At 41.7% G+C, this 115,343-nt stretch carries 114 protein-coding genes, 1 tRNA gene and 2 pseudogenes (2 of these 117 only partly in view); 62 read left to right on the top strand and 55 right to left on the bottom strand.

The features are described 5' to 3' along the window. Both JRG66_RS02820 and JRG66_RS02815 read right to left on the bottom strand, forming a co-directional pair. A protein-coding gene (locus JRG66_RS02820) for a helix-turn-helix domain-containing protein (protein WP_265164219.1) crosses the window boundary here: on the bottom strand, positions 1–388 show its 5' end (the start). It extends 578 nt beyond the left edge of the window; only the first 388 of its 966 coding nucleotides appear in the window; the start codon lies at positions 386–388; the stop codon falls past the left edge of the window. Positions 389–401: 13 nt separating this feature from the next. Further along, positions 402–776 carry a DUF7793 family protein gene (locus tag JRG66_RS02815; protein ID WP_265164218.1) on the bottom strand — a complete coding sequence of 125 codons (375 nt, stop codon included), beginning with the start codon at positions 774–776 and terminating at the stop codon, positions 402–404. A 306-nt stretch (positions 777–1,082) separates the two neighbouring features. Here JRG66_RS02815 and JRG66_RS02810 point away from each other — a divergent pair, with 306 nt between their 5' ends. Both JRG66_RS02810 and JRG66_RS02805 read left to right on the top strand, forming a co-directional pair. Then, a complete protein-coding gene (locus tag JRG66_RS02810) occupies positions 1,083–3,518 on the top strand; it encodes an aminotransferase class I/II-fold pyridoxal phosphate-dependent enzyme (protein ID WP_265164217.1) in 2,436 nt (811 codons plus the stop codon). 55 nt (positions 3,519–3,573) lie between these two features. Continuing rightward, positions 3,574–4,413: an RteC domain-containing protein gene (locus JRG66_RS02805; protein WP_265164215.1), complete on the top strand. Its 840-nt coding sequence runs from the start codon at positions 3,574–3,576 to the stop codon at positions 4,411–4,413. Positions 4,414–4,678: 265 nt separating this feature from the next. Here JRG66_RS02805 and JRG66_RS02800 read toward each other — a convergent pair whose 3' ends face one another. The 6 genes from JRG66_RS02800 to JRG66_RS15625 all read right to left on the bottom strand — a co-directional run bounded on the left by JRG66_RS02800 (position 4,679) and on the right by JRG66_RS15625 (position 14,372). Next, positions 4,679–5,689, bottom strand: coding sequence for a sodium:calcium antiporter (locus JRG66_RS02800; RefSeq protein ID WP_265164214.1), 1,011 nt, complete (start codon positions 5,687–5,689; stop codon positions 4,679–4,681). A 159-nt stretch (positions 5,690–5,848) separates the two neighbouring features. Then, a complete protein-coding gene (locus tag JRG66_RS02795; protein ID WP_265164213.1) occupies positions 5,849–7,852 on the bottom strand; it encodes a heavy metal translocating P-type ATPase in 2,004 nt (667 codons plus the stop codon). A 172-nt stretch (positions 7,853–8,024) separates the two neighbouring features. Continuing rightward, on the bottom strand, positions 8,025–8,441 hold the full coding sequence (locus tag JRG66_RS02790; RefSeq protein ID WP_265164212.1) for a Fur family transcriptional regulator: 417 nt from the start codon (positions 8,439–8,441) through the stop codon (positions 8,025–8,027). 2 nt (positions 8,442–8,443) lie between these two features. After that, complete coding sequence (locus tag JRG66_RS02785) at positions 8,444–9,619, bottom strand: efflux RND transporter periplasmic adaptor subunit (RefSeq protein ID WP_265164211.1); 1,176 nt, start codon at positions 9,617–9,619, stop codon at positions 8,444–8,446. Between the two features lie 4 nt (positions 9,620–9,623). Beyond that, the gene (locus tag JRG66_RS02780) at positions 9,624–13,970 is read right to left on the bottom strand and encodes a CusA/CzcA family heavy metal efflux RND transporter (RefSeq protein WP_265164210.1); all 4,347 of its coding nucleotides are present in this window, start codon (positions 13,968–13,970) and stop codon (positions 9,624–9,626) included. A gap of 81 nt (positions 13,971–14,051) precedes the next feature. Continuing rightward, positions 14,052–14,372 carry a DUF6660 family protein gene (locus JRG66_RS15625; protein ID WP_371875323.1) on the bottom strand — a complete coding sequence of 107 codons (321 nt, stop codon included), beginning with the start codon at positions 14,370–14,372 and terminating at the stop codon, positions 14,052–14,054. Positions 14,373–14,824: 452 nt separating this feature from the next. Here JRG66_RS15625 and JRG66_RS02775 point away from each other — a divergent pair, with 452 nt between their 5' ends. The 40 genes from JRG66_RS02775 (at position 14,825) to JRG66_RS02580 (ending at position 53,946) form a co-directional block, all read left to right on the top strand. Continuing rightward, the gene (locus JRG66_RS02775) at positions 14,825–15,193 is read left to right on the top strand and encodes an ArsR/SmtB family transcription factor (RefSeq protein WP_265164209.1); all 369 of its coding nucleotides are present in this window, start codon (positions 14,825–14,827) and stop codon (positions 15,191–15,193) included. Next, the gene (gene merTP, locus JRG66_RS02770) at positions 15,190–15,789 is read left to right on the top strand and encodes a mercuric transport protein MerTP (RefSeq protein WP_265164208.1); all 600 of its coding nucleotides are present in this window, start codon (positions 15,190–15,192) and stop codon (positions 15,787–15,789) included. Before JRG66_RS02775 ends, merTP begins: the two co-directional genes overlap by 4 nt. After that, complete coding sequence (locus tag JRG66_RS02765) at positions 15,786–17,132, top strand: dihydrolipoyl dehydrogenase family protein (protein WP_265164207.1); 1,347 nt, start codon at positions 15,786–15,788, stop codon at positions 17,130–17,132. Before merTP ends, JRG66_RS02765 begins: the two co-directional genes overlap by 4 nt. Positions 17,133–17,140: 8 nt before the next feature. Further along, positions 17,141–17,347: a GDCCVxC domain-containing (seleno)protein gene (locus JRG66_RS02760; protein WP_229793613.1), complete on the top strand. Its 207-nt coding sequence runs from the start codon at positions 17,141–17,143 to the stop codon at positions 17,345–17,347. A gap of 508 nt (positions 17,348–17,855) precedes the next feature. Then, on the top strand, positions 17,856–18,293 hold the full coding sequence (locus JRG66_RS02755; RefSeq protein ID WP_265164204.1) for an HYC_CC_PP family protein: 438 nt from the start codon (positions 17,856–17,858) through the stop codon (positions 18,291–18,293). A 148-nt stretch (positions 18,294–18,441) separates the two neighbouring features. Continuing rightward, a complete protein-coding gene (locus tag JRG66_RS02750) occupies positions 18,442–20,763 on the top strand; it encodes a multicopper oxidase domain-containing protein (RefSeq protein WP_265164203.1) in 2,322 nt (773 codons plus the stop codon). Positions 20,764–20,806: 43 nt separating this feature from the next. Then, on the top strand, positions 20,807–21,427 hold the full coding sequence (locus tag JRG66_RS02745) for a DUF3347 domain-containing protein (RefSeq protein ID WP_265164202.1): 621 nt from the start codon (positions 20,807–20,809) through the stop codon (positions 21,425–21,427). 3 nt (positions 21,428–21,430) lie between these two features. Continuing rightward, complete coding sequence (locus JRG66_RS02740) at positions 21,431–21,886, top strand: heme-binding domain-containing protein (protein WP_189602861.1); 456 nt, start codon at positions 21,431–21,433, stop codon at positions 21,884–21,886. A 198-nt stretch (positions 21,887–22,084) separates the two neighbouring features. Further along, on the top strand, positions 22,085–22,870 hold the full coding sequence (locus tag JRG66_RS02735; protein WP_265164201.1) for a DUF6503 family protein: 786 nt from the start codon (positions 22,085–22,087) through the stop codon (positions 22,868–22,870). An 18-nt stretch (positions 22,871–22,888) separates the two neighbouring features. Continuing rightward, positions 22,889–23,479, top strand: coding sequence for a DUF2911 domain-containing protein (locus tag JRG66_RS02730; protein WP_189602862.1), 591 nt, complete (start codon positions 22,889–22,891; stop codon positions 23,477–23,479). Positions 23,480–23,513: 34 nt separating this feature from the next. Next, positions 23,514–24,125, top strand: coding sequence for a helix-turn-helix domain-containing protein (locus tag JRG66_RS02725; RefSeq protein WP_265164200.1), 612 nt, complete (start codon positions 23,514–23,516; stop codon positions 24,123–24,125). A gap of 476 nt (positions 24,126–24,601) precedes the next feature. Next, complete coding sequence (locus JRG66_RS02720) at positions 24,602–24,997, top strand: HYC_CC_PP family protein (protein WP_189602863.1); 396 nt, start codon at positions 24,602–24,604, stop codon at positions 24,995–24,997. A 105-nt stretch (positions 24,998–25,102) separates the two neighbouring features. Further along, positions 25,103–28,939 carry an efflux RND transporter permease subunit gene (locus JRG66_RS02715; protein ID WP_189602864.1) on the top strand — a complete coding sequence of 1,279 codons (3,837 nt, stop codon included), beginning with the start codon at positions 25,103–25,105 and terminating at the stop codon, positions 28,937–28,939. Then, positions 28,939–30,231, top strand: a complete 1,293-nt coding sequence (locus tag JRG66_RS02710; protein WP_265164198.1) for a TolC family protein — start codon at positions 28,939–28,941, stop codon at positions 30,229–30,231. The genes JRG66_RS02715 and JRG66_RS02710 overlap by 1 nt, the downstream gene beginning before the upstream one ends. Beyond that, positions 30,224–32,047: an efflux RND transporter periplasmic adaptor subunit gene (locus tag JRG66_RS02705; protein ID WP_265164197.1), complete on the top strand. Its 1,824-nt coding sequence runs from the start codon at positions 30,224–30,226 to the stop codon at positions 32,045–32,047. Before JRG66_RS02710 ends, JRG66_RS02705 begins: the two co-directional genes overlap by 8 nt. A gap of 50 nt (positions 32,048–32,097) precedes the next feature. Continuing rightward, the gene (locus tag JRG66_RS02700) at positions 32,098–32,637 is read left to right on the top strand and encodes a DUF3347 domain-containing protein (RefSeq protein WP_265164196.1); all 540 of its coding nucleotides are present in this window, start codon (positions 32,098–32,100) and stop codon (positions 32,635–32,637) included. Between the two features lie 82 nt (positions 32,638–32,719). After that, on the top strand, positions 32,720–33,166 hold the full coding sequence (locus tag JRG66_RS02695; RefSeq protein ID WP_265164195.1) for a hypothetical protein: 447 nt from the start codon (positions 32,720–32,722) through the stop codon (positions 33,164–33,166). A 437-nt stretch (positions 33,167–33,603) separates the two neighbouring features. Next, positions 33,604–33,924, top strand: coding sequence for a YHS domain-containing protein (locus JRG66_RS02690; protein ID WP_265164194.1), 321 nt, complete (start codon positions 33,604–33,606; stop codon positions 33,922–33,924). A gap of 146 nt (positions 33,925–34,070) precedes the next feature. Continuing rightward, complete coding sequence (locus tag JRG66_RS02685; RefSeq protein WP_189602870.1) at positions 34,071–36,512, top strand: glycoside hydrolase family 65 protein; 2,442 nt, start codon at positions 34,071–34,073, stop codon at positions 36,510–36,512. A 150-nt stretch (positions 36,513–36,662) separates the two neighbouring features. Next, positions 36,663–36,899, top strand: coding sequence for a hypothetical protein (locus JRG66_RS02680; RefSeq protein WP_189602871.1), 237 nt, complete (start codon positions 36,663–36,665; stop codon positions 36,897–36,899). A 4-nt stretch (positions 36,900–36,903) separates the two neighbouring features. Beyond that, positions 36,904–37,116, top strand: a complete 213-nt coding sequence (locus JRG66_RS02675; protein WP_189602872.1) for an SHOCT domain-containing protein — start codon at positions 36,904–36,906, stop codon at positions 37,114–37,116. 17 nt (positions 37,117–37,133) lie between these two features. Continuing rightward, positions 37,134–37,406, top strand: coding sequence for a DUF5676 family membrane protein (locus tag JRG66_RS02670; protein ID WP_189602873.1), 273 nt, complete (start codon positions 37,134–37,136; stop codon positions 37,404–37,406). Positions 37,407–37,571: 165 nt separating this feature from the next. Continuing rightward, positions 37,572–38,429, top strand: coding sequence for a type II glyceraldehyde-3-phosphate dehydrogenase (locus JRG66_RS02665; RefSeq protein WP_265164193.1), 858 nt, complete (start codon positions 37,572–37,574; stop codon positions 38,427–38,429). Continuing rightward, the gene (locus JRG66_RS02660) at positions 38,396–38,581 is read left to right on the top strand and encodes a hypothetical protein (RefSeq protein WP_265164192.1); all 186 of its coding nucleotides are present in this window, start codon (positions 38,396–38,398) and stop codon (positions 38,579–38,581) included. Before JRG66_RS02665 ends, JRG66_RS02660 begins: the two co-directional genes overlap by 34 nt. 27 nt (positions 38,582–38,608) lie before the next feature. After that, positions 38,609–38,944, top strand: coding sequence for a P-II family nitrogen regulator (locus JRG66_RS02655; RefSeq protein ID WP_189602875.1), 336 nt, complete (start codon positions 38,609–38,611; stop codon positions 38,942–38,944). A 16-nt stretch (positions 38,945–38,960) separates the two neighbouring features. After that, positions 38,961–39,791: a universal stress protein gene (locus tag JRG66_RS02650; RefSeq protein WP_189602876.1), complete on the top strand. Its 831-nt coding sequence runs from the start codon at positions 38,961–38,963 to the stop codon at positions 39,789–39,791. A 2-nt stretch (positions 39,792–39,793) separates the two neighbouring features. Beyond that, the gene (locus JRG66_RS02645; RefSeq protein WP_189602877.1) at positions 39,794–40,633 is read left to right on the top strand and encodes an ATP cone domain-containing protein; all 840 of its coding nucleotides are present in this window, start codon (positions 39,794–39,796) and stop codon (positions 40,631–40,633) included. Positions 40,634–40,647: 14 nt separating this feature from the next. Next, the gene (locus JRG66_RS02640; RefSeq protein WP_189602878.1) at positions 40,648–42,024 is read left to right on the top strand and encodes an MBL fold metallo-hydrolase RNA specificity domain-containing protein; all 1,377 of its coding nucleotides are present in this window, start codon (positions 40,648–40,650) and stop codon (positions 42,022–42,024) included. Between the two features lie 21 nt (positions 42,025–42,045). Continuing rightward, positions 42,046–43,548, top strand: a complete 1,503-nt coding sequence (locus JRG66_RS02635; protein WP_189602879.1) for a thymidine phosphorylase family protein — start codon at positions 42,046–42,048, stop codon at positions 43,546–43,548. 7 nt (positions 43,549–43,555) lie between these two features. Further along, a complete protein-coding gene (locus tag JRG66_RS02630; protein WP_265164191.1) occupies positions 43,556–44,449 on the top strand; it encodes a ribose-phosphate pyrophosphokinase in 894 nt (297 codons plus the stop codon). Beyond that, positions 44,446–45,090 (top strand): hypothetical protein, encoded by a 645-nt coding sequence (locus JRG66_RS02625; RefSeq protein WP_189602881.1) that lies wholly within the window; start codon positions 44,446–44,448, stop codon positions 45,088–45,090. The genes JRG66_RS02630 and JRG66_RS02625 overlap by 4 nt, the downstream gene beginning before the upstream one ends. A gap of 6 nt (positions 45,091–45,096) precedes the next feature. Continuing rightward, positions 45,097–45,402 (top strand): phosphoribosylpyrophosphate synthetase, encoded by a 306-nt coding sequence (locus tag JRG66_RS02620; RefSeq protein ID WP_189602882.1) that lies wholly within the window; start codon positions 45,097–45,099, stop codon positions 45,400–45,402. Between the two features lie 11 nt (positions 45,403–45,413). Next, positions 45,414–47,558: a copper-translocating P-type ATPase gene (locus JRG66_RS02615; protein ID WP_189602883.1), complete on the top strand. Its 2,145-nt coding sequence runs from the start codon at positions 45,414–45,416 to the stop codon at positions 47,556–47,558. Positions 47,559–47,755: 197 nt separating this feature from the next. Continuing rightward, a complete protein-coding gene (locus tag JRG66_RS02610; RefSeq protein ID WP_189602884.1) occupies positions 47,756–48,307 on the top strand; it encodes a PRC-barrel domain-containing protein in 552 nt (183 codons plus the stop codon). Positions 48,308–48,419: 112 nt separating this feature from the next. Next, positions 48,420–49,742 carry an APC family permease gene (locus JRG66_RS02605; protein WP_189602885.1) on the top strand — a complete coding sequence of 441 codons (1,323 nt, stop codon included), beginning with the start codon at positions 48,420–48,422 and terminating at the stop codon, positions 49,740–49,742. 60 nt (positions 49,743–49,802) lie between these two features. Beyond that, positions 49,803–50,045: a heavy-metal-associated domain-containing protein gene (locus JRG66_RS02600; protein WP_189602886.1), complete on the top strand. Its 243-nt coding sequence runs from the start codon at positions 49,803–49,805 to the stop codon at positions 50,043–50,045. After that, positions 50,042–50,290 carry a heavy-metal-associated domain-containing protein gene (locus JRG66_RS02595; RefSeq protein ID WP_265164188.1) on the top strand — a complete coding sequence of 83 codons (249 nt, stop codon included), beginning with the start codon at positions 50,042–50,044 and terminating at the stop codon, positions 50,288–50,290. The genes JRG66_RS02600 and JRG66_RS02595 overlap by 4 nt, the downstream gene beginning before the upstream one ends. 150 nt (positions 50,291–50,440) lie before the next feature. Then, positions 50,441–50,542 carry a heavy metal-binding domain-containing protein gene (locus JRG66_RS02590; protein WP_265164187.1) on the top strand — a complete coding sequence of 34 codons (102 nt, stop codon included), beginning with the start codon at positions 50,441–50,443 and terminating at the stop codon, positions 50,540–50,542. Positions 50,543–51,287: 745 nt separating this feature from the next. Further along, positions 51,288–52,265: an ion channel gene (locus tag JRG66_RS02585; RefSeq protein WP_189602888.1), complete on the top strand. Its 978-nt coding sequence runs from the start codon at positions 51,288–51,290 to the stop codon at positions 52,263–52,265. Positions 52,266–52,632: 367 nt separating this feature from the next. Continuing rightward, positions 52,633–53,946: a PQQ-dependent sugar dehydrogenase gene (locus JRG66_RS02580; protein ID WP_265164186.1), complete on the top strand. Its 1,314-nt coding sequence runs from the start codon at positions 52,633–52,635 to the stop codon at positions 53,944–53,946. 29 nt (positions 53,947–53,975) lie between these two features. Here the strand turns inward: JRG66_RS02580 and JRG66_RS02575 are convergent, their stop codons facing one another. The 20 genes and pseudogenes from JRG66_RS02575 to JRG66_RS02485 form a co-directional block, all read right to left on the bottom strand. After that, a complete protein-coding gene (locus JRG66_RS02575; protein WP_265164185.1) occupies positions 53,976–55,346 on the bottom strand; it encodes an alkaline phosphatase family protein in 1,371 nt (456 codons plus the stop codon). 4 nt (positions 55,347–55,350) lie between these two features. Further along, positions 55,351–56,556, bottom strand: coding sequence for a metabolite traffic protein EboE (eboE, locus tag JRG66_RS02570; RefSeq protein WP_265164184.1), 1,206 nt, complete (start codon positions 56,554–56,556; stop codon positions 55,351–55,353). Beyond that, positions 56,553–57,740, bottom strand: a complete 1,188-nt coding sequence (locus JRG66_RS02565; protein ID WP_265164183.1) for a 3-dehydroquinate synthase — start codon at positions 57,738–57,740, stop codon at positions 56,553–56,555. The genes eboE and JRG66_RS02565 overlap by 4 nt, the downstream gene beginning before the upstream one ends. Positions 57,741–57,749: 9 nt before the next feature. Beyond that, entirely contained in the window at positions 57,750–58,625 is an 876-nt protein-coding gene (gene eboC, locus JRG66_RS02560) for a UbiA-like protein EboC (protein WP_265164182.1), read from the bottom strand. Between the two features lie 5 nt (positions 58,626–58,630). Then, complete coding sequence (locus JRG66_RS02555) at positions 58,631–59,542, bottom strand: TatD family hydrolase (protein ID WP_265164181.1); 912 nt, start codon at positions 59,540–59,542, stop codon at positions 58,631–58,633. A gap of 10 nt (positions 59,543–59,552) precedes the next feature. Then, positions 59,553–60,392: an EboA domain-containing protein gene (locus JRG66_RS02550; protein WP_265164180.1), complete on the bottom strand. Its 840-nt coding sequence runs from the start codon at positions 60,390–60,392 to the stop codon at positions 59,553–59,555. Positions 60,393–60,483: 91 nt separating this feature from the next. Further along, positions 60,484–60,876 (bottom strand): transmembrane 220 family protein, encoded by a 393-nt coding sequence (locus tag JRG66_RS02545; protein ID WP_265164179.1) that lies wholly within the window; start codon positions 60,874–60,876, stop codon positions 60,484–60,486. A gap of 110 nt (positions 60,877–60,986) precedes the next feature. Then, complete coding sequence (locus tag JRG66_RS02540; protein ID WP_265164178.1) at positions 60,987–61,550, bottom strand: DUF305 domain-containing protein; 564 nt, start codon at positions 61,548–61,550, stop codon at positions 60,987–60,989. Positions 61,551–61,757: 207 nt separating this feature from the next. Continuing rightward, positions 61,758–62,567 (bottom strand): formate/nitrite transporter family protein, encoded by an 810-nt coding sequence (locus tag JRG66_RS02535; protein ID WP_265164177.1) that lies wholly within the window; start codon positions 62,565–62,567, stop codon positions 61,758–61,760. A 19-nt stretch (positions 62,568–62,586) separates the two neighbouring features. Beyond that, entirely contained in the window at positions 62,587–62,898 is a 312-nt protein-coding gene (locus JRG66_RS02530) for a hypothetical protein (RefSeq protein ID WP_265164176.1), read from the bottom strand. A gap of 72 nt (positions 62,899–62,970) precedes the next feature. Next, the gene (locus tag JRG66_RS02525; RefSeq protein WP_265165394.1) at positions 62,971–63,222 is read right to left on the bottom strand and encodes a transmembrane 220 family protein; all 252 of its coding nucleotides are present in this window, start codon (positions 63,220–63,222) and stop codon (positions 62,971–62,973) included. A 45-nt stretch (positions 63,223–63,267) separates the two neighbouring features. Next, a complete protein-coding gene (locus tag JRG66_RS02520; protein WP_265164175.1) occupies positions 63,268–63,645 on the bottom strand; it encodes a c-type cytochrome in 378 nt (125 codons plus the stop codon). Beyond that, on the bottom strand, positions 63,621–65,072 hold the full coding sequence (locus JRG66_RS02515; RefSeq protein WP_265164174.1) for a PQQ-dependent sugar dehydrogenase: 1,452 nt from the start codon (positions 65,070–65,072) through the stop codon (positions 63,621–63,623). The genes JRG66_RS02520 and JRG66_RS02515 overlap by 25 nt, the downstream gene beginning before the upstream one ends. A gap of 493 nt (positions 65,073–65,565) precedes the next feature. Continuing rightward, entirely contained in the window at positions 65,566–65,919 is a 354-nt protein-coding gene (locus JRG66_RS02510; protein WP_265164172.1) for a hypothetical protein, read from the bottom strand. 1 nt (position 65,920) lies between these two features. Continuing rightward, the gene (locus JRG66_RS02505) at positions 65,921–67,162 is read right to left on the bottom strand and encodes a hypothetical protein (RefSeq protein WP_265164171.1); all 1,242 of its coding nucleotides are present in this window, start codon (positions 67,160–67,162) and stop codon (positions 65,921–65,923) included. Beyond that, the gene (locus JRG66_RS02500) at positions 67,159–68,784 is read right to left on the bottom strand and encodes a DUF4396 domain-containing protein (RefSeq protein WP_265164170.1); all 1,626 of its coding nucleotides are present in this window, start codon (positions 68,782–68,784) and stop codon (positions 67,159–67,161) included. The genes JRG66_RS02505 and JRG66_RS02500 overlap by 4 nt, the downstream gene beginning before the upstream one ends. Before the next feature lie 9 nt (positions 68,785–68,793). After that, positions 68,794–69,129: a hypothetical protein gene (locus JRG66_RS02495; protein WP_265164169.1), complete on the bottom strand. Its 336-nt coding sequence runs from the start codon at positions 69,127–69,129 to the stop codon at positions 68,794–68,796. An 11-nt stretch (positions 69,130–69,140) separates the two neighbouring features. Further along, positions 69,141–70,739: a PQQ-dependent sugar dehydrogenase family protein gene (locus tag JRG66_RS02490; protein WP_265164168.1), complete on the bottom strand. Its 1,599-nt coding sequence runs from the start codon at positions 70,737–70,739 to the stop codon at positions 69,141–69,143. A 1,461-nt stretch (positions 70,740–72,200) separates the two neighbouring features. Next, a pseudogene (locus JRG66_RS15740) lies at positions 72,201–72,466 on the bottom strand (four-helix bundle copper-binding protein); the annotation flags it as partial. Between the two features lie 589 nt (positions 72,467–73,055). Then, positions 73,056–73,132, bottom strand: a tRNA-Met gene (locus tag JRG66_RS02485). Between the two features lie 164 nt (positions 73,133–73,296). Here JRG66_RS02485 and JRG66_RS02480 point away from each other — a divergent pair. Then, complete coding sequence (locus JRG66_RS02480; RefSeq protein WP_265164167.1) at positions 73,297–73,683, top strand: START-like domain-containing protein; 387 nt, start codon at positions 73,297–73,299, stop codon at positions 73,681–73,683. A 49-nt stretch (positions 73,684–73,732) separates the two neighbouring features. Next, complete coding sequence (locus JRG66_RS02475; protein ID WP_265164166.1) at positions 73,733–74,578, top strand: aminotransferase class IV; 846 nt, start codon at positions 73,733–73,735, stop codon at positions 74,576–74,578. On the opposite strand, the gene JRG66_RS02470 is transcribed toward JRG66_RS02475, so the two are convergent. The 5 genes and pseudogenes from JRG66_RS02470 to JRG66_RS02450 form a co-directional block, all read right to left on the bottom strand. Beyond that, the gene (locus tag JRG66_RS02470; protein ID WP_265164165.1) at positions 74,575–75,135 is read right to left on the bottom strand and encodes a YqgE/AlgH family protein; all 561 of its coding nucleotides are present in this window, start codon (positions 75,133–75,135) and stop codon (positions 74,575–74,577) included. The genes JRG66_RS02475 and JRG66_RS02470 overlap by 4 nt on opposite strands. A gap of 133 nt (positions 75,136–75,268) precedes the next feature. Beyond that, a pseudogene (locus JRG66_RS02465) lies at positions 75,269–75,550 on the bottom strand (HU family DNA-binding protein); the annotation flags it as partial. 174 nt (positions 75,551–75,724) lie between these two features. Then, positions 75,725–76,672, bottom strand: a complete 948-nt coding sequence (gene fmt, locus JRG66_RS02460) for a methionyl-tRNA formyltransferase (RefSeq protein WP_265164164.1) — start codon at positions 76,670–76,672, stop codon at positions 75,725–75,727. After that, a complete protein-coding gene (locus JRG66_RS02455; RefSeq protein WP_265164163.1) occupies positions 76,669–78,573 on the bottom strand; it encodes a RecQ family ATP-dependent DNA helicase in 1,905 nt (634 codons plus the stop codon). Before JRG66_RS02455 ends, fmt begins: the two co-directional genes overlap by 4 nt. After that, the gene (locus JRG66_RS02450) at positions 78,566–79,102 is read right to left on the bottom strand and encodes an AAA family ATPase (protein ID WP_265164162.1); all 537 of its coding nucleotides are present in this window, start codon (positions 79,100–79,102) and stop codon (positions 78,566–78,568) included. Before JRG66_RS02450 ends, JRG66_RS02455 begins: the two co-directional genes overlap by 8 nt. Positions 79,103–79,184: 82 nt before the next feature. On the opposite strand from JRG66_RS02450, the gene JRG66_RS02445 reads away from it, so the two are divergent. The 3 genes from JRG66_RS02445 (at position 79,185) to murA (ending at position 81,550) form a co-directional block, all read left to right on the top strand. Continuing rightward, positions 79,185–79,478, top strand: coding sequence for a DUF493 family protein (locus JRG66_RS02445; RefSeq protein WP_265164161.1), 294 nt, complete (start codon positions 79,185–79,187; stop codon positions 79,476–79,478). Positions 79,479–79,581: 103 nt separating this feature from the next. After that, entirely contained in the window at positions 79,582–80,220 is a 639-nt protein-coding gene (locus JRG66_RS02440) for a DUF4290 domain-containing protein (protein WP_265164160.1), read from the top strand. Between the two features lie 16 nt (positions 80,221–80,236). Continuing rightward, a complete protein-coding gene (gene murA, locus JRG66_RS02435; RefSeq protein ID WP_265164159.1) occupies positions 80,237–81,550 on the top strand; it encodes a UDP-N-acetylglucosamine 1-carboxyvinyltransferase in 1,314 nt (437 codons plus the stop codon). 152 nt (positions 81,551–81,702) lie between these two features. Here murA and JRG66_RS02430 read toward each other — a convergent pair whose 3' ends face one another. From JRG66_RS02430 to xerD, 4 genes are all read right to left on the bottom strand, one after another. Continuing rightward, positions 81,703–82,002 (bottom strand): HPF/RaiA family ribosome-associated protein, encoded by a 300-nt coding sequence (locus JRG66_RS02430; RefSeq protein ID WP_265164158.1) that lies wholly within the window; start codon positions 82,000–82,002, stop codon positions 81,703–81,705. Positions 82,003–82,114: 112 nt separating this feature from the next. After that, positions 82,115–82,555, bottom strand: a complete 441-nt coding sequence (locus tag JRG66_RS02425; RefSeq protein WP_265164157.1) for a hypothetical protein — start codon at positions 82,553–82,555, stop codon at positions 82,115–82,117. Positions 82,556–82,571: 16 nt separating this feature from the next. Continuing rightward, positions 82,572–83,519, bottom strand: coding sequence for an aldo/keto reductase (locus tag JRG66_RS02420; RefSeq protein ID WP_265164156.1), 948 nt, complete (start codon positions 83,517–83,519; stop codon positions 82,572–82,574). 187 nt (positions 83,520–83,706) lie between these two features. After that, the gene (xerD, locus tag JRG66_RS02415; protein WP_265164155.1) at positions 83,707–84,603 is read right to left on the bottom strand and encodes a site-specific tyrosine recombinase XerD; all 897 of its coding nucleotides are present in this window, start codon (positions 84,601–84,603) and stop codon (positions 83,707–83,709) included. 112 nt (positions 84,604–84,715) lie between these two features. On the opposite strand from xerD, the gene JRG66_RS02410 reads away from it, so the two are divergent. The 6 genes from JRG66_RS02410 to JRG66_RS02385 all read left to right on the top strand — a co-directional run bounded on the left by JRG66_RS02410 (position 84,716) and on the right by JRG66_RS02385 (position 90,004). Beyond that, positions 84,716–85,303, top strand: coding sequence for a porin family protein (locus JRG66_RS02410; RefSeq protein ID WP_265164154.1), 588 nt, complete (start codon positions 84,716–84,718; stop codon positions 85,301–85,303). A gap of 169 nt (positions 85,304–85,472) precedes the next feature. Beyond that, complete coding sequence (locus JRG66_RS02405) at positions 85,473–85,934, top strand: hypothetical protein (RefSeq protein WP_265164153.1); 462 nt, start codon at positions 85,473–85,475, stop codon at positions 85,932–85,934. A gap of 86 nt (positions 85,935–86,020) precedes the next feature. Next, positions 86,021–86,440: a type II 3-dehydroquinate dehydratase gene (aroQ, locus tag JRG66_RS02400; protein ID WP_265164152.1), complete on the top strand. Its 420-nt coding sequence runs from the start codon at positions 86,021–86,023 to the stop codon at positions 86,438–86,440. Between the two features lie 11 nt (positions 86,441–86,451). Then, positions 86,452–87,162, top strand: coding sequence for a Dph6-related ATP pyrophosphatase (locus JRG66_RS02395; protein WP_307726303.1), 711 nt, complete (start codon positions 86,452–86,454; stop codon positions 87,160–87,162). 202 nt (positions 87,163–87,364) lie between these two features. Next, the gene (locus JRG66_RS02390) at positions 87,365–88,483 is read left to right on the top strand and encodes a vWA domain-containing protein (RefSeq protein WP_265164150.1); all 1,119 of its coding nucleotides are present in this window, start codon (positions 87,365–87,367) and stop codon (positions 88,481–88,483) included. 48 nt (positions 88,484–88,531) lie between these two features. Next, positions 88,532–90,004, top strand: coding sequence for a sigma 54-interacting transcriptional regulator (locus JRG66_RS02385; protein WP_265164149.1), 1,473 nt, complete (start codon positions 88,532–88,534; stop codon positions 90,002–90,004). A 241-nt stretch (positions 90,005–90,245) separates the two neighbouring features. Here JRG66_RS02385 and lpdA read toward each other — a convergent pair whose 3' ends face one another. The 5 genes from lpdA to JRG66_RS02360 all read right to left on the bottom strand — a co-directional run bounded on the left by lpdA (position 90,246) and on the right by JRG66_RS02360 (position 94,196). Next, complete coding sequence (gene lpdA, locus JRG66_RS02380) at positions 90,246–91,637, bottom strand: dihydrolipoyl dehydrogenase (RefSeq protein WP_265164148.1); 1,392 nt, start codon at positions 91,635–91,637, stop codon at positions 90,246–90,248. Positions 91,638–91,813: 176 nt separating this feature from the next. Next, entirely contained in the window at positions 91,814–92,326 is a 513-nt protein-coding gene (locus tag JRG66_RS02375) for a hypothetical protein (protein ID WP_265164147.1), read from the bottom strand. A gap of 5 nt (positions 92,327–92,331) precedes the next feature. Continuing rightward, entirely contained in the window at positions 92,332–92,745 is a 414-nt protein-coding gene (gene msrB / locus JRG66_RS02370) for a peptide-methionine (R)-S-oxide reductase MsrB (RefSeq protein WP_371875322.1), read from the bottom strand. Between the two features lie 28 nt (positions 92,746–92,773). Beyond that, positions 92,774–93,298: a peptide-methionine (R)-S-oxide reductase gene (gene msrB / locus JRG66_RS02365; protein WP_443096479.1), complete on the bottom strand. Its 525-nt coding sequence runs from the start codon at positions 93,296–93,298 to the stop codon at positions 92,774–92,776. A 28-nt stretch (positions 93,299–93,326) separates the two neighbouring features. Further along, complete coding sequence (locus JRG66_RS02360; RefSeq protein WP_265164146.1) at positions 93,327–94,196, bottom strand: alpha/beta hydrolase; 870 nt, start codon at positions 94,194–94,196, stop codon at positions 93,327–93,329. Positions 94,197–94,348: 152 nt separating this feature from the next. Between JRG66_RS02360 and JRG66_RS02355 the strand changes: the two genes are divergently transcribed. Next, positions 94,349–95,170 carry a M48 family metallopeptidase gene (locus tag JRG66_RS02355; RefSeq protein ID WP_265164145.1) on the top strand — a complete coding sequence of 274 codons (822 nt, stop codon included), beginning with the start codon at positions 94,349–94,351 and terminating at the stop codon, positions 95,168–95,170. A 65-nt stretch (positions 95,171–95,235) separates the two neighbouring features. Further along, positions 95,236–96,576, top strand: coding sequence for an MFS transporter (locus JRG66_RS02350; RefSeq protein ID WP_265164144.1), 1,341 nt, complete (start codon positions 95,236–95,238; stop codon positions 96,574–96,576). A gap of 63 nt (positions 96,577–96,639) precedes the next feature. Here JRG66_RS02350 and JRG66_RS02345 read toward each other — a convergent pair whose 3' ends face one another. From JRG66_RS02345 to JRG66_RS02330, 4 genes are read right to left on the bottom strand one after another with little or no spacing between them, the layout of a single operon-like run. Further along, positions 96,640–97,371 (bottom strand): head GIN domain-containing protein, encoded by a 732-nt coding sequence (locus JRG66_RS02345; protein WP_265164143.1) that lies wholly within the window; start codon positions 97,369–97,371, stop codon positions 96,640–96,642. Between the two features lie 36 nt (positions 97,372–97,407). Then, positions 97,408–98,505 carry a hypothetical protein gene (locus JRG66_RS02340; protein WP_265164142.1) on the bottom strand — a complete coding sequence of 366 codons (1,098 nt, stop codon included), beginning with the start codon at positions 98,503–98,505 and terminating at the stop codon, positions 97,408–97,410. After that, positions 98,486–99,049: a DUF4179 domain-containing protein gene (locus JRG66_RS02335; RefSeq protein WP_265164141.1), complete on the bottom strand. Its 564-nt coding sequence runs from the start codon at positions 99,047–99,049 to the stop codon at positions 98,486–98,488. Before JRG66_RS02335 ends, JRG66_RS02340 begins: the two co-directional genes overlap by 20 nt. Further along, complete coding sequence (locus JRG66_RS02330; protein ID WP_265164140.1) at positions 99,039–99,599, bottom strand: RNA polymerase sigma factor; 561 nt, start codon at positions 99,597–99,599, stop codon at positions 99,039–99,041. The genes JRG66_RS02335 and JRG66_RS02330 overlap by 11 nt, the downstream gene beginning before the upstream one ends. 218 nt (positions 99,600–99,817) lie before the next feature. On the opposite strand from JRG66_RS02330, the gene lon reads away from it, so the two are divergent. From lon to JRG66_RS02305, 5 genes are all read left to right on the top strand, one after another. Continuing rightward, positions 99,818–102,268 (top strand): endopeptidase La, encoded by a 2,451-nt coding sequence (gene lon, locus JRG66_RS02325; protein WP_265164139.1) that lies wholly within the window; start codon positions 99,818–99,820, stop codon positions 102,266–102,268. 156 nt (positions 102,269–102,424) lie between these two features. Further along, positions 102,425–103,117 carry a (d)CMP kinase gene (cmk, locus tag JRG66_RS02320; RefSeq protein WP_265164138.1) on the top strand — a complete coding sequence of 231 codons (693 nt, stop codon included), beginning with the start codon at positions 102,425–102,427 and terminating at the stop codon, positions 103,115–103,117. 450 nt (positions 103,118–103,567) lie between these two features. Then, a complete protein-coding gene (rpsA, locus tag JRG66_RS02315) occupies positions 103,568–105,427 on the top strand; it encodes a 30S ribosomal protein S1 (protein WP_265164137.1) in 1,860 nt (619 codons plus the stop codon). A gap of 176 nt (positions 105,428–105,603) precedes the next feature. Next, positions 105,604–106,344, top strand: coding sequence for a hypothetical protein (locus JRG66_RS02310; protein ID WP_265164136.1), 741 nt, complete (start codon positions 105,604–105,606; stop codon positions 106,342–106,344). 176 nt (positions 106,345–106,520) lie between these two features. Further along, complete coding sequence (locus tag JRG66_RS02305; RefSeq protein ID WP_265164135.1) at positions 106,521–107,516, top strand: NADP-dependent oxidoreductase; 996 nt, start codon at positions 106,521–106,523, stop codon at positions 107,514–107,516. Between the two features lie 109 nt (positions 107,517–107,625). On the opposite strand, the gene JRG66_RS02300 is transcribed toward JRG66_RS02305, so the two are convergent. Further along, on the bottom strand, positions 107,626–108,177 hold the full coding sequence (locus JRG66_RS02300) for a macro domain-containing protein (protein ID WP_265164134.1): 552 nt from the start codon (positions 108,175–108,177) through the stop codon (positions 107,626–107,628). Between the two features lie 108 nt (positions 108,178–108,285). On the opposite strand from JRG66_RS02300, the gene JRG66_RS02295 reads away from it, so the two are divergent. Further along, a complete protein-coding gene (locus JRG66_RS02295) occupies positions 108,286–109,026 on the top strand; it encodes an SDR family NAD(P)-dependent oxidoreductase (protein ID WP_265164133.1) in 741 nt (246 codons plus the stop codon). A 246-nt stretch (positions 109,027–109,272) separates the two neighbouring features. On the opposite strand, the gene JRG66_RS02290 is transcribed toward JRG66_RS02295, so the two are convergent. The 3 genes from JRG66_RS02290 to JRG66_RS02280 form a co-directional block, all read right to left on the bottom strand. Next, positions 109,273–110,469 carry a DEAD/DEAH box helicase gene (locus tag JRG66_RS02290; RefSeq protein WP_265164132.1) on the bottom strand — a complete coding sequence of 399 codons (1,197 nt, stop codon included), beginning with the start codon at positions 110,467–110,469 and terminating at the stop codon, positions 109,273–109,275. 186 nt (positions 110,470–110,655) lie between these two features. After that, the gene (locus JRG66_RS02285; protein WP_265164131.1) at positions 110,656–111,228 is read right to left on the bottom strand and encodes a pentapeptide repeat-containing protein; all 573 of its coding nucleotides are present in this window, start codon (positions 111,226–111,228) and stop codon (positions 110,656–110,658) included. Positions 111,229–111,233: 5 nt separating this feature from the next. Then, complete coding sequence (locus JRG66_RS02280; protein ID WP_265164130.1) at positions 111,234–111,617, bottom strand: hypothetical protein; 384 nt, start codon at positions 111,615–111,617, stop codon at positions 111,234–111,236. A gap of 308 nt (positions 111,618–111,925) precedes the next feature. Here JRG66_RS02280 and JRG66_RS02275 point away from each other — a divergent pair, with 308 nt between their 5' ends. Then, entirely contained in the window at positions 111,926–112,852 is a 927-nt protein-coding gene (locus JRG66_RS02275) for a L,D-transpeptidase (RefSeq protein ID WP_265164129.1), read from the top strand. Positions 112,853–112,920: 68 nt separating this feature from the next. Here the strand turns inward: JRG66_RS02275 and JRG66_RS02270 are convergent, their stop codons facing one another. The 5 genes from JRG66_RS02270 to JRG66_RS02250 form a co-directional block, all read right to left on the bottom strand. Further along, positions 112,921–113,826: an alpha/beta fold hydrolase gene (locus JRG66_RS02270; RefSeq protein WP_265164128.1), complete on the bottom strand. Its 906-nt coding sequence runs from the start codon at positions 113,824–113,826 to the stop codon at positions 112,921–112,923. A 246-nt stretch (positions 113,827–114,072) separates the two neighbouring features. After that, on the bottom strand, positions 114,073–114,522 hold the full coding sequence (locus tag JRG66_RS02265) for an OsmC family protein (protein ID WP_265164127.1): 450 nt from the start codon (positions 114,520–114,522) through the stop codon (positions 114,073–114,075). A gap of 33 nt (positions 114,523–114,555) precedes the next feature. Continuing rightward, positions 114,556–114,780, bottom strand: a complete 225-nt coding sequence (locus JRG66_RS02260) for a hypothetical protein (protein WP_265164126.1) — start codon at positions 114,778–114,780, stop codon at positions 114,556–114,558. Then, complete coding sequence (locus JRG66_RS02255; RefSeq protein ID WP_265164125.1) at positions 114,777–115,094, bottom strand: rhodanese-like domain-containing protein; 318 nt, start codon at positions 115,092–115,094, stop codon at positions 114,777–114,779. The genes JRG66_RS02260 and JRG66_RS02255 overlap by 4 nt, the downstream gene beginning before the upstream one ends. Before the next feature lies 1 nt (position 115,095). Next, on the bottom strand, positions 115,096–115,343 hold the 3' portion of the coding sequence (locus tag JRG66_RS02250) for a rhodanese-like domain-containing protein (protein ID WP_265164124.1). It continues 37 nt past the right edge of the window; only the last 248 of its 285 coding nucleotides appear in the window; its start codon lies beyond the right edge, outside the window; the stop codon is at positions 115,096–115,098.

Genomic DNA, 115,343 nt, shown 5'->3' with positions numbered 1-115,343 from the left:
TGAGTTTTTTGATTTCTTCAATTTCTTTTTTCCATTGTTGGGCAGAGTCGATGGTTAAAAATTTTTCAAAGGGAGCTCCACTCAGTTTTGAGAATGGGAGCCCCAGGAGCTGCTGGGCTGAGGAGTTAAAGTTACGAACGCAGAACTGATCATCCAGAATAAATGTCATTTGAGCTATCTGCTTGTAAGTTTCGTGGGGATTGATAAGCGCAAAATGATGAAAACTCTCTCGTATCTCTTCCGCCATCATATTTAGAAGCACTATTATTGTTTCCAGTTGGTCATTGTGGCGGGAGCGTTCAATCCGGTAAGAAAAATTTCCACTAGCCACCTCAAGAATCATTTGACAGATCTTGGAAATCTTTTCTTTATCTGTTTTGGTGTACATCTACCAGATGAATTTAGCGATAGGTTTTTAGGAATTTGAGTGCGTCGTATTTTTCAGTAAAAATGTTAGTGGGGGTTATGGGCTTACTGGTGCGAACGTAGAAATCAATGATGGCTTGAGAGATGGGGGGATTTACCAGGAAAGCAACTGCTGAAGTAAGAATTGATCCTTCCCTTGCTAAATAGTCTCTTGCTGATTTGTCTGTATCTTTGATTCCACGGGTATCACAGAAAACAGGATAATATTTATCTTCCTGGCATTTTAATCGATCAGCCACCACCTTTTCTGCAGCGAAAAGATCTATAACAACTTCCGGATGGTAGATAAAGTGGAGTATACCATCATCAACCCAAAAGGTTGCATAGTCGTTCGAGAGCGATTTGTTCATTATTAATCTAGTTTAGCCAACATTGAAGTTAAGGAAAAAATAATGTCACTTGATTGACATTCAACATTTTTACCTAACCTGATGAATAAATTTAATAGAGATAATTAGAAAGTAGTTGTAAATGAGGGAGTTTGATTTATTCTAAGAGTATTAAAATAATTCGGCACCGCAAGATTAAATTTATTTTGCCTATAAAGTATAAGTGCTTGCCTATAAAGGATTCTGTTAATAGCTAAAAACTGAATTAGGTACTTTGCTCAATTCAAATTACTTAGTTTCATCTAAATAATTTTAAACAGCTCCAAAATGGCAAAGATCAAACAGAATAATTTTCTAGACACGGTTGATGAAGTTTTTACCAGTGCAAAGAAAGCTGGCGTGCTACACCTTCATTCAGATGGTAATGTATTTTCCGGTAGGACCATCCAGATCAGCGGCAAACAGCATTATCATTTTGGAACAACTGGATACCTGGGATTAGAACAGGACCCTCGGTTAAAAGAGGCAGCTATTGACGCTATCAGAAGGTATGGTACGCAGTTTCCTCTATCCAAAAGCTATATTTCTCATCCCCTTTACGCGACCCTTGAGGAAAAGGTTGGCCAGATGTATGGACAACCAGTGATTATTACTAAAAATAGTACACTTGGACATTTAGCTGTAATACCAACTGCAGTCCGAGATGAAGATGGGGTGATCCTGGATCATCAGGTACATTGGAGTGTGCAGAATGCTACACAACTTCTAAAGACCAGGGGCGTACCTGTAGAAATGATCAGACATAACAATCTGGATATGCTTGAAGACAAGATAAAGGCACTAATTGGAAAATGCAGTAAGATTTGGTATATGGCTGATGGGGTTTATTCTATGTACGGAGATTTTGCACCGATTGAACAACTGATGCAATTGGCAAACAAATATCCTCAGTTACACTTTTATTTTGATGATGTGCATGGGATGAGCTGGAATGGAGAAAATGGTACAGGATATGTTTCAAGCATCTTAAATGAGCTGCCCAAAAATGTGTTACTGGTGGGAACGCTTAGTAAAACCTTTGGTGCCAGTGGGGCAGTTGCCGTTTGTTCAGACAAAAGATTACATAATAAGATAAAGACCTTTGGCGGTCCTCTTACATTTTCTGCGCAACTAGAACCTGCATCTGTGGGAGCTGCCATTGCTTCTGCTGATATCCATCTGTCTACTGAAATTTACTCTCTTCAGGCCGAGCTGCAGGCAAGAATTAATTATTTTAATCATCTTCTGGACCAAACGGAATTACCGCTTATAGATAGGAATAATTCTCCTGTTTTTTACATCGGGACAGGAATGCCCATCTCAGGATATAATTTTGTCCAACGTTTACTCAAGGAAGGTTTTTATGTAAACCTGGGAATTTATCCTGCTGTGCCCGTAAAAAACACCGGGGTAAGAATTACCATTTCTCGTCACAATAAGGCCAGTGATATAAAAGGCCTGGTTGAAGCGATGGAATATCATTATACTGCAGCATTGGAAGAGACGGGTGCTTCACTTCTTAAAGTAAGAAAGGCTTTTAAAATGCCTACAGAAAAAGTAAAGGAAGAAGAAAAGCAGTTAGTACCCCATGACTTCAAAATTCTTATAGAAGATTCAATAGAAAAAATTGAAAAGGAGGAGTGGAACAGGATGTTTAAAGGAAAAGGGATTCTCGACTGGGATGGACAACTCTTTTTGGAGAATGTTTTTAGGGGTAACAGTAAAAAAGAACACAACTGGGATTTTAAGTATTTAATAATCAAAGATGAGAATGATGAGCCAATTCTGGCCAGCAGCTTAAGCCATGCACTTTGGAAAGACGATTTGTTGGCACCTGCTTCTACTTCTCTCAAAGTTGAAGAACAGAGAAAAACTATGGGAGCTTATTTTCTGACATCTCAGGTTCTAAGTACCGGTTCCATTTTTACTGAAGGCGATCACATTTATATTAACGAATCACATCCGAATCTTTTAAAAGTTTGGAAGGTTTTTATTGACATCCTGGAAAACGTAGATCACGAGAACTACAATAGTTCTATGATAGTACTTCGGGATTTCCCATCGGATACTCCCTACAATGGAATTTTTCATGATCACGGCTTTGTAAAGGTGAATATGCCCGAATCCAGTGTATATAAAAATTTCAATTGGGACACACCTGAAGATTTCCAGTCCACACTTTCACGACGATCCAGAAGACACTTTGGAAAAGACATAGCTGCTTTTGAGGATAAGTTTGAATTGACGGTTTGTCAAAATGTTCAGCAGGATATACTTCCAAAGTTGCAGGTGCTTTATGAAAACGTGAGGCAGAATAATCCGGGGCTAAACACCTTTTCTTTTCCCGAGAAGCTTTTCCGTAGCATGAATGAGGATCCAAATTGGGAGTTCCTCTTATTATATCTAAAGAAGGAGTGGACTGAAAATAATTCTGTGGAACTCGTAGGGGTGATGTTTTGCTATAAAAATTTGGAAATGACTTATGTTCCAGAGTTCATTGGAATGGATTATCAATACGCCCGAGAATTTAATGTTTATAGGCAACTACTTTATCGCACAATTACAAGAGCGAAAAATTTAGGTTATAAAAAGATCGATTTTGGTTTAACCGCTGCCTTTGAGAAACGCAAATTGGGGGCAGAAATAATACCAAAGGTTTGTTATGTTCAGGCGAAGGATAACTTCTCATTAGAACTTCTAGAAACGATGCAGAATAGTAGATAACTAAATTGGCATACGTGAGCTCCCCCCTTCCAGTTTTTCAATCCATCAAATTAATATGAAGAGATTTCATGGAGTAGTGGAATCATTTGAACAGAAAATAGCTGTCATTTTAGATTCTCCAGAACAGCAAATCAGGGTGACAAATAAGGGTATCGACCTCTGCAATAGGGTTCTTACCGAATTAAAAGATCTTATTGAAAAGGAGGATTTAGAATCGGTAGAAGAAGAGATCCACTTTTTCAAAGAAGTTAAGCCTTCTGTTATGAGCTATTTAATTTATTTCACAGAAGTTCGTTCCTGTGAAATAAGGAAACCAAAAGCAGGGGTTAATTTCCAGGTCAGGTTTTTTGAGAAAGAAATAAAAAAGGTTAATAAATTTTTTTACAGGAATATTGATTTTTCTCATTACATGGAATTGGGTCACAATTATTTGGATCACCAGTTATTCACCCGCAACTACCAGAACAATTTCCCTTTTACTCCACTGGTTAACTACTACCAGTTTCCCGAATTCTCAACCTCTCATGACATGTTGTGGTCTAAAATTAAAGCCATGCATCGATTTCTGCATTATATAAGAAAATGTCTGGGAGAACTGCGTCCGGGTCGAAGTTTCATTTCTCAGGAAAGAAAGCATCCGGTTTTATTTTGGACTTCTTCGAAAACAGCTTTGACTGAGTTGATTTACGCCTTGTACTCAGATGGCGCATTAAATCATGGTGCTGCAGATCTTAATACGATTACTACCTCCTTTGAAGATTTTTTTAATGTTAAGCTGGATAACGTCTACAAGACCTACTCAGAAATAAAAGCTAGGAAAGGAAGCAAAACAAAATTCTTAGAGGAACTGATGCTTAATCTTCAACAGAAAATGAGTAAAGAAGATGGCCTTTAAATGGAAATCTTAATTTCAAAAATAGCCTCAGTTGAATGAAATCAATTTATTGTTGGAAACTGATGAGAACCATAAATCTTTCAAAAATCATCCATTTTTTGTTTAAACATCTTATAATTCAGTCGGCTGCGGATAGAGGAAACCAGCATTGGATCTGTGGTATCCTCAGGAAAGGCGGTCAAGGTAATGCAAGCGAACATATCTATAGAACAAACAGTTAATAGGAACTATTGGTTCACAGGTTCAGTCATTACTTTGCCCACTGTTAAAAAATATTCAGTACCCCAAAAAGCACAACACCTACATAAACGAGCAGAACACCTCCAAGTGTAGCAACCTGCCATCGCTTAAAACCATGTCCGCTTTTCTTGCTGCCCATATGAATAAAAGCGGCATAAAGAATACCTACCAGGCCTACGAAGCTCAAGACCGTCACGAATAAGGGGAAGTTACCCACTGGCAGACCAACTAATGCCAGAGGGAAAAACGCTACTGTAAGCGTAACGGCATGATCTCCTATGACGCTGGTGACACCGGAAGTTATTTGACCACTTTTAGCTACACTCCAGGTAGCAAAAACTTCGGGCAATGCAGCCATTGGAGCTGTAATAAATAAACCACCCACTATTTGGGATAATCCAAAGGAGGAAACCAGGTTTTCTGTAGCACGAACTGTGAAAAAGGCGCCTAAACCTAGAGCAACCAGACCTGCTACCGCCAACCAGATCTCCTTTTTCTTCCATTCCACTTTTTCGCTTTCTTTTTTTCCTCTAAGGAGGGCCTGAGCAAGAAAAGCGATATACATTCCCAACATTATCCAACCATCCATTGGCTGTAACCCTCGCCAGGCAGAAGGAACGGTTAAAATAGCTACTACTGCTACAATTACCAAGTACGGTAAAGCCTGGACTGTTACGGCCGTGGGATCTACTTTTAGCAGGTGCTCCTTCTTGTGCTCCTGGTGTCCTCCATCTTTGTTCTTATTTTTTAGATGCCTGGTCGCAATGTAAGCTGTTATGACCATTAAAGGAATAGCAATAACATTAGATCCAAACATGGTCCCCAGACCAATATCTCCAACTCCGGTTACTGCACTTGTAATATTGATGCCTATCTCTGGACTGGCAGCAGCCAAGCCAATCAAGGCGCCACCCGCAGCTACCGAAAAACCCCATTGTTTTCGTAGCTTCTTTAAAGGTTTTGCTAAATGTTCAGCGCCCCAATGAGCTGCCCAAACAGCAGCAAGTAATACTAATGCCCATAACCAGATACTCATAAGATATTCTCTTTTGGCTTCTCAGTGAAATAATAAAACATCTGAAAAATGCTGATTTGCGTTAAAAAAGAGTGTGCTACTCTAATTTATCTATTTACATCCAGATCGATCCAAAAATAATGTTATATCTAATCTCCTTCAGGAGATACAGACGGCGCTTCAGAATTTTATTCTCTGCAGTCTCACTGCATTCAAAATGGCTAAGAATGCCACTCCTACGTCAGCAAAAACTGCTTCCCATAAAGATGCTACCCCAAATGCGCCAAAAATTAGCACCAGTGCCTTTACTCCAAAGGCGAGGCCAATATTCTGCCATACGATCTGTCGGGTCTTTTTGCCGATCTTGATGGCCGTGGCGATTTTGACAGGCTGATCTGTTTGTATCACCACATCTGCGGTCTCTATTGCAGCGTCAGAGCCTAAGGCTCCCATGGCCATTCCTACATCGGCTAAGGTAATTACCGGAGCATCATTTATACCGTCTCCTACGAATGCTACCTTTTTCCCCTGTTTCTTTAGTTCCTCGACCTTAGCCACCTTGTCCTGAGGCAGTAATCCACCGTAAGCTTTGTCGATCTTCAACTGCCCCGCTACTTTTTGAACTATAGAATCCTTATCACCCGAGAGCATAACAATTGTGTCAATTCCTAAATCCCCAAGTTGCTTTATAGCTACAACCGCATCTTCCTTAATTTGATCGGCAATGGTTATGTAACCTTCATATTTACCATCTATTGCTACCACAACAATCGTTTCCACTGTTTCCTCTATTTCCGGTGCATAGGAGATGTTGAACTTCTGCAACAATTTCGCATTACCAACGAAAAGCTCTTTTCCGTCTACCGTTCCTTTTAATCCGTGTCCGGCTATTTCTTCAACGTCCTGCACTTTCAGCTGTTTATAAGCGTCGCCCGAGTGTTCTACAACTGCCGAAGCTATAGGATGAGTGGATTTATTCTCAAGTGCCGCTGTTAGCGCCAAAAACCGGTCCTTTTCCAGACATCGGACCTTTACCTCCTGCACTTTAAAAACTCCCTCTGTGAGGGTTCCGGTTTTGTCCATCACCACTGTATCTACCTTTGTAATGAGGTCGAGAAAATTGGAACCTTTAAAAAGAAGACCGTTTCTTGAAGCGGCACCTATACCACCAAAATATCCAAGCGGAATAGAGATTACCAACGCACAGGGACAGGAGATCACCAAAAATACCAGGGCCCGGTACAGCCATTCCTCAAAAACATAGGTGTCGACAAAGAAATAGGGGAGGAGCGCCAGACCTATGGCAAGGAAGACCACTATAGGGGTATAAATTTTCGCGAAGCGGGTGATGAAGTTTTGGGTTTTTGCTTTCCTCCCACTTGCTTCTTCAACGAGTTTGAGAATTTTTGATAAAGCACTGTCTTCATAACCGGAAGTTACTTTTAGCTCAACCAGCTTATCCAGGTTTATCATCCCGGCAAGCACTGTCTCCCCTTTTTTCTTGGTATCAGGTTTTGATTCTCCAGTAAGGGCGGCAGTATTAAAGGAGGAGCTTTCGCTAAGCATTTCTCCATCCAGCGCAACTTTCTCCCCTGGCTTGATCTGGATGATTTCCCCAATGTTCACATTCTTCGGATTAACAATTGAAACCTGACCATTACTAAGAACACTTACCTCTTCAGGACGATTATCAATGAGGGCTTTTATAGAGCGACGGGAACGGGCAACGGCTGCCTCCTGAAAATGTTCTCCAATTACATAAAACAACATTACCGCCACTCCTTCTGCATATTCTCCAATATAAAAAGCCCCGAGAGTGGCAATGGTCATGAGGAAAAATTCATTGAAGATATTTCCTTTTGCGATGTTGGTTACGGCATGTTTTACCACTTTGCTGCCAACTAAAATGTATGCAACGCCAAAAACAGTTAAACGCAAATAGCCACTAAACCAGTCCACTTCGAAAAAGTCTAGGGCAATTCCCAGCAGTAAAAGCACCAGGCTTACAACGGTAGGAATAAAGGAAGATCTTTCTTCCTCATCTTTACCTGCTCCCTTATGCTGAGGTGGACAACAGCTATCTTCCCCTTTTTCAGGTTTTGGTCCGGGTTCTTCAGCCGTTCTGGGAGAAGTAATTTTTGGATCTTGTAATTCTGTGTCTTTATAATCCTTGTCTTTCGCCATAACTTTTTATTAAAGGTTATTAGAGAGAATAAGCCAATACAATAAAACCGGTATTTTCCTATCTAATAATGTCTTTATTAATTACAGGAACGAAATTAATCTATATAGTCCTGCAACGGAAGTGCATTGTTTCCTGATGGCTGTGGTTTAGAATCGCAAAGTTTGAAAAAGATTATTCCTTATTGCATTTATCACAGGTTCCTTTGACTACCAAACTGGCGTTAGTTGCTGTAAAGCCCGGCGGTAGATTGATATGCGGAATCTTAGTTTCAGTTAAGCATTGGGTTTCTTTACAGGTTTCACAGTGAAAATGGAGATGAAGATCGCTATCGAGCTCACAATTACAGCCCGCCTCACAAAGAGCATACTTGGCTACTCCACTCCCGTCTTCAATCAGGTGGACGATTCCACTATCCTCAAAAGTTTTAATGGTACGATATATAGTTGTTCTTTCACTTTTTTCAAAAGCCGTCTCGATGTCAGCCAAAGTTACAGCCATTTGCTTTTGAGCTAAAAATTTAAAAATGAGCATCCGCATTGCTGTAGGCCTCACCTGCTTTTCCTCTAAAAAATTTTCTATTGCTTTCATAATTAATGCGCGTGACCGCCTTCTCCTTTTTGCATTTCAGCCATAAGATAGTAGGCATTGTTATAAGCAAATCTCGTCTCTTCCGGCAGGTCTTTTAATAGCTTTACTTCAACCCATTCACCTCCATTTGTACCGGTAATAACCTCTACAGGTCTAAAGCTCCATGCATCTCCTTCCTCTTCTGCCGTAAAAGCATAAAATTTACCCCCTTCTCTAACTATGGCAGATTCGGGTAGTGCTGTTGTTCGTTGATTATCAACCGCAATTCGCCCTCTAACGTACATTCCCGGCACAAGATTTTCGGGCCTGTCGATAATTTCCGCATGTACATGAACGGCTTTAGGGTCCTGTTCAAAATTCTTGCTTACAGAAATGATTTCCGCAGTTAGTTCAGTTCCCGGTAATGATTCGATCGTGAAATATACTTTTTGTCCTTTTTCTACTTTGGCAACATCTTTCTCAAAGACCATGAGATCTACGTGAACATCTTTCGTATTAATGATATGGAACATTTCAGACTGCGCCTGTACAAATTGACCTGTTTTGATATTGACCGATTGTACAGCGCCATCTATAGGGCTTCTTACCGGGATCCTTTGCTGAATATTTCCATTTCGAATAGTTTCAGGATTAATATTTAGTTGTTGCAGTTGAGCTTTAAGTCCTGCAACCTGTCCTTCCAGGCTTTGCAGTTCTGCCTCTGCACGCTGAAAAATTTGCCCTGAACCCACTCCGGCTTCGTACAATTTTTTTTGTCTTTGGAACTCTTTTTCCTGATAATTCAGACTGTTTAAGGCATTCATATATTGCGTTTGTACTTCGATGATCTCCGGGTGTTCAATGTAGGCCAATACATCTCCACGCTGAACTTCATCTCCTTCGATCACTATTATTGACGATACGTTACCTCCAATAACAGGAGTAACTGTAGCTTCACTTTGAGGAGGTACTTCCAACTCTCCATTTGCCTGTACATAGCCGCTCATTAACCTGGTAGTAAGGCTGTCAATTTTCATGTCAAGTACATCGAACTGCTGCTGTGAAAGCATAGCTTCCTTGACGGCTTCTGTTTTAGCAGGTTCACCGGCTTCTTCTTTCTGATTCTCCTCTTTTTCAGCATTTTCCCCGCAAGACAATAGTAGGAGAAAAGGAAGTATATATAGTGTTTGAAATTTCATCTTTTTAGTTTTTTCCTGTTAGGTAAAATTGTAATTCTGCAAGGGCTATCTGGTAATTCTCAAAAGCTTCGAGCGCTTTAATTTCTGACTCCATTGCATTGTCTAAATTTTGGATAAAGGCCACATATTCAATGGCACCTTCGTTAAAGGCGAGTAATGATCCCTCCCGTTGTTCTTCCAGTAACGGCAAAACTTCATCCTTGTAAAAAAGCCAGGAAGATTTCCATCGTTTATAGTTGCTCAAGGCAATTTCAAAATCTGTTCTTACCTGGTCTTTCTGAAAGTCGGCAGCTCTTTGTGCAATTTTCTTTTCTATTTTTGCCGCTTTAGCTTCACCGTGGGCAGCTCCGGAAAGAATTGGAATAGATATTCCGGCCTGATAATTATAAAAACCGGTTGCTCCATTCACTTTTTGAAGTCCGTACTGAACACTGAAGTCAGGAAGAAAATTAGCCTTTTCTGCAGCATAAGCAGCTTCTGCCACCGCAACCTTCTTTTCAGAAACTTCTAAAAGAGGGTGATCTTCGGGTAATTCTTCAGTGAGGAAAATTTCATCCTCAGGGATATCTTTAAAATCTTCCGGGACATCATAGACTTGCCCATTTCCCAGCCAAAGATTCAGTTTTTGGACGGCTGTTAGGTAGTCCATCTCGGCCTGTTGCAGATCAATCGAAATTTGGTTGATCTTATTTTTGGCTGTGAGCATTTCTAATCTGGAAATGGCCTCTACCTCATACCGTAGACCGACTGCCTGATTTAATTTTTGGTACAGGGAATCCAGTTTCTGAAATAACAAATACTGTTGTTTTGCTGAAAAGGCCCGGCTCCAGCCTATTTTTACCTCCTGTGCCACCTGAAGTTGAGACAGATCATAGGCTTCTTCGGCAAGGGCAATCTTTTTATTGTAAAGTTTACTTTTAAAAGGAATCCCCAATAAATCCACCCCTTTCTGTTGAACGCCTATTGTGGTGTATATTCCCCCGGCATCTCCAAGCTCTTCTCCACCCATGAATACTTCGGTTTCCCCGAGATCCCAGGCAGACTTCTTCATTGCATGCTCCTGGTCAATTCTCAACTTTTCATTTTTCAGAAGTGGGTAATTCTGAAGAGCCAGGGCAACGGCTTCCTCCTGACTTACCTGCGGAGACAATTCAGTTGTTTGAGCATTTAAACCCACGGGTAAAAGGAATAGAACAAGGATAAGCGCAAAAGATCCACCTGTTGCGGGTTTAAATTTCATCCTGCCCGACCTTGATTCGACCCATTTATACAGAATAGGCAGAATGAACAATGTGAGGAGGGTAGAAGTGATTAAGCCCCCTATAACTACGGTTGCCAGCGGCCGTTGCACTTCTGCTCCGGCCGAGCTGGAAATAGCCATAGGCAGGAACCCAAGCACATCGGTAAGAGCCGTAAGCAAAATAGGCCGGATTCTACTTCTTGTTCCAAGACTGATCCTTTCATTTAGACTTTTCACACCTTCTTCTTTTAATTCATTGAAGCTGCTTATAAGTACAAGACCATTTAAGACAGCCACTCCAAATAAAACAATGAAACCAACCCCGGCTGAAATGCTAAAGGGCATGTCTCGCAGCCATAAAGAAAATATTCCTCCAATAGCTGCAAGTGGAATGGCTATGTAGATCATGGTGGTTTGCTTAAAGGATTTGAGAGCAAAATAGATCAGGATAAAAATGAGGAGCAGGGCAATGGGAACAACGATTTGCAGTCTCTTACTTGCCCGTTCAAAATTTTCAAAGGCTCCGCCATAGCGAATGTAGTACCCGGGCGGTAGTTCAAACTCAGCATCCAGTTTGGTCTGAATATCTTCCACCACAGACTTTACATCACGATTCCTGATGTTTACTCCCACATAGGTGCGACGGTTGGTATTATCTCTACTGATCTGCATCGGGCCGGGTTGATAACTTATTTCAGCCACTTCTTTCAGCGGGATCTGGCTACCTGAAGGCAGGGTTACAAACAAATTCCTGATATTTTCAATACTTGTTCTTTCCTCTTCCTGTAATCGCACTACCAGGTCCAACCGCCTTTCCCCTTCAAAAATAACTCCCGCATCTCCGCCGGCAAAAGCCGACTGGATAAGGGAATTCAGCTCCTTGATCTGTAAACCATATTGGGCAGTTTTATTCCTGTTATAGTTGACCGTGATTTGTGGTAATCCGGCTGTGGCCTCGACTTTCATATCGGCAACCCCTTCTACAGTAGAAATAATGTTGCCCATCTCCTGCGCCTTGCTTGCTAGAACCTCCAGATCTTCACCATAAAGTTTGACTGCAACATCTTCTCGAACACCTGTAAGAAGTTCGTTGAACCGCATTTCTACTGGCTGGGTAAATTCATAGCTAACGCCGGGAATAATGCCGATTGTTTCTTTGATCTTGGTAATAAGCTCATCCTTTGAATCGGCAGAGATCCACTCATCTTTATCTTTTAGAATAATAAAGCTGTCTCCAATATCCATAGGCATAGGATCTGTTGGGACATCAGAAACTCCAAAACGAGTGACGATCTGTTCTATTTCCGGATACTCGTCCAGAAGAAGCTGTTCTATTCTTGTGGAGGTTGCAATTCCCTCGTCAAGCGAACTTCCCGGCTTCAGGATAATATGAAAAGCTATGTCCCCTTCGTCGAGCTGCGGAATAAATTCCCCTCCCATTTTGGTGAACATAAAGGCAGCTAAAGCAAATAATGCTATAGCGGTGCCCAGCACAATTTTTCCTCTTTTTAGGGATCTGTCTAACAGAGGCTCATATTTGTCCTGAACCCAACCAACAAATTTGTCTCCATAGGATTTCTTTCGCTTTTTACTTTCCTTCAAAAAGAGAGCAGAGATCATTGGAACGTATGTCAAACACAGGATCATTGCACCCAGCATGGCGAAGATGAAGGTAAGTGCCATTGGTTTGAACATCTTTCCTTCAACCCCTTCCAGGGCGAGGATTGGCAGAAATACGATAAGGATTATAAGCTGCCCAAAAAAGGCAGAATTCATCATCTTTTTTGCAGAAGAGGAGGCGATGGAATTTCTTTCAGATTTATTTAATTCGCCTCTTTTCTTCATGCGCTGATGGATGGTAAAAACGGTACTTTCCACAATGATCACGGCTCCGTCTACTATAATTCCGAAGTCTATAGCCCCGAGGCTCATGAGGTTTGCCCAGACGTCAAAAAGGTTCATCAGAATGAAAGCAAACAGGAGGGAGAGCGGAATTGTGGAGGCAACTATTAAACCTCCCCGCCAATTTCCAAGAAGCAGAACCAAGACAAAAATTACAATTAGCCCCCCTTCGAGCAGGTTTTTTGTAACTGTGGAAGTAGTGTCACTAGTAAGTTCACTTCTATCCAAAAATGGTTTTATAGAAACACCTTCCGGAAGGGATTTCTGAATCTGCGTGATCCTGTCTTTTACATTGTCAATTACCTCATTGGAATTGGCTCCTTTCAGCATCATGACCATTCCACCAACGGCTTCTCCCTGTCCATTTTTTGTCAGCGCTCCATAACGTACGGCACTTCCTATACGAACATCGGCAACATCTGAAACTGTTATAGGTACTCCGCCGGAAGTAGTGACGACAATCTTTTCCAGATCCTCCACACTTCGGGCAAGTCCCTCGCCCCGAATGAAGTTTGCCTGATGGTTCTTTTCAATATAAGCCCCACCGGTATTTTGATTATTGTTTTCAAGGGCGGCAAAAACATCAGAAATGGAAAGTCCAATAGCTTTTAGCTCATCGGGATGTACAGCAACTTCATACTGCTTTATCATTCCGCCAACACCGTTCACTTCCACAACTCCCGGCACCATTGCCATTTGTCGGCGTACGATCCAATCCTGAATTGTTCTCAACTCAGTAGGGGAGAAGTCATCCTCGAATTCCTCTTCTATTTCGAGAGTGTATTGATATATTTCCCCCAGCCCTGTGGAAATAGGTCCCATGGAAGGTTGTCCGAATCCTTCGGGAATTTCATCTTTTACGGCATTCAGTTTTTCACCTACCAACTGCCTGGGGAGATATGTACCCATGTCGTCTTCAAAGACAATAGTTACTACAGAAAGTCCGAACCTGGATATTGAGCGAATCTCTGTTACACCCGGGAGATTACTCATGGCAATTTCTACGGGGTAGGTGACGAACTGCTCGATGTCTTCAGTTCCTAAATTGGGTGCCTGGGTGATCACCTGCACCTGGTTATTTGTGATGTCTGGTTGGGCATCTACCGGAACCTGAAAAACGCTCCAGATCCCTGCACCAATTAACACCACTGTAAGTAGACCAATAATAAATTTATTATTGATCGAAAAATCAATGATCTTATTAATCATACATGATAATTTAATTCAGTTTGTGATAAAATTCTCTGGCCGAAGCCATTGACAACAGGATATAGCTATCCTAAAACTGAATTAAACACAGGGAGGCTGGAAGTGAGAAAAGGCAATTTCTTTGCCTGGGCTCTCGCCAAATAAAGGTGTCAAAAAAGGCATTTTTGGCTCAAATAATTCGAAGCTACTTGTTTCGAATCTCACGACATGCACATGGCAGCAGTGACACTGGCAAAAAGGAGGACAGTCATCTGAAGTTCCATGCTGATCCCCTTGCTGATCCTGATCTACTTCCAAACTAACAGAGATGGTATCCAGATTTTCAGATACGGCTGTGTCATCACAGGGAATAAAGTTTAGCCCCAGGAAATAAATAGATAATATGACTACTAAAAATTTCACATTGCAAAGGTATTAAAATATGAATGCACAGGAAGTGCAATTAATAGGAGGAGGAGCTAATAAAAACCTACTTAACCTATGTTTCAAAACAGTGGCAGGCGTGTACATATTATTCTGTGCTTAAAATGGTGATTACGGGATGGAGAAGTTTTATTTTGAAATAGAATGGAAAACAACGGGGTATAGATGCCAGCCATCCAAGAAGAACTTTCTATTTCAATGGGAAATTAATTATAAATCCAATCCTGTTTTTTTATCCCACATTATCAGCGACGAAGTGATTCAGGTATTTTCTTCATTTTTTTCCTCCAGATAACTGATTAGTTGAATTAAAATGATGCCATTTGTAAAATAAAAAATAGTCCTACACCCTCGGATGTCAAAAATAATTAGCCGAACAAAATATTTCATGTATTTAAGTACTTGCTTAAATAATTTTTTACCTTTGTTTTATGGAAGAAAATAGTTGCATACGGAAAGAGGCCGATTTGAACCAAATCAAACGGTGTAAAGAACAAATATCAGAAGTTGAAGAGGCAGTAGGTGCCTTAACCAATAAGCTCTCATTGGTAAGTAACAGCGTAAGATTAAAGATTCTTTATGTCCTTCAGGTAGAAGAAAGGTTATGTGTTTGTGATTTAAGTGATATCCTGAACATGACGATACCAGCAGTGTCACAGCACTTGCGAAAGCTGAAGGATAGAGATTTTGTAAAATCAGAAAAGGAAGGTCAGACCATCTTTTATTCACTGCGGGATGACCATCGACAACTTCTTGCTCCCTTTTTTAATTTATTGGACCACCAACCTGAAGCTATATGAAAGCAAAACACAATCTACTTGGAGTGGGAATTTTAACCGGGATCGCCAGTTCTCTTTGTTGCATAACTCCCTTACTTGCTTTCGTAGCTGGAACGGGAGGTATTGCAGGAGCATTTGGTTGGCTGGAGCCTCTCAGGTGGCCTCTTGTAGTAGTTTCATTGGTTGCTTTAGGATTCGCCTGGTATTTGAACCTAAAGGCTACACAAGATGATGACTGTGGTTGTGACACGAAAACCGAACCTTCTTTCTTCCAATCCAGAACATTTTTGGGTGGAGTAACTGTTTTTGTTGCTCTGAGTCTGGCATTCCCTTACTATGCAGAAGCTTTTTATCCTTCCAATGAAAAGGAGGTTGTGTTCGTGCAGGAGAAAAACATTCAGACCACGGAATTTTTAGTGAGCGGTATGCCCTGCGCTGGATGTGAGGGTCATGTAACATCCGAAGTTAACAAGCTAAACGGTATTGTCTCCTGCAAAGTATCTTACGAAGAAGGTAATACCATAGTTGAATATGATAGTACCCGCACGAACGTTGAAGAAGTAAGGACGGCAATTGAACGGACAGGATATAAAGTCACAAAAGTAGAAAGACCATGAAGAAATATGATGTTATAGTAATAGGTTCAGGTATGTCGGGTATGACTGTTGCGAATAAGTGTGCTTCCAAAGGATTAAAAGTAGCTGTGACAGATGAGCTACCCTATGGTGGAACTTGTGCTCTTCGTGGTTGTGACCCGAAAAAAATAATCATTGGTGCTACCGAAGTGAGAGACTTCGCTCAACGTCTGGCAGGAAAGGGTATTAATACGGTTCCTGAAGTAGAATGGAAGGACATTATGGTCTTTAAACAGGAATTTGTAGATGCAATGCCTGAAAAAATTGAAAAAGGATATAAACACAATGATATCGACACCTATCATGGTGCCGCTCGCTTCATCGGCAGTGATGCAGTCGAAATTGCATCGGAAGTTTTAAAGGGAAGCAAGATTGTTATTGCAACTGGAGCACGTCCACGCCAGTTGAAATTTGACGGTGGTCACCTTGCATTGACAAGTACAGATTTTTTAAATCTTCAGGAACTTCCTAACTCATTAATCTTTATAGGTGGTGGATACATTGCCTTTGAGTTTGCACATATAGCTAAGCGATGTGGAGCAGAAGTTACCATCATACATCGGGGACCTCAGCCTTTGGAGAATTTTGATAAGGATATAGTTCACCATTTGTCGGAGGCCACCAGAAAACTTGGAGTAAGATTGATGCTCGAAACAAACGTCACGGGAATCAAGCAAGATGCAAAAGGTTATACGGTAATTGGTGAAACAAATGGTTCCGAAACAGAGTTTACAGCTGAAGCTGTTTTCAACAGTGCGGGAAGAGTACCCCATATTGATGACTTGAACTTGAAGAAGGCTTCTGTAAATTATAACAAGAAAGGAATTGAGGTCAATAAGTACTTACAAAGTACCTCCAATCCATCCATATATGCTGCTGGTGACGCTGCCGATACTGATGGGCTTCCATTAACCCCGGTAGCTGTTTATGAAGGTAATATCATTGCTTCCAACATATTAAAGGGTAAAAATAAGAAACCGGAATATCCACCTATGCCGTCAGTTGTCTTTACCCTACCACCTATGGCTTCGGTAGGTCTGACTGAAGTGGAAGCGGAGAAAGCTGGGTTAAATATCAAAGTGAACAGTAAGGCAGTTCCAGGGTGGTTCAATGCTAAACGTCTTAACGTTCAGGAATATGCTTATAAAACCATAATAGACACTGATAAAAGTACTTTGGTGGGAGCTCATCTCATTGGTCCGGGGGTAGAAGAAACGATTAACTTTTTCTCACTTGCGATGTACAAAGAGGTGCCAGTACGAGACTTAAAGAAAATGATTTATGCCTATCCGACAATGGGCTCGGATATCACATCAATGTTATAAACATACCTATGGAAACTATTTTAAAATCTGTTTTGACGTGTTCTAATTGCGGCCACTCCAAGCAAGAAGAAATGCCAACAGATGCCTGCCAGTTTTTTTATCAATGTGAGCAATGTAAAGAGGTTTTAAGGCCCAAAGAGGGTGATTGTTGTGTGTTCTGTTCATTTGGAAGTATTCCCTGTCCTCCTATTCAGGAGAATAAAAGTTGCTGTTAAATTCCCTTTTATAATTTGATTTCCACCCGGGGATATGTTTTTAAAATTAATAGTCTCCGGTAAAAAATCAAGATCGTTCCGCCAAAGGCAAAACGGCAAGAGAGAGGAAGTAAGACTAGGTTTTAATTATCTGATAAACAGATGGTTATAGTGTAAATATTTTTTACAACAGGCTAATTATCAGCAGAATTTATAATGCTTTAAAAGCAAGCTGTATAATTGAAAATACTCTTCAATGCCTCATTCATCAGGGATTTTAGCTGTTACCCAAAAAAACCCGGCTACAGAGCATTAATATAGTTCTTAAGAGGGAGAAGAATTGTCGTAGTCTTGACGGTATATTGAGGTTCGCCGAGATGCCGCTCAAAAGAGTTTTATATAATGAAATTAAGAAAGCTTATTTCGCTTAGCCAATTAGTACAACATTTTTCCATAATAGTATAACACTAGCTGCTATTTTATATTTAATTTCGCTTTTTAAGCGAAAAAATTAGGAGATCATTCTATTATGGGAATGTTTTCTCCATTGACGATGAAAAGTACATTGCGTAATATTGTCTCTATTTTGATGGCACTTGTGGTGTTGTTGTCTACTTTATCTTTTACTGTAGAAAAACATTTCTGTGGAGGTCTTTTAATGGATCTGGCTGTCTTTTCTGAAGCTAAAAGTTGCGTAATGGGAATTCATGATCATTACAATATGGCCACTTCCATGAAGAAGGATCATTGTTGTAGTAATGAAAAAATTTTAGTTGAAGGTCAGGACGAGTTGAAAAATTCGTTTTTATCGCTGGATTTTAAACAACAGGTGTTTTTAGGTGCTTTTGCGAATTCCTATGTGTCTCTATTTAATTATATACCTCGGCAGGTGCCGGCTTACACATTTTATTCTCCTCCTTTGCTGATCCATAGTATTTATCTTCGGGATCAGGTGTTTCTTATTTGATTTAATATTTTTGTCAATACCAGTTACTTACTACTGGTAAGGTATATCTGTTTTAGGAGTGAATTAAAATATTCATTGAGATTATACTTTATTTGAAATAGCCACTACAAATGACTTCATGTTCAAATATTAATTAAATTAATAGGAAATGGAAAAACATCTTTTTGCAGTATTATTAATAGTTGTATCAATAAATCTTACTAATGCCCAACAAACCCCCTCATTAGAAGGGAATGTGGATAATTTACCTGTACGGGAGTACCATTTAACCCTAGATGAAGAAATGGTCCATATTGCAGGAGAGGAAAGCATGGGCATGACGATTAACGGCAGCATTCCCGGTCCAACTTTAAACTTTAAAGAGGGGGAATATGCCGTTATATACGTTAAGAATGAAATGGAAGAGGAAACTTCAATTCATTGGCACGGCCTCCTGCTACCCAATTTTTACGACGGAGTGCCTTACCTCACTACACCACCCATAGAGCCCGGTAAGATACAGAAGTATGAATTTCCCCTCATTCAGGCTGGGACTTACTGGTATCACTCTCACACCATGCTGCAGGAACAAAGTGGCGTATACGGTTCAATTGTCATAGAACCACAAATACCATCGGCCGCTTATAATTATGATCACGACGAAGTACTGGTTCTATCGGATTGGACTTTTGAGAAACCGCGGAATGTCCTGCGGAACCTAAAGCGCGGCAACGAATGGTACAGCATTAAAAAAGGAACTGCGACTCCCTTGAACCGTGTAATTGCCAGGGGCGCTTTGGGTGCCCAGCTGGATTTCTGGCGTCAGCGCATGGAAGGTGCAGATATCGCGGACATATATTATCCTGCTTTTTTGACTAACGGGGATACAGTACAACATTACACCAAATATGAAGCCGGGGATAAGGTAAGGCTACGCATTATAAATGCAGCCGCATCAACGCAATTTTGGCTTACCTTCGGAGGCACTCCGCCTCTTTTAGTTTCGGCCGATGGCCTGGATGTGGTTCCGGTGAACAAGGAAAAACTTTTTATTTCCATCGCAGAAACCTATGACCTAATCATTACTATTCCTGAAGACAGACAGATTGAAGTGCGGGCCGTGGCCCAAGATGGGTCAGGGGCTACACATGCCTATTTCGGAAGTGGAGAGGTACTATCGGCAGAGGTACTTCCAAGGCCGGATAAAATAGGTATGATGATGCAGATGGCAGAAATGGAAATGAGAATGGGAGCTCCCGCCATGAAATTCAATCCAGGTAAAGTAGAGCCTTACGAGCTTATGAAAGAATGGGGAATGGACATGGAACCTGATGAAAAAATGGAAGAGGATATAGATATGGATCACGATGTACATGCACCTAAGACTGACAGCCTTCAGGCAGAGCGTTCTTCTTCAGAGAATACCAAAACTTCAGAAAAAGGACAGCAGAAGGGGGGAGCTGATATGTCAAAAATGGGAATGTTTGCAGATTATAATTATGATTTTCTACAGGCTCCTGTTCCTACTACCATTGATGAGACAAAATCTGAAAGAGAGATTTTGCTGAACCTTACCGGTAATATGTGGCGCTACATCTGGAGTATGAATGGAGTACCTCTGGCCGAAGCCGAAATGATTAAAATTGAAAAAGGTGAAAAAGTGCGAATAATATTCAACAACCTCACCATGATGCACCATCCCATGCATTTTCACGGCCATTTCTTCCGTGTTCTTAATAAGCATGGAGCCTATTCTCCGCTCAAGCACACAGTAAATGTAGCACCTATGCAAAAGACCATCATTGAATTTGAGGCCAATGAGGACAGTGATTGGTTTTTACACTGCCATGTGCTGTATCACATGGTTGGTGGCATGGCCAGGGCAGTAACCTACCAGACCGAGCGCAATCCACTAATGAAAGAACATCCCAGAGAAATTCTCTTTCAGGAAGGGAATCACTTTTTTACCTGGGGCTTAGCAGATGTAGCCTCTCACATGACCGAAGTGAATGTGGTTTCCAGCAATATAAGGAACCAGTTCAATTTAATTGCAGAATATGGCTGGAACGAAAATTTAGAAGCTGAGGTTTCTTATGAATATTACCTGAACGATTGGTTTCGGGTATTTGGTGGGGTGAACGTGGAAAATGAAATGAAAGGTAACCTGGATGAACTGAGCACTACTGCCGTTGCCGGAGTACGCTATTTTACGCCATATATGTTCAACCTGGATGTACGGTTGGACCATAAGCTAAGACCGCAAATAAGTTTAAGCCGGGAAATTATGTTATTTCCAAGGTTCGTCATATTCGGGGAATATGAATTCCAGGCCGATTTTGGCTGGGTAAATGAATTGCCCCAAGGCACTGACTTTGAAAAAGAACAAGTGTACAATGTGGGTGCCGAATACTTCCTTTCCAGGAATTTTTCTGTAATGGGAAGTTATGACAACCGGTTTGGTGCGGGGGGTGGACTTAGCATAAGATTTTAGTGAAGTATCAATATCAATTAATATCAGTTTAAACAATTCAAAAATGAAAAATCTAAAAGTTAACTTAGGAATTGCAATGCTAGTAATTGTGAGCTTAACAGCAGTATCCTGTAAAAACAACAATGAAGAAGGAAACGTTGACCGTTCAGGAATGGACCATGAAAATATGAGCGAAGGTTCAGAAATGATGGAAGGTGGGGAACAAACTTCCGAAAATATGTCTGGCAGTGAAAACCAGGATTCACAGACGGGAATTATCGTTAATGATTATATGGAACTAAAAAATGCCCTGGTAGCCGATAATTCCGAAGGGGCTGCGCAAGCCGGTGAAAGCCTCGTAGCAGCTTTTGAAAACTTTAATATGAGCGGTTATGAAGCTGCCGAACGGCAGGAACTGACCGAAATTATTGAAAGTGCCAAGGAACACGCCGATCATATTTCCTATAGCGATATGGCACACCAAAGGGAACATTTTGAACTAATGAGCATTGATATGGTTGATATGCTGGCTATTACCGGTTCCCCCGAAAGGCTTTATCAGCAGTTTTGCCCTATGTACAACAACAAGAAAGGCGCGATTTGGCTAAGCACCAGTGAGGAAATAAGGAACCCTTACTTTGGACAAAATATGCTTAGCTGTGGAGAAGTCCAGAAGGAAATTTAAGGAATGAAGTTCCTAAAGATCATCGGTCTGATTTTATTGGTTGCCTTTGTGGGGATACAGTTTATCCCCACAAACCGCAATCATAGTGATTATATTCCTAAATCAGATTTTACGGAGATTTACGAGGTGCCCGAAAACATCAATACCATCCTGCAAACCTCTTGTTATGACTGCCATAGCAATAATACCAATTATCCATGGTATAATAAGATCCAGCCGTTTACCTGGTATTTGAACGACCATATTGAAAAAGGCAAGGCAGATTTGAATTTTAGTGAATTTGGGGAATATTCCTCCCGGCGGCAAAGAAGTAAGTTGCGCTCTATAAGCAGCCAGGTGAAAGATGGGGAAATGCCTTTGCAATCATATACCCTGGTGCATTGGGATGCGAAACTTTCTGACAAGGAGAAGGAAGAATTCACAGTTTGGATGGATTCTTTGGCCATGGAAGTAAGGTAAAAGAAAATAATCCCCCGGCCCTGTGCCTGGAAATTGTCTGTTTAATTAGTTAACACTTCAGGTGCAGGGTCTTTATAAAAAGTTTTCAGCAACAAATAAAAATTATAATTATTGGTCAAAAGAAAAACAGGGGTAAAATTGAGGAAAGCCCATCGTTATCTGGGACTTTTCATAGGGATCGAATTTAAGTACTTTAAAATGGGAGAAATCAAAATGAACACCTTTCACAAAAATACAGTTCTAACTGCTATACTGGTTTCAGTATTATCGCTGTCTTGTGGCACTTCCGAAAAAAAATCAGAAGGTGAGAAAATTATAGAGAAAAGTATTGAGGCCTCCGGTGGAGAAAACTATGTAAATGCTGAAATCGATTTCACTTTTAGGAACAGGAGATATAAGAGTAAACGCAATGGGGACATCTTCCGGTTGGAGCGTATGGTAAAGGATTCCGCCGGTAACACCACACATGATGTTCTAAGCAATGAGGGTCTGAAACGTTTTGTAAACAGCAAAGCTGCTACTGTTCCAGATTCGATGGTCACCCGGATAAGTGATGGGGTAAATTCTGTTCATTATTTTGTCCAGGTGCCTTTTGTGCTCAATTCGCCTGCGGCCAACAAAGAACTGTTGGGGGAAGATGAGGTGGAAGGGGAGACCTATTACGAAGTTAAAGTTACCTTTCGTGAGGAAGGTGGAGGGACAGATTTTGAGGATGAGTTCTTATACTGGATCCACAAGGAAAATTTCACGGTAGATTATTTAGCTTATAGGTTTTTTACCAATGACGGGGGAATAAGGTTCAGGAAAGCGTTGAATCCCAGGGTGGTAGAAGGAATCAGGTTCGTAGATTACCAAAACTATAAAGCCAAAGAGTTTTCCACACCGTTACGTGATTTGGACTCCCTATATGAAGCAGGAAAACTGGAATTTTTCTCTGATATCCAAACTGAAAATATTAGCGTAAGCATTAATAAAAACAATTAATTAAACACAACATTTTCCATGAAAACCACAAAATATATTATTTACGTGCTGCTTGTATTATTTTCCACAAGTGGGATGCAGGCGCAACATGAAAACCACCAGGCCGAAAAGGTGACAACACAAAACAAAGAGGTGTTAAGTCCGCATACCAGTACCATGGCCATAATTGATGGGGCTCATATTCATATAGATTATTCTTCACCACGCGTGCGTGACAGGATAATTTTTGGCGGACTGGTAGGCTACAACACAGTTTGGCAGGCCGGAGCTCATAAAGCGACCTGGATAGAAACCAATAAGGATTTGGTAATTGGTGATGAAATATTGCCTGCCGGGAAGTATGCTTTTTTTACAGTTCCCGGTAAAGAAAATTGGAAAGTCATGTTCAATTCCCGTTGGGATCAGCATGGAAAGGATGAATATGATGAAAAAGAAAATGTAGTTGTTTTGGAAGTTCATTCTGAGACGCTGGAGAATGTCCAGGAGGCACTGACTTATGAAGTTCAAAAAATAGAAAATGATGAAGGAGTAATTTCTCTCACTTGGGAAAGAAAGAAAATTAGTATTCCTTTTCAAGTCAGTGCAGATGAACAAAGGATGAATGACTAAGTATAAAACCTAAAGAACTAACCAACCATCAACCATGAAAAAGGAAATTTTAATTGACAGGAATTCTATGAATATTGAAAATCATAGAGTTATTCAGATTAAAAATGTAGTTTGCCAGCGATGCAAAAGGAGCGTAAGAGAAATACTGACTACATTAAAAATTCCTTTCAAAAGAGTGTCTTTGGGAGAGGCAGAGTTGGAAAGGAGTCTCTCAGATTTTGAGTTCACATTGTTTCAGGAAGAGTTACGTAAAGTGGGATTTGAGCTCATTTTCGAAAAAAATGAACGCCTGGTGAACCAGATAAAATCAATAATCATTGCGCGGGTTTACAAGGAGGAAGATTTTGGGAAACAGAAGATTTCAGATCTGTTGACCAGCCGTCTACACTACGACTATAGCCATCTTACCCATATTTTTACAAAACTTGAAGGGAAAAATATTCAGAAGTTTTATAGTGAAGTAAAGATAGAAAGAATAAAGGAGTTATTGGAGTATAACGAGCTAACTGTTTTAGAGATTGCTCATGAAACGGGGTACAGCAGTGCTACCTACCTATCAACCCACTTTAAAAAAGCTACTGGTGTAACTCCTTCGGATTATAAAAATAAAGAAGAAAAACGTAAAACAGATCTCAATAGGTTCTGAGATAGTAAGGAATTGATCTTTTGTGAAAAGAAACATTACAATAAGTTTTTTGTTGAAAGCCATGGGAAAATAGAAGGTTTGGCCGCCTATATTGTCTCAATTTTTAGATACTGGTAATTTAGGTAAAGTAAATATTCTCTTTTCTAAACGTCATATGATTCTTCTATATTTTATAATCTTTTCATGACCATTTTTCGTAGTCTTTACTGTTAAATAATTACAAACCCTTAATAGTGAATGTTTTTTCTGTTATATTAAAAGTGCTTTTGAACCTTTTGAGCTATCTTTATTCTGGATAAGGAAAATGCGTCCTATGTTTAGAATTCTGAGAGAAAAGGGAAAATATGACTTTGATCATATTTGAAAAAAGAGCAATTAATTATTTTTGTTATTGAATTATTAAAATGCTCCAAATATAATTTCAACCTTATTTCAGTGGTAATTAGCTAATGAATAGAGGAAATTAGAAGAGTGTTATGAAAGCCTTCCTATTAAAAATATCATCTTTGGTCCTGGCATTTTTAATGTTCCTATCGACAATGTCCTTTACTGTGAATAAACACTTTTGCGGTGATTTTCTTGTGGACCAATCAGTCTTTTTTGAAGCTGATACCTGCGGAATGGAACATGATTCCGGAGTAGCTGATGAGAAAGGTTGTTCTGACGATTCTATAGCTATTGATGGTCAGAAAGATTTGAAGATATCCTTTTATGATCTCAACTTTGATCAGCAAGTATTTCTTGTAAGTTTTGCTTATTCATTTAACGGGCTTTTTGAAGAACTGCCTGCGAAAGATATTCCTTTTGTCAAGTATATACCTCCCTTAATCGTTCAGGAAATCCACATATTGAACGAGACCTTCTTAATTTGATTCTGAATTAATATTTAGGCTCTGGTGCTTTACCGCCGGAGCAGAGTTTTTTTGATGTTGCAAACGTGCAGCTTCAAAAGAGTATTAATTCAGAATTAAAACCAAATGCTTAATAAAACTATAAAGTTCTTTTTAGAGAACAAATTGGTGACCGCTTTACTTACGGTTGCCTTAATGGCCTGGGGAGTAGCTACAGCACCGTTTAACTGGGACTTAGACTGGATGCCAAGGGATCCCGTGCCAGTGGATGCCATACCAGACATTGGTGAAAACCAACAAATCGTCTATACCGAATGGATGGGGAAATCTCCTCAGGACATCGAGGACCAAATAACCTATCCCCTTACTACTTCACTCTTGGGAGTGCCAGGCGTAAAAACTATTCGAAGTAGTTCCCTTTTTGGTCTTTCAAGCATCTATATAATTTTTGAAGAGGATGTGGAATTTTACTGGAGCCGCTCGAGAATTCTTGAGAAGTTAAATTCTCTGCCCGCCGGAACACTCCCAGCAGACGTCCAGCCCGCCCTGGGTCCTGATGCTACAGCATTGGGACAGGTGTTTTGGTACACTCTGGAGGGAAGAGACCCAAAAACCGGTGAGCCAACCGGGGGGTGGGATCCTCAGGAGCTTCGTACTATTCAGGATTTTTATGTCAAGTACTCTTTATCTGCTGCCGAAGGTGTATCTGAAGTAGCTTCAATAGGAGGATTTGTCAAGGAGTATCAGGTGGAAATTGATCCTACCGCGATGAAAAGCTACGGCGTAAATGTCAAACAAATAATGGAGGCTGTGCGTGAAAGTAACCTGGATGTAGGAGCACGCACCATTGAGTTTAACCGGGCAGAATATCTGGTTCGTGGATTGGGCTATATAGAAAGCCTGGAGGATCTCGAAGAAGCTGTTGTTGCTGTCAATGAGAATACTCCTATTCGCCTCAAAGATGTGGCCAGGATACAGATGGGGCCAGCTACCAGGCGCGGCGGGCTGGACAAAGGGGGCGCGGAGGCAACAGGAGCGGTGGTTGTCGCAAGATATGGCTCGAACCCTCTCGCAGTTATTGATAATGTAAAAAAGGAAATAGAGAATATTGCTCCCGGATTGCCAAGTAAGACGCTGGCAGACGGAACTGTCTCCAAAGTTACAATCGTGCCTTTTTACGATCGCTCCGGATTAATTTATGAGACTTTAGGAACTCTGGAGGAAGCACTTATCCTGGAGATCTTGATTAGCATTATAGTGGTCATAGTACTCGTTCTAAATTTAAGGGCAGCTATTATGATTTCAGGTCTACTTCCTATTGGGGTACTCATGACATTTATAGTCATGCAGTATGCAGGAGTAGATGCCAATATCGTGGCCCTTTCCGGGATTGCCATTGCTATTGGAGTCATGCTTGACGTTGGAGTGATCTTCACAGAGAACATACTGCGACATCTTGAATTACCTGATAATAAAGGTCGTCCTATATTGCCCGTCATCTACGAAGGAACGGTTGAAATTGCCTCAGCCGTGTTAACTGCACTGGCAACAACGGTCATTAGTTTTATTCCCGTTTTTGCTATGACAGGACAGGAAGGAAAGTTATTTGGACCACTTGCCTTCACAAAAACCTTTGCCCTTATTGCTGCGATGTTTGTGGGACTCGTTGTGATCCCCGCCTTGGCGCATGGACTCTTTTCCATGAACTTTGGGAAAAAGAGAACCCGGAGAATTTGGAATTTTGCCCTTATTGCTTTAGGAGTTTTACTGTTGTTTAAGGTAGCCTGGGTAGGAATCATGTTTATAGCTCTGGGACTGAACAATCTTCTCGAGCCGCGATGGCCCGAGAAAAAGCGAAAATACCCAACCTATATCAACATTGGAATTGTACTAGTTGGGGTCCTGTATTTCTTAAACAGAGAGTGGTTGCCACTTGGTGCAGATCAATCTGAATTTACAAATTTAATTTTTGTAGGAGGGATTATATTGATAGTGCTGGGATTATTAATGGCGATGGTAAAATATTACCAACCCATCCTAAGATGGGCTTTGGAAAATAAATGGAAATTTCTATCGCTGCCAATTATGATAATTCTCTTTGGGCTTTTTTCCTGGCAGGGTTTTGATAAGATATTCAGTCCTGTTGCTACAGGTTTCGATAAACTTGGATATAACGTAAGGCAAACTGAGGTTTGGCTGGGAATAAGTGAGACCTTCCCGGGTGCGGGGGAAGAATTTATGCCCCCATTAGAAGAAGGATCTTTCTTATTGATGCCCACAACTATGCCTCACTCCGGTGTAGAGGAAAATGTTGAAACCATTCGGATTCTTGACAGGAGAGTAACTGCAATTCCCGAGGTCGATATGACGGTGGGAAAATGGGGTCGGGCTTCGACAGCATTGGATCCTGCGCCAATTTCAATGTTCGAGAATGTTATAAATTATAAATCTGAATATGTACTGGATCAGAATGGACGTCGTAAACGATTTGAAGTGAACGATGAGGATCAATACGTTTTAAAGAACGGGGAAGTTTTTGATCCTGAAACCATGGAAAGAGAGGATTTGGATGTTTCTCAATTGATAGGTGATCCCGGGGGTGAATACTTCCGACAATGGCGTGACCATATTAAATCACCTGACGATATTTGGGATGAGATAGTAGGAACCACCAGCTTGCCGGGAGTGACTTCTGCACCTAAACTGCAACCAATTGCAACTCGGTTAATCATGCTATCTACCGGAATGAGGGCCCCCATGGGGATGAAAATTTTTGGACCAGATCTCGAGACTATTGAAGAAGTTGGGTTACAAATGGAGAATATTCTTCGGGAGGTACCTGGAGTAAAAGCCCCATCTGTTTTTGCCGACAGAGTTGTGGGAAAACCATACATGGAGCTGGAAATCGACAGGCGCGCCATTGCACGATACGGACTTTCAATAGGTGATGTTCAGCGAATCATAAGTGCTGCTGTTGGTGGGATGTCAATGACTACCACAGTGGAAGGTCGTGAAAGATATGGCGTTAGACTTAGGTATGCAAGGGAATTCAGGGATAACCCAGAAGACGTTAGAGAAATACTCGTGCCTACTCCCACGGGAGTACAAATCCCCTTGGGAGATTTAGTAGAAGTACAATATGTACAGGGCCCTCAGGTCATAAAGAGTGAGGATACCTTCCTGCTCTCTTATGTGATTTTTGATAAAGAGGCTGATGTTGCAGAGGTAGATGTAGTAGAAAATGCACAAGCTCTGATCAATGAGAAAATTGAATCAGGAGAATTTGTAGTACCTCCCGGAGTGAGCTACAAGTTTGCAGGGAACTACGAAAATCAATTAAGGGCTGCAAAAACTTTGTCTATTGTTATTCCTATCAGCTTGTTAGCTATTTTTCTGCTGCTTTACTTCCAGTTTGGCAATTTTCAGACCACATTAATGGCCTTTTCAGGTGTCTTCGTGGCATTGTCGGGAGGGTTTATCCTGCTCTGGTTGTATAACCAGACGTGGTTCCTGGATTTCAATCTTCTTGGAGAAAATATGCGGGAGGTTTTTCAAATAGGGCCTATAAACTTAAGTGTTGCTGTCTGGGTAGGTTTTATTGCCCTTTTTGGGGTGGCAACAGACGACGGTGTACTTATGGGAACCTATCTAAAGCAGGTTTTTGCTGAAGAAAAGACGACGGACAAAAATTCCATTCGAAGAGCTGTTGTAATGGCAGGGAGCAAAAGAGTAAGACCCGCTGTAATGACCACTGCAACTACTCTCATCGCTTTAATGCCAATTTTAACATCCACAGGGAAGGGGTCTGATATTATGATCCCTATGGCCATCCCGACATTTGGAGGAATGTTGTTCCAGACAATAACTATGTTCGTAGTTCCCGTCCTATATAGTATGTGGCAAGAGAAGAAATGGTCAAATCCTAAATTACAGGAGCAACAAATAAATGAATTAGACAAGTAATGAAAAAAAATATCATAAATATAGGCGCTTTAATCATGTTTTTTCTCGCTTTGTGGACGACTAACTCCCACGCCCAGAAAGAAGAAATAAGAATCGGGTATTTAGATAAATACCTGGTACTGGCTGCTGAAAACAATCCGCAGATAAGATCCCTTTACAAGGAATATCTCGCTGCGCTTGAAAAAGTAGTCCAGGAAGGAACATTACCAGATCCACAGATAAGTTTTGGCTATTTCATCCAACCAGTAGAAACCCGTGTTGGAGCTCAACAGGCTACAGCTTCCTTTAGCCAAATGTTCCCCTGGTTTGGGACCCTTGATGCCCAGGAGCGGGTCGCGGCTGAAAGAGCGCAGGCACGGCTACAGCTTTTTGAAGATGCGAAACTGGAACTTTTTAGGGATGTGAAAATTACCTATACAGAGTTGTATTACCTTGAAATGGCGATACAAGTAACAGAAGAGAACCTGGCGCTGCTTAGTTCCTTTAAGAGCATCGCTGAGGTGCAGTTCGAAAGCGGGAAAACGGGTTTTTCTTCTGTTCTACAAGTTGAACTGGAAGAGGAAGAGTTGGAAAGCAGACTAGCATATTTAAAGGACAGCAGGATTCCCCTGCTTACAGAGTTCGAGGAGTTACTAAATGAAGAACTACAAGAGCCTCTTGGGTTCCCTGACAGTCTTTGGGAGGAACAGCTTCTAAATGAAAAGAGTATACTTCTGGAAATGATCTTAGCTGAGAACCCTCGCCTGGAACAACTCGAACATCAGGCGAGGAGTTTCGAAGAGCAGCTCACTGTAGCCAAAAAAATGGGTTTACCATCTTTTACTCTTGGGGGGACCTATACCAATATTGCTTCAAGAACAGATTTAGACCCGGCTATGGCACTGCCAGACAATGGTCAGGACGCATTTATTTTTCCACAAGTAGGAATACGGGTGCCGCTTTACAGAAATAAGTATAAAGCTATGCGCCAGGAAGCTATTCTGCAGCAAGAGGCAGTGCAGTTGAAAAAGGAAAACCTGGAGAATGAATTGGAGACAAAGCTTGAGCAGTTGTATCGCGATTACGTGGACGCAGTACGAAACGTTGAACTCTACAATCGGTTGACAACAATTGCCAAACAATCACTGGAGCTTTACCAGACAGAACTATCTACAGGTAGAAACAATGTTTTGGAAATAATTCGAATGGAACGCCAACTTTTAAACTACGGTTTGGAACTGGCAAGGGCCAAAACAGAACGAAATAACAATGTGTATAGAATAAACTACTTAATAGGAGAAGGTTATGAATAAAATAAATAAAAAAATGATATACGTTGGGCTGGGCTTTTTAGCAGCAGGCCTACTCTTGGGGTGGCTTTTTTTTGGTGGAACATCAGAAAGTTCAGCCACCACCGAAAATCAGCTGGAGGAAGCACATGCTCATGAGGAAGGAGAATCAGAAATCTGGACTTGTTCAATGCATCCACAGATTAGACAGGAGGAACCGGGAAATTGTCCTATATGCGGTATGGAATTAATACCCGTGAAAGCGTCTGCAGCTGTCAATGACTCTGAGATACAAATGAGTGAAGCCGCAGCCAGAATTGCCGATATTCAAACCGTGACTGTAAAGGCAGGGTCACCTACTAAAGAGATATATCTTACGGGGAGGGTGACCGCAGATGAGCGCAATGTTTCGGCTGTGACTGCACGTTTTCCGGGACGTATTGAGAAGTTATTTGTGAACTTCACGGGACAAGAAGTAAGAAGAGGAGAAAGGTTAGCCTCTATCTATTCCCCGGAGTTAGTACAGGCACAAAAGGAACTCCTGGAGGCTGTACGGTTTAAAGAGACTAATCCTTCTTTTTTAGAAGCTGCGGTAAGGAAATTAAAACAGTGGGATTTAACAGATACGCAAATCCAGAATATTAAGGAGAATGGAAAGGTGCAATATAATTTTGATATTTATTCTACACAGTCTGGAACCGTTACCAGTAGAAATGTAAGTGAAGGAGATTATGTGGGCGAAGGTCAGCCGCTTTTTGATATCGCTAATTTAAATAAAGTATGGGTCCTTTATGATGCCTATGAAAGCGATCTTGCATGGATCAAAGAAGGAGATAAAGTTACTTTTTCTGTACCCTCGATGCCTGGACAATCCTTTTCCAGTACTGTTACTTTTATTGATCCTGTTATTAACCCCCAAACGAGGGTAGCTTTGGTGCGAACTGAAGTAGATAATCCTAAAGGAAAACTCAAACCGGATATGTTTGCTCAGGGAGTAATTAACAGTGAGTTGGATAATTTAGAAAACGCTCTCGTTATACCAAAATCTTCCATCCTGTGGACCGGTAAAAGAGCCATTGTCTACTTAAGGAGTCCCGAGTTTGAAGAGCCCACCTTCGAGTTTAGGGAAGTAGTTCTAGGACCCGAGGCAGGGGACTTGTATGTGGTCACTAAAGGCTTGGAAGCAGGTGATGAAGTTGTGGCCAATGGCGTATTTAAGGTAGATGCTGCCGCGCAACTGCAAGGGAAACGGAGCATGATGAGCCCGGAAGGTGGTCCTGCCATGACAGGACACAATCATGGTGGAATGGAAATGGAAGAGGGTAACGACATGCCGGAGCAAACAAAAACTTCAAAATTTGTTCAGGAAGATGTGATGGACATGAGCAAAGATGTCCCCAAAGCTTTCAAAAACCAACTTAATGAAGTAATCGAAGCCTATCTGGAACTTAAAGAAGGGCTGGTAAGGGCTAATATAGATGAGACACAGGAATCGAGTACTGAGCTATTGGCTGCTCTTGATAAACTTGATGGCAATTCCCTTTCTGGTCATGCCAAGAATTTCTGGGAAGAAAAAAAGGCTTTCTTATTCAAACACACGAGGTTGTGTAAGGAGGCTACTACAATAGAAGGGAAACGTGAAAACTTTATTTTCCTTTCACAGCCACTAATAAAGATTGTCGAGGCTTTTGGAGCTAACCAGAAGTTGTATGTGAACTTTTGCCCTATGGCCAATAACAACAAAGGTGCCTACTGGCTAAGTAACAGCGAAGAAATTAGGAACCCGTTTTTTGGAGAAGCTATGCTTACCTGCGGTGAAGTGAAATCCGTAATAAACTAAGAATTAAGTAATAAATGAAAATCAAATATGAATATCTAAAATTAAAAACTATGAAAACTTTAAAAGTAAAAACTGCAGTAGTACTGCTATTAGCCGTTAGTCTGGGTTATAGCCAGGAGAAGAAAATGATGCACCACGATCACGAAAATATGGAGTCGGGTGAGATGAAAATGATGGACAGTAAAATCCCAAAATTTAATAACGAAAAAATAACTACAGCTTATGAAGACTATTTAACCCTTAAAGCCGCAATACTCAAGTCTGATCAAGAACTGGCAAAGAAGGAAGCAGAGCAACTTCTCAACTCTATTGCAAAGTTAGAAGGGACCGATGGATTACAGAAAGTCGCAACAAAGTTGGCTGCTAATCGTAATCTGGAATCGCAAAAGGCTGCATTTTCGGATTTTTCCAGTGAATTTGCTGATTTTCTAAAGGGCAAAGTTGCGGAAAACCAATTGTATTTTGCGCGCTGTCCAATGGCTAATAATAACTCAGGAGGTTTTTGGCTAAGCCACGAAGAGGCAATTCAAAATCCATTTTTTGGAGGAAAAATGCTGAAGTGTGGTAGTATACAAGAAACAATAAAATAAAAAAGACCTGCGTAAGTGGACCGGTGGTTTCCCCTACTCCCCCCTCATGACTTATCCGGTCCATAAAGCAGGCACAACAAATATGAAAGCTAAAATAAAATTTTTCGCAATTGCGGTAATAGGTATAGGGTTTCTTTCCGGTTGTAATACGGGAGAGAAAGAAAAAGTGCAAATAACGCAAACAGAGGTTAATTCAGTAGCAGAAAGTGCTGTGAAAGCAGAGCATAATTATAGAATTGGAGATCAGGTACCCAATGACCTGGTATGTATGGTCAACGATGCTTACATGGCCAAAGCTCAAATTCCAATAGGTGTAAATGGTAAGATCTACTATGGCTGTTGTAATATGTGCGTTGAAACCCTTAACGAAAAAAAAACCGCCCGTATGGCTGTTGATCCTATAACCGGCGAGGCAGTTGACAAATCTGAAGCTTTTATCGTCTTGCTAAACAAAAATGGCACAGTAGCCTATTACAAATCGGAAGCTACGTACAAAAGAGCTTTGGAAGCAGGAAAAGTTAAAAGTTAGATAAGAGATTAAGCCCTGCATATATGGGCCGGTAAATTAACCGTACCCCTCCCCCACATTATTTACCGGCCCATTGGCAGGCACGATGCGTGAATTACCGGAGTTTTATTATAGTTCAATTCCGGTGGAATATTTAAAACTAGAAACTGTCTAGAATCATAAGTACCGTAAAAATCTTTCATGAGATCTTACAGGGAACAAAGGAGAAAATCAAGTAAGAAAACGAAAAAGAAAGAGCGGCATCGTTCCAAGGCCAAAAAGAGTGATAAATTTCTGGCAATATGTGCTTTTGTAATACTCTTTCTTCTAGCTCTGTCCATGGCATTTTTGAGAGACTGGTACTTGTAGTGGTTGAATAAAAAAATTAAAAAAAAATCAAAAAAATGAAATCGATTTTTGCGAGCACCCTCAGAAAAAGAAATTTTCTAATCATACTCTTGATTTGGATTACCGCCCTGCTCACCTTCACCTCTTGTAGCAGCAGCCGTATAGATTTAGCTCAAGGTCAACACGTGGATCCTGTATGTGGGATAGTCGTTAGCGAGCAAAGTGCTATAAACTACAATTATATGGAAAACACGTATTATTTTGATTCCGAACAATGCCTGACAGTATTCAGAAAAAATCCGGAAAAGTTCCAGAACACTCAACAGAAAAGAAGGTCTACAAACGGTATGCACATGGGCTGGGCACCCATAAGCGGGATTGTAATGGTGCTGGGAATGACTGCAGCTATGATTGTCGGAATAAGTCATTAACATACAAAGGTTACACAGTAAATATTTTAAAGACATAATTGGAATTTCAACTTTAGAAAGAATATAAACATGACCTAAAATGGTAGTAGTAACCAGATGGTCATTTTGTAAAATAGAAGTTGACAGCTAAGAAAAAATAAAAAGATGTGTCCTACATTTTCATGAAGATCATCAAAAAAATAGTAGCCATGCAAAACTCGAAACTGGAATATCACGGTTTAAGAAAAGAAGAAGAGGGACTCCGGGAAGCCCTTTGTACCCTTGGCAATGGCTATTTCGCCACCAGGGGAGCAGCAGAAGAATCAGAAGCTGATGGCACTCATTACCCGGGCACCTACCTGGCAGGTGGTTACAACAGGCTTAAATCACAAATAGCAGGAAAGACCATTGAAAATGAAGATCTGGTTAATTGGCCTAACTGGCTGCACCTTAGCTTCAGGCTGGAAGGAGATAAGAATTGGTTTCAGTTAGAAAAATTACAGGTCTTGAATTATGTTCAGGAACTTGATATCTCTGCAGGTATCCTGAGAAGGGAGATGCACTTCATCGATGAACAACAGCGGGAAACAAGGATTATCAGTACAAGACTGGTAAGTATGGATAATCCTCACCTTGCCGCCATAAAATGGGATTTTGTGCCGGTAAACTGGTCCGGAATGGTAGAAGTACGCTCTACCCTTGACGGATCAACAAAAAATGAGGGCGTAAAACGATATAAACCTTTAAAGAATCAGCATCTAAAAATAATTAAAAAAGGAGAAGCAGAAAATGCCATTTACATTCTGGTTCAAACGAATCAATCCCTCCTCTATATGGCTCAGGCAGCTAAATGCGTTATTTTTTCTAAAACTCAAAAGCTGGATGTAATACGAAAGTTTTTTCGGGGAAAAGAGGTAATTGGTGAAATATTCACTTTTCACGTGACTCTGGGAGAACAAGTTTCTATAGAAAAAACGGTGTCCCTTTTTACCTCCAAAGACGATGCAATAAGTGAACCGCTCAACGATGCTTTGAAGCAAGTAAATGGTCAGGCAGATTTTTCTGTTGTAAAAAGAAGACATTCTGAAGCCTGGAAAAGATTGTGGAACAAGTTTGATATTTTCGTCAATGCATCGGGAAACTCTCAGCTCCTCCTCAGATTACATATTTTTCATTTGCTTCAAACGGCTTCTAAACTTACCATTGGTCGGGATGTTGGATTACCGGCGCGAGGTTGGCATGGAGAGGCTTATCGTGGCCATATTTTCTGGGATGAGTTATTCATATTCCCAATTCTTAATTACCGCCTACCTGACCTTACCCGTTCCCTGCTCCTCTATCGATATAAACGCTTAGAAGAAGCTAAAAAACTCGCTAAAAGGGAAGGTTATGATGGAGCTATGTTCCCCTGGCAAAGCGGAAGCAATGGACGGGAAGAAAGCCAGGTGGTTCATTTAAACCCGAAATCTGGACAATGGGTTCCAGACAATACATACCTCCAGCGTCATGTTAATCTCTCTATAGCTTATAATATCTGGCAATATTATGAAGTGACGGCAGATAAAAACTTCATGAAATTTTACGGTGCTGAGATGTTAATTGAAATCGCTCGTCTCTTTGCTGAACTGGCCAGCTGGTGCGATTTAAAAAAGCGCTACGAAATAAAAGGAGTAGTAGGCCCCGACGAATTTCATACCGCCTATCCTGGAAATGATAGCCCAGGAATAAATAACAATGCCTACACCAATGTCATGGCTTCCTGGCTTTTTTCCCATACCCTTAAAGCATTTGATTTAATTGGAATTACCCGTCGGGAAGTCTTAAAACAAGAGCTGCAGTTGGATGACAGGGAGTTGGAAAAGTGGAAAGAAATGGGAAGCAAATTATTTATTCCATTTATTGAAAAAGGGATCATCGCCCAGTTTGAAGGCTATGAACGGTTGGAGGATTTCGACTGGGAAGTCTATCGAAAAAGGTACAGCGATATTCACCGGCTTGACCGAATATTAGATGCCGAGGGTGACTCTGTTAATCGCTACAAGGCTTCAAAGCAGGCAGATGTGCTTATGCTCTTTTATCTTTTTTCTTCTGAACAATTAGTACAGCTATTTAAAGGTTTAGGGTATGATTTCAATACATCCAACATTCCTGATAATATTAACTATTATGCTACCCGAACCTCAGATGGTTCTACTCTTAGCCGAATAGTTCGCTCCTGGGTTGTGGCCAGATCCGATCGTAAATGTGCTTGGCATTGTTTCAGAGAGGCACTTGTTAGTGATTTTGAAGATGTGCAGGGCGGCACCACACCCGAGGGTATACATCTGGGCGCTATGGCAGGTACCATAGATATTGTACAAAGGTGTTTTACAGGTTTGGAGATCCGAAATGATGTGCTTTGGCTAAATCCCCAATTACCCAAAGAGATAAATTCCCTCAGTATGAAGATCAATTATAGAGGTGTATGGTTACAGTTAAACTTTTCGGCCAATAGTTGTCGAATAGAGCCTCTGGATGAAGTTGAATCCGACATAAAAATTCAATTTAAGAAACAATCTTTTACAATTTCCAATAAATCAACTAAAGTGATTCAATATCAACAAAACTAAAGATAAATAGATGAGAAAATAACCTATACAGTCAACAAAGAGTATTGAATGTTGGGCAGAATTGAGCAATATCATGTTTTTAAAACATCTTTTTTGTTAACTTATAATATACTCTATGAAGTAATTGTTTAATCATTAAAATAAATTAAAATGAAAAATCACTGGTTATGGATGATCATCGGATGTGTTTTACCTCTTTTGCTCATCTTTTTGGCCCCATCAATTGGATTGGGTGGTGATGTCTGGCTTTTCACATTTATCATCATAATGTTTGCCATACATCTAATGATGCCTATGCGGCATGGAGATCATACTCACGGGTTAACCGATGAGAATTTAAAGAAAAAAAGCAAAGATCAAGTAACAAACCAACATCAAAAAAAATAAAGACATGCACAATTATGATGGATTTTTTGGAATGCACCTCATCTGGTGGTTCATCTGGATAGTTTTTCTTATCTGGGTTTTCATGATACCAACACAATGGGGAAAAAAAACAAGAAGAGAAGAACCACTGGACATCCTAAGAAAGCGATTTGCACGTGGCGAAATTTCGAAGGAACAGTTCGAAGAACAAAAGAAGCTATTAGAATCGGATAAATAATTTTAAAATCTGAAAATATGTATCGATTAAACATAAAAAAATTTGGTTTGGCACTCGGTCTTACCGGAGCTCTCCTTTATGTGGGGTGTGTACTGGTGATGGCCACAGTGGGGCGGGAAGGAACAGTAAAGTTCTTTAACAGTCTTTTACACGGACTGGACACAAGTAGTATAATAAGAATGGATGTGCCTGTACTGGAGGTGTTCTTTGGAATTATCCAGGTTTTCATCTTAAGCTGGCTAATCGGTGCTTGTGTAGCGGCATTTTATAATGCTCAAGTAAAAGGTTAAAGGATACTGCTGCATTTAATGCTTTTGTAATTAAGGATCTACTTGAAATACACTTTTAATCGAGATAAGCCACTCGCCTGGTACATCCAAAGCATAATCAGGTTACTTTAAACACGAAAGTAATGTGAAACAAAGGAATAAGATCAAATTAAAAAATTGGAAGTCATGAAAAAAATAGCAGTAGTAGGTTATGGAGTCATCGGCAAAAGAGTTGCCGATGCCATTGACAAACAACATGATATGGAGTTAACCGGCATTTGTGATATCATAAGTGACTGGCGCATAGAAAATGCGGTAAGAAAAAACTACAATATTTACAGCGCGACACAAGAAGCAGAAAAGGAAATGAAAAACGCCGGATTCTCCGTTAAAGGCGGAATGACAGAGCTTTTAGATCAGGTGGACCTGGTTGTGGATTGCACCCCTAAAAAAGTTGCCGCAAAAAACGTAGAACGATACAAAAGTCAAGGTAAAAAATTTATTGTACAAGGAGGTGAAAAGCATGAAACTGCGGGCCATTCCTTCAGTGCCGAAAACAATTACCAAACCGCTCTAAACATAGATGCTACGCGGGTGGTTTCGTGCAACACCACCTCCATTTTAAGAACTCTTACGGCTCTAAAAAGGGCAAATCTGTTACAAAGTGCCCGCGGTACTCTTTTACGAAGAGCAACAGATCCCTGGGAAAGCCATATGGGGGGAATCATGAATACAATGGTTCCTGAAAAAGATATTCCCAGTCATCAGGGTCCCGATGCTCAAAGTGTAGATCCCGAACTGGATGTTATTACTGCTGCAGTAAAAGTACCTGAAACCCTGAGCCATATGCACTACTGGAATGTGCGACTGACAAAAAAGGCCTCAAAAGATGAAGTTTTAAATGCTTTTAAAACGTCGACAAGAATTAAGATGATTCGGTACGAGCAGGGTTTGGTTTCAAACAATACTATAAAAGAAATGTTCCTGGATATGGGAAGACCCTGGGGGACATGTACGAAGTTGCACTTTGGGAGGATATGTTGAAAGTACAGGGAGACGAACTCTTCTATGCCTATGTGGTAGACAACCAGGCTATTGTAATCCCCGAAACTATTGATGCGATAAGAGCACTCACAGGTATCATAGAAGATGGGCACGTATCCATACTTAAAACCAACCGCACGTTAGGAATATGATTTATCAATAACAATAAATAAGAGGTTATGAAAGAAATAAAAGCATTCATACGGCCAAATAAAATTAAGGAGGTGATTTCTTCCTTGAGGAGAGAGGGCCATTGCTGTTTAACAGTCTTTGAGGGAGAAGGAACCGGCGATTACACAGATCCTGGAGAAGATTGGCCTTCCCTCAAACTACCATTCCTCCACAGCAAGATCTATAAACTGGAAATCGTCTGTGAGGACAGTAAAGTGGCGGCTATTTGTGACATCGTTCGTCAAAATGGCAAAACAGGAAAAAGTGGTGATGGTCTCATATATGTTTCTGATGTCCAGGATATATTTAAGATAAAAAATACCAAAAACGATAATGTGAAATAACTAATAATTTTAAATTATGAACAATATACTTGTACCTACCAATTTTTCTGAAAATTGTCAAAAAGCAGAGGAGCTGGGGCTCAAAATGGCTAAATTTTACAATTCGGAAATCCATTTCTTCCATTACGTAAAAACCCCGGTTGACTGGGTTCGACTGGACAAACAGAAGGAAGATCTATACCCCGAAACAAAATTAAAGATTGGCAGCGCGAAGGCAGATTTGAGAGAATTAGAAAAAAAAGCAGAGGGCCTTGGACTTAAATGCAGAACCTTTTTGGAATATAATGGTGAAATAAGCAACATCCTAAGCCACTGCGGTCATTTTGAACATGATTTTATAGTTACCGGTAGTAGTGGCACAAAAGGAGGAATTCGTGAATTACTGGGAAGCAATGTAGAAGAAATAGTGAGAAAAGCCGAGGTGCCTGTCATCGTAGTTAAAGATAAGGATGTTTCTTTTCCTTTTAAAGACATTTTGTTTGTCTCAGATTTTAAAGAAGATGTGACAGAAGAATTTCAACACGTAAAATCACTTGCTGAAAAATGTGATGCACGTATCCATTTATTAAAGGTGAATACTACAACAGATTATAATAGTATTGAAAAGAGTCTGCAACCTATAAAAGATTTCCTTGAAAATTTCCCAGGGCTCACAACTTACTCAATGAATGTCTATAACGAATCGGGTGTAGAGGAAGGAATAAATGATTTTTTGATCTACAAAAATGTGGATCTTATTGCCATGTGTACGCACGGGCGCACGGGATTTTTAAGTCTCTTCTCCAGTAGCACCGTTGAAAAGGTAACCAACCATTCTGAATTGCCCGTTATGACAATTAAAATGTGACTATGAAAAGATCAGTCCTGGTTAAAAAGTCTTCGGGTGAGTATGAGGATTTCCAAATTGAAAAACTCATCAATTCCCTTAGGCGGGCGGGAGCAAATGAGGTTATTGTTAAGGATATAGCTCATAAGGTGTATGAACAGCTTGAAGAAGGGATGACCACTAAAAGGATCTATGAGGCAGCGTTTAAAATGCTTAAGGCAAAATCGAGAGTAAGTGCCTTTAAATACAAGCTTAAAAAGGCATTGATGGAATTAGGCCCTTCTGGCTTCCCATTTGAAAAGTTGGTAGGCAAATTATTGGCACACGAAGGATTTGAAACAAAGGTTGGTGTGATTGTACAAGGCAATTGCGTTCAGCATGAAGTGGATGTGATAGCGCAAAAAGGTGAAAAACATTATATGATTGAATGTAAATACCATAGTGATCAAGGCAGGTTTTGCAATGTAAAAATTCCTTTGTACATCCATTCCCGTTTTTTAGATGTGGAAAAACAGTGGAGACGTAAAAAGGGTCACCAGAACAAAATCCACAAAGGAGGTTTATATACCAATACACGTTTTACATCTGATGCCATAAACTATGGCAATTGTGTTGGCCTGCTAATGACCAGTTGGGATTATCCAAAGGAGAGTGGACTCAAAGATAGAATTGACCAGGCGGGATTGCACCCCTTAACAGCCTTAACAAGTTTAACGAAAGCTGAGAAAACAAAATTATTGGATGAAGGCATTGTTCTCTGTAAAGAACTCCACGAAAGTCCGAACTTGTTGGATAAAGTAGGGATTCCCAACTCCCGACACAAAAGAATTCTGGAAGATTCACTTGAACTATGCAAAATCTAATCCTAGAACAACCGATGAAAACTAATCAAATAAACATTCACTTTTTGGGGGCAGCAGGTACAGTAACCGGCTCAAAATATTTAGTGGATACAGGAGATAAAAAGATACTCATAGACTGCGGACTTTTTCAAGGGCTAAAGGAATTACGCCTTAAAAACTGGGAGTACCCACCTGTTAATGTTGCAAATATTGATGCTGTTTTGCTCACCCACGGCCATATGGACCATACAGGTTATCTGCCGAGGTTGGTGAAACAAGGCTTCAATGGTTCCATCTATGGTACGAATCCTACTTTGGACATTGCAAAAATCATATTGAACGATAGTGCAAAAATTCAGGAACAGGAAGCAGAACGTGCCAATAAAGAAGGCTATTCCAAACACAGTCTCGCAGAACCGCTTTACGATTTAAAGGATGTAGAAAAAACCATTCCGCATTTTAAGGGCATTCCACAAGCACAATGGATTCCGTTATTTGATGGTATCAGGGCTCGGTTCCAGTACAGCGGGCATATTCTGGGTGCAACTTATATTGAGTTGGATATTTATGGAAAACGCTTTGTCTTCTCTGGAGACATTGGTAGAACCAATGATTTATTGCTCTATCCACCCCTTAAACCAAAAAAAGCGGATATACTTTTCGTTGAATCCACTTACGGAGGAAGGTTTCATCCTGATGAAGTAGAAGCGCTTCCAAAAATCGAAAAATTAATCAACGATACCATCAATAGAGGTGGCAGCTTATTTATTCCCAGTTTTTCGGTAGAGCGTGCCCAACTAATGATGCTTATCTTTTGGAAATTACTCAAGGAGAACAAAATCCCTAAAGTTCAAATGATTATGGATAGCCCAATGGGTGCCAACGTATTGGAACTGTTTCATAGAACTCGGGATTGGCACAGATTGGAAGACAACGAATGTGACGAAATGTGTTCACATTTTACACTTGTTAGCAGTTATCGCGAAACAATGGAATTAAGAACTGATAACAGACCAAAAATTGTAATTGCAGGGAGTGGAATGCTCACAGGCGGAAGAATGCTCAACTATCTTGAAACACAGGCACAAAATCCAAATAACACCTTGCTTTTTGTAGGCTATCAAGCTGAAGGCACACGTGGTAGAAAGCTGTTGGAAGGTGAGAAAGAACTAAAAGTCTATGGAATATGGGTGCCTTTCAATATGCAGGTCGCTGAAATTGAAGGTCTCTCGGCACACGCAGACCACGCAGAACTTATAGAATGGATGGGCGACATTAAAAATAAGCCCGAACGTATATTCATTGTCCACGGTGAAAAAGAAAGTGCAGAAGCATTACAAAAAGGTATCAAGGAAACCTATGGATGGAATACAGAAATTCCGCAATTATACACCATCGAAGAAATAGAATAAATCCCAGCAATCAATAAAATAATGGACCCACACTCAAACATACTAAAATATAAACATCTCGGGATTTACACCCAAAACGAATATGTAGTGTATATGCGTGAGGATTGCCACGTCTGTAGTTCTGAAGGGTTTGTAGCACTAACAAGGATCAGGATATCAAATGCAACCACCTCAATCGTCGCAAGCTTGAACGTTTTGAGTTCCGGCCTTCTTTTACCAAATGAAATAGGCCTTTCGGATGCTGCAGCAAAAAAACTGAATGTTTCCCAAAATGAAATGCTGTATGTTTCCCATTTGGAGCCTATTGAATCGTTAAGCCACGTAAGAGCTAAAATCTATAATCAAAAACTGGATTTTAAAGCCTATAACAACATCATCAACGATATCGTAGAAGGCAATTATTCTAACATTCACCTATCGGCATTTATTACAGCCTGTGCGGGCGACCGAATGGATATTGATGAGATATGCGACCTTACTAAAGCAATGATAGCTTCAGGAAGACAGTTGGACTGGAGTAAAGATATTGTGGTCGATAAACATTGTATTGGTGGTTTACCAGGCAATAGAACAACCCCATTGGTAGTAGCTATTGTTGCCGCTTATGGACTTACAATGCCTAAAACTTCGTCACGTGCCATCACTTCACCAGCTGGTACAGCAGATACGATGGAAGTATTGACCAATGTAACGCTCTCTTCCGAAGAAATAAAAGCTGTAGTCGAAAAAGAAGGAGGATGTTTTGTCTGGGGAGGTACAGCGCAATTAAGTCCTGCCGACGATGTGCTCATTAAAGTTGAAAAAGCTTTGGATATCGATAGTGAAGGTCAGCTCATCGCTTCTGTACTTTCTAAAAAAGCGGCGGCAGGTTCTACTCACGTTGTCATTGATATTCCAATTGGTGAAACCGCCAAGGTTCGCAGTACTGAAATGGCTCTAAAATTAAAAAATCATATGGAAACCGTTGGCACTGCTGTTGGGTTGAAGGCAAAAGCTGTGGTTACTGATGGAACGCAGCCTGTTGGAAGGGGTATCGGTCCCACTTTAGAAGCTATTGATATATTAAAAGTTTTGAAAAATGAAGCTGATGCACCTAAAGACCTAACAGAAAGAGCATTGCTTTTAGCCGCTGAACTATTTGAGCTTTCTGGAAAAGAAGAAAAAGGAAAGGGACTGGAAACAGCACGTCAAATTCTCAAATCTGGAAAAGCTTATGAAAAATTTGTGGCCATTTGCAAAGCACAAGGACGCTTTTCAAAACCTGTTTTAGCACCTCATAAGATGGAAATTACAGCCGAAAGATCCGGAATTTTAAAAAGAATTGATAACAGAAAAATAGCGAAGCTCGCAAAGCTTTCAGGAGCACCTCAATCTATTTCGGCAGGAATTCTATTAAATATCCATTTGGGAGAACAAATAGAAAAGAATCAATTGCTATATACTTTATATGCTGAATCCAAAGGCGAACTTAACTATGCATTGGAATATAAAAATAACCATAACGACATCATAACCATAATTTAAACGTGCTATGAAAACAATATTATTTAGCCTTCCCGGAAATGAAAAACTTACAGAGCTTTTAGCAAAAAAAATGGATGCTGAAATAGGGAAAGCCAACGTGCGTAAATTCCCTGACGGGGAGTCATACACGCGTATATTATCTGATGTTAAAGATAAATGTGTGGTACTGGTATGCACCTTGCACGAACCGGACGAGAAACTGCTGCCTCTATATTTTTTAAGCCACACAGCCAAATCCTTGGGAGCAATGTGCACCTGCTTGGTAGCACCCTATTTGGCGTATATGCGTCAGGACAAAGTATTTAATGAAGGTGAAGGAGTGAATTCCGGTTTTTTTGGAAAATTGATTTCAGGTTTTGCCGATAGCATTATCACAGTTGACCCTCATTTGCATAGAATTAGTTCTTTGGGAGAAGTGTATCAAATTCCAAATAAAGTAATTCACGCTGCTGATGCCATTTCAGAATGGATCAAGAAATACATGAAAAACCCGGTACTTATCGGGCCCGATTTGGAAAGTGAACAATGGGTTTCCGAAGTCGCTAAAAATGCTGGCGCACCTTTTACGGTATTACAGAAAGTACGTCACGGCGACCGTGACGTGGAAGTCTCTGTTCCTGATATGGATAAGTACAAGAATGCCACACCCATTTTGGTAGATGATATTATTTCCACCGCGCGAACAATGATTGAAACCGTACAACATCTGAAAAAAGCAGGAATGAAACCCCCTATCTGCGTAGGCATTCACGCCGTTTTTTCAGGAAATGCCTATCAAGATTTATTGGATTCCGGAGTAGAAAAGATAGTTACCTGCAATACCATTCCGCATCCATCCAATGGCATAGATTTAAGCAATATTATTGCAAAAGAGGTAAAGAAATTAATGCACCATATATGAGAAAACAAGGATTTATAGTACTATTTATCTTATTCAGCATCACAATGACTGGACAAACGGAAATGCTTATAGGGCAGATTTCAGGCAGAGTGGTCATTCGTGAGAATTTTGATGAAAAAGGTGCTTTTCTCAATAAACAAATATTTGAAGCGGGTGAAACAATAAAGAAAAATGGATATTATGAAATTGAGGTAGTTACAGAATTGTTGGATAAAGACAAAAAATTGACCGATAAATACACCACGACCTATCTCTGTAAGCCTGATGAAGCCAGTATTATAATAATGGCTTTGCCGTTTTCCAACCCAAAATCAAGGCAGACCAAGGTTAATACCACCTCTGAAAAATTTAAAAGGCTTTACGATTTGGACAACCTTGAAAATATAGAATTGGAAATGACTTTTGATTCGGGACTGCTCGATTTTTTTGGTTCCAAAAGTATTATAAAGATATATGACCGAAAGTTCAATGACAACAAAAAAACTATTAATTCAAAGATCAATATTAAGACCTATGCGTGGGGGATTCGCATTAAGCAACTAAATTATACTGTTAACGAGAAATTAAATGGACAAGGTCTATTGAACTTTCAAGAATTTATCGAAGAAGACAACAGTTATTTTACAATGACTTATAAATAAAAGAAAATGAATAATTATGACACCCTTTCAGAAGCTGTGAATGGCCTCCAGGCCAGAGGTTACAAATATGATTTTAATTTAAAGCCTCACTGTCTTGAGTGCCCCTCTTTAAAGCTGGAGATACACCCACAGGATTTTTTGGTCAATGAAGTATATAGATTTGAAGGAATGAGCAGTACAGATGACAACAGTATATTATTTGCTATCTCTTCCCGTTATGGGGTCAGGGGGATTTTGGTAGATGCATACGGTATCTATTCAGAAAATATTTCGGAAACAATGCGAACCAAACTAAGACAAATTAACCAGTAAATTCAGGAATTATGGAACATCACGACGAACACAAGGAGGAGTCAAAGAATTCAGCGAAGCGGGAAGCAAGAAAAGAAGAAGCTAACTTAAAGGATGACCTTGCTGAAAAAACAAAACATGGGCACAATAAGGCGATGGACCGGGACATGATGGATCATGACAGGGGGAAACATGACGATGATGAACCCGCTCATGGCCATGCAGGTCATGATCACCATAAAATGATGATTGAAGATTTTAAGAAGCGTTTTTGGGTAACTCTTGTTTTAACTATCCCAATCCTCTTTCTGTCGCCAATGATCCAGGATTTCTTTGGGTACAAATATCTTCTACCAGGAAATAAGTACATCCTTTTTGCCCTCTCGACTGTTGTTTACTTCTATGGAGGCTGGCCATTTTTGAAAGGCTTTTGGTCTGAAGTGAAAAAAGCTGCCCCAGGGATGATGACCCTCATTTCTATGGCAATTACAGTGGCTTATCTCTACAGTTCTGCCACGGTCTTTGGTCTCGAGGGTGTTGACTTTTTCTGGGAACTCGCTACGCTTATTGCTATTATGCTGGTAGGGCATTGGATTGAAATGAAATCTGTTTTGGGTGCTTCCAAAGCTTTACAGCTTTTGGTGAGTATGATGCCTGCGGAAGCGCATCGGGTAAACGGAGATCAGATTGAAGATGTAAAGCTGGATACGCTAAAAAAAGGAGATATAATTCTTGTTAAACCTGGTGAAAAAGTGCCTGCAGATGCTATAATCGTGGAGGGTGAAAGCTACCTGAATGAGTCGATGCTTACCGGGGAATCAAAACCGGTAAAGAAAAGTACAGATCAAAAAATAATTGGTGGATCTATTAACGGCAATGGATCCTTAAAGGCTAAAGTCGAACATACCGGGAAGGATAGCTATCTCAATAAGGTGATCACTATGGTGGAGGAAGCGCAAAAATCCAAATCCAAAATGCAAAACCTTTCCGACAGGGCCGCAAAATGGTTGACCTACATAGCATTGGGTATTGGTTTTGGCACTCTTGCGGTTTGGTTGATCTTAGGCTTTCCTTTTGTGTACGCACTTGAGAGAATGGTGACGGTTATGGTCATTGCCTGCCCCCATGCGCTAGGACTGGCAATTCCACTTGTAGTCGCAATTTCTACAGCAGTATCTGCCCAAAATGGATTGTTAATTCGTAACCGAACGGCTTTTGAAGAATCCCGAAAAATTACCGCCTTACTTTTTGATAAAACCGGAACCCTTACTAAAGGGGACTTCGGCGTCACCCGTATCGAATCTGTGAATGATAAATTCTCCAAGGAAGAGATTCTAAGGCTTTCCAGCGCGTTAGAACAGAGTTCTGAACACCCTATTGCTGTTGGGATCATCAAAAAAGTAAAAGATGATAAAGTCCCTATTCCAAAACCAGAAAACTTTAATGCCATTACCGGCAAAGGAGTCGAGGCCACTGTAGAGGGAAAAGAGGTGAAAGTAGTAAGTCCTGGATACTTGCGGGATGAAAATATCAACATCCCCGAAGATGCCTATAGCGATGCAGCCGAAACTGTGGTTTTTGTATTGATCAACGGTGAATTAGCCGGGTATATCGCGCTTGCCGATGAGATTAGACCCGAGTCTGCAGACGCCATCAGGATATTTAAAGAGAACAATATTAAAGTTTTTATGGCAACAGGGGATAATGAGAGGACCGCTAAAGCAGTTAGTGACAAACTCGGTCTGGATGGATATTATGCAGAAGTCTTACCCCATCAAAAAGTGGAAATAGTTAAAGAATTGGAAAGTAAGGGAGAATTTGTGGCCATGACCGGTGACGGGGTTAATGATGCGCCGGCTTTGGCTCAGGCGAACGTTGGTATTGCAGTAGGTTCGGGAACAGATGTGGCTGCAGAAACTGCCGATATCATCCTGGTCAACAGTAATCCTCAGGATATTGCCAATCTAATCCTTTTTGGAAAAGCTACTTATGATAAGATGATTCAGAACCTGGTATGGGCAACGGGTTATAACGTTGTAGCCATTCCATTAGCTGCCGGAGTACTTTATTCCACAGGTTTTGTGTTAGGACCTGCCGTTGGGGCCGTGTTTATGAGTTTGAGTACAGTTATTGTTGCAATTAATGCGCAGTTACTGAAGAAAAAGATTGGAAAATAAGTGAAAAAATCTTGGTAAATATCATTTAATTTTCACGAAAAATTCTTCAATAGAGACACTACAAAGGCTAAAATATGTCTTTCTCCCTGATTAGAATTTTAAAAGGAAATTAAGGATTCTATTTTTACTTTGAAAAATAAAATGTTTAGTTTTAAATGAAATGTGTTGAAATAATTAAACCCGTTTAAAATTGAGATATGACGAGACACAGAATAATGATACAGAAGTGGAAATATGATGAGGTTGGTCAGGATATAAAAAGAAGTACCTCAAGAGATCCTAATGAGATTTCTGCACCACTTGAACATTTGGAAGAGCTTAAGAACAGCGACTACAAAATTGATGATCATTTTTCCAGGATTTATGGAAGGCAGATAGTTGATGCTACTGGAACAAGAGTGGGAAAGCTGAAGGATTTTTTGTTCGACAAAACCCAGAAAAGAATAAGATACCTCGTTGTGGGATTAGAGATAAATGTAAAAGAGGATAAGGATGTTTTAATTCCCATAGGAAGAGCAGAACTAAATCAAGAGAAACAAAAAATTGTTGTTCAGGAACAAGTAAGTGCTGAGAAACTAAAAACATTGCCCACCTATAAAAACTTAAAAAGTCTCGCTATTGAAGATGAAAAGAAGACTCTGCTAATTTTTTCCGCAAAACAAAAGGAGGAAATCAGTTATACGCAAGGGAATTTTTACAACCAGGAGGATTTCAATGAAAGGACTTTTTTCGGTTCTGATGAAGAATGAGGAAATGCAGGTCTACTTATAGTCAAAGGAATTCAGCTTATTAAATGAAAGCCCGGAATTTCCTTTTTTTGAAGTTATATTGAAGGTTGATTGATTTTTTTTAAAGAATTATATGTCTGAATATAAAAAGAACAGCCTTTCCCTTACCGGTGCGGTGGCAATGGGAACAGGTGTAATGATTGGTGCAGGGATTTTTGCGCTCCTTGGGCAGGTGGCCGAACTCTCCGGGGAATACTTTGCATATGCTTTTATCCTGGGAGGAATTATTTCCGGTTTTAGTGCCTACTCTTATATTAAAATGTCCAATGCTTATCCTTCAGCAGGAGGGATAGCTATGTACCTGCAAAAAGCGTATGGCAAAGGAACTATTACAGCTGCCGCATCTTTGCTCATGGCCTTTTCTATGATTATTAATGAAAGCCTGGTCGCCAGGACATTTGGGAGTTACACCTTGCAGCTATTTGATGCTGGGGAAAGAAGCTTCTGGGTTCCAGCCTTAGGGGTAGGATTGCTTATAACAGCCTTTGTTGTAAATATTCTTGGAAATAAAGCAATTGGAAAAATCTCCCTTTATATGGCAGCTTTAAAAATTGGAGGTTTAATTATTTTTGCAGCTGGAGCCCTTTGGGCTTCCGGGGTGGATCTGGATGCGGCTGTTCCTTCTGAAGAACGCAAAAACAGCATTGTTGATTATGTTGCTGCACTTGCCTTATCTATTTTGGCATATAAAGGTTTTACTACTATAACCAATAGCGGGAGTGAAATTGAAAAGCCTCACAAAAATGTTAGTAGGGCCATAGTAATTTCTTTATCAACTTGTGTGGTAATCTATTTTTTAGTAGCTCTGGCTGTAGGATCGAATCTTTCTATTACTCAAATAATAGAAGCAAAAGATTACTCGCTTGCGGAAGCTGCTCGGCCCCTGTTCGGGGATTTTGGATTAATCTTTACCGTTGGAATTGCTATTATAGCAACGGTTTCCGGGGTGATCGCCAGTATTTTTGCAGTTTCCCGGATGACAGGAATGCTCACAGATATGCATTTAATCCCCCATAGCCATCTTGGAATGTCTGGAACTATCCAAAGGCATATGCTGATATATATAGTAGTAATTGCAATTATCTTGACCATATTCTTTGACCTAAGCCGAATTGCTTCTTTGGGTGCTATTTTCTACCTGGTCATGGATATAATCGTTCATGTGGGGGTTTTGAGATATCTGAGAAAGGAAGTAAAAGCAAAATCAGCTATTTTGATTACAGCAATTATTCTTGATGTTGTTGTTCTTCTTGCCTTCTTGATTGTAAAATCTCAAACTGACATATTTATAATTTATGTCGCGGTTCCTTCTATTATTCTAATTTTTATTGCTGAATTTTTCTTTCTGAAAAACAGGTTTGACGAAGGGGAAGCTGATATGCATTCCCATGAGTAAATACAAATTCTACTTTTACAGAATAGTAGCGTAAATTATTTTAACTAAAAACGTAATTAAATGACCCATAAATATAAAATATCAGGAATGACCTGCAACGGCTGCCGAAGTACGGTGGAGAAAGCTTTGCAGGGAGTTGAAGGAGTATCTAATGTTGAAGTAAACCTTCAGAATGAACAGGCAGTTATTGAGATGAAGCAGCATGTGCCCGTGGCAAAGCTACAGCAGGCACTGGAAGAAACGAAAGGAAGCTATTCTATTGCTCTACCACTTGAGGATGAAGGTAGTTCTCAAACAATATGACGCATACCTATGCTGTTCACGGGATGACCTGCAACGGCTGCCGTAGCCGTGTCGAAAAAACCTTAAATGAAGTAGAAGGAGTCACAAAGGCTTCGGTAGACCTAGAAAAGGAAGAGACGATGATAGAGATGGATAAACATATTCCACTTAAAACCTTTCAGAAAAAGCTGGAGGAAGATGGAGGAACTTATTCTATCACTGTGCCGGGAGAGAAACCCAAAAAACCGTCTAAAGAAAATACATAAAAAGCGACGGGAGGATCTGGAACCTTTTATTATCCAATGTACTGCGAGGAGGAAAAAACCTACAACAAACCCGGGGATTGCACGGTGTGTAGGGTGAATCTTGTGGAAGTACCGTTTTCGCAAAAGATGCCTCAGTGATTTACCTCCCTCATGCATCCTAAAACAGTAGAGGATGAAATGGGTTCCTGCCCAATTTGCGGGATGGATCTTGTGCCTATGGAAGGAGGTGTGGATGGAGATGATAAGACTTAAGAAACTGCTGAAGAAGTTCTTGACTGCTACTGTCTTCACCGTTCCTAATTTAATAGCAGCGATGTCTGAGGAAATGTTTTCAGATAATCCACTGTTAGAGCTAATGGATTGAAAGTACCGGAAATGGGTTCATTTAGGGCTATCTGTTCCTGTTGTTTTTTATGCCACCTGGATGTTTTTTGAACGAGCTTATTGAAAACAAGACCCTGGGTATTCCAGTTGCAGCAGGATTGCCGTAGTCATTTTTAGTAATACTTCTTTCACCTATAATTGCTGCCTTGGCTATTGCAGCCCTGTTGCGGTAATAGCAAATGCTTGGCGTCTTAGAGCTGCAAAGGTTTAGCATATAATGAAAATCTATGGTTCCTTGACAAAGACATTACAATCTAAATTACCATTATCCTGGGATAGTGAATGTATTTTCTAAAATAATAGAACAGGGCGAAATCCATAATAACTAATTTGTTCAAAATTGATACAAATTACGTTATGGATTTCAAAAGAGAGAGAGATGCGAATAAGCGGCTATGGTGTCTGATTTTCGCTTCAATAGTAATTGTAGAGTTGGGATGGTGGATAGCAGAAGAAGTTTTCTGTGAGCCTGTAATAGAGGTTGATTCTAAAGGAGAGAAAGAAATTTCACCTAATGATTCTTTTTTTTGTAGGATTTCAGGATGAATTTCAGGGTCTATTTATATTGGCTTCTCAAAAATTATAACATAGATAAAAACAAATAAATAATAAAATGTCAGAAACATTGCTAATCCTTGGATTCATTATACTATTAATAGCTATACATGATTTCTTTTACACTACTCTTTCCGCCAGTGGGGCGGGTTTTATTTCTGAAAATGTGGCAATTTTATCAGATAGGATACTACAGTTCTGTGTGGGGATTTTTGGGAGAAAGCTTTATAACTATCACGGGCTATTCATAAATCTCATGATCCTCGCAGTATGGCTTTCTATGATTTGGTTTGGACTTTTCCTGGTTTATTCTTCCAACCCCGAGGATATTACTAACAGTAGCGGCAGAGTAGCAAATTTCTGGGAACGGCTCTATTTTACTGGATATATACTTTCTACTCTGGGGATGGGAAATTTTAAACCTATATCGCCTTTTTTTGAACTGGTTACGAGCTGCTTTTCCTTCTTTGGATTCATTTTTTTCACCAGCTCGATGACTTATTTTCTTTCAGTTTCATCTGCTGTGGTAAAGAAAAGAACCCTGGCGAAAAGCATCCATAATTTGGGTAATAGCCCCCAGGCCATAGCAAATAAGTTACTTAGACTAGATTCCCCCTATAGTTACCTACAGATCCTTGACCTTCAGGAGAAGGTAGACGAACATTCCGTAAGTCATCAGGCTTATCCTGTTGTTCATTACTACAGTCGGTCCCAAGTGAAAGACTCGTTCAGTATTAATATCACAAGATTAGATGAGGCTTTATCAATTCTTCTTAAATCTAACAAGGGAGAAAATTTTCGGGAGGAATTGAAAATTTTGCGTTCTTCTCTGTCAGATTTTCTTCGAAATCTAGATAAAAATTTCTCCCGCAGCTTGCCTAAAGCTGAAGTTTCCCCAGGCAATGAAGATTTACCGCGCAGTTTGACTCAAAGAAACTCACAAGAGTTGGTTGAGCGTAGGCGTATTTTGGGGAGCTTGCTTAGAAGCGAGGGCCTTAGCTGGCACCAGGTCGTGGAACAGGATCAAGAAAGCTAAAAAATATGTCATAATTAACAATTATATCCTCTATTCTGAATAAAAAACTTAAAAATAAAATGTCTCTCCTAGCGGAATCGATTTTTACTATAGATAGCCATGGATAAAATTACATTCAAATATTCTTCTTTTTTTTAAAATAAAATGATAGAAATACTATTGAAGAACTAATACTTTACTCTCTTTAAAGTTAATAAGAGGATAAGTTTAAATCATAGTTAAATAGAGCGGTTAAATGTCGATTTAGTATTTATAGACTTAACAGTCATATGTCAGTCTTTAACAGCCTGTTAACCACTGCTGTATATGGTTTTGTGTACCTTGCTAACAGATTGATAACAAGGAATTCCACTAAAAATAGACCATTATGAAAATCAAATCCTTTTTCTCTTTAATCTGCTTATTAACTATATCCTTCGCAACTTTTTCGCAGGAATCGGTAGGACTGGAGGTTGTAGCAGATAATCTAGTTTCCCCTGTGGCATTTGTTGAATCTCCTGATGAATCTGGAAGGTATTTCATCGTTGACCAGGTAGGGGTGATCCGAATTCATACTCCCCAAAAAGGACTTTTGGAAGAACCATTCTTAAATCTGAAAAATAAGATAGTTGAACTAAAAGATGCCCATGAAGAACGAGGTTTGTTAGGACTTGCTTTTCACCCCAATTATAGTGAAAACGGCAGGTTCTTCGTCTATTATAGTGCACCCCTGAGTGGGGATGGTCCCGAGAACTGGGATCATACCAGCCACATTTCAGAATTCAGGGTCTCTCCGGATAACCCCGATATGGCTGACAAAGCTTCAGAAAAGATCATTCTGAAGGTCGATCAGCCACAGGATAATCACAATGCTGGGACTTTGGCCTTTGGGCCAGACAATTACCTCTACATTGCCCTTGGCGATGGTGGTGGGGCAAATGATATCGACATGGGACATGTACCTGATTGGTATGGGGAAAATGCCGGTGGTAATGGGCAGGATGTAGAGCAAAACCTGCTGGGCAGTATCCTGAGAATTGACGTAAATGGAGATGCTCCTTATAATATTCCTGATGACAATCCTTTTGTAGATAAGGAGGGAATGGACGAGATCTACGCCTACGGGCTCAGAAATCCGTACAGGTTCTCGTTTGACATGAAAGGAACCAATGATCTCATTGCGGGAGATGCAGGACAGGTACTTTGGGAAGAAGTAAGTGTGATCACAAAAGGTGGCAATTATGGATGGAACGTGATGGAAGGAACACACTGCTTCAATGCCTATAATAACGATAAAGAGAAGGAGAAATGTCCCGAAAAAGATAAGATGGGCAACCCTTTAATAAGTCCTGTGATTGAATTTAAACAAGGCGGGACCGACCATGGAGGCAAAGGCCTGGTCGTCATAGGAGGTTATGTTTACAGGGGTGAAGACCTTAGAAATATGGACGGAAAGTACATTTTTGGCACCTGGACGCAGCATCATGGAAAACCTGCGGGAGCCGTGTTCGTTTCAACTCCAAAAGAGACCGGCATGTGGGATTTTCAAGAGCTGAAAATTGCTCAGACCAACTCTACTTCAATCGGCCATTATTTATTGTCTTTCGGTCAGAACAAGGAAGGAGAAATGTTTATTCTTACAACCGATGAAGAAGGCCCTATAGGTACTACCGGCAAGGTTTTTAAAATGGTTGCTCCTTAAATAAAGTTAGCTTTATGTGATGAGCTAGTTCATTCTGAAAGTACCGCGGATCTAATCTCGTCAAAGACAGCCACAGGTTTTAAGGTTGCTTCTTTTCCCTTAGAAGAAGAAATGAAGATCGGCCAATCCCCGGTTGATTCAGGACGGCGGCCGTGGGAACCTTTTACCAGCTCAGGCTTTAACGGAACTACATCCATGAGTGTCCGGAAGCCCATCTTTTTCCGTAGTAATTTCAGACCTATTTTCAGCTTGGGGAATTTTATGTCAGGATCGATAAAAAGCTCGGCAGGGTCATATCCCGGCTTCCGGTGAATGTCGACTGTTCGGGCGTAGTCAGGAGCTTTTTTGTCATCCAGCCAGTAATAGTAACAAAACCAGGAATCCTTGTCGGCAATAGCAATAATATCTCCGGCACGTTCATGATCCAGGTGATACTCCTTTTTCTCTTCTCCTGTAATTAACTTTTCAATTCCGGGTAGCTCCCCTAGCAGTTTTCCTATTTCAGAAATCCTGCTTTTGTCCCTGATGTAAATGTGGGCGAGCTGGTGATCACAAACAGCAAAAGCTTCACTGGCGCCAGCATCAAAAACATCATAACCCAGTTCCTCCCTGACAGCGATACAGTTTTTTTCCCTTAGCAGTTTGTTGATATAAACAGGACGTTCTACTTCAGTTATTCCATATTCAGAAAGTAAAATTACTTCAGCACCTTTAGATTCATAGTAGTTGATAAGGTCCTGACAAATTTCGTCCACCTGTTTCAGGTCTTTGTCAATATTGGGATGATGTGAATCCAGGCGCTGAAAATTATAATCCAGGTGTGGAATATAAATGAGAGTCAAAGTGGGATCATTTTGTGCATCGACCATCTTCGAGGCACGGGCGATCCATTTTGAAGCCTCAATTGAGGTGGCAGGGCCCCAGAATTTGAACAGAGGGAATTGTCCTAATTCCTTCTGGAGATCTTCTCTTAAATGGGAGGGGAAGGTATAGATATCCGGAATTTTCCTGCCGTCTGCAGGATACATGGGGCGAGGGGTGATCGAGTAGTCCACAGAAGAATACATATTATACCACCAGAAAAAATTTGCACAGGTGAAATCCGAATCTTTTTTCTTCAGCGTTTCCCAAATCTTTTCGCTTTGTACAAGCTGGTTGGGTTGCCTCCAGAATTTCACTTCATTTTCCTCTTTAAAAAACCAGCCATTTCCTACAATCCCTGTCTCTTCAGGATATTTCCCTGTAAGGTAAGTAGCCTGGGCGCTACACGTAACAGCGGGAAGTACCGGATCTATAGCTCTTACGTGTTTTTTTCCTGCCCACCCTTTTAAGAAAGGTGTTTTGTCTCCCACTAAATTCTTTGAAAGTCCAACTACATTAATAACGACTGTTTTTTTCATTTTTTTACAGGTTGCTTAGCACCCAACGATATTCATGGGCAATAGATTCGGTTAAAGAGCTTTGATTCTTTTCGGGCAATACATCCCAGGTGTAGGTCTCTATCTCAAGATGAGAAGTGATCTCCTTCAGGTTTGGTAGGGAGAAAACCCTTTCTATTTGTTGCCGGGTAGAGCAGATCCCATCATATTCCGCAGCAAAAATGGGAACGTGGAAATGAATTCGCCATTCGGTGGAATGGGTCACGGGCAAACTTTCTAAGGCAGCCGGGAGATCTTTATAACGTTCAAAAGAACCGTCGGGTAGTAAACCCACTACCTGATGTAAATAAACAGAATCTGCAAAAGCTGTCAAACGGTCCTGAATTTTTTTCCGCTCAGGTTGCTCCAGGGGAATAGCGATCTTCAAGGCTGAACTTATTTGGATTTTTCCAATCTTTATTCCTGCTTTCTCAAAATTTGCCATGACTTCAGATGGTTCCTCATAAAGAAGGGCAGAATGGCAAACATCATAGCAGATCCTAAGATGATCCAAAATGATGGCATGTGCTTTTTCCGCCGGGACCCTGAGCTTTTTTTGTAGAAGCATCCCAACATCCTGTACTAAATATTCAAAGAATGCTACCGCCTCGGCTGAACTTTCTACCATTCCATCCGGTTCGGGTTCTATATCCAGATGAATCTCTGTACCTGTACTTTCCTTCAGCTGAAAAAGCAGCTCCACAACAGCAGCGAAATTTTCAGTGATCTTCTGTTCAGTCTCCTTATTATTTTTAATATTTTTCTGAGTAAACCTGTAAGATACGGGAGATGTTGAAATGCTGCCTGAACTAATTTCCGCAGGTAAAAGCCTGGCCAAAATATGGATAAGGTCCCTGGTATATTTTATTCTTTCCTTAGTGCTCCAGTCGGGGTCATGTACCTTTTCCTTAACATGCGTGGCGTGAAAAGCGCCGTAAGGGAAGCCATTCATGGTGAATACGTACAGATCATTTTCCTTAAGCCATTTTTGAAATTCTCCCAGCCCGTTATTTTCCAGGAGACCGGCTGCAGCTTTTGCCGACAATCTCAGGCCGATGCCAAAGGGTGTCTCGGGTGATAATCTTTCCTTTAAAGGCAGGACATGCTTCTTTAGCTGTGAGAACGTGGTTGCCCAGTCTTCCGCGGGATGCACATTGGTACAGTAGGTAAGATGGTAGTTTTTGTATTTCAAGATGCCCCAATTTTTTGATCTTCCTTCTCAAGAAAAAGGATGGATTCTTTCATTTTCTCCTGATCTATTTGATGTACCTCTTTCCCCACGCCGATTTCTTCAAGAAGCATAATAGTGAGGTCCCCGCCTAAATGTTCCCGAAATTCCTGAAGGCCTTCGAGCACCTCAAATTCTTTTCCTTCGGATCGAAGTAATTCCGGCGTATATAATCTGAAACCCAGATTCCAAAGTAATTGAAGCACCTCGTCACAAGTAGATTTTTTTATCAAGCCGGTCTTCCATGAATAGACACAATCCAGAGCGATTCCTATAGCAACAGCTTCCCCGTGTCTTAAGGAGTAATTGGTGAACTGTTCCAGTTTATGAGCTGCCCAGTGGCCAAAATCAAGAGGCCGGGAGGAGCCTGTTTCAAATGCATCTCCCGAAGAGATATGTTTTAAATGAAGCTCTGCACATCTGTAAATGAGGTACTGCATACTTTCATTATCCCGGTTGACCAGTCTTTCGGTGTCATTCTTAATCCAGTCAAAAAAATTCCTGTCTTTAATAAGAGCCACTTTCACGGCTTCAGAAATGCCGCCTCGCCAGTCTCTTTCTTCTAAAGTTCGTAAAAACTGCTGATCATTGATGACAGCGAAGGGAGGGGTGAAGGTTCCCAGGAAATTCTTTTTGTTGTACCAGTTTATTCCATTTTTGACGCCCACGCCCGAATCATTCTGGGATAAAACAGTGGTGGGAACTCTTATCAGCCTTACTCCGCGATGCGCAATGCCTGCTGCAAATCCTGCGGCATCGAGCACGGCGCCTCCTCCAATAGCTACTACGAACGAATGCCTGGAAATGCCATATTTATTAATTTGATCCAGAACAGAAGTAACGTGATCTAAATTGTTCTTGCTCTCTTCGCCACCCGGTAGAATGATGGGATCGGGAAGGTCCTCGAGTTGTAAAATATCTTCGCAGTAAGTCCTGATTTTTTCCTGAAGGCCCGGTGTTTTTTCAAGTAAACCACTGTCAACCACAAATAAGAGCTTTAACTTTTTTTCTGTCTTTCGACTGAATACCTGCTTAAAAGTGGGATTTGCAGGGGCAAAAAGATCTTCGGTAAAATACACGTCATAGGCTACAGGTAGAGTGAAGCTTTGCCGGATGTTTGTTTTTTGAGCACTTATTTTGGTATTCATAACAAGGTTTTAAGTGACCGGGAACAATTTTCCGGTCAGGAAAGAAAAGGGTAAAAGAGTCAACACCACAAGCCCAAAAAAAAGACCTGCTGAGGAAGCCGCAATGGCTGCGTTCATAACAATCAGGGAGATAATCCCCACTTTTACAGCCAGGCGTATTTTTTTAGCTGAAGGTTCTTTAATAGCCCGAACAAGGGGAGGCAGGATAAGAGCTGCAAACAGTATTACAAACAGAACAGTGGAAAAGAAGTCGCTGGCTTCTGATTCATATCCCAAATATGCAATAGCTGTAATGACCAAAAGATAAAAAAAAGCTGCCACATATAAGGGTTTCCGGGTAGAACCTGTAACCTCACCTTTGCTAATGGAGGTTATGGCTGCAATGTAAATTACCGGAATGAATAGCAGGTACCAGTTTTCCGCGGTGATAGCAGGAAGTATTGACATTCCCAGGAGGAGATTTAAACCCCTGCAAAGCCCCATATTTATGGGGCCTATCCAATCAATATGTTTCCCTTTGGCGTCATAAGCGGTGGCTAAAACTGCAATAGCCACTGCCAAAAACCCTGAAACTACATTAACCACAAAAGAAGCTGCTATTCCTATCAGAAAAAGCACCACTCCCAGGGTCAAAGCCTCGCTTTTGGTTACCTGTCCACTTGGAATAGGCCGTTCCGGTCGTTCCTGTTGATCTATTTCGGCATCAAAATAATCGTTCAGGACTACCCCGCCACCATACAAGCCTGCTGTCGCCAACAATAACAGGTAGAGATCTGCACTATAAAACACGATTAAACCTCCGGCAACGATTGATGATCCCGCAAGTATATCTGCAAAAGCGGTTATGATATTTGCAGGCCTCATTAGCTTCAGGTATGGCAACATTTATTCTACTTTATTAGGATGTCCTCTTCGTTAGATTGAGAAGTCGGAATTTGTTCCCCACGTAGAACCGAATTCCCCGAGAATTTAGCATTGAGATCAATTTCTTTTTCTGTTTCCCAGTCCTCTTCTTTCATTTGTCCGCTGCGTCCAAATGCAACCAGTGCATTGCCGTAGGTTACCTTTTCAATATCCTTTTGATCAATACCTCTTCTTTGCATTAGGGCAGCTGTTTTTGGGACTGCGAGAGGATCACTAATCCCCCAGTCGGCGGCACTGTTTATGAATATATTCTTTGAACCGTATTGCTTCACAACCTCCACCATACGTTCATTTCCCATTTTGGTGTTGGGATATATAGTAAACCCTGCCCAAAAACCTCTGTCCAGAACTTCTTTGACTGTCTCTTCGTTGTTGTGGTCTATTACTACCCATTCCGGGTCAAGTCCATGCTCCAGGCATATATCCATGCTTAAAGAAGTACCTTTTTTCTTGTCCCTGTGCGGTGTATGGATCTGCACCGGTAGTTCCAGCTCTTTTGCCAGGTCCAGCTGTTTTCTGAAGTATTTTTCTTCTGCTTTTGTTTGTTCGTCAAATCCTATTTCCCCTATTCCCACAACACCTTCCTTGAGAGCAAACCGGGGCAGCAGATCCATCACTTGTTCTGCCAGTTCTTCATTATTGGCTTCCTTTGAATTAAGGCCGATGGTGCAATAGTGTTTGATCCCGAACTGACTCGCCCTGAACCTTTCCCAGCCTATAAGGCTACTGTAATAGTCTTTAAATGTGCCAACATTTGTTCGTAACTGGCCAAGCCAAAAAGAAGGTTCAATTATAGCTACAATTCCTGCCTCGCGCATACGGCTGTAGTCATCTGTAGTTCGGGATGTCATGTGAATGTGTGGATCTATAAATTTCATATGTCAATATTTAGGTGTGTATTTGAGTTTCCCATTTTTCAAGTAATTCTTCCCACTTTCGGGAATCCGGAGTTGAAGAATTTTTATGTTGCTCATAAGCAAGAACAACAGCTTCTTCATTTATGGGATCCATTTGTTTTGCCCTTGTTTTAAATTCCCGAAAGCGATTTTCAGTTAAGGCAGGAGTAATTAATCGCCAGACGAGTGGATTAAACTCCCTGCCGGCAGACCATCTTTCTGAGACCAAATCCAGCAGTAACTCAGCAAGTACCGGATTGGCACGTTCGGGGATGCCGACAATTTTCCAAAAAGGCCTCTCCATAAAAGCGGCTTTAAGTACCAGCCGATTATAAGCTTCTTCTGAAAAATGTTCATAAGGATAAGGATTTTCCAATGTAATGGTGTCAAAGACAGAGGTAGCATTAGAACGGGTACCGCTGTAAGCTATTTGGAGAAATCTTTCAGGATTAGGAAACAATGGTAGAGCTGAATAAATAGTGATTTGTTCATTTAGATCTGCAGTTTCCAACAATTTTTCAACTGTACCTGAAAATTCTTCCGGCTTCTCTGACGCAAAAGAAAGCAGAAGCAGAATTCTTGCCGCCTGCTCTGAATCAAGATTCTCCGGATGCCAATTCTTTTTCAGCGTTTGCGCCTTAAAGGTTTCTTCAGGCCCAATATTCAGATCTTTTCGGGTAATTTTTCGAGGAACCTTAGAAAAAGCTAATACCAGATCCCTCTCATTTCCTTGAGATCTGAACTTTTTTTCTTCCTCCTCAAGCCATTTTACTTCTTCTGAAGAACAAACCTCAGCGATCCAATCTAGCAGTAGTTTTTGTGGCTGTTTCATTGTGATTAAATTTTTGGTTGCAGTTCGATGTGCCAATGCCTTTTTAATATAAGAAATCTAATCTTCATCCTCTGTTGTATTTATCTTAATTTCAGCTATAGGAAGAGGTAGAGCCTTTTCTCTGTTTTCGAAAGATCAGGTTTAATAAAAGGGCAAAACTGAGAATAAGAAGCCCGAAAAATTCCCGGGTGGCTTCAATCCATGGTTTTTCATCTGACATTGATCCGGTGATATTTTCTGCAGAATGCAAGCTGAACCAGGTGTAGACGCCGTTATGAATAAAAAACAAATACACAGCGTAAGAAACGAAAACGGCCAGGCCTGCATAATGTAAAATCCTACTATCCTTCCGGAAAATCGCCAGGGTACAGATCAGTGCACCGTAGCCATATATTGACATCCATAAAAGTGGATCCGGGTCGTTGTGTTGTATAGCGGCAGAAACAAGAAAAATTACTGCAAAAAATCCATTGGCTATTTTCACGAAAAGTTGGTTTTGAACATTAGTCAGCTTCGCCCCACAAGGTGCTGGAGGTTCTCATTTAAAGTTATAAACGTGATTTAAGAAGATTAGCCGATTTAGCAAGAATTTAGTTATTCATATAGATCTATGGTCTCTTTCTCGACCGTACCTTCAAAATCTGGAACCGGACGTTCCTTTTTTTCTTCCTCTGTTTCTACTATGCCGTTTTCTCTTATGTCATTTATTAGCCATTGCATTTCCATGATCTCCCTACGCTGCGCCTTAATGATTTTATCTGCAAGCTCTCTTACCCTAACATCTTCTATTTGAGAACGTTCGCTGGTTAAAATTGCGATTGAATGGTGAGGTATCATGCCTTCCATGTAATCTGTATCTGAAACAGTTACCTGGCTTCGTACCAGCCATATCGAACCACCTATTAGTATAACTCCGAAAGCAAGAGTGAGCATATTAGCTTTTTTGTTTTTGTACATGTTGAGCATATACAATAACATAATAATGATCATTGCCCCTCCCATGATCATTGTCATAAACAATCTGGTTTCACTATACCAAAAATGATCTATAATTTGGTAAGAATGTGCATACATCAGAAAGAACATGGCAATCATTGAAGTTGCTATCATTAAAAAAAACTTTATGTAAGGCTTTTTGTTGTTTTGATTATTTTCCATTTTTAGATTATTTGGTTAGAAGTTATTTCTGATTTAAGCTTAATTTGATTGAGTATTAAACGCTTTTACAAATTAAATAGCTTGAAAATTTAATTACATAAAAATTGTGTTAAATGTAATTTTTGTCTTTGGGAGTGATTTTTTAGAATGACTTCTTTACCATTAACTTTAAAGAACTGTAGCCTTTTAGTTTGCCAGGAGTTTTTTTTAATTATCTGATTTTACCTGAGCGTGATTAATTCCTGCCACAATCATTACGCCCCCTATAATGTTTCCGATAAGGGCAGGTAGTGTATAGTTGCCGAGGACGGACCACCATCCTACCTTGTTCATAAAAGCCAGAGTAAAAGTTTCCACAGAGCCTGCTATTACATGACTAAAATGTCCGATTCCAATAATATATGACAAAATTACTATTACCCAAAAACCTGTAGTTTTCTCGTATGGTATAAGCCAAACAATCAATGCGATGAGCCATCCGGCAAATATACCCCGTAGCAAGGTCGTTTCAAACCCAGGGTCCATTGCAGTACTTCCAATTTCTGCAAAGGCCTTTTGTACGTGCGGGTCAAAAACCTCTGTACGGGCAGCCACGTAAGCTACAATAGCAGCTCCTACTAAATTAGCAACAAGAACAATTCCCCATAGGCGTAGGACGTTTAAAAGCGTCCTATAGCTTTTTTTTTCCAGAAGAGGTAATATTGGTGTTAGCGTATTTTCTGTGAACAACTGCTGCCTTCCCATAATCACAATAACAAAGCCTACGCTATAGCCGAGGTTAGAAACCAGGAAGCTCCAATCGGCATCAGGTAAATATGCCTTTAACAAGCCTTCTGAAATCATAGAAAATCCCATAGATAATCCGGCTGCAAGTCCTGACCAGAATAATGCCGAGGATGAACGGGAAAGTTCTGAGATTGCTTCTTTAAAAATAGCATCATGTATGACTTTGGCGGAAGGAGGTTTACGCTCCTCTGCTTCCCTGTACTCTGTCAGATTAGGCTTTTTTTCTTTCATATAGATTAACTGTTTCGGGTTAAGCAAACGAGACCTTTGTGGTCGTCATTTCTTGGTCATTTTGTTCCCGCTCCACTCGAAGGCGTACACCTTTGTCTTTGTCGGTTTGTTTTAAGAGGGCAACAATGCGAGGGGTAGCTTTGGGATCAAGCAGTTTTAGCTCGTTATTCTCCCCTATCAATCCATAACCGCTTTCTACGCAATGGTCCATCAAAGCGCAGGCGGTAGAATGCTCACTTGCTTGATTAGTATATTGCGAGGGTGAAATACGCCGAAGACAAATAATATCCACTACGTACCCGTCCAATACTTCTTTTTCATTCTTTCTCATATCTATCAATTAATTTTTATCGTTTTTCTTTAGTAGCGAGCATTTACTTTTACTTCAACTACTTTATTATTACTAGTACTGTTTTTCTGCCTTCATAGTTTGGGCAAGGTTCCCGGTACCATATTCACTGTACCAGGTAAGGACCCCATCTGAAATGAATAACAGGTAAACAGCATAACCTGTATAGAAAATCATGGCCACCCAATACAAGGCAGCAAAGCTTATTTTAAAAAACGGAAAAGCGCATAATATTGCACCAGATAAATGGATGAAAAACCATAACAGAGGGTCCGGATCATTTAACTGCAGGTTGGCAGAGAACAAAAACAAAAGAAAAAATGCAGTGTTGGTAATTTCACTTCTCAGAATTTAGTCTTTGTTCCTGTTTATACGCAAGTAGCGCAGGTATTCTGCGATATTTTCTACCTGTTCATCTGAGAGTTGTTTTTCATTAAATGCGGGCATAACACCAATTCCGTTTCTTATCTGAAATTTAATAAGAGCCTTTGGCAAAGGTTTATTTATAATAGCCAGCCCCACACCCGACATTGCTCCAGGATGACAGGAGGCACAGTAATTGTTGAATAGTATCCTCCCATTTTGAAGCTGCTCTGTTGGCAGCGTGACCACTTCAGCATAAGGTTTTGTCTTTGGGGCAGAGCAGCTAATAATGGCAATGCCTGATAGAAGCGCTATAGCTATAAACCTGTAATTTCTTCCTTTTAATCTTGTCTTGTAATTTTCCATACCACACCAGAATTGTTAACAGGGTTAGCACCTTCCTTGCTCGTTGCAAGGATTCCAAAATCTGTCACATACAATGCAGTACCATCGGGACTGAACTGCACTGACACCGGTCTTTCCAAACCTCCTTTTTCCAACCAGGAGGCAGGTCCATTCTTTTTCGCTTTATTAGTGGCGAAATCCTCAACTATTCCCGATGCTACATCTACACGTACAACCCGATATCCTACGGGCGACAACACCTTTCCTACTCCGGGTGCCATATCGCCAAACTGGGCTATAAAAGCCTGGCCTTCAAAGCCAAAGTCTTCATTTGTGGAAAAACTTATTCCGTTGGAGGAGGAGTGAACCCCCAAACTTGCCACGGGCTGTGGCGGCGTACCGGGATCATTCACCAGTATTTTTTTTGGGTCTTCTTCTCCAGGCACCTCCAGGTGGGTTATGGACATACTTCCATTGTAGTCTGGCCATCCATACCAGGCATCCTGCTCTAGTTTAAAAAGCAAATCTCCTGTTCCCCAAACGGGCCGGCTGCCCCGAACATCATAAGAGTTATTGGTAACGTAGATCTGTCCATCTGGGGCTAATGCGAGGCCGTAAGGATTTCTGAACCCCCAGGCTACCACCTCAAGATCGCCACCATTGATTGGCACCCGCATTACAGCACCCGTACAAGGAATTGCTCCCTTTATCACCTGATTTCGTTGGGCTTTTTGATTATAAGGAAGGAAGGGGCCTGTAATTGCTTTATCATCGGAATTTTCGCTCAGGACATTTTTTGTCTCACTGTTTATTACGTTTATAGTAATATCCTTACACGGAATGTCGTGAAAATCTGGAAAGCGGTGGAGCCAGCCAAAAGAGGCATTATCATTACCCACTATTCCGGAATTGGTTGCTGTGCCTTGTCCAAAATACAGATACCCATCTTTTATGACCGGGCCATTTGTATGGTGGTCCCCAAGACTTGGTAAGCCCTCTACCAATACCTGTGAAGTACCTTTTTTACTAACTTTGAGTATTTTTCCTCCCTCGACCTGCCCTCCTTCAGCTATATAAAAGTAACCCTTGCTATAGGTAATACCATTCCAGGGTCCATTTTTTTGACCCATGTATAGAGTAGTTGTGGAACCGTTAGGCTGTATTTTGAGCAATTTTGGAGCTAAAAAAACTTCTCCATAGGAGTAACCTGCTTCTATAACATAAGTATTTCCTTCCTCATCAAAGGTAACGGCGGTGGGAAAAGTTAATCCTTCTGTGACGACTTCTATTTTATACCCATCAGGTAAAAGCACATCAGTGGGCTCTATATTTCGCTTTTCGGGAACATCATTTAGCTGGCCGCCGCCTTTGGAAGGCATTATACGATAGCAACTTTGGAATCCCACCAGAATAGCGAAGAAAATTATAATTCTAAATTTTTCCTTCATCTTTTTAATTTTTACTGTAGTGGGGGCAGTTTCTTAAATTTGTTGTAGAGGGGATCATGTTAAACTATAAAATGACTGCCGGCCGGCTTATAACTATGATCATCATAATCTAAAAAAATATCTTTTTCCAGGCCTGCAGCCACTGAAGTATAAAATTGTATTGCTTTTTAGGCAGCTTCTGCCCACCACCACCATATCAGTACAATGACTATTATCGTTCCTATGATCCAGTACCACATATTCTTTCTTTTCCGTTCTCTCTCTGTTTCCATAGTTTAGAAAGTTTAATTGATTAAAATTTCAATGAATAAGAATTCCCGTACTTTTTAGGCGGCTTCTGCCCACCACCAGATCAGTGCAATGACTATTATTGTTCCTATGATCCAGTACCACATGTTCTTTCTTTTTTGTTCTCTTTCTGTTTCCATGACTCTGTGATTTTATTTTATTAATTTAAAATTTTCCTGCTTCAGTTATCTTTGTGTAGATAGGATTACTTTCTACTTTTTTCTTCTGATACTCTTCTATTTTCCCGAAGAGTAGAATGGATGCCCAAAAGACCACCAAACAGACCTCCAATCCCGCTTCCTACTACAAAGCCGAAAAAAGCTCCCGGTCCTCGATTTCCTGCCGACATTTGCCCTAAACCTACCACAGACCATGCACCATCGGCCACCATCCAGGCAATGAATCCAAGTAAAATACCACCTATAATAGCGCCTGTAATCGCCATGGAGAGCATCGATGGATGATAAAAGAGCTGTCCATGTGGATCTCTGTTTGTCCTCTCCACCATTAGATCAGGTTCTGGTTTTTTCATTTTCTGCTTCTCGTTTTGTTTTTCCATTTTAATCTTTTTTTTCCTGTAATGTTGGCGCCTCCGTTAAATAAGCCGAAGTATCGGCCGGAATGTCAAAAGGTGATAACAATCGATCCAAATTTTGCTGGGTCGCCAGGCTCACAGAGGTGGTATCCCCAATGATCCAGGCGAAGTTTAAGATGGTTTCCTGGGGGCCTGTTTTAAATGGTTTAACCATTTTTAGGTAATCTGCAGTGGCCTTAGGAACACTATCTGGTTTGACCAGTAAAATAGGGCCGTGTTTTCCCATATGGCCCAAAACTGCTGCCGGGATCATTGATAACATATCGTCCGGATTTCCAATTATATAGTTGTGGCCTGCCTGTGCAATTCCCCAGCCAAAAGATCTGGGTTCCCAGTCCCACCACCATCCCCAGTTTCTGCCAAAATCTTTATATCCAGCGTTAACTGTGTTAGTAGCGAAAACGTTTGGTCCATCAATTCTTCGGACCAGCCCATACTGTCCTAGTTCCTGTGCAACTTTATTTGAGATTACATCTGGCCCACCGGTGAGGTACATATATGAGCCATGATCTCCATATCTCCTTTTGAGAATATCCCGGGTCGCCTGGGGAATGGAATCCTGATAAACCCAGGCGAATCCTTTGCCCATATGGGCATTCCACCCCATAGGACCTATACCGTGTTTTACGCCATCGGGATGATCTACTGCCGAGATGATGACTTCATCGGGATGATCTGCTTTCATAGCCGCTTGCCACATATCCAGCACTGAGGCTAACTTTACCGGATCTTCTTCGTAAAATGTTCGAACACGATATCCCAACACCTCTCGAATTTTGTTTACCTGGTCCTTCGGAACATTTACTGCATAAACATCAGTGCGTTTATCCTGTAGCACCCCATCTGGTCGAAGCCTTTTCATTTCCCGAAGGGTTTGTTCCGAAATCTTGTTGTCTCTTGTCAGGTAAAGTAAAGGTGCGTTTACCGGCATATGTGTGATGCGATTCATAGCAGTAAAAGCAATCTTCTCATCCTGTGGAACAAGAATGATAGCGCCAACTGCGTTGTCCTCCCTTGTGGCGGGATAAACTGTCTGGGTTAAGAGGATTGCCTGTTCTTCAGGGTTTCTTCCAGGCAGCCTCACAGTATAAGCTGTAGCCAAAGCCTCCTGTTGAAGGGGATGACTTCCTCCTCCTGGCCCTCCTTCAGTTTTGCCACAAGCGGTAAGAAGTAAACCTAATGCTATAGTATAAAAATATCTAATCATACGTTTCCGGGTTTTAAATGTTTACGGATGAAAATCCAGTTTAAAGGCCAGGCGACCAAAAAACCTATAAAAGAGGCCAGCCACATACTCGCAAACCATAAAATATCGTCTTCCTTTGGCATCATAGGTATTTTGTCCATAAGCATATACCAGGAAACCGACATCATTCCAAGGCTTACTGCCAGCATACTTAGTGCTGTGGTGATAAATGCCATTTTAGAAATCTTTTTATCAGACATTCCCGGCATCATTGATTTTTTCATAGGGTATTGGACCATTGCCCAGGCAATGAGCACTGCCAAAATATACATGGCAATCATCATAACAGGCATACCCGCCCCCAGCCAAAAGAAAGGCCCTTCCATTCCTTCCCCAAAGAAAATGGGAAATCCGAACCAGACTAAAATGAAACCAACCACTATCATTAAAGGAGCACCATATCCAAAGCCCATAATAGTAGCGGTAGCACTTTGCTGGTTATGGGAGCGTATCCATCTCCAGTCACCATCATCAACTTCTTTTGCAGGCCTTCTATAGGAATTTATATACAGCACAGGTCCCAGTACCGGCAGCAAAAGCGAAGCCAGCGTCCAGCCGATTTTTATGGGCATCTTTACCATAGGCAGGAAATAAAGGGAATGGATCCACACGAACAGGGCAGAAGCAATTCCCCAAATCAGGAAAATGGACATTAAGGCTTCCATATCACCCAAAGCAATTGGTCCCATACTGGCGTACTCTGCTTTTTCCAAAGCAAAATCGAGGCGCGCCTGGGCTGCATAGCTTATCCTGTTACTCACGACCCAGAAATGCCTGAAAGGACCTTCTGAAGGAGTTACAAACCAGTCTGCGCGTTGAGCAAATGCATATCGATCTAATTCCCCTGAAATTCCACCATCCTCTTCTGCATACAATAAGGTGGCGTTATTACTTTTGGCGTAGGGTAGGGCAGCTAAACCTAAAAGCACATCGTCTGGTGTAGTAAGCACATAATGAAAATATCCATTGTCTCGATCCACTTCACGACCCCATCCAAATTCGGTCTGTTCGTCCCTGTATTCAGCAAGTTTCAAGGCCAGTTGCTGGGGTGACTTTGCGGAAATTCTTTCTACATCCTTAAAGTCACTCAAAATTTCGTCAGGAATCATCTGTTCTGTTCCCAGTACATAGGCTTGCATTGCAGTGGTGACATTTTCCCTACCTGTAAGTTCCCCGTTGTTATAAAAAATCACCGGAGAACCATAAAAGTAGGCGTAGTAGAGTCCAGGTAAAGACCAGGCTAAAGCTTTTTTGTCACCTCCGGACAAAATGATAACGTGCCTGGCTTCAGGATTGACTTTCAGGGAATTCAGAAAAAATTCTTGCCAGTTTTCTTCTGAAGGAGCCATATTTGTAGTTTGTGCTTCTTCATACGGAATGGCAGTCTTTAAATAAGAATGTAGATCCGCAGGTCCTGCATTCACCAGTCGGGTAACGTTTTTTGTATGAGATATAAGGCGGCCTTCTTCAGCAGTTGATCCAGCCCAAGGGGCTACTTCAAGGTCTTCTTTTAAAAGGTTTACAAGACCAAAACCAAGAACAAAGAATACAATAAAAGCCACTATTGGATACGTCCACTTCATAATTTTTATTTAAGGTAATACATAAGTAATTAACCAGAAAAGACCAAAAAATCCAGTGAGACCATAAACAATGGCCAATGCTTTCCTGGTGTTGATGTCCTTTTTTGCAAACATCGTTAGTGCGGGAATAAGTGCAATTACGAAAATCACCATCAAATTATAATGTTTTTCCATACTGTCAGTTGTAAAAGCATTAATGATTAAAGCTAATAGACCTAATGCTACCAGAACAACGTGGCTTAACCAGATCATTTTAGGCACCGACATATTCATGCTTAAGTGGGTAAAGGCCATAAAACCTAAAACCGCTCCTGCAAAAAGTAAAACTGTAGCTGTAATTTCCATTCCCGGTATTTTTATTGTTTGCTAATTTTCCAGATTACACCTGTAAAAGGATGGGCGTTCATTCCCGTATCGTCAAATTCGACTACTCCAAAATCCACGATATACAAATTTCCCTGAGAGTCCCACTCTAACTGAATAGGACGCTCCAAACCACCCCCCTGGTCAGCCGAGGCTGGAAGTCCGGATTTGTTGTAAATGAAATCTGTAGCTTTTCCTGAATTCAAATTTACCTGCTGTACCTTAAAACCCGGCCAATTATACTTTACACCTTCGGGAGCTTCAGATTCTGGCGGCACACCAGGCGGGCGGTGGGGATGATACTTCTCTCCTTTAAAAACCGGTACAATAGCTCCAAATTCAGCGACCAAAATTTCATTTTCGGGTACATCCATTGTTCCATGACCGAATACCATACCCTGAGTTGCTGCATGAGACGACAATTTTGCAAGAGGTTGTATAGGTCTGTTTTTACCTTTTAAAAGTTTGCGGTGAGTTTCAGGAGTAAGGACAAAATTCCGTTCTTCTTTTTTGACCCCAAAACGTTCTTCTGTAATTGGGAGCCCACTATAGAAATCAGGCCAACCATACCATTCCCCTTCTATCACTTCGTAAATAGGTTCCCAGTCAAACATTAATCCGCGTGGGGGCATTGGATTTGCACTGTTCATTGTAGTTATAAGTCTTCCGTCGGGACTAAAGCGATAGCCAAAGCTACTTCGGAATCCCCAGGCAATCCTTTTAATATTGGAGCCGTCTAAATCGCTTACATAAAAGGCTCCGTTTGCAATCTTTTCCCCAGGAATTACCTGCCCCGCGGTAGTGGTCTCCCCTAAAGCGGCATAGGCCCCTGTTTTTACAGAGTCTGCTTCTGTCATAGTAATTTTTGAAGTTGGAACCCAAAAATTTTGTCCGGTAAGCGTAATATCTTCACCTGGGATTTCTCTGGCATCAGGTTTGTTAAATTGGTCTATGACCATTACAAAATGTTCTTCAATTACCCCGCTGTTCCCCTGAGTGGAAAGGAACCAGTACATTTTTTCATCCTTAAAAATTGGTTTTGCATTTAGAAATTCACCCCAGGAAGGAAGCCCATTGATGATGGTTTCAAACTCTTTCGTTTCAAGATTGTAAACAGAATACCGGCTGCGGTGGGAGATATAGAGGTTGCCTTTGTAATAAGTTACTCCTGTTACAGGAGGAATTAGCCCTTCTTCCATATCCTCGGAAGATGCTGATTCCATTATTTCAGTCATTGGAACCACTTTATCGTAAAGTACTTCTACCTGCCCATTGGGGAATACTTTTAGAATACGTGCCTCCGGTGCTCGCGGAGGTTTAGTGCCGTAGGTATGGCCTCCTGCTTCAGCAATATAATAATTTCCTTCCTCGTCAAAGGTGACATCTACAGGGTAAGAGAGGCCGATATTGACAGCTTCTATAGTGAAGCCATCAGGGACAACAATGTCTGCTACCTCAATTACTCGCTGCGAAGGTTGGTTTACAACCTCTTCAGGAATGGCATTGTCTTCGTCTCCCCGGGTTTTTTCAGCATCTTTACACGAGATAACCGTAAAAAAAATAAAGAAATAGTAGAAGTATAAATTTTTCATTTCAAAGGAAATTTCTGATTGATATTTGATTCTAGTGAAGCTCCTGCTTCTTAATGCACAGGTCTTTTGGTGAGTTATTTCTATTTAGTTATGTTTATTGTTTATAATTTGATCAGTTTCCAGACCAAAAAAAAGTCCTTATAGAGAGTTCCCATCTTATTTTTCGTTCGAGTTACCAGATAACACACAATTTTATGTAATACAGTTTTATATTACTCTTGTATTTACATTTCATTGGCAGCTGTTGGGGCGTGCTGAATACAACAAAGGGCAGAGTTATCGGATTTATTCCAAATTAAAATTACAATAACATACAGTTAGGGAGACTTAAAATTTATGTGTAAAACGTTAGTTTTTATGGGTTTAATAATTTTTTAGTAAAAATTATTATCATTTGTTAAATAATTCTCATGTCAAAGTGTAAATCTTGAAGAGGTAAATTAACCGATAAAGCGGAGGTGATTCAGATTTATTTTTGAAAGGAGAGTGAAATTAAAATACTTAAAAATGGTTAAATCAAAATTTTTGAACCCTTAATAAGTAAGATATTTAATTTAAAGGCAACGATGAGGAAATAGTAAAGGTTTAAATCATTTCTAGTATCACATGTGCATCTTAAGCCGGTTATGCTAAAGTTTTAATGTAGCTCCTGTTAAAATATAAGAAGTATTATGTTAATTTATGACGTAATTATCCATTCAATACTGTGGCCCCTGGTAGAAATCCCAAGATCCTATGGAATTAGCCGCTAGTTGAAAGGTGATGCGTTACTCAGGTTGAGGTTTAAAGCTACTTGACATGCTGTAGACTGCTTCTGTGGACAGTTTCAGGACAATCCTAACTGATACCGAATCCTGAAAATGGTAATAGAAGGGTTAAATTGCTGTTCGAAACGGACACGATGCCACCACCCAATCCAAACATTACTGTTTTCACTACAATACTGTTGTAAAATTCTGGCAAAATTTTCCTGGTCCGAGTCAAAAGATTCCCTGAATCGATAGCGTATTCCAATGCTGACATTCGAATCTTCTCCGGTAGAATATTTGACCCATCAGTTTACTTATAAATGTTCAGTTACGTCTTCAGAAAAATTATTGGCATCAATTTCATCGATAAGAATTCCCTATTTGCCAGGCCTAATGAATAAGACCATTTTGTTTCAGTGGAGAAATTCACCGTAAAAGTTGGCTCCAACATTAGTGCCTCTGTCTTCTGAGAAAAGGTTTTGGGAGTGGTTAATAAGGAAAGAGCAATGAAAATCACATTTGCAGAAAAGAATTTCCTCATTGCAGCGAATTCGGAACATCCTAAAATAAAATTGTTGCTGTTTTTAATATCAAACATAACTTTGAAATTTTTGAGGTTGTCGGGGGCGGGAAAAAATCTTTGATTAAAATTAATAGGTAGAAAAGGAAGGCTGCTTTTTTGCAGCCTTTCAATAGTCTCATTTTACAAGTATTAAGCTGTGAAATTCCGGAGATTATTAGCACATTCTCTACAAGCCTGTGCACAGTCCCTACAGTGCTTTAAATCAAATTTTTCACACTCTTCCGGACATTTTCACACATTTCAAGACAATAGTCCACCAATTTTTGGATATCCTTGTATTCTGTAACAAGAATGTCGTTCGATGCCCTGCATACTGCTGCAAAAGCTTTGTCCAGTCTTATGCATTCAATCATATCCTTTAGGTTTTCTTCATTTAAACAAGCGTCGGCACACCAGTTGCAGTGATTTACCTTTTACTAGCTCTTCATTTCTCATAGTTAAATTTTTAAGTTGATTTCGAAATTACAGCTTAACGACGTAATAAACCTTTTGACTTTAAAAGCAAAGCATTAGTTATTATGGTTTTATAGCATTTTTAGCATAGTTTAACTTTCTGTTTAATTCACAACCTGTTAAGCAATTTCGTATGAATGTTTAGGGGAAAAGATCTTTAGGTACTTGAGAGTAGCTTTAAAGAATTTCCGATTTATGACTTATTGGAAAATTGCCTTTAACTGATGTAGTTCTCACATTTCCAATGTTCATAGAATTCTGAGTAACCCAATTTCAGAACTGCTTGTCTATAAAGTGGTGGCAAACCACAGTTTTTCCCTGAATCTTATGAAAACTTTAAAACATACAATTTTTCAAAAAAATTGAATTCTATAGATGCCGTTTTTTCCTTGAAAAATTAAAATCTGCCTACAAAAGAGATCAATAAAGAACAATTTAAATGTGAATCTTGAAAATTTTAATATTCTGTACTTATTCTGTACTAGAGCAAAATAAAAAAGGCTCCCGATTTCTCGAAAGCCTTGTGTTTACTGGTAGCGAGAACGAGATTTGAACTCGTGACCTCCGGGTTATGAATCCGACGCTCTAACCAACTGAGCTACCTCGCCATTTCTAAACGATAGTGCCTCTTTAGGCGCTGCTATCTTTTAGCGGGTGCAAATATAAAAACAATTTGTCTTGTCACAAATTATCTTTTAGGAATTATTTAAATTGATTTCTTTTTATGTTTCTAATTAATATTTATATTGCCCGAAACTAACAAAACCGCAGCATGGACGATAAAATAAAGTTTGAAATGGAGTTTCCAATCCAGGCTTCCCCTTCTTTACTCTACAATTATATTGCAACCCCGTCAGGTTTAAGTGAATGGTATGCAGACAATGTGAACTCACGCGGAGAGTTATTTACTTTTATCTGGAATGGCAGCGAAGAAAAAGCAAAACTGGTGAGCAAAAAATCTGGAGAAAGAGTGAAATTTCGCTGGTTGGCCGATGAAGATACTCAGTATTTCTTTGAATTACGTATCCAGGTAGATGAGATCACCAAAGATGTTTCTATCATGATAACCGATTTTGCTGAAGAAGATGAATTGGAGGAAGGGAAAATGTTGTGGGAAAACATGATTTCAGACCTTAAACAAGTATTGGGTTCAGTTTAAAAATCCTTTATTTAATACTACCTTTGCCCGTTTTAAAACGGGTTTTTTTATGGTTAATATTAACGGACAGTTGTTTGAAGAAAAAGAGGCCTCTCTTTCAATTGATAACCGCGGATTTGCTTACGGAGATGCGGTTTTTGAAACAATTAGGGTTATTAATGGCAGGATCATTTTCTGGGAAGATCACTATTTTAGGTTAATGGCTTCCATGCGCATTATGCGGATGGAAATTCCTCTCACTTTTTCTCCAGAATTTCTTGAAGCTGAAGTCTTACAAATTGTTCGTGAAAATGACCTTTTTGACACCCAGGCACGCGTAAAACTCACTGTCTCACGCAAGGCAGGGGGCTTTTATACTCCTCATACCAACGAGGTAGATTATCTTGTTACTGCTGAAGCACTTCCTGATGCTTTCTACCTTTTAAATGAAGAATTTTACGAGGTTGAACTTTTTAAAGATCACTATGTTTCTAAAGGTTTGCTCTCCACGCTCAAAACAAATAACCGGGCGGTAAATGTACTGGCAGGTATTTACGCTGTAGAAAACGAATACCACAATTGTTTGCTGCTGAATGAACAAAAGAATGTTGTTGAGGCTCTTAATGGCAACATCTTTTTGGTGGTGGGCAATGTAATTAAAACTCCTCCTCTAAGCGAGGGTTGTTTAAAAGGGATCACCCGCGGAAAGATCTTTGAAATATTAAAAAAGCTACCCGATTATAAGCTTGAAGAGGCCTCAGTTTCCCCTTTCGAGTTGCAAAAGGCAGATGAGATGTTCATCACAAATGTTATTGCGGGAATACAGCCTGTTACAAAATACCGGAAAAAAGAGTATGCCAATGAAGTGGCTAAAATGCTACTTGGTCGCCTAAATACGCTGGCAAGGTTGAGCTAGTTGTAAGAAGGGTTTTCGGGGGCATTAGACCAGATCATATAATTTCCGCCTAACTGCATCATTTTATCTTTCCAGAAGGTTCTGGGTTTTCGGTTTAGAATGTCTTTATGGTCGTTATTTTCAGTCACGATCCATGAGTTTGCATTGAGTTCCTGCTTTAACTGGTCAAATTCCCAGCCTGAATATCCAAGGAAGAATTTGATCTCATTTTCACTAATAAGGTTCTCGTTAATAAGTCCTTTCACGGCTTCAAAATTTCCGCCCCAGTATATACCGCTGGCTATCTCCACGCTATCGGGGATAAGATCGGGAACCTTGTGAATAAAGTAAAGATTGTCCTGCTCTACAGGCCCGCCGTTGTACACTTTAAAATTTCCGGTAATATCGGGCAGAAGGTCTTTAAGTGTAAAGTCGAGTTGTTTGTTCAGAATAAAACCTACAGATCCATTCTCGGTATGATCTGCAATGAGCACCACAGATCTATTGAAGGAGAGATCTCCTGTAATGGCAGGCTCGGCAATAAGAAGTAATCCTTTGGCAGGTTTTAGTGTAGTCATTTTTCAATAGTTTCTGCAATCTTTCATCTAAATCTAAAAAAATATTGTACAGCTTCAAATGAGAATGGAAAATATTTAACAAAAAAACTCTCCCGAATGGGAGAGTTTAATATTTTCTTAGCTTTTGTGAATTTTAGTTCACAGCCTTTTGAAGATCTGCACCGGCTTTGAATTTTACAACATTCTTGGCACCAATCTTAATAGTTTTTCCGGTTTGTGGGTTTCTTCCTTCTCTTGCAGCTCTTTTAGAAACTGACCAGGATCCAAATCCTACTAATGAAACGCGATCTCCCTTCTTAAGAGATTTCTCAACATTCTCAAGGAAAGATTCCAGGGCTTTTTTTGCAGCTGCTTTAGAAATCCCGGCATTTTCAGCCATTGCATCGATTAAATCTGTTTTGTTCATAATTTGAGTTTTTAATAGTTGTTGGTTGAACTTTTAATAATTTGCTCTACAAATTTATATGGAAAACTTTCCCATGCAAGTAATATCAAGGGAAAAGCCGAATATTGTTAATAACTTAGGCAAATTGTTGATAACCTTAGTTGATTTTTTCGGAAATACGCTAATATCAGCATTTATAAGGCCTCACAGAACTTTGGCGTTCAGATAAAACTCATAACCGTTCAAAAGATCTTTTACCGGCATCTTTTTCTTTCCCGGAAGCTGAACTTCCGTAAGGATCAAAAATCCTTCTTTTACTGCCACTTTTATAGTCTTTCCCTCCTGTACAATTTTCCCGGTAGCATGTTCGTGCCCTGTCTTTTCCATTTCACCGGCGTAGATCTTCATAATTTCTTCTTTATTGCCGTTGCTCAACATGGTCCAGGCGGTAGGATAGGGGCTAAGGCCGCGAATGAGATTGTATGTGCCCTCTAAAGTTGCTTCCCAGTTGATCCTGGTATTTTCCCTGTCAAGTTTGTATGCGGTCTTTAATTCGCCATTTTCGGTTTGAGCAGTTGTTTTTAGCTCACCTTCTTTAATGGCCTCCAAGGTCTTTACAATGAGTTTAGCACCGGCAGCCATTAATTTGTCGTGCAGTTCACCGGCATTTTCTGCCGCACCTATCGGCAACTTTTCTTGCATGATCATTTCTCCGGTGTCAATTTTTTCATCTATAAAAAAGGTGGAGACGCCGGTCTCTGTTTCCCCGTTTATTATGGCCCAGTTAATAGGTGCTGCCCCGCGGTATTGTGGGAGTAATGACGCATGTAGGTTAAAAGTGCCAAATTCCGGCATTTTCCACACCACTGCGGGTAACATCCTGAAGGCTACCACTACCTGTAGATTTGCTTTGAGCTCTTTTAATTCGGTTAAAAAATCTTCAGACTTCAAATTGACCGGCTGCAGTACTTTCAGGTTTTGCTGATTGGAATATTGTTTTACGGCCGACTCCTGGAGTTTTCTTCCTCTGCCGGCAGGCCTGTCGGGGGCGGTAACCACGCCAACAACATTATATCCGGCTTCCACTATGGTCTTGAGTGAAAACACAGCAAATTCGGGCGTACCCATAAAGACAATTCTCAAATCTCTCATAAATGTTTTAGTTTGTATTTGTTAGAAGGAGTAAGAGTTAGGGCTCCTTTTTCAACCAGTACCTGCAAGACCTTGATGATGTGATCTTCCGGAAAATCGAGTTTTGCTACCATCTCCCGCGAAGAATACTCCTGCTCTTCCAGCAGGCCAATAATGGCAAAATAGATCTTTTTCATGCCTTCGCGGTTTAGGGGCTTTTTTGAGGGGCGGCAAACAGAACAAATTCCGCAGGGCTGGGTATCTTTTTCCCCAAAATACTGCAACAGTTGTTCACTTTTACACAGCCTGTCATTCTCAACATAGGCCAGCACCTGCTCAATCTTCTCCTTCTTGGTACGTTCCTGTAGTTTAATATAAGGTATTAGCGGGTTGATGCTGATGTCATCTTCGCGGGGGATCAAAAACATGATCTTTGTATCGTGTTGATCGTGTTCAAAATCAACCATATCTTCTTTTTGCAGCTGTTGCAGCAGCTTTACCGCTTCCTGTACTGTGGTTCCCGCTTTTCCTGCTATTACCTGAATATTAATTTCTACCATACTGTCAAAAGCCCCGCCGTAGGTGCGTAAAATGGCTTTTACCACCGGGTCAAACTGCGGATTTGCTTCCAAGTACCAGTTGATCTGTTTTCCTGAAACCAAAAACCTAATTCGCGTTTTCTTCTGAAATTGCTCGGTAAGGCTGAGTATGCTCATCCTGTCGAGCAGCAGCATGGTGTTGTAGGCAAGCAGTGTGTTCAATTCGTACTTTTGGCAAAACTGGTAAAAATTGAAATAGTGCTCTGTGCCTTCACCTTCGCCATAAGCAATCCTGAAGTAGGAATTCAGTTTTTTATAGACCAGCTTTACCATTTCAACGCCCGGAAGCGTGGCCAAAAACTGATTTTTAAGCAGGGGAATGTCACTCTTGTTGGTTAGAACAACTGCTTTGGCAGGTTTCCCATCCCTTCCGGCCCTTCCGGCTTCCTGAAAATAGCTTTCCAGGCTCTCGGGCAGGTTCAAATGAACTACGGTACGCACATTGGCTTTATCTATGCCCATTCCAAAGGCACTGGTTGCTACCATCACCCGTTTTTCTTCCTTCAGCCATTGTTGGAGGCGCAAAGATTTTTCTGGCTTTGGGAGTCCGCCGTGGAAAGAGGTCGCAGAAATGCCCTTTTTGAGCAGGAACTGTTCAAGTTCTATGGTGGCCTTTCGGGAGCGCACATAAATAATTCCGGCTTCGTCGTGCTCCCGGAGCAATTGCTCCATGTAATAATTCTTGTCTTCGGCTTCTTTTACAAGATAGGCCAGATTTTCTCTTCGGAAGGATTTCTGAAGCAGTTTTACATCCTTTAGTTCCAGTTGCTGCGCAATATCCTTTACAACCGGAAGGGTTGCTGTGGCCGTTAACCCCACCACGTTTGCTTGTGGTTTTAAATGCCGCAACAAAGAAATATTGCGGTAAGCTGGCCTAAAATCGTGACCCCACTGGGAAATACAATGAGCCTCGTCTACGGCAATTAGGCTTACCTGCATTTGTTTGATGCGTTCCTGCACCAGTTCCTGCTGTAGCCTTTCGGGGGAGAGGTAGAGGAACTTGTAATTTCCGAAGATGCAATTATCGAGCATGGTATCAACTTCCATAAAGGGAATCCCGCCGGTGAGGGCCATGGCTTTGATGTTTTTTGCCTGCAGGGCCTTCACCTGGTCTTCCATGAGGGCCACCAGGGGCGAGACCACTATGCAAATTCCGGGTTGGATGAGGGCGGGCACCTGGAAACAAAGCGATTTGCCGCCGCCGGTGGGCAGCAGGGCGATGACATCCTGTTTCCGAAGTAAGTGTTCAATAATGTCTTTTTGCAGCGGTCTAAAGCTGTCAAAGCCCCAGTATTGCTTTAATATGTCTTCGGGGCTACTCAAGATGGTTTAAAATAAAGACCGTGCGTTCGGCAATGGTGCCTTCGGGGACTTCTATAGCTTCATAGCCGTGGTGGGCATAGCTGCGGGCCAGCTCATCATGTATCTCTACAGCCTGCTCGTAGGTCTCATAGCGTTCGTTGTCTTCGGTGTAGATCTGCTTCCACGGGGGCAGAATAAACACCCTGTCGTACACATACTCTTTGCACACGCGATTAAATACGGGGGGATATTCATTTCCGAAGTAATTCATGTAAGCTACCACATCGGGCACGCCCCGGTCTAAAAAGACCATCCCCGATTTCATTTCATGAGCTTCTTTGAACTGTTTGATTCTGCCTTCAAGCAGGAGTTCGCTAAAGAGCAGGGGGTCTTTGAGGAACAGCTGGTCAATTCCCTTTTTCTGGGCCTCCCGTATGATCTCCCGGGAAACCTCATGAAAACAAAAATGCCCGTGTTGCTCAAGGGCTTCAATGACCGATGTCTTTCCTGTACCGGGGCCGCCGGTTATTACAATCTTTCTGGTATTCACCCGGCAAATTTCGCGATTTGCATCCAATTTAAAAAATAGATTCTAAAATGTATCTTTGCAGGAATCATGAAGTAAGATCGTTATGAGCGAAGCCAAAGACCCTGAAGAATTCTATCGCAAGTTAAAGTCGCAATTACTCGACACTGCAACCTGGCCGTCTGTTTATTTGTACAAATTCATTGTTCCCTCTAAACCTGAGAAAATAAAGGGGATTGAAGAGATTTTTAACAATATGGGAGCGGTGATCAATACCAGGAAATCCAAAAAAGGCAGTTATACAAGCGTTTCTGTAAATGTAAAAATGCAGGACCCCGACTCGGTAATCGCCAAATATAAAGAAGTAGGGCAAAAAATTGAAGGAGTGATCTCTCTGTAAATAATTGCAGGATAATTTAGTAGAGCTACTTTTTTCCTGAATAATTTTTTTAATTTGCAGTCGATAAACTTCTGCAGTATATTATCACCTAATATTATTCATTTTGACAAACGAATTAGAATATAACTCCGAAAGGAGTAAACTCATCATTCCTGAGTATGGAAGGCATATTCAAAAGATGGTTGAACACGCCGTAGAGATCGCAGATGACGAAGAGCGGAACAAAGTGGCTAAAGCCATCATTTCAGTTATGGGGAACCTCAATCCTCACCTTCGGGATGTGCCCGATTTTCAGCATAAACTCTGGGACCAGTTATTTATTATAAGTGATTTCAAGCTCGATGTTGAAAGTCCTTTTCCAAAGCCTTCCAAAGAAATGCTGGAAGAAAGGCCACAGCGTATGGCTTACCCGCAAAACTTTCCGAAGTATCGTTTCTACGGAAATAACATCAAAAGAATGATCGATGAGGCAAATAAATTTGAAGACGGGCCCGAAAAGGAAGGACTGGTCTTCACCATTGCCAATCACATGAAGAAATCTTACCTAAGCTGGAACAAAGATTCTGTTGATGATAAAGTGATCTTTGAACACCTTCGGGAATTGAGCGGTGGCAAGATCAACCTCAAAAATACCGATGAAGATCTAAGCGAAGCTTCCGATTTATTAAGGAGCAACAAGAAGTTTACTAAAAAGCCGGCGAAGAAGGCGCACAATAGAACGCGCAGCCGTAAACGACACTAATAACTACGATTTTTTTATGGGATCTTTTCAAATTGAAGGAGGGCATGCTTTAAAAGGGGAAATTCAACCCCAGGGAGCAAAGAACGAAGCCCTGCAAATTCTTTGCGCCGTACTGCTCACTCCCGATAAAGTTACAATTCACAACATTCCCGATATCTTGGATGTCAATAAACTTATTCACCTGCTAAAACAACTTGGTGTGAAGGTGGAAAAGATTGGCAAAGGTTCTTATACTTTCCAGGCCAACGACCTTAATCACGATTATCTTAAAAGCGAGAAATTTAAGGAAGAAGGCAGTGGCCTGCGAGGTTCGATCATGATTGTGGGGCCAATGCTGGCAAGGTTTGGCCACGGGTATATTCCCCGTCCCGGCGGTGACAAGATTGGCCGAAGAAGGCTCGATACCCACTTTGAAGGTTTTATAAACCTGGGAGCCGATTTTCGGTATAATAAAGAAGAGCGTTTCTACGGGGTAGAAGCGCCAAATGGCCTCAAAGGAACTTACATGTTGCTTGAAGAAGCCTCGGTAACCGGAACCGCAAATATTGTGATGGCAGCCGTGCTTGCCAAAGGAAAAACCACCATTTATAATGCGGCTTGTGAACCTTACCTGCAGCAACTTTGCAACATGCTCAATAGCATGGGCGCAAAAATATCTGGAGTTGGTTCCAACCTTTTGGAGGTTGAAGGCGTGGAATCGTTGAACGGCTGCACCCACACAATTTTACCCGATATGATCGAAATTGGTTCCTGGATTGGCCTTGCCGCCATGACCAAAAGTGAGATCACCATCAAGAATGTAGGTTGGGAACATTTGGGGCTAATCCCCGCCACTTTCAGGAAACTCGGGATACAGCTGGAGCGAAAAGGAGATGATATCTTTATTCCGGCGCATAAAGATGGATATGAGGTGCAAAGTTTCATTGATGGCTCCATCATGAGCATAAGCGATGCGCCATGGCCAGGCTTTACGCCCGATCTTTTGAGTATCATGCTGGTGGTGGCCACCCAGGCAAAAGGCGATGTGCTTATTCACCAAAAGATGTTTGAGAGCCGACTTTTCTTTGTCGATAAATTGATAGACATGGGGGCAAAGATCATTCTTTGCGATCCGCACAGGGCTACGGTAATTGGGCATGATTTTAAATCCCAGCTCAAAGCTACTACCATGGTTTCTCCCGACATAAGGGCCGGAATCTCCCTTTTGATCGCAGCGCTTTCAGCTAAAGGAACTTCCATAATCCACAACATCGAGCAAATTGATCGAGGTTATGAGAATATTGATGAGCGCTTAAGGGCTATTGGCGCTAAGATCAAGCGAGTGGCTTAGTCTCGAAGAGACTAGAGTTAAGAAACAAGAGTCAAGACTTATATGCAATAAAAAAGGCTGCCGGAAAAATCATTTCCCGGCAGCCTTTTTTAATTTTCACTATACAATATACACTATACACTATACAATATACAATATACAATATACAATTATTAGTGGCTTTGCATCTCGGCTTTTCGTTTCTGAAGTTGTTTTTCTAAATCTTTTACGGTTTCGGCTGCCGCGGCTTCAAAGCTGTCGGCATTAGAAGAGGCGTGAATTTTTGGCCCCGGAAGGCTTAATTCTATAGCGCAGGTTTTTCCGTTGCCGTTGGTAGATTTTTCTTCTCTAAACATCACATCTGCAGAGATGATCCAGTCAAATTTATTTTCAAGTTTATCAAGTTTTCTCTGAACAAGTTGTTCTGCCGAAATTTTTGTGTCTGCGTGTACAAATTGAATGTTTGTCTTCATATTCTTCTTTTTTACTTAAAATATACTTCTTCAAGATAGCAAAATTGCTTCGGAAAGTGGGTAGTTTATAAAAAATATAACGTTCCAAAAATGGCATTTTTCCCGGCTATTCCTACTGCGGAAGCTTTGATGCAACTTCTGTAAAATTCACTTCATTATTTTCCTGAAGCTCATATTCAAAAATTGATTTTCCCTGTACGTGGCCATCGTCATAAACTGCCAGTACCCAATCTTCGGAAATGACCTGCACCTGCCTGAATTCCATAGTTCCGCCAAGAACTGCATCAAGCGGAATAAGCTCCTTTTGCTGTTTCAGGGCTTCAATGATGTGGCTTTCGGGGTCTTCAATGTCCTTAAACTCCCTTCCGAAGTAAACCTGAAGGGGTTTATTGTCGTGGTCACTTTCCTGAAGGTTTTGCAGCGAGTCTACCAGCTGCCTTTGCCCGCTAATTTCGCGGGAAAGTGAATCGATCTCCTGATTCCTGGCCTCTATTTCGCCGTTCCTGTTATTGCAGCTGCTCAAAGCTCCAAAAAAGAGGAGCCAGAGTGCCATTTTTGGGAGGTAAGAGCTATAAGTCATAGATGTTGTTGTATGAATTGCCGGGGGTGACAAAGAACTCGCCGGTCACATACCTAAAATGCCGTTCTATGCCCGCGATTTTCTTGAGATCTTCTTCATCTAACTTTACGTTGATACTCTCAAGATTGGATATAATGTGTTTTTCTGTGGTAGATTTTGGGATTACCGCAGTGCCGCGTGTCACCGCCCATTTGATAAGTACCTGCGCAGGGGAAACATTGTGTTTGCCGGCAATTTCTACTATGGCGGGCTCTTCTAAAAGCGAAGGTTCGTTCTCGGCTTTCATTTGTTCACTGCGATCTCCACTGCCCAGGGGTGAATAAGCGGTGTTGTGGATATTGTTTTCGCGGCAAAACTGTAAAAGCTCTGGCTGAGGGAGAAAAGGATGAAGTTCCACCTGGTTCATTTCTGGCACTTCGGTAGTTTGAGACATGAGGTCTTCGAGTTTTTTACTGCTGAAGTTTGATACCCCAATGTGTTTAACCAGCCCCTGTTTCTTTGCTTCTATCATGGCATTCCAGGTTTCGATGATGGGCACTTCTTCAAGCGAGAGATATTCGTCGTCACCTGAAGGAAAACCCACGCCGTGCTTAAAAGCCACCGGCCAGTGAATAAGGTAGAGGTCGAGGTAATCGAGCTGTAGATCGTCTAAAGTTTTTTTAAGCGCAGGAATTACATGCTCTTTTTTATGAGAATCGTTCCACAGCTTGGAGGTCACCCATACATCTTCCCTTTTTATTTTTCCCCGGGCAAAGACTTCTTTGAAAGCGCTGCCAATTTCGGCTTCATTGCCATAAGTTGCTGCACAGTCAATATGGCGGTAGCCGTTATTAAGTGCGATTTTAACTGCTTCTCCTACTTTTCCTTTATTTGATTTCCATGTTCCCAGGCCAATAGCCGGCATGGTATCTCCGTTTTTAAACTTAAGTGTTTCCATAATTGTTATTTTATCTGCTTAAATTAATCAGGAAAAGGCTGCTGCCAAAGGAATTTCTATGGTTTAGCAAATTTTTAGTGTTCAAAAAGTTTAGAGGTACGGCGTTTGAAATACGACTTTTTAAAAAATTAAGAATTCCTGATTAGAATAAAATTTTTAAATCCTGGATCTTGAATTTTGAATCGTGCTAACGTCTCGGGTGAAACTCCTCCATTACTTTGCGCAGGTGGGAACGGTCCATATGAACGTAAATCTCGGTAGTGGTGATGCTCTCGTGCCCCAGCATTTGCTGAATGGCCCGTAAATCGGCCCCGTTTTCAAGTAAATGCGTTGCAAAGGAATGCCTGAAGGTGTGCGGGCTAATCTTTTTTTGTAATCCGATCATGCTCGCCAGTCTTGTTATAATTGTAAAGATCATGGCGCGAGTGAGCTGCTTACCACGGCGATTCAGAAATAGTGTGTCTTCGTGGCCTTTTTGGATATCCTGGTGCGCCCGTATATGCTTTATGTAAAGTTTAATGTATTTGCAGGTGGTTTCAGCTATGGGTACAAAGCGCGATTTGCTTCCCTTTCCGGTTACCTTAATAAAGCCTTCATCAAAGAACAGATCGCTAAGCTGAAGATTTGTCAATTCAGAAACCCGGAGTCCGCAGCCGTACAGGGTTTCCAAAATGGCACGGTTCCTTTCTCCTTCAGGTTTACTAAGGTCTATGGCCGCAATAAGAGTATCGATCTCTTCCGTAGAAAGGGTAGCTGGCAATTTACGTCCTGTTTTTGGAGATTCAATTAATTCGAGAGGATTGGTTTTGCGGTAATCTTCAAAGACAAGATAACTAAAGAAGCTGCGAAGGCCCGAAATGATTCTTGCCTGCGAGCGGGCATTCATTTTTTTGGCAAGCTCGTATATGAACTGTTGTACTTCACCTTCAGAAATAGAAACAGGCGATGTTTTGATCTCATTTGCCACCACCCAGTTTGAAAGTTTTTCTACATCGAGCGCGTAATTCTCTATGGTATTCGCGGCCAGGCCTCGCTCAATTTTGAGGTAGTGGCGGTAGTCTTTCAAGGCATTTTCCCAGTTCACAGGCTAAAAATTGGTGCTAAAAGTACGGATTTACGAGTACTTTAATATAAAGTGAGTTTTTCTTAACACTATGCCTCCTACATTTGTCCCTGAACTTTTAAAAATGAAAATTATGAAAAAGTCAATTTTGTTTATCGCAGCAATGGTATTTAGTACAACATTTGTTGCTGCACAGGAATTCGTTTACTTTGGAGCAAAAGGAGGGGTGAACTTCTCTACCTTTTCAGGAGACGGATGGTCAGATTTTGAGGATGAAAGTGCAAGAACCGCATATCATTTAGGTTTAGTGGCCGAAATCCCGTTATCAGATCGTTTTTCTCTCCAGCCTGAGGTGCTTTACTCAGCACAGGGGTACGACATTGTAGAAGTTGAAGATGGCGATGACCTGGAGCATAAACTAGATTATGTTAGCGTTCCTGTTATGGCTAAGTTCTATGTGGTAAGAGGGCTAAGCCTTGAAGCAGGACCGCAATTCAGTTTTCTTGCAGACCATGAAGTAGGGTTTGGAGATAACGATATGGATGTGTCTGATGACAACATCAACAAATTTGATTTAAGTCTGGGGCTAGGAGCTTCTTACAAATTCAACAACTTTTTCCTTTATGGAAGGTATAATGCGGGTATGACCGATATTTATGATATTGAGGGTGTTGAAGCCAAGAACTCTGTAGTACAGGCCGGGATTGGATTCTTGTTTTAAGAAAGACCTGAAAGCTATAAAAAGGCTGTCTTCAATGAGGCAGCCTTTTTTTATGCTTTTAGGTGTAGTAGCATGTAAGTTTATCCTTTCAAAGTAATTTCAGTTACTCGACAAGCGTAAGGTGTAAATGACTAATTTAGTGTAATATAACCTTTAAAAACTTGAAATTATGAAGAAATTTTTATGTTCTCTTATTTTTATGGCCGTAAGTTTTACTTCCACTTATGCGCAGGGCGATATCAGGTTAGGAGTGAATGCAGGAATTCCGGTAGGGGATATTTCGGATGCATCAGATTTTAATATAGGGGCAGATGTGGCCTACCTCATGGGTTTTGAGACTTTTCAGCTGGGGCCAATGCTGGGCTACACCCACTTTTTTGTAGATGAGTTTGACGACCTTTCTTTTCTGCCACTTGCTGCAACTGCCAGGTTTGGCCTTGCCAACGTCGAATTGGGAGCCGATCTTGGCTATGCCCTTGGTTTGACCGACGGGGTTGACGGCGGCTTCTATTACAAACCCAAAATTGGGTTCAACCTATTCGGGGTGGGGCTTATCGCTTCTTACACCGGCATAAGCATGGATGGCGGCACAGCAGGTTCCATTAACCTTGGGGCTGAATTCCGACTTTAAAAAGGATCAGGGGTAAAAAATGACATTTTTGAGCCTGTTAAAAGCGGAAGCTGTGTTTCCGTTTTTTTATTTTCTACATTTACCTTATGAAAATAATGATCATTAACGGGCCCAACCTAAACTTACTTGGCAGCCGTGAACCCGATACCTACGGAAGCCAGACTTTTAACAGCTACTTTCAAAGCCTGAAAGAAAAATTTCCGAAGGTGGAATTAGCGTATTTCCAGTCAAACATTGAAGGGGAGATCATAGACCGGCTACATGCGGCCGATAAGGAATTTGATGGCATTGTGCTCAACGCAGCCGCCTACACCCATACTTCAGTGGGGATTGGCGACGCTGTAAAAGCAATTTCCACCCCGGTGGTAGAAGTGCATATTTCCAATACTTCGGCCAGGGAAGAATTTCGGCATAAATCTTTTATAGCCCCCAATGCCAAAGGCGTCATCCTCGGATTTGGATTACAGAGTTATGAACTGGCTGTCTTGAGTTTTACTGAAGCATGAAAAAGGCCTTTTTGAACTGGAGTTCTGGAAAAGACGCGGCATTTGCACTTTATCTCATGCAGCAGCAGAAAGAATATTCCGTAGAAAAGTTGCTTACCACAGTTAATTCTGAAGTTGACAGGATTTCCATGCACGGGCTTCGAAGTGATTTATTGCTGAAGCAGGCCGAAAGTATTGGTATTCCGTTAGAGATCATTCCTCTGGCCGGTAATGTCTCCATGAAAACCTATAACAAAGTTATGGAAGAGGAAATGCTGAAGCTGAAAAAATCAGGTTTTGATTACAGTATTTTTGGGGATATTCTTCTGGAAGATTTAAAACATTACCGCGAACAGGAGCTTCAAAAAGTGGAAATTGAAGGGCTTTTTCCGCTGTGGAAAAAAGATACTTCAGCCCTCATGAAACAAATCCTCGCTGCCGGCTTTAAGGCTGTAACGGTGAGTGTGAATGCAAAGGTCCTGGATAAATCTTTCTGCGGAAGGCTTGTAGATGAAGAATTTCTAGTCGATTTACCTTTGGGCGTAGATCCTGCCGGCGAGAACGGGGAATTTCACACCTTCGTTTTTGACGGCCCCATATTTTCAAAACCAGTAAGCTTCCAAAAAGGGGAAATTGTAGAGAAGTTTTTTACTTCCGCAGGAGATGAAGACGATGATTGCTTTAAAAAAGAGAAGGAAGCCTGGGACACCAGGTTTTATTATTGCGACCTGATTTCGATTTAAAGATTTGAAAATTTGCCAATTTTTCAATTTGAAGATTTGAAAGTTAGGAATTAGAATTTGGTGCTTGGTACTTAATATTCGGTGCTTGGAATTTGAGATTTCTCACTACTAATATCTTATAAAATCTAAAATCTCCCATCTAATTAACACAAATTTATCCTCGTCTTTTGTGAGATGTTCATGCTAACAATTAAATTAGGGCATGGAAAGGAATTTTGTGAAAAAAGGTTTTGTGTTTAAAAGGTTTGAGGCCGAGAATATCCCTCCTTTTGACAAGCTTTTTGAGATCTTTAAAGAACTTATTACCCACACTTCCGGAGATTTTGATGAGGCTATAGAATGGCTAAGGCAGCTGGATGTTGAATACCAACTCACCGATGAAAATTACACTATAGATGATTTTATAGAAGACCTGAAGAAAAAAGGTTACATCCGTGAAGAAATTGAGGGAGGCGGAGGAATGGCCATAACAGCCAAGACCGAAAGGGCCATAAGGCAGCAGGCGCTCAATCAAATCTTCGGGAAGCTGCGCAAAAGTCGGTCGGGTAACCACAGCACAAAGCAACTGGGGTTGGGCGACGAGCATACGGGAGAATTCCGGAATTATAATTTTGGAGATTCGCTCGATAAAATCTCCATGACCGAATCTTTGCGAAATGCCCAGATACAGCATGGCGCCGATGATTTTAGAATGACCGAAGATGATCTTGTGGTCGAAGAAACCCATCACAAGAGCCAGATGAGTACCGTGCTTATGATAGACATCAGCCACAGTATGATACTTTATGGTGAAGACAGGATCACCCCTGCAAAGAAAGTCGCCATGGCCCTGGCCGAGCTCATCACTACCAGGTATCCCAAAGACACCCTCGATATACTCGTTTTTGGGAATGACGCCTGGCGCATTTCTATTGGAGACCTGCCCTACCTGCAGGTGGGCCCATATCATACCAATACAGTGGCCGGGCTTGAACTTGCAATGGATTTGCTTAGGCGCAAGCGTAACACCAACAAACAGATCTTTATGATCACCGATGGGAAGCCTAGCTGTTTGAGAGAGCGGGATGGGAGTTATTACCAGAACAGTGTGGGGCTGGACCCATACATAGTGGAGAAATGTTATAATGCAGCCAGCCAGGCGCGTAAACTTCACATTCCCATAACCACATTTATGATTGCGCAAGATCCTTACCTGGAACGTTTTGTAAGGGAGTTTACACAGGCCAACCAGGGCAAGGCATTCTTCACCGGTCTTAAAGGTCTTGGCGAAATGATTTTTGAAGATTACGAGACCAACCGCAAGAAAAGAATTAAAGGTTAAAATATTAAAGGCCCGAAAATGGCCTTTTTCAAACAAATTTTTCAGGACATGGATATACAGAAGCTCAGCACGTTTGGAGCATTAAAGGACTATGGTTATCAAAGCAAAAGCATAAAAGAGGAACTCAGGCAAAATCTGCTGAAAAAGATTAAGAACAACGAGCCGGCTTTTGAAGGGATTCATGGGTATGAAAACACGGTAATTCCTGAGGTAGAGCGGGCAATCCTCTCAAAGCATAACATCAACTTTCTGGGCTTGAGGGGGCAGGCTAAAACGCGCCTCGCCAGGATGATGGTAAATCTCTTAGACGAATATATTCCTGTAGTTGAAGGCTCTGAGATCAATGATGATCCTTTTCGGCCTATTTCGCGCCATGCCCGGGAACTACTCGAGGAGCAGGGCGATGAGATCCCTATTTCGTGGGTTCACAGGAATGAAAGGTTCTTTGAAAAACTTGCCACGCCCGATGTGACCGTAGCCGATATTATTGGGGATGTAGACCCCATCAAAGCCGCCAACCTGAAACTGAATTATGCCGATGACCGCGTGATTCACTACGGAATGATCCCCCGTGCCAACCGAAGTATTTTCGTCATTAACGAGCTGCCCGACCTGCAGGCGCGTATACAGGTAGCCTTATTCAATATTCTTCAGGAAGGGGATATACAAATCCGCGGATTTAAGCTGAGGTTGCCTTTAGACATGCAGTTTATATTCACTGCGAACCCCGAAGATTACACCAATCGCGGAAGCATAGTAACGCCTCTTAAAGACAGGATTGGCTCCCAGATACTCACTCACTACCCCGTAGACGTGAAAACTGCCAAAAAGATCACGCAGCAGGAAGCCAGGCTTGAGCAGGGGCAGCTGGAAATGGTTCAGGTTCCCGAACTTGCCAACGACCTCCTGGAGCAAATAAGTTTTGAGGCACGAGACCATGAATATGTAGATTCCCGAAGCGGGATAAGTGCACGGCTGAGTATTACCGCATTTGAAAACCTTGTGAGCACAGCCGAACGCAGGGCTGTCAAAAATGGCGAAAATAAGACGCTTCTCAGGCTGGGAGATTTTCTTGGGGTCATTCCGTCAATAACCGGTAAAATTGAGCTGGTCTATGAAGGAGAGCAGGAGGGAAGTGCCATGGTAGCGCAGGAACTTATAGGAGAAGCCGTAAAATCACTTTTCCCAACCATGTTCCCAAAGATCGAAAAGCTGCAGAAGCCCGATGCCAAAGATCCATACTCCGAAATTGTGGACTGGTTCTTCTCCGAAAGTGGCTTTGAGCTGCTTGATGAAACTTCGGATGCCGAATACAAAAAAGCCCTTGATTCCATCCCGGCACTTGAAGACCTCGTGAACAAATACCAGCCGAACGTACCCGAAGAAGACAAATATTTTCTGAAAGAGTTTGTGCTATGGGGGCTGGTGGAATACAAAAAGCTGAATAAATTCCGGTTTTCGCAGGGGATGCAGTTCAAGGATATGTATGGAAGCTACATTGAAGGACTTCGGAAAGATTAAGGAGTAATAATTTAATATTTTAGATTGAATATTTTATATTGAAATTACAAGCACTAAGCACCAAGACCAAGCACCAAGCACCAAATTCCAGGCACCAAATTCCAAATGCCAACAAACAAAAAACCTCCGGAAATTTTTCCGGAGGTTTTTTTATTCTGTGGAACTAAATAACCCGCCCCACATTATATATTATACATTATTCAATATTCAATATACAATATACAATATACAATATACTTTCTTAAAGGTGTATCACTTCCCCGTAAGCATCGGCTACGGCTTCCATCACTGCTTCGCTCATGGTTGGGTGAGGGTGAATGGCTTTTAGCACTTCGTGCCCTGTAGTTTCCAGTTTACGTCCAAGAACAGCTTCAGCGATCATATCGGTAACGCCTGCCCCAATCATGTGGCAGCCTAACCATTCGCCATATTTGGCATCAAAGATCACTTTTACGAATCCGTCAGGAGTGCCGGCAGCTTTGGCTTTTCCGGAAGCAGAGAATGGGAATTTCCCAACCTTCAGCTCGTAACCGGCCTCTTTAGCCTGCTTTTCGGTCATACCTACTGAAGCAATTTCGGGCGTGGCATAAGTACATCCGGGAATATTTCCGTAGTCAATAGGCTCTACATGCATTCCCTTGATCTTCTCAACACAGGTGATCCCTTCCGCAGAAGCCACGTGAGCTAGTGCAGGGCCTGCTACCACGTCTCCAATAGCGTAGATTCCTTTTACATTGGTCTCGTAGAAATCGTTCACAAGGATCTTATCCCTGTCGGTTTTGATGCCTAGTTCTTCAAGCCCTATGTTTTCAAGGTTAGATTTGATACCCACGGCTGAAAGTACAACTTCGGCCTCAAGGGTTTCCATACCTTTTTTGGTCTTTACCTGTGCTTTTACAAGGTCTCCCGAAGTATCTACACTCTCTACAGAAGAGCTGGTCATCACCTTAATTCCTGCTTTTTTGAAGCTGCGCTCAAATTGTTTTGAGATTTCTTCATCTTCAAGCGGCACCAGGTTAGGAAGGAACTCTACAATGGTCACTTCGGTACCCATGGTCTTGTAAAAATGAGCGAACTCAACGCCAATAGCTCCTGAACCAACTACGATCATAGATTTTGGCTGCTTTTCAAGGCTCATTGCCTGGCGGTAACCAATTACTTTCTTACCATCTTGCGGAAGGTTTGGCAGTTCTCTTGAACGCGCTCCTGTTGCGATGATAATATGATCTGCGGAATACTCTGTCTTCTTATCGTTTTTATCGGTAACCTCGATCTTTTTGCCCGACTTTAGTTTACCGAAACCGTCAATAACATCGATTTTGTTTTTCTTCATCAGGAATTGAACTCCTTTGCTCATCCCTTCGGCCACATTTCGGCTGCGTTTAATAACGGCACCAAAATCCTTTTCGGCTTTTTCAACTTTTAATCCGTAATCTTCAGCATGGTTAAGGTATTCAAAAACCTGGGCACTTTTAAGAAGCGCTTTGGTAGGGATACATCCCCAGTTGAGGCAAACGCCCCCAAGATTTTCTTTTTCTATAACAGCCGTCTTGAATCCTAACTGTGATGCGCGAATGGCAGTCACGTAGCCTCCGGGACCACTTCCTAAAACTATAACGTCGTATTTACTCATATTCGGAATTTTATGTAACTGAATTTAAGACAGCGAATTTACGGAAATTAACCTTAAACCGAAAGTATATGGTTTCGGGAAATCCTTCCAAAAATGCCCTTTTTGAGACCCGGCCAAAAAAAATCCTTCTTCCCCTGAAGGAAAAAGGATTTTTTATTTACAAACCGATTTATTTGTTATTTAATATCCAGCGCCTGCATCACTGCATCGTGGTTGGATATATCAATGCTCATTTCATCTATAAAATCTGATGGCACCACCACAAACTTGAAATACTGGTTTTGAAGGTAATCTTCACTTAAAGTTTCCAGGTCAAAATTTCCGGTAATCAGGATTTCCACATCCTCGGCTGAGTGGTTAAAGGAGTACTGGATAATTCTCCCGTCTTCAAGAAAATATGATTTTGGCAGTAAACTCCATGTTTCCACGTCCCCAATAACTTCAAGCCGGTAGGCTAAAATGGCATCAGATTCATATATTTCTATATCCCCGGGAATCTCAAAGTAGTGGTTGTACAGGTTGAAGTCGGCATCAAAAGTAAAATTTCTGGCAGTAAGGTCTCCAAAAGTCTGTCCCAGGATATTTACTCCAGGTTCCCCAGGAGGGCCTTGCGGGCCAATTTCTCCGTCATCGGAACAGGAGGTAAGGCTAAAACTGACTAGTGCGAATAGAAGGAATATTTTTTTCATGATTATTAGGATTTAGGTTTAGATTTAGATTCAAATTCTATACTGGCCGAATTCACGCAGTAGCGCTGGCCGGTTACGGTAGGGCCGTCGTCAAAAACGTGCCCCAGGTGGCTGCCGCAGTTAGCACATAGGATCTCTGTTCTAATCATGCCAAAGCTCCTGTCCTGCACATATTCTATTGCGCCATCTAGAGCTTCATCAAAACTGGGCCAGCCACAGTTGCTCTCAAATTTCTGGCCGCTCTCAAAGAGTTTTGCGTCACAGGCAGCACAGCGGTAAGCGCCTTCCTGGAAATGCATGTTGTACTTTCCGGAATGTGGGGCTTCTGTGCCTTTTTCGCGCAGCACCCTGTATTGTTCTTCTGAAAGTTGCTTTCGCCATTCGGCTTCTGAGCGTTCTATGGGATATTTCTTGATCATTGCTTTTTTGTTTGTTTAAATATAAAAATTAGGGAGGGGTGGCTCTCTTAAACAATTGGTAAACTTTGTTAGGGTTATTTCTTCGGAATAAAATCCATGGCGACCCCATTGATACAATGTCTTTTTCCGGTGGTATTTCTGGGGCCGTCATTAAACACATGGCCCAGATGTCCGCCGCAATTGGCGCACACCACTTCCAAAGCACTAAAGCCCCCGTCCTGTCGGGCCTGTAATCTACATTCTTTTCATCTGCTGGTCGGTCAAAGCTGGGCCAGCCGGTCCCGCTTTCAAATTTATGGCGGGTTTGGTACAATTCGTTCCCACAGGCGGCACAAACAAAGGTTCCCGGTTGTTCGATACGGTTGAGGGGGCTTGAAAATGCCCTTTCGGTTCCCTTTTTCCGAAGCACCTGAAATTCTGCTGCAGTTAGTTCCGATTTCCACTGGGCTTCAGTCTTGGAAACAGGATAGGTTTTTTGGTTATTGGCCTCTTGCGCATTTGAGTTACAGCCCAGGCTAAGAACTAAAATTATGATAGAGATGGTAAGCTTCATAGGTTATTTACCAATGAAGATACAAGAACTATACCGAAAGAAAATCAAGGATTTTCTTAATAACTTCTGAATTGCCTAAAATTCGGCGGTGGCCAAGCCCTTTTGTGACCATAAGTTCACTGTTTTCAAGCTTGTCATGAATATCATAAGCCGAACTGATGTTCACATCCACATCATCTTCATCGTGAATAACCAGGGTTGGAATTTTGACTCCTTCCGCAGAAACTGCACCCGAGAGCTTATCCATATCCTCATCAAACTTCCTGTCAAAATAGCTTTTCATTTTGTCTGCTACTTTGTTATTCATCTTCATGTTACGCGCAAATTCACGGGTGATGTGGGTAATGCTGTTCGCTGTACCTATAATGACCAGTTTTTTTACGGGCAGGCCGTTAGAAACTGCTTTTAGTGACGCCATGCCACCCAGGGAGTGCCCTATGGCCGCTTCAAAAGGGCCGTATTTTTTTTCGATGACTTCTATGGCTTCTATGAAGTGGGGCATCATGCTCATTTTTCCGGCTGCTTTCCCGTGTGCAGGGGCATCAAAACTCACTACAGCAAAGCCTGCTTTGATAAGGGCTTCGGCCATTACAGCGAGTTGGGTGCCGCGGCCGCTCCAGCCGTGGGTGAGCAAAATTTTACGGGAAGAATCGCCGTATTGGTACACCACAATTTCCTTCTGAAAATGGGGCAGCACCAATTTTTCCTGCTTACTTTCCCTGTCCATTTTCTTTTCCCGGTCAGGAAGTTTGTACCTGAAAGGCGTGAGAAAAAGTTTGGCTGCAAACCTGCTGGCCAGAAAAGGGGAAATGGAGGTAAGTATTTTTCCTGTGGTTAAAATATAAGAGGGCACCAGCAGCCTCTGCACAGGGGTTTGATCTTTTTTTTGTTGTGTCATAAAAGGAGAAAGGGTGCAAGTTACGAAATATGGATCTTTACCGGGCAAGCCGTGGGCGCGCCTTTTCAAGATTGGCAGGTATTTTGTTAAACCTAATTTAAAGCTTCAAGTGGGGCCGGTTTGATTTATTAACTTTAACAAAATTATCAATTATGAAACTGAGACAAATAACTATAGTGGCTGGTTTTTTAATCCTGTTGGCAGGATGTAAAACGAACCCTTTTACCGGTGAGAGAAACTTGAATTTCGTCTCCAATTCCCAGATCTTCCCTGCTTCTTTTCAGCAGTATGATGAAGTTCTGGCTCAGAGTGAGGTGGTTAGAAATACCCCCGAAGCAAGAATGGTTGAAAATGTGGGAAGAAAAATTGCCGTTGCTGCAGAAAGATACCTGAACGCCAACGGTTACCAGGGGTATCTTGATGGTTACGAATGGGAATATTCATTGATAAAGGATGACCAGGTGAACGCCTGGGCAATGCCCGGCGGCAAGATCGCCTTTTACACCGGCATCATGCCCCTTGCCAAAAATGAAACAGGGGTTGCTGCCATTATGGCTCACGAGGTAGCCCACGCAGTGGCAAACCATGGGGCACAGCGTATGAGTGCAGCCCAATTACAACAGGTTGGGGGCGCAGTTGTGGGAGCCGCAGTTGGGGGTAAAAGCGAAAGTACCCAGCAAATTATAGCCCAGGCCTATGGTCTAGGTACCAACCTTGGTGGAATGCTGCCTTTTAGCCGAAGCCATGAAACCGAAGCCGACAGGATTGGGTTGACCCTCATGGCCATTGCAGGTTACGACCCGGCCGAGGCTGCCAACCTTTGGAGGAGAATGTCTCAGGAAAGTGGAGGGCAGGCTCCGCCTGAGTTCCTCAGTACGCACCCCAACCCTCAAACCCGAATCAACAATATTGAAAAATGGGCTCCTGAAGCCAAAGCCGAAGCCCGTAAATTCGGGGTGACTTCCTTTAAATAGAGGTATTAAAAATTCAGTATTTTAGGAGCTGCCAAAATTTGGCAGCTCTTTTAATTTTTTCCTGTATGAAATCACTCCCCAAGGGAAGTAAAAAATTACTCAACGCCTGGGCGTTTTACGATTGGGCAAATTCAGTTTACAGCCTTGTCATAGCTTCAACTATTTTCCCCATTTTTTATGCGGCCCTAACCATTGTTAAAGATGAAGAAGGAAAAGTGGTGCATGATACAGTGCAGCTGCTGGGGTTTGACTTTAACAACGACTCGCTTATTAGTTACGTGACCGCAATGGCATTTATGCTGGTGGCAGTGATAAGCCCTTTTCTTTCGGGTATCGCCGATTATGTGGGGAATAAAAAGAACTTTTTGAAATTCTTCTGCTATCTTGGCTCCCTTTCCTGCATAGGGCTTTTCTGGTTTAACCTGGAAAACCTCATTTTTGGTCTGGTGTGCTATTTCCTGGCGCTGGTAGGATTTTGGGCCAGCCTTGTTTTCTATAACTCTTACCTGCCCGATATTGCCTTTCCAAACCAGCAGGATAAGGTAAGTGCAAAGGGATTTTCACTGGGCTACATTGGGAGTGTGATCCTGCTTGTCATCTGTCTTCTTTTAGTGCTTAACTACGAATGGTTCGGGTTTGAAAGTGAGGCTATGCCCACCAGGCTTTCATTTGTTCTTACCGGGATCTGGTGGATTGGCTTTAGCCAAATTACTTACTATTACCTTCCAAAAGGCAATAAAAAGGAAAAACTCACGCGAGATGTGCTTTTTAACGGGTACAAAGAAATCAGGATGATTTGGAGGTCTTTTGAGAATAATTTGCAGCTGAAAAGGTATTTAACAGCCTTCTTTATTTACAGCATGGCGGTGCAAACCGTGATGTTGATCGCCACCTATTTTGGGATCGAAGAAGTGAACTGGACGGGGCAGGACGCAACAACCGGATTAATTGTGAGTATTCTTTTAATCCAGCTGGTTGCCGTGGCAGGAGCCACCATTACCTCCCGGCTATCTTCAAAAATGGGGAATATAGAGACGCTTATCCTGGTGAATGTGCTGTGGATAGGCATTTGCATCTATGCCTTTTTTGTGAAAACGCCATTGCAATTCTACATCGCTGCGGGTCTGGTAGGGCTGGTAATGGGCGGCATTCAAACCCTTTCGCGCTCCACCTACTCAAAAATGCTTCCTAAAGACACCCTTGACACCACCAGTTACTTCAGTTTTTATGATGTTTCAGAAAAAATTGGCATTGTGATAGGGATGTTGCTCTACGGAATGGTTGCCCAGGTTTTTGGCAGCATTCGGTATTCCATTTTGTTTATAACAGCTTTCTTTCTGGTAGGGGTATTTTTATTGCTGAAGGTTCCCCGTACCGGAAAACTGGCAAAAAAAGAAGCGGCTTAAAAACCCCTTTTTTGACACCCTGCTGGGATGAGGTCTTTAAGCCGCGAGCTTACTTCTGAAGTTTTAATTTTTGCTGATAGATCCAGAACCCATCGTCCTGAAATCCTCTTTTTTTGGATTTCCCCTGTACTCGATATCTCCCGAACCCGGGGTGCTTGCTTTTAGAGATTCTGATGCATAAACCTGAATGTCTCCCGAGCCGGTCACCATGGCCGAAACATGCTGGCACTTAAAATCAAAGGCGCTGATATCTCCCGAGCCTGTCACTTTGCAGTCAAAATCTTCGGCCTTGCCGGTAAGGTCAATATCTCCAGATCCTGTGATATCTGCCGAAGCACTTTTGGCTTGCAGGGGCAGGCTAACATTTCCAGATCCGGTGATGTTGATCGAAAATTTTTGGGAGCTCACCATGTCGTTGGAACGTATATCCCCCGATCCCGTAAGGCTCACATTTTCGATATCTGCAAATGGAACTGTTATGGTAATTCCCTTATTTCCGGAAGGGTTCAAAGAATAGCCTTTTTCGACTGAAATTTTAAGCCTTCCGCCGTTAACTTCGGTTTCAATGTGCTGCTGCAGGTTTTCTTCGGCCTCGATCTTTAAGCTTCCTTCCCTGCCTTTCACCAGGATCACATCCATGGATCCGGTGAGGGATACCGCGTCATAATCTGGTACATTTCGGGTTTGGGTAACCATATTGCCGTTGCCATTTACTTTTTTTGTGCCCTGCCACCATTGGGCGTTGCTAGCGGTGACACAAAAAAGAGCTGCAAAAAGAGTGAGTAAGGTTTTCATTTTAAATGGTTTTAATTGATTGATGTTATGTAAATATTAGTCCAGGAAGGAGACGCTGCCATAGCTGGAATCTACATAGATTCTTCCTCCGGTATTTTCGCTGCGGTAGTACCCCTGGTAATAGTTGTCGCTGCCGCTTTGGTTGCGCCTGTTCACATTAAAGTTACTGTTATCTACTCCATTAACGCCTCCATATGAAGTTTTTATCTCAAAACGGAAAGGCGCTTCTGTGTCATATCCCAGCTTCACCCCGGTATAATCGCTGTTGACCCTGATTTCCCTAAAGCTGGGCATGATCTTTTGAATTACCAGCGACCCATAGTCCAGGTTGAGGTCAAGGCTGCCGTAGACAAGCCCTATTTTAATCCCCAGGTAATCGCCTTCACCTTTTACATTCTTTAGTTTTTCAACTTTTAGGGAACCGTAGTCGTTGTTGAAAGAGAGCTGTTCTACTTTCAGGATGTTAGAATCGGTATAATCTGCGCTCAGGTCAAGGGTTCCTGCCTCATCAACAGTGAATTCAGAATAATCGGCGTTGATCCTGGCACGTTTTACATAGCCAATGCTGCTGTTTCGGGTGTAGTCAAAATCCAGCTCATTGTTGTTACCGTGGAGTTCGCCTATCATGATTTTTCCGTAGTCACAGGAGATTTGAGCGTCACCTTTAAGCTTGTCGAGGTTAATGCTTCCGTAGTCATTAGAAAGGTCTACGCTGTTGGTCACAGGGGCTTTCACCCTGTAGTTGATCTCTATGTTCACATTGCTGCTGCTCCATCCAAAAAGGCTTCCCCAAAAAGAATTGTTGTTGTTTTTTTCGAGAATGGTTTTTGCGGTCACCTGCCCGGCAGTCTGGTTAAAAGCCACATCGATTTCCCGTAGGCGCTGTTCCACCTTTTCTTCGTCATTGCCGTTGGTGCGAACCAAGACTTCAATTTCTACGCGGTTTTGATCCCAGGTCACAATATCAATGTTGCCGTAGCTGTTGGAGATCTTCAGCATATCACTGGCCGAGACCTTAAATTCTTTCTTCACGCGTTTTTGCTTGGTGTACTTTCCTCTAAAGTCTCCTTCGGCGCATGCCACAGCCGGGACAAGGAAGAAGACGATCAAAGCCTTATATAATAGTGTTTTCATGATTGGTGTTTTTTAGGGTGTTTATATCATTTACTTTCTCAAGTACCATTTTTAACAGGTCAATTCTTTTTTGAAAATTGGTGATCATGGCGAAGATCACCCTCTGGTCCTGGCCGCTTTTCCCCAGGTCTTTTTTCAGGTTCTGGTAATCTTTTTCCAGGATATCGAGCTGGGCAAGGGCGTCATTGATCACAGCTTCGGTCTCGGGGGTTTTTTGTTCCTGCAGGGCAGCGAGTTCTGTTCTTATTACTGAAGAATAGAACTCCTGGGTTTGTTTCATCTCGGGAGAGACATTTGCCAGTTCCTGTGTATGGGAGAAAGGATTGGCAAATACCCCCTGAAAGAGAAGTACTGCTGCCAGGAAGCTTGCAGCCACTGCCATTACAGGTAGCCACATCGTGATAAGCCCGTTGTGCCTGGGTTTCTTTTTTTGAGGCCGTTGCCGTAATTTTTCCCTAAAGCGGTCTTCATGCTGGGGGGTAGGTTCGTCAATATCGAAATCGAGCCCGTCAAAAAGGTCTTTTAAGTCTCTATCATTTTTCATAGCTCAGTAATTTGGTGCGAAGGCTTTCTTTAGCCCGTGAAATTGTTGTTCTGCAATTGGCGTAGGTAATATTTAAAATTTCACATATTTCCTCGTAATCATAACCTTCAATCAAATGGAGGGTTAGTGCTACCCGGTAGTTTTCTTTTAATGATTCCATCGTTTTTAAGATCATCTTTACTTTAGGATTTTGTTCTTCTTCTTCGGAATCAATTCCGCTGGAGTCATCGGCAGCATGCTTAAACTGGTCGTTGTATTCTACTTCGCTATAGCGTGTGTTCTTGTTGTACACGCCTATGCTGTGGTTTACAACTATCCTTTTCAGCCATGCGCCAAATGTTGAGGTCCCTTCAAAAGTGTCAAGTTTGTCAAAGGCTTTTAAGAAGCATTCCTGCATGATATCTTCAGCTTCCGCAGAATCCTTTACAATGCGCAGCGCCACGTTGTACATGGCTTTGCTGTACTTTTTGTACACTTTCATTTGGGCCCGCTCGTCTCCCCGGCGGCATTTATCCAAAAGCTCATCAATATGTGTGGTGGTTAGTGTCAAAATCTTAAAGCTTTATAATAAAGATGAGATAGTTTTCAAATTGTTACAGTTTTGCAGAATTTTCTTTTAATTGATTTTCTGTACGTTGGCATAAGAATTGAAATAATGTGTCTAAAATGTGCTTTAAATGCCTGTTATACAGTACGAGTAAAGGTAATAAAGTAACTAAATAGATTGTGATATAATAACTGCAGTGACAGTTTGACTTAAAAACAGATATGGGCAGAACAAAATTTAAAAATCTTGACAGTCTGTCATTACAGGGGATAGATGAAGATGCAGAGTTGATCCCCCTAATGACTCCTGAAGATGAAGAAGAAATAAACAAAGAAGACCTTCCTGAAGTATTACCTATTTTACCCCTTAGAAACACAGTGCTTTTCCCGGGGGTGGTAATACCTATTACGGCAGGCCGCGATACCTCGATTAAACTTATCAATGAAGCCAACAATGACACAAAAGTGATTGGGGTGGTTTCCCAAAAAGATGAAAAGGTAGAGAACCCTACTGCGCAAGACATTAACAAAATTGGGGTGGTAGCAAGGATCCTGAGGGTGCTTAAAATGCCCGATGGAAATACTACCGTGATCATTCAGGGGAAAAAGCGTTTTGAAGTAGATGAAGTGATTGCCGATAAGCCATTTTTGAAGGCCAGGATCATTGAAGTGCCCGAGGCACGTCCTGCCGAGGAAAATGAAGAGTTTAAAGCCATTATTGATTCTATCAAAGAACTGGCCCTGCAAATTATTAAGAACAGTCCCAACATTCCTTCGGAAGCTTCTTTTGCGATTCAGAATATTGAGAGTCCTTCGTTCCTTATCAATTTTGTTTCCTCAAACATGAACCTTTCTGTAGAGGAAAAGCAGAAGCTGCTTGAGACCAATGATCTTAAAGAGCGTGCACTCGCTACCCTTAAGTTCATGAATATGGAGTACCACAAGCTGGAGCTTAGAAATGACATTCAGAACAAGGTGCAAAGTGATATGAGCCAGCAGCAGCGGGAGTATTTTCTTCACCAGCAAATGAAGACCATCCAGGAGGAACTTGGCGGGGTTTCTCATGAAGGGGAAGTAGAAGAGATGCGTGCCCGGGCGAAGAAGAAGAAATGGCCCGAGAATATAAGCGAGCACTTTAACAAGGAGCTGGCAAAAATGCAGCGGATGAATCCGCAGGTGGCCGAATATTCCATTCAGCGGAACTATCTCGACCTGTTTTTGGATTTGCCGTGGAATGACTTCAGTAAAGACAAATTCGATTTAAAGCGTGCGCAGCGCATCCTTGACCGCGATCATTATGGTCTTGAAGATGTAAAGGAAAGGATCATTGAGTATCTCGCGGTTCTCAAGTTGAGGAACGATATGAAATCTCCTATTTTATGTCTGTACGGTCCTCCGGGAGTTGGTAAGACCAGCCTTGGGCGTTCTGTGGCCGAAGCTTTGGGCAGAGAATATGTGCGGGTGTCGCTCGGCGGACTTAGAGATGAAGCCGAAATACGGGGGCACAGAAAAACTTACATAGGCGCTATGCCCGGAAGGATCATTCAATCCCTCAAAAAAGCCGGAACCAGCAATCCTGTTTTTGTGCTTGACGAGATTGACAAATTGAGCATTGGCCATAGCGGCGACCCCTCTTCAGCCTTGCTGGAGGTGTTGGATCCGGAGCAGAACAGTGAATTTCACGACAATTTCCTCGAGATGCCGTTTGACCTTTCCAAGGTGATGTTCATTGCCACTGCAAATAACCTGGGAACCATTCAGCCGGCCCTGCGCGACAGGATGGAGATCATTAACGTGACCGGGTACACCATTGAAGAGAAAGTGGAGATTGCGAAACAGCATTTACTTCCGAAGCAATTAAAAGAACACGGCCTCACCAAAGAGAACCTGAAGATTGGCAAAAAACAGCTGGAGAAGATCGTTGAAGGCTATACCAGGGAATCGGGCGTGCGTAGCCTCGAAAAGCAAATTGCCAAAATGGTGCGGTATGCCGCCAAGAACATGGCGATGGAAGAGGAGTACAACATTAAGATCAAAGATTCGGATATTCTTGATGTTTTGGGCAGTCCCAAGCTCGAGCGCAACAAATACGAAGACAATGAAACTGCCGGGGTGGTTACAGGATTGGCCTGGACGCAGGTGGGAGGAGATATCCTGTTCATTGAATCTATTCTTTCTAAAGGAAAAGGTTCTCTCAATATTACCGGGAACCTCGGGAAAGTAATGAAAGAATCGGCTACCATTGCTCTTGAGTACATAAAAGGTAACGCCGAAGCTTTAGGAATAGATCCTGAAGTGATGGATAAATATAATGTTCACATTCACGTGCCCGAAGGCGCTACGCCAAAAGACGGCCCAAGTGCCGGTATCACCATGCTTACCTCGCTGGTTTCGCTGTACACCCAGCGAAAAGTGAAGAAAAGCATAGCCATGACGGGAGAGATTACCCTGCGTGGTAAAGTGCTTCCGGTTGGCGGGATCAAAGAGAAGATCCTGGCTGCAAAACGGGCTCATATCAAGGAGATCATTCTTTGTGAAGAGAACCGCCGGGATGTTGAAGATATTAAGGAAGAATACCTCAAAGGTCTTACCTTTCATTATGTGAAAGAAATGTCTCAGGTAATTGACCTGGCAATTCTCGATGAGAAAGTTAAGAACCCTAAGCAACTCTAGGGAATGTTTGTTACAGGCCCCGCTACTGGCGGGGCTTTTTTGTTTCAGAACGATTTCCTTTTAAACCTGTAAGAAATACCTATTTTTGCAGAGGTGCCAAAAATGGCATTTTTGAGGGCCTTTATTTCTGGCTCTTTAAGCTGAAGAACAACATTTATGACGAGAAAGATCACCATTGCAATAGACGGCTTTTCATCAACAGGTAAAAGTACCGTGGCAAAGCAGCTGGCCAAAAAACTGGGTTATGTGTATGTAGATACAGGCGCGATGTACAGGGCAGTTACCCTTTACGCGCTGCGGAAAAAATTCATTTCTGAAACTCATTTTGATGTTGCCGCACTCATAGCCGATCTTCCTCTTATCAAGCTGAAGTTCATCTTTAACCCTGAAGTGGGTTTCGGGGAAATGTACCTGAATGGCGAAAATGTTGAAAAACCGATAAGGCAAATGGAGGTTTCCCAGTATGTGAGCAAAATAGCTGCAGTACCTCAGGTGCGTGAAATGCTTGTAGCCCAGCAACAGGAAATGGGCAGGGAAAAAGGCATTGTGATGGACGGGCGCGACATAGGGACTGTGGTCTTTCCCAAGGCCGAGCTTAAGATCTTTATGACTGCCAGTGCAAAAGAACGTGCCCAACGCCGGTTTTTAGAACTTCAGGAAAGAGGAGAAAATGTCACTTTTGAAGAGGTGCTTGAAAATGTGGAGGAAAGAGACCTTTTAGACACCACCAGAAAAGATTCCCCTCTTGTAAAGGCTGAAGACGCAAAAGAAATAGATAATTCCCACCTCACCCTGGCAGGACAGTTCGAAAAGATCCTGGAGTTGTACGATGAGGCAATTAATAATTAGCAATGATCAATTATCATAACCTTCAAATTACAAGCACCAAATTCCAATGGCTTAATTTGAAGATGAATCCCTTTGGCAGGTTTTATTTCTACCAAACAAAGGTTTCCAAAATGACATTTTAAGAAGGTAATTTAAGGATTTAAAACATCTGCGTTTATCTGCAAAATCAGCGGGAAATAAATGATGTCTAAGCATCTAAGGTTTCTCAGCAATTAAGATTAAGTTATATCTCTCGCCAGCTATTATTGACTGGCATTTTCAATTCTCATCTCTCCTATCTAAAATCTCATATCTACATTGTTAATTGACAAAAATAATTGTATTTTTGCACTCCTTTTAGCAATAGGTCGGGAGACTAAAAGGATTGAAAATCAATATTATAAACACTTCTGTGTTCTTTTATTGCGAACATCTTCCGGAAGAATACAGGATACAAATTAATTATCAGCAATGGCTGAAGAAAACAAAAACCAAGAAGTTCAGGGTTCTGAAAACGCTGAAATTCAACCGGTAGCAGGAATGGGGGCTAAGTCTCAACCTGATGCGGCTGTTCAGCAACAAGATCCTGAGCAATTCTTAAAGGAATTCAACTGGCACAACTACGAAGAGGGAATTGATCCTATCGACGATCAAAAGCTGGAAGAATTTGAAAAGCTTGTAGCAGAAAATTTCGTTGACACTTTACATGATGAAGTAGTTACCGGAAAAGTGATCAACATTACAGATCGTGATGCGATCATCGACATCAATGCAAAAAGTGAAGGTGTAATCTCTCTTAATGAGTTCCGTTACAACCCAGATCTTAAAGTTGGGGATGAAGTAGAGGTATTGATCGATGTGCGTGAAGATGCTACAGGGCAGTTGATCCTTTCTCACCGTAAGGCTCGTGTTATTATGGCATGGGATCGTGTGAACAAAGCACATGACGAGGGTCTTATCGTGAACGGTTACGTGAAATGCCGCACTAAAGGTGGTATGATCGTAGACGTATTTGGTATTGAAGCTTTCCTTCCGGGTTCACAAATCGATGTGAAGCCAATCAGGGATTACGATGCATACGTTGGAAAAACAATGGAATTCAAGGTGGTGAAGATCAACCACGAATTCAAGAACGTTGTTGTTTCTCACAAAGCGCTTATCGAAGCCGATATCGAAGAGCAGAAAAAAGAAATTATCGGGCAGCTTGAAAAAGGTCAGGTACTTGAAGGTACTGTTAAGAACATCACTTCTTACGGTGTATTCGTTGACCTTGGAGGTGTTGACGGACTTATCCACATCACCGATCTTAGCTGGTCTAGAATCAACCATCCAAACGAGATCGTTGAGCTTGATCAAAAACTGAACGTTGTTATCCTTGACTTTGATGAGGCTAAAACAAGAATTCAGCTTGGTCTTAAGCAGCTTAGCAAACACCCATGGGAAGCTCTTGACGAGAACCTAAAAGTTGGTGACAAAGTAAAAGGTAAAGTAGTTGTGATCGCAGATTACGGTGCATTTATCGAAGTTGCTGAAGGTGTTGAAGGTCTTATCCACGTTTCTGAAATGTCATGGAGTACTCACCTGCGCTCAGCTCAGGACTTCGTGAACGTTGGAGATGAGGTTGAAGCTCAAATCCTTACTTTAGATCGTGAAGACAGAAAAATGTCTCTTGGTATCAAGCAATTGACTCCAGATCCATGGACTGATATCACTTCTAAGTACCCTGTAGGTTCAAGACACACTGGTATTGTTCGTAACTTCACAAACTTCGGAGTTTTCGTAGAACTTGAAGAAGGAATTGACGGACTTATCTATATCTCAGATCTTTCATGGACTAAGAAGATCAAGCACCCAAGTGAATTTACTAACGTAGGAGATAAACTTGAGGTAGTTGTTCTTGAACTTGATGTTGAAGGACGCAAACTAAGCCTTGGTCATAAGCAAACTGAGTCTAACCCTTGGGATAAGTACGAATCTGAGTTCGCTGTAGGAACTACTCACACAGCTGCAATTACAGAGATCGTTGACAAAGGTGCGACTATAGACTTTAATGAAGATATCACTGCATTCGTTCCGCAACGTCACCTTGAAAAAGAAGACGGAAGCAAACTTAAGCAGGGAGAAACTGCAGAATTCCAGATCATTGAATTCAACAAAGAATTCAAGAGAGTGGTAGCATCTCACACTGCTATCCACAAGGAAGAAGAGCAGCAAATTGTAAAGCAGGCCCAAAAGAAAGCCGCTGCACAACAAGCTCAGAGCAACACCACTATTGGTGATGTGAACGCAGAACTTCAGGCGTTGAAAGATAAAATGGAAGGAAAGAACTAATTTCCTAAAATTTTTAAATATTTAAAACCTCTCCGGGAGACCGGGGAGGTTTTTTTATGGGTGAAACTTAAATGAATAATGTGTAACATAATGATAATCAGAAAAATACCTATAAAGTGGTATTGTGTTGACAGGATTTTTCCGGTACTTTTCAAATTCACTTTAAAACAGGTATTATGAAAAATTCATTACACAAATTTGTTTTCATGTTCATGAGTTTCAGCTTTTTTATGGCTTGTGATTCTGATGATGGAACCAGGGAACCACAACTTCCCGAAGTTGTTACCCTAAGCGGAGAATCTGAAGCGGTCATCACCCATACTTCTGTGCAAATTTCAGGAACCCTTATGGGCGATGCCAGTGACATTCAATCTTACGGAGTGGTTTGGAGTACAAATCCAAATCCAACTTTAGATGACAATGTGGCCCTGCCTGAAGGCCAAACGACCCCTGTCTCCATGAAGAAAAGTAATAACCGGCAATCTGAAGATCCATTTGTGGTAAAGATTGAAGACCTTAATCCGGGGATCAATTATTACTTCAGAACCTTTGCAACTAATGAGGCGGGTACGGCTTACGGGGAGCAGTTGAGCCTTGAAACCCACAATCTGGCAGGCTCTAAATGGGAATTAACTTATCATCATGAAGAAGATGTTTCCTGGGTTGCTCATGTGGAATTTTATGAAGATGGTACGGCTTTTTATACCGAACCCGCGGTACCCGGAGTATACGATCTATGGGGAGAGTGGAGTATGGAAGACAACCTGCTCACCTACGATATGATTCCCGATAACGAAGGAGAAAACTATATCCTCACCGGTGAACTTCAGGAGAATGAGATGAGTGGAACTTACACCTTTAATACCACTGAGGGAATGACCAACAGGCCATGGACAGGTTTTCTTCTGGAAGAATAGAAAATGTTTAGCTAAGGCTGAAGAACGAGAAGTTCTGGAGTCATATCTGTAACTTTTAAGTGCATTTCGGTACCTGGTTTTTAACTGAAATTATTCTTCTCTTATTTCTGATTTACATAAATATCAGCTTGTAAATATGCATGAGAAGCCTTATCTTCAATGAAAACCAACCCATCATGTCCAAAACCATTCTATTAAAAAACCGTCCGGCAGGCAAACCCGCAACTTCAGATTTTGAAACTATTGAAGAGAACGACCCAAAGCCGGAAGAAGGAGAGATCCTGCTCAGGGCGCTTTACATTTCAGTAGATCCATATCTCCGCGGAAGAATGAGGAATGAAGAATCTTATATACCTCCTTTTCAGGTTAATGAAGCCTTAGAATCGATGGTTGTTGCCGAAGTTGTGGAGAGTAAGAATAAGAACTTTCAAACCGGAGAGTATGTCTCCGGAATGCTAAAATGGAAGGAGTTGCAGCTGTCTACGGGAACCGGCCTCAACAGGGTCGATCCCGATCTTGCCCCGTTATCGGCATTTTTGGGAGTGCTGGGATTAACAGGGCTCACCGCTTATCTCGCCCTCGATAAAATCGGGCGGCTTAAGCCTGGAGAGACCCTCGTGGTTTCGGGTGCGGCAGGAGCGGTGGGGAGCATAGCCGGACAAATTGGCAAGATCAAAGGCTGTATGGTGGTGGGAATTGCCGGCAGTGATGAAAAAGTAAAACATCTGGAAGAGAAATTTGGCCTTGACAAAGGATTGAACTACAATAAAGAAGAGAACATGGCCGATGCCATTAGAAGGATTTGTACCGATGGGGTTGATGTCTACTTTGACAATGTTGGGGGCGAGATTCTTGATGCCGTGCTGCAAACCATCAACAAAGATGCCCGAATCATTAATTGTGGCGCAATATCTACTTATAATGAAACGGAAGTACCTGTTGGACCCAGGCCCGAAGGAATTCTTATCAAAAAGACCGCCCTTATGCAGGGTTTCCTGGTTCGCGATCACGCAAAGGACTTCGGAAAAGCGCTGCGGCAGTTAAGTGAATGGCTGAAGGATGGAAACCTTGAATACGATGAAACCGTGGTAGAAGGCTTTGATAAACTTCCTGAAGCTTTTATTGGCCTCTTTGAAGGTCGCAATGTAGGGAAGATGCTCGTTAAAGTTTAAGGTTCAAAATTTGGGGTTTAAGGGAGCAAAATATATTCAGCATTAAAAATTACGGGCAGCTAACCCACAACAGCGTTATCCAAAACCCGCATGCAACCGTATAAGCAGCTTAACCCAAATACTCTTTCCCCTGCATAATTTGCTCCAGCACCCTTTTGTGTATGTCTAGATCCTGTTGGTTATAGAGTACAAAAATGACATTTTTGAGAGTTTTTAGGGTAGAGATTTTTTCAATGATTTTGGTAAAAGCCACTTTTGCGGCTGCTTCTGCCGGATATCCAAAAATACCTGTTGAAATCGCCGGAAAAGCAATAGAAGAGATCTGTTTTTCTTCAGCCAGATCGAGGGCCTTTGAATAGCAATTTCCCAAGAGTTTATCTTCAGGTTTATCCTGTCCATACACAGGCCCCAGGCAGTGAATCACATATAAGTTGGGGAGATTATGGGCTCCTGTAATTACCGCTTCTCCCGGTTTAATTGGAGCCATGGCCCTGGCTTCCTGGGCAAGTTCCGGCCCTGCAGCGCGATGTATGGCGCCGGCTACCCCGCCGCCGGTTTCTAGCTGGGCATTGGCTGCATTGACCACTGCAGCACAGTCTGCCTGTTTTGAAATATCCCCCTGGCGCAGTTCAATGCTTACTCCCGAAATTATTTTTTTCATACTACTCTAAAATAGCAAATTTTTGCCCCTCTTCAAACGCTTCCTGATTTTAATCATTTTCTCCCATTCCAGGGTTTTCTATCTTACTTTCAGTAAAAATTTGGTGTTATGAAAGATAAAGTAGTAATTATTACCGGCGCAGCCTCTGGTATAGGGGAGGCTACAGCCCTCCTTTTTGGACGCGAAGGCGCCAAAGTGGTAGTTTCGGATATCAATGCTGAAGCAGGGGAGGAAGTAGTGAAGCGCATTAAGAAATCGGGAGGTACAGCCAGCTTTTTTAAAGCCGATGTAGCTTCAGCAGCCGAAAATAAGGCTCTGGTAGATTTTGCAGTAAAGACTTACGGTAGGCTAGACGTTGCAGTGAACAATGCCGGGATTGGTGGCGAGGCAAATAAAATTGCCGATATGAGCCTTGAAGGCTGGCACCGGGTGATAGACGTGAACCTGCACAGTATCTTCTACGGAATGAAGTACCAGATTGCAGCCATGCTCAGGAATGGGCAGGGCAGCATCATTAACATTTCTTCTATTTTGGGAAGTGTTGGCTTTGAAGGATCGGCCGGGTATGTGGCTGCAAAACATGCCGCTGTGGGAATGACACGTAATGCGGCTATAGAATATTCCTCTCAAAATATTCGAATCAACGCGGTGGGGCCTGCTTTTATAGACACGCCTTTGTTAGACCAGCTGGATGACGAGGTGAAAAACCACCTTATCTCTCTGCACCCAATAGGCAGGTTGGGCCGAAGTGAAGAAGTAGCAGAATTAGTGTTGTGGCTGGGCAGTGATAAAGCTTCATTCGCAACCGGGGCATACTATCCAATAGATGGCGGTTACCTGGCGAGATAAAATTACGAACTTAGAAGGGCGATATACGATTGGCTGAAATTATATAGAATAGAAGGGGCTTCGCATACCAAAACCTGCGATCTAAATGCCAGAGGTTTCTGAGGTTGTCATTCCTACGCAGTAAGAATCTCATTGTAGATGTACTCATTAAAAATAAAAAGAGCTTTTTTCATTTGAAAAAAGCTCTTTTGTTATCAAAGTTTTTAAATATTATTTTTCAGTCCATTGATCGTGGTTCACCAAAAATTAACGTCTTCTCCTTTGCCTGCCGTTCCGGTTTCTTTGTGGGGAAGGGGCTGGTGGGGCAGCATTGAGGTCCATGGGATAAGGGTGTTCTTCAACCACCGGGATCTTAATGGAGGCAAGTTTCTCAATATCCTTCAGTTCTTTTCGCTCATCGGCGGCACAAAAAGAAATTGCAATTCCCTCGTTCCCCGCGCGGCCGGTACGCCCAATTCTGTGCACGTAAGTCTCGGGCACGTTGGGCAGGTCAAAGTTAAAGACGTGGCCCAGCTCATCGATGTCAATTCCGCGGGCGGCAATATCGGTGGCTACAAGCACATTCAGGTTTCCGTTCTTGAAATTCTTCAAAGCCTTTTGCCTGGCGTTCTGACTCTTATTCCCGTGAATGGCGGCCGAACTTATTTTGGCTTTATCAAGAAACCTCGCCACTTTATCGGCACCGTGTTTGGTGCGGGTAAAGACAAGGGCGGTTTTAATTCCATTGGTTTCCAAAAGGTGCAGTAGCAATTTTCTTTTGTCGGGTTTGTTGGTAAAGTAAACCCACTGGTCAATTTTATCTACTGTAGATGACGGCGGAGTAACTTCTACCTTTACCGGATTCTTCAGCATCATTTTTGCCAGGCTCTGGATCTCCTCGGGCATGGTAGCCGAAAAGAAAAGGGTCTGCCTTCTTTCGGGCAGGCTTTTTATGACCTTTTTTACATCGTGTATAAAGCCCATATCCAGCATCCGGTCGGCTTCATCGAGTACGAATATTTCCAGCGATTTGAGATTGATAAAGCCCTGGTTCATAAGGTCGAGTAAGCGGCCGGGCGTGGCAACAAGAATGTCAACGCCGCGTTTCAGCTTGTCTACCTGGGCATGCTGGCTTACCCCGCCAAAAATCACCGAATGTTTAAGCCTGGTGTATTTCCCGTAGGCAGCAAGGCTTTCATCTATTTGTATGGCGAGTTCGCGGGTAGGCGTGAGGATCAAAGCCCGCACTGCCTTGCCCGAAAATTTTTTTTCATTTAATAGTTGCAGGATAGGAAGGCCAAAAGCGGCTGTTTTTCCTGTCCCGGTTTGCGCTACCCCCAAAAGGTCTTTTCCTGAAAGGACTACGGGAATGGCCTGTTTTTGAATTGGGGTGGGCCTGGTATAACCTTGGGTGTCGAGCGCCTTTAAAAGGGCCTCATCTAAATCTAATTTTTTAAAAGACATTAAATTGTTTTATGTGAAATGCTGGAAAAGACGTTGCATTTTCTTGAAACAGCTGCTGTTTTTTGTGTTCTGTACCGGCTTACAACCTGCCGTGTATCTCGTAAAGAAGGTGGCAAAGATAAGCTTTTTATATGCCGGTTTTACATGGAACGGGAATTGGGCTGCCAACTGGAAATTTAGAAGCTGCTAATCGATCTTTATTTTATATTTTTCCAGTAAACCGCCAATATTTTCCGAAGAAAACCTGGCACCTTTAACAGTATTGTTTTCAGGGTCTATGCTGAAGTTCCTGGAGGTGCTAAAATCAGCTTTTTCCAGCTTCGTGTTATAAAATATGGCACCGCTAAAGTCGCAATTCCCGAAGTAAGCTGAAGTGAAATCGGCTTCAGAAAAATCTACCTGAACCAGTTTACAGGTGTCAAATGTAGTATTCTTCAGTTTAAGCCTGCTAAAGGAAGAGTAGCTTAAAAGGCAATTTTTGAAAGAAAATGAGAGCAAAAAAGGATCAAGCTCGTTAAAGTTGATGCCCATAAGTTTGCAATCTATAAATTCTGTATCCCTAATGCAGGTTCCCTTGGCTACTGAATTGCTGAGGTCGCAGGCTTCAAAAATACATTCCGAAAATGTCATTTTTGACAGGTTGGCTCCCGAAAGATTGATGCCCCTAAAACTGCAGAGCTCGTATTCTCCTGCGGGCAGGTCTCCGTTGCGAAGATTTTCTGCGGAAAAATCTTCGTCCCTAAAATAAGCTTCGGTCATGAATGTTAGCAGCCCTTTCCTTTTCCGCCTTTGCAATTGGTAGATTCGGCAACTAAATAAGCTATACTGCCGCCAAGGTCGATTTTTAAGGTAGTGGAGCCAAAATCTGAAGCCAGGCGTTTTTTGCCATTGAGCACCAGCTCGTTAAAACCACTTATGGTGAAAGTTTTAGTATTTCGGTCGTACACTATTTTTTCGGCTTTTTCAATTTCCACAATAGAAGTTGTGAAGTGCACATTGCCGGTAAGCTCTACAATTTGTTTATTCTCGCGCGTTACACTTTGATCACCGGAGAAAGTGATACCCTTACTTTCAAAAGTAACAGGGCTCTCCTGCGCCATCACTCCCGTTCCCAGTAACGCGAAAAATAGAAGAACAAGAAATTTCATAGTCAGCATTTTTTGATGTTCACAAGGTATTAATTTATTGACAAATATTTTAGTTTATTTTAAGGTTTTTTCGGAAGTTTTTCGCTGCTTATATAGCTGAAAACAAGCTTCAAAAATGACATTTTTCAGGGTTTATAGATTTTATAAACCCGTAGGAATTGATCAAAAAATTGACGAAATTAGTAAAAGCTTTGTGCAGGGGAGATTTCTTCTGAAGATGTAACGCTAGTTTGAAAGCTTACTTCTTCCGAAGCTTTGGAGAAGGTGCTATGAAAAACATCAGGAAAAATATTTGGAACTTTCTGTTAATGCTACCGCTACTCGCCGTAGGGTGTTCCTGTGAGCGCTCTAATCTCGCCGTGCAATCCCAAAACCTGGAGAAAACTCCTGTTTCCGAAATTTCTGCGGAAACACAAGAGCCTCAGCAATTGCCATTGTTCGTGACCTACCAGCTTGACAGCCTTGAAAATGCCGCCGAAATTGATAGTTTCAAGCACAGGTTCAGCGAAAGGGAACAGGAATTTATTTTTGGCATCAACCGCGTTGACCCTTACCGGCTTAAGCCCGGAGACCTTCTGGTGATCCCCGATACGCTCACCACTAATTTTCTCGATTATTCCCCTTTTCCCAAAAGGCTCGAAATGCTCGATTCCATACCCAAGACCGTGCTTATTTCTAGACGTATCCAGGCATTTGCTTTGTACGAGAACGGCAGGCTCTTTAAATGGGGGCCGGTGAGTTCAGGGAAAAGATCAACCCCAACCCCCGCCGGACTTTTCTACGGAAATTATAAGGCGCGCAGTAAAATTAGCACGGTCAACGATTCGTGGCTGATGCCTTATTATTTCAATTTTATGAATTTTGAAGGGGTAGGCGTGCACCAGTACTCCATGCCCGGCTATCCTGCCAGCCATGCCTGCGTGAGACTGCGAAGAGATGACGCCATCACAATTTATAACTGGGCCAGCCAGTGGAAGCTCGATGCTACGGGGCAGTTAATTGAGCGCAATGGAACTCCTTTCATGGTGTTTGGAGATTATGATTTTGAAAGTGCTGTGCCATGGCTGCAACTGGCCGATAATCCAAATTCCAACTATCTCAACGCAGGCGAACTGGAAACCCTGGGCAACTATGTTGCGGAATACAAGAAAGATCCGAAGAACTTTGATCTTCCCAAACCCGGGCTCGAGGAACTCGCCATAACGCCACCCGAAGGCCTGGAGACTATCCGCTAATATTTATAAAATAAGAAAGGTTGCCAAAAACGAATTTTTGACAACCTGTTCTCCTCAAACAATTATTTTTAAAAGCTGTATTTTTCTTTGTAGGCCAATATTGCCTTTTGTAGCTCGATAGGCTCTTCTATAAACGGCACATGCCCGCCCTTATTTTCCCACAAAAGCAGATTTGAAAAATTGAGGCCGCGGTAATGTTCTGGGCCCACCATAAAATCTGTGCTGCCATAGAAATAAAGTACCGGCATGTTCATATCTGCGCTCAGGGCTTTAAAATTCTGCCAGTAATCCTGGCTGTTCATGGCGTACTGGCTAAGATCGTAGTTAAAGTTCTCAATTTCTGCCGAGATTTGATCAAGTTTCGGGAAGGTTTCGGGATCCCGGGACCCTATTTTCCAAAACAAGCCTTTTTCCCGAAGTTTTCCTCCGTACTCATTCATTCTTTGGGCCACGGGAACTGTGTCCCCTTCGCAACTATAGGTTTCCCCTACCAACTCAGCGGCTTTTGGCAGCCAGCTCCCGCAAGCCGATTCCGGGAGGTTTAGGGTGCAGTTGATCATGAGCATTCCTTTTTGTGCTTCAGGGTACCGCTTTGCGTAACCCATTTGCAAAACACCTCCAAAAGAATGACCAAGGGTGAGCCAGGCCTCAAAGCCAAGAGCAAGCCTTACTTCTTCAAAATCAAGCGCCATCCTGTCCATGGAATAATCTTTACTGGGGGAGCTTTTTGACCTTCCAACCCCACGCTGGTCGAGGTAAACCACTGTAAAATGTTCTTCCAGAAACTCTCCTGTTAATTTCTCAAACCAATAACTGCCCGATCCCGGCCCGCCATGGATGTAAAGCAGGGGAGTGCCCCTGCCTTCAACCTTTACGTAAAGGTCAACCCCGTCTGAAGTGGTAATGGTCTTTTCACCCGCCAAAACATTCTGGCTCAAGAGAAACACGGCGATAATCAGGAATAATCTATTCATTTTTGAGAGGTTTTACCTGCCTTTAGAAAAGTGAGCAGGTTTTGGTTTATAAAAACCTGCTCTTCATATTTCCTTTTCAGCAATTTCCCCTATAGACTTTTCCGAAGGAAATTTGTTACACTAAGAAGTGCTGTAGCTGAAATTTTTTCTGATTTGCCTCTCAAATGGTTGAAACTGCTCAAAAAAAAGATCCCGAAGAAGAAAAAAATCTTCAAACGGGATCTCCAGTGTAGGGGGACTGTAACCTTATGATACCAAAGATTCTGCCAATTTAATTTCGGGGACCAAAATAACTTCAGCTTTTATAGAATTTGTGATGAGGCAGGCTTTTTCGGCCTTAAAAAGGATCTTTTCAGCTTTCTCTTTATCTTCCGCATTATAAATGCAGAGTACGGGTTCAAGAACAATTTGCGACATTACAAATCTTCCATCCTGCTTGCTCAGCCTGCCTTTAGCAGGGCAGGTAAGGCTTTTGAATTGCAGCCCGAAATTTTCAGCAATTGCCAGGAAAGTGGTCATAAAGCAGCTGTTCACTGCGGCCGTGTACAAATGTTCGGGAGACCAGATGCCGGCAATTCCCTTCGGAAATTCGGGAGGGGTCGCCACTTCAATTTTCTCATTGAGTTCGGGAGAAGAGATTTCCCCTTTGCGATCTGCCTTCCAGTGTAAGTCGACGGTATAGATATGTTCTTCCATGATGAAATTTTTATGGGGTAAAGTTAAGCGGGCTTATTTTCTTTTTTCCTGATTTCGATCAGGTTCTACAGTGCAATTAGGCCCGGTGCAATTGCCGGCAGTACAACCAAAGCCAAAGAAGCCCATGGCGGCTATGTAAATACCAAATGCCAGCCCCCACCAGAGTTCGGCGTTGGCCGCCTGCAGGCTTACAATAATTCCTATAAGCATGTAGGCTGCGCGCAACAGGCTGTTGGTGTTAAGCAATCTTTTTCTCATTTTATTTTATTCTGAAGGTTTCTCCAGCCGCCGCCGTTGTGCACTTCTGTAAATCCTGCCGATTTCAATATATTTACTGCGGAAGCACTTCTCATTCCCGAAGCACAGCAGGTAATAACAGGCTTGTTTTTATCGCCAATTTTCCTGAGGTTCTGGCCAAGGCTGTTTAACGGAATGTTTTTGGAACCTTTGATGTGTCCGCCGTTAAACTCCCCTTTGGTACGCACATCTACAATAACAGCTCCCTCCTTATGTAAGTCGGTAAAATTTGGGCCTGTATTTTTTCCGAAGATATTTTTTAGGAATTTTATCATTTTACGAGGCTTTAGATTGCAGGTAGTTGACTTCGAGCCATGAACCTCCGTTCACGCAATTTATTCCGGCACGGCTGAGATATTGTTCTGCCTGTGCACTTCTCATCCCCGATGCGCAACAAAGAATGATTGGTGCTTCCCATGATTTTAAATTCTCAATTTCATCGGGTAATTCTGTAAGGGGTATATTTTTGGAACCTGCTACATGGCCACCACGAAATTCTGCTCTTGTTCTCACATCGAGTTCGA

The sequence above is a fragment of the Salinimicrobium tongyeongense genome (genome assembly GCF_026109735.1).
In the GTDB taxonomy this organism is placed as follows: Bacteria; Bacteroidota; Bacteroidia; order Flavobacteriales; family Flavobacteriaceae; genus Salinimicrobium; species Salinimicrobium tongyeongense.
The sequence above is the reverse complement of the archived record's forward strand: the minus strand, read 5'-3'. Positions and strand labels throughout refer to the sequence as shown.

Excerpts from the sequence above, each read along its gene's own strand:
- JRG66_RS02815 (WP_265164218.1), bottom strand. The coding sequence starts at position 776 with ATGAACAAATCGCTCTCGAACGACTATGCAACCTTTTGGGTTGATGAT.
- JRG66_RS02810 (WP_265164217.1), top strand. The coding sequence starts at position 1,083 with ATGGCAAAGATCAAACAGAATAATTTTCTAGACACGGTTGATGAAGTT.
- JRG66_RS02805 (WP_265164215.1), top strand. The coding sequence starts at position 3,574 with ATGAAGAGATTTCATGGAGTAGTGGAATCATTTGAACAGAAAATAGCT.
- JRG66_RS02800 (WP_265164214.1), bottom strand. The coding sequence starts at position 5,689 with ATGAGTATCTGGTTATGGGCATTAGTATTACTTGCTGCTGTTTGGGCA.
- JRG66_RS02795 (WP_265164213.1), bottom strand. The coding sequence starts at position 7,852 with ATGGCGAAAGACAAGGATTATAAAGACACAGAATTACAAGATCCAAAA.
- JRG66_RS02790 (WP_265164212.1), bottom strand. The coding sequence starts at position 8,441 with ATGAAAGCAATAGAAAATTTTTTAGAGGAAAAGCAGGTGAGGCCTACA.
- JRG66_RS02785 (WP_265164211.1), bottom strand. The coding sequence starts at position 9,619 with ATGAAATTTCAAACACTATATATACTTCCTTTTCTCCTACTATTGTCT.
- JRG66_RS02780 (WP_265164210.1), bottom strand. The coding sequence starts at position 13,970 with ATGATTAATAAGATCATTGATTTTTCGATCAATAATAAATTTATTATT.
- JRG66_RS02775 (WP_265164209.1), top strand. The coding sequence starts at position 14,825 with ATGGAAGAAAATAGTTGCATACGGAAAGAGGCCGATTTGAACCAAATC.
- merTP (WP_265164208.1), top strand. The coding sequence starts at position 15,190 with ATGAAAGCAAAACACAATCTACTTGGAGTGGGAATTTTAACCGGGATC.
- JRG66_RS02765 (WP_265164207.1), top strand. The coding sequence starts at position 15,786 with ATGAAGAAATATGATGTTATAGTAATAGGTTCAGGTATGTCGGGTATG.
- JRG66_RS02760 (WP_229793613.1), top strand. The coding sequence starts at position 17,141 with ATGGAAACTATTTTAAAATCTGTTTTGACGTGTTCTAATTGCGGCCAC.
- JRG66_RS02755 (WP_265164204.1), top strand. The coding sequence starts at position 17,856 with ATGGGAATGTTTTCTCCATTGACGATGAAAAGTACATTGCGTAATATT.
- JRG66_RS02750 (WP_265164203.1), top strand. The coding sequence starts at position 18,442 with ATGGAAAAACATCTTTTTGCAGTATTATTAATAGTTGTATCAATAAAT.
- JRG66_RS02745 (WP_265164202.1), top strand. The coding sequence starts at position 20,807 with ATGAAAAATCTAAAAGTTAACTTAGGAATTGCAATGCTAGTAATTGTG.
- JRG66_RS02740 (WP_189602861.1), top strand. The coding sequence starts at position 21,431 with ATGAAGTTCCTAAAGATCATCGGTCTGATTTTATTGGTTGCCTTTGTG.
- JRG66_RS02735 (WP_265164201.1), top strand. The coding sequence starts at position 22,085 with ATGGGAGAAATCAAAATGAACACCTTTCACAAAAATACAGTTCTAACT.
- JRG66_RS02730 (WP_189602862.1), top strand. The coding sequence starts at position 22,889 with ATGAAAACCACAAAATATATTATTTACGTGCTGCTTGTATTATTTTCC.
- JRG66_RS02725 (WP_265164200.1), top strand. The coding sequence starts at position 23,514 with ATGAAAAAGGAAATTTTAATTGACAGGAATTCTATGAATATTGAAAAT.
- JRG66_RS02720 (WP_189602863.1), top strand. The coding sequence starts at position 24,602 with ATGAAAGCCTTCCTATTAAAAATATCATCTTTGGTCCTGGCATTTTTA.
- JRG66_RS02715 (WP_189602864.1), top strand. The coding sequence starts at position 25,103 with ATGCTTAATAAAACTATAAAGTTCTTTTTAGAGAACAAATTGGTGACC.
- JRG66_RS02710 (WP_265164198.1), top strand. The coding sequence starts at position 28,939 with ATGAAAAAAAATATCATAAATATAGGCGCTTTAATCATGTTTTTTCTC.
- JRG66_RS02705 (WP_265164197.1), top strand. The coding sequence starts at position 30,224 with ATGAATAAAATAAATAAAAAAATGATATACGTTGGGCTGGGCTTTTTA.
- JRG66_RS02700 (WP_265164196.1), top strand. The coding sequence starts at position 32,098 with ATGAAAACTTTAAAAGTAAAAACTGCAGTAGTACTGCTATTAGCCGTT.
- JRG66_RS02695 (WP_265164195.1), top strand. The coding sequence starts at position 32,720 with ATGAAAGCTAAAATAAAATTTTTCGCAATTGCGGTAATAGGTATAGGG.
- JRG66_RS02680 (WP_189602871.1), top strand. The coding sequence starts at position 36,663 with ATGAAAAATCACTGGTTATGGATGATCATCGGATGTGTTTTACCTCTT.
- JRG66_RS02675 (WP_189602872.1), top strand. The coding sequence starts at position 36,904 with ATGCACAATTATGATGGATTTTTTGGAATGCACCTCATCTGGTGGTTC.
- JRG66_RS02670 (WP_189602873.1), top strand. The coding sequence starts at position 37,134 with ATGTATCGATTAAACATAAAAAAATTTGGTTTGGCACTCGGTCTTACC.
- JRG66_RS02665 (WP_265164193.1), top strand. The coding sequence starts at position 37,572 with ATGAAAAAAATAGCAGTAGTAGGTTATGGAGTCATCGGCAAAAGAGTT.
- JRG66_RS02660 (WP_265164192.1), top strand. The coding sequence starts at position 38,396 with ATGTACGAAGTTGCACTTTGGGAGGATATGTTGAAAGTACAGGGAGAC.
- JRG66_RS02655 (WP_189602875.1), top strand. The coding sequence starts at position 38,609 with ATGAAAGAAATAAAAGCATTCATACGGCCAAATAAAATTAAGGAGGTG.
- JRG66_RS02650 (WP_189602876.1), top strand. The coding sequence starts at position 38,961 with ATGAACAATATACTTGTACCTACCAATTTTTCTGAAAATTGTCAAAAA.
- JRG66_RS02645 (WP_189602877.1), top strand. The coding sequence starts at position 39,794 with ATGAAAAGATCAGTCCTGGTTAAAAAGTCTTCGGGTGAGTATGAGGAT.
- JRG66_RS02640 (WP_189602878.1), top strand. The coding sequence starts at position 40,648 with ATGAAAACTAATCAAATAAACATTCACTTTTTGGGGGCAGCAGGTACA.
- JRG66_RS02635 (WP_189602879.1), top strand. The coding sequence starts at position 42,046 with ATGGACCCACACTCAAACATACTAAAATATAAACATCTCGGGATTTAC.
- JRG66_RS02630 (WP_265164191.1), top strand. The coding sequence starts at position 43,556 with ATGAAAACAATATTATTTAGCCTTCCCGGAAATGAAAAACTTACAGAG.
- JRG66_RS02625 (WP_189602881.1), top strand. The coding sequence starts at position 44,446 with ATGAGAAAACAAGGATTTATAGTACTATTTATCTTATTCAGCATCACA.
- JRG66_RS02620 (WP_189602882.1), top strand. The coding sequence starts at position 45,097 with ATGAATAATTATGACACCCTTTCAGAAGCTGTGAATGGCCTCCAGGCC.
- JRG66_RS02615 (WP_189602883.1), top strand. The coding sequence starts at position 45,414 with ATGGAACATCACGACGAACACAAGGAGGAGTCAAAGAATTCAGCGAAG.
- JRG66_RS02610 (WP_189602884.1), top strand. The coding sequence starts at position 47,756 with ATGACGAGACACAGAATAATGATACAGAAGTGGAAATATGATGAGGTT.
- JRG66_RS02605 (WP_189602885.1), top strand. The coding sequence starts at position 48,420 with ATGTCTGAATATAAAAAGAACAGCCTTTCCCTTACCGGTGCGGTGGCA.
- JRG66_RS02600 (WP_189602886.1), top strand. The coding sequence starts at position 49,803 with ATGACCCATAAATATAAAATATCAGGAATGACCTGCAACGGCTGCCGA.
- JRG66_RS02595 (WP_265164188.1), top strand. The coding sequence starts at position 50,042 with ATGACGCATACCTATGCTGTTCACGGGATGACCTGCAACGGCTGCCGT.
- JRG66_RS02590 (WP_265164187.1), top strand. The coding sequence starts at position 50,441 with ATGCATCCTAAAACAGTAGAGGATGAAATGGGTTCCTGCCCAATTTGC.
- JRG66_RS02585 (WP_189602888.1), top strand. The coding sequence starts at position 51,288 with ATGTCAGAAACATTGCTAATCCTTGGATTCATTATACTATTAATAGCT.
- JRG66_RS02580 (WP_265164186.1), top strand. The coding sequence starts at position 52,633 with ATGAAAATCAAATCCTTTTTCTCTTTAATCTGCTTATTAACTATATCC.
- JRG66_RS02575 (WP_265164185.1), bottom strand. The coding sequence starts at position 55,346 with ATGAAAAAAACAGTCGTTATTAATGTAGTTGGACTTTCAAAGAATTTA.
- JRG66_RS02565 (WP_265164183.1), bottom strand. The coding sequence starts at position 57,740 with ATGAATACCAAAATAAGTGCTCAAAAAACAAACATCCGGCAAAGCTTC.
- eboC (WP_265164182.1), bottom strand. The coding sequence starts at position 58,625 with ATGTTGCCATACCTGAAGCTAATGAGGCCTGCAAATATCATAACCGCT.
- JRG66_RS02555 (WP_265164181.1), bottom strand. The coding sequence starts at position 59,542 with ATGAAATTTATAGATCCACACATTCACATGACATCCCGAACTACAGAT.
- JRG66_RS02550 (WP_265164180.1), bottom strand. The coding sequence starts at position 60,392 with ATGAAACAGCCACAAAAACTACTGCTAGATTGGATCGCTGAGGTTTGT.
- JRG66_RS02540 (WP_265164178.1), bottom strand. The coding sequence starts at position 61,550 with ATGGAAAATAATCAAAACAACAAAAAGCCTTACATAAAGTTTTTTTTA.
- JRG66_RS02535 (WP_265164177.1), bottom strand. The coding sequence starts at position 62,567 with ATGAAAGAAAAAAAGCCTAATCTGACAGAGTACAGGGAAGCAGAGGAG.
- JRG66_RS02530 (WP_265164176.1), bottom strand. The coding sequence starts at position 62,898 with ATGAGAAAGAATGAAAAAGAAGTATTGGACGGGTACGTAGTGGATATT.
- JRG66_RS02520 (WP_265164175.1), bottom strand. The coding sequence starts at position 63,645 with ATGGAAAATTACAAGACAAGATTAAAAGGAAGAAATTACAGGTTTATA.
- JRG66_RS02515 (WP_265164174.1), bottom strand. The coding sequence starts at position 65,072 with ATGAAGGAAAAATTTAGAATTATAATTTTCTTCGCTATTCTGGTGGGA.
- JRG66_RS02510 (WP_265164172.1), bottom strand. The coding sequence starts at position 65,919 with ATGGAAAAACAAAACGAGAAGCAGAAAATGAAAAAACCAGAACCTGAT.
- JRG66_RS02505 (WP_265164171.1), bottom strand. The coding sequence starts at position 67,162 with ATGATTAGATATTTTTATACTATAGCATTAGGTTTACTTCTTACCGCT.
- JRG66_RS02500 (WP_265164170.1), bottom strand. The coding sequence starts at position 68,784 with ATGAAGTGGACGTATCCAATAGTGGCTTTTATTGTATTCTTTGTTCTT.
- JRG66_RS02495 (WP_265164169.1), bottom strand. The coding sequence starts at position 69,129 with ATGGAAATTACAGCTACAGTTTTACTTTTTGCAGGAGCGGTTTTAGGT.
- JRG66_RS02490 (WP_265164168.1), bottom strand. The coding sequence starts at position 70,739 with ATGAAAAATTTATACTTCTACTATTTCTTTATTTTTTTTACGGTTATC.
- JRG66_RS02480 (WP_265164167.1), top strand. The coding sequence starts at position 73,297 with ATGGACGATAAAATAAAGTTTGAAATGGAGTTTCCAATCCAGGCTTCC.
- JRG66_RS02475 (WP_265164166.1), top strand. The coding sequence starts at position 73,733 with ATGGTTAATATTAACGGACAGTTGTTTGAAGAAAAAGAGGCCTCTCTT.
- JRG66_RS02470 (WP_265164165.1), bottom strand. The coding sequence starts at position 75,135 with ATGACTACACTAAAACCTGCCAAAGGATTACTTCTTATTGCCGAGCCT.
- fmt (WP_265164164.1), bottom strand. The coding sequence starts at position 76,672 with ATGAGAGATTTGAGAATTGTCTTTATGGGTACGCCCGAATTTGCTGTG.
- JRG66_RS02445 (WP_265164161.1), top strand. The coding sequence starts at position 79,185 with ATGAGCGAAGCCAAAGACCCTGAAGAATTCTATCGCAAGTTAAAGTCG.
- murA (WP_265164159.1), top strand. The coding sequence starts at position 80,237 with ATGGGATCTTTTCAAATTGAAGGAGGGCATGCTTTAAAAGGGGAAATT.
- JRG66_RS02430 (WP_265164158.1), bottom strand. The coding sequence starts at position 82,002 with ATGAAGACAAACATTCAATTTGTACACGCAGACACAAAAATTTCGGCA.
- JRG66_RS02425 (WP_265164157.1), bottom strand. The coding sequence starts at position 82,555 with ATGGCACTCTGGCTCCTCTTTTTTGGAGCTTTGAGCAGCTGCAATAAC.
- JRG66_RS02420 (WP_265164156.1), bottom strand. The coding sequence starts at position 83,519 with ATGGAAACACTTAAGTTTAAAAACGGAGATACCATGCCGGCTATTGGC.
- JRG66_RS02410 (WP_265164154.1), top strand. The coding sequence starts at position 84,716 with ATGAAAAAGTCAATTTTGTTTATCGCAGCAATGGTATTTAGTACAACA.
- JRG66_RS02405 (WP_265164153.1), top strand. The coding sequence starts at position 85,473 with ATGAAGAAATTTTTATGTTCTCTTATTTTTATGGCCGTAAGTTTTACT.
- aroQ (WP_265164152.1), top strand. The coding sequence starts at position 86,021 with ATGAAAATAATGATCATTAACGGGCCCAACCTAAACTTACTTGGCAGC.
- JRG66_RS02390 (WP_265164150.1), top strand. The coding sequence starts at position 87,365 with ATGGAAAGGAATTTTGTGAAAAAAGGTTTTGTGTTTAAAAGGTTTGAG.
- JRG66_RS02385 (WP_265164149.1), top strand. The coding sequence starts at position 88,532 with ATGGATATACAGAAGCTCAGCACGTTTGGAGCATTAAAGGACTATGGT.
- lpdA (WP_265164148.1), bottom strand. The coding sequence starts at position 91,637 with ATGAGTAAATACGACGTTATAGTTTTAGGAAGTGGTCCCGGAGGCTAC.
- JRG66_RS02375 (WP_265164147.1), bottom strand. The coding sequence starts at position 92,326 with ATGAAAAAAATATTCCTTCTATTCGCACTAGTCAGTTTTAGCCTTACC.
- msrB (WP_371875322.1), bottom strand. The coding sequence starts at position 92,745 with ATGATCAAGAAATATCCCATAGAACGCTCAGAAGCCGAATGGCGAAAG.
- msrB (WP_443096479.1), bottom strand. The coding sequence starts at position 93,298 with ATGAAGCTTACCATCTCTATCATAATTTTAGTTCTTAGCCTGGGCTGT.
- JRG66_RS02360 (WP_265164146.1), bottom strand. The coding sequence starts at position 94,196 with ATGACACAACAAAAAAAAGATCAAACCCCTGTGCAGAGGCTGCTGGTG.
- JRG66_RS02355 (WP_265164145.1), top strand. The coding sequence starts at position 94,349 with ATGAAACTGAGACAAATAACTATAGTGGCTGGTTTTTTAATCCTGTTG.
- JRG66_RS02350 (WP_265164144.1), top strand. The coding sequence starts at position 95,236 with ATGAAATCACTCCCCAAGGGAAGTAAAAAATTACTCAACGCCTGGGCG.
- JRG66_RS02345 (WP_265164143.1), bottom strand. The coding sequence starts at position 97,371 with ATGAAAACCTTACTCACTCTTTTTGCAGCTCTTTTTTGTGTCACCGCT.
- JRG66_RS02340 (WP_265164142.1), bottom strand. The coding sequence starts at position 98,505 with ATGAAAACACTATTATATAAGGCTTTGATCGTCTTCTTCCTTGTCCCG.
- JRG66_RS02335 (WP_265164141.1), bottom strand. The coding sequence starts at position 99,049 with ATGAAAAATGATAGAGACTTAAAAGACCTTTTTGACGGGCTCGATTTC.
- lon (WP_265164139.1), top strand. The coding sequence starts at position 99,818 with ATGGGCAGAACAAAATTTAAAAATCTTGACAGTCTGTCATTACAGGGG.
- cmk (WP_265164138.1), top strand. The coding sequence starts at position 102,425 with ATGACGAGAAAGATCACCATTGCAATAGACGGCTTTTCATCAACAGGT.
- rpsA (WP_265164137.1), top strand. The coding sequence starts at position 103,568 with ATGGCTGAAGAAAACAAAAACCAAGAAGTTCAGGGTTCTGAAAACGCT.
- JRG66_RS02310 (WP_265164136.1), top strand. The coding sequence starts at position 105,604 with ATGAAAAATTCATTACACAAATTTGTTTTCATGTTCATGAGTTTCAGC.
- JRG66_RS02305 (WP_265164135.1), top strand. The coding sequence starts at position 106,521 with ATGTCCAAAACCATTCTATTAAAAAACCGTCCGGCAGGCAAACCCGCA.
- JRG66_RS02300 (WP_265164134.1), bottom strand. The coding sequence starts at position 108,177 with ATGAAAAAAATAATTTCGGGAGTAAGCATTGAACTGCGCCAGGGGGAT.
- JRG66_RS02295 (WP_265164133.1), top strand. The coding sequence starts at position 108,286 with ATGAAAGATAAAGTAGTAATTATTACCGGCGCAGCCTCTGGTATAGGG.
- JRG66_RS02290 (WP_265164132.1), bottom strand. The coding sequence starts at position 110,469 with ATGTCTTTTAAAAAATTAGATTTAGATGAGGCCCTTTTAAAGGCGCTC.
- JRG66_RS02285 (WP_265164131.1), bottom strand. The coding sequence starts at position 111,228 with ATGACCGAAGCTTATTTTAGGGACGAAGATTTTTCCGCAGAAAATCTT.
- JRG66_RS02280 (WP_265164130.1), bottom strand. The coding sequence starts at position 111,617 with ATGAAATTTCTTGTTCTTCTATTTTTCGCGTTACTGGGAACGGGAGTG.
- JRG66_RS02275 (WP_265164129.1), top strand. The coding sequence starts at position 111,926 with ATGCTACCGCTACTCGCCGTAGGGTGTTCCTGTGAGCGCTCTAATCTC.
- JRG66_RS02270 (WP_265164128.1), bottom strand. The coding sequence starts at position 113,826 with ATGAATAGATTATTCCTGATTATCGCCGTGTTTCTCTTGAGCCAGAAT.
- JRG66_RS02265 (WP_265164127.1), bottom strand. The coding sequence starts at position 114,522 with ATGGAAGAACATATCTATACCGTCGACTTACACTGGAAGGCAGATCGC.
- JRG66_RS02260 (WP_265164126.1), bottom strand. The coding sequence starts at position 114,780 with ATGAGAAAAAGATTGCTTAACACCAACAGCCTGTTGCGCGCAGCCTAC.
- JRG66_RS02255 (WP_265164125.1), bottom strand. The coding sequence starts at position 115,094 with ATGATAAAATTCCTAAAAAATATCTTCGGAAAAAATACAGGCCCAAAT.